The 115343-nt window shown below is 60.8% G+C and carries 97 protein-coding genes, 3 tRNA genes and 1 riboswitch (1 of these 101 cut by a window edge); of the genes, 45 read left to right on the top strand and 55 right to left on the bottom strand.

Features of this window, described 5'->3' with window-relative positions:
* Positions 1 to 19: 19 nt before the first annotated feature.
* Together PYR65_RS20505 and PYR65_RS20500 are read left to right on the top strand one after the other, a co-directional pair.
* Positions 20 to 421, top strand: coding sequence for a DUF2946 family protein (locus tag PYR65_RS20505; protein WP_276119304.1), 402 nt, complete (start codon positions 20 to 22; stop codon positions 419 to 421).
* A 63-nt stretch (positions 422 to 484) separates the two neighbouring features.
* Positions 485 to 1855 carry a PepSY-associated TM helix domain-containing protein gene (locus tag PYR65_RS20500; RefSeq protein WP_276119303.1) on the top strand — a complete coding sequence of 457 codons (1371 nt, stop codon included), beginning with the start codon at positions 485 to 487 and terminating at the stop codon, positions 1853 to 1855.
* A gap of 295 nt (positions 1856 to 2150) precedes the next feature.
* Here the strand turns inward: PYR65_RS20500 and PYR65_RS20495 are convergent, their stop codons facing one another.
* Complete coding sequence (locus PYR65_RS20495; RefSeq protein ID WP_276119302.1) at positions 2151 to 2669, bottom strand: EF-hand domain-containing protein; 519 nt, start codon at positions 2667 to 2669, stop codon at positions 2151 to 2153.
* Between the two features lie 148 nt (positions 2670 to 2817).
* Complete coding sequence (locus PYR65_RS20490) at positions 2818 to 3531, bottom strand: pyrimidine 5'-nucleotidase (protein WP_276119301.1); 714 nt, start codon at positions 3529 to 3531, stop codon at positions 2818 to 2820.
* Between the two features lie 129 nt (positions 3532 to 3660).
* Here PYR65_RS20490 and PYR65_RS20485 point away from each other — a divergent pair, with 129 nt between their 5' ends.
* Complete coding sequence (locus PYR65_RS20485; protein WP_276119300.1) at positions 3661 to 4452, top strand: sterol desaturase family protein; 792 nt, start codon at positions 3661 to 3663, stop codon at positions 4450 to 4452.
* Between the two features lie 10 nt (positions 4453 to 4462).
* Here PYR65_RS20485 and PYR65_RS20480 read toward each other — a convergent pair whose 3' ends face one another.
* Positions 4463 to 5188, bottom strand: coding sequence for a class I SAM-dependent methyltransferase (locus PYR65_RS20480; protein WP_276119299.1), 726 nt, complete (start codon positions 5186 to 5188; stop codon positions 4463 to 4465).
* Positions 5189 to 5374: 186 nt separating this feature from the next.
* On the opposite strand from PYR65_RS20480, the gene PYR65_RS20475 reads away from it, so the two are divergent.
* Both PYR65_RS20475 and PYR65_RS20470 read left to right on the top strand, forming a co-directional pair.
* A complete protein-coding gene (locus PYR65_RS20475; protein WP_276119298.1) occupies positions 5375 to 6280 on the top strand; it encodes a DMT family transporter in 906 nt (301 codons plus the stop codon).
* A gap of 80 nt (positions 6281 to 6360) precedes the next feature.
* The gene (locus PYR65_RS20470; RefSeq protein WP_276119297.1) at positions 6361 to 7128 is read left to right on the top strand and encodes an isocitrate lyase/PEP mutase family protein; all 768 of its coding nucleotides are present in this window, start codon (positions 6361 to 6363) and stop codon (positions 7126 to 7128) included.
* Positions 7129 to 7364: 236 nt separating this feature from the next.
* Here PYR65_RS20470 and argB read toward each other — a convergent pair whose 3' ends face one another.
* A complete protein-coding gene (argB, locus tag PYR65_RS20465) occupies positions 7365 to 8252 on the bottom strand; it encodes an acetylglutamate kinase (RefSeq protein ID WP_060637681.1) in 888 nt (295 codons plus the stop codon).
* 184 nt (positions 8253 to 8436) lie between these two features.
* Between argB and PYR65_RS20460 the strand changes: the two genes are divergently transcribed.
* From PYR65_RS20460 to msrB, 4 genes are all read left to right on the top strand, one after another.
* Positions 8437 to 8976 (top strand): sigma-70 family RNA polymerase sigma factor, encoded by a 540-nt coding sequence (locus PYR65_RS20460; protein ID WP_060637682.1) that lies wholly within the window; start codon positions 8437 to 8439, stop codon positions 8974 to 8976.
* On the top strand, positions 8973 to 9695 hold the full coding sequence (locus PYR65_RS20455) for an anti-sigma factor (protein ID WP_276119296.1): 723 nt from the start codon (positions 8973 to 8975) through the stop codon (positions 9693 to 9695). The genes PYR65_RS20460 and PYR65_RS20455 overlap by 4 nt, the downstream gene beginning before the upstream one ends.
* 260 nt (positions 9696 to 9955) lie before the next feature.
* On the top strand, positions 9956 to 10513 hold the full coding sequence (locus PYR65_RS20450; RefSeq protein WP_060637684.1) for a fasciclin domain-containing protein: 558 nt from the start codon (positions 9956 to 9958) through the stop codon (positions 10511 to 10513).
* A gap of 236 nt (positions 10514 to 10749) precedes the next feature.
* Positions 10750 to 11241 (top strand): peptide-methionine (R)-S-oxide reductase MsrB, encoded by a 492-nt coding sequence (gene msrB, locus PYR65_RS20445; RefSeq protein WP_060637685.1) that lies wholly within the window; start codon positions 10750 to 10752, stop codon positions 11239 to 11241.
* A 6-nt stretch (positions 11242 to 11247) separates the two neighbouring features.
* Here the strand turns inward: msrB and PYR65_RS20440 are convergent, their stop codons facing one another.
* The 4 genes from PYR65_RS20440 to PYR65_RS20425 all read right to left on the bottom strand — a co-directional run bounded on the left by PYR65_RS20440 (position 11248) and on the right by PYR65_RS20425 (position 14577).
* A complete protein-coding gene (locus tag PYR65_RS20440) occupies positions 11248 to 11787 on the bottom strand; it encodes a DUF1269 domain-containing protein (protein WP_276119295.1) in 540 nt (179 codons plus the stop codon).
* 156 nt (positions 11788 to 11943) lie between these two features.
* Positions 11944 to 12597, bottom strand: coding sequence for a ribosome biogenesis GTP-binding protein YihA/YsxC (gene yihA, locus PYR65_RS20435; RefSeq protein WP_276119294.1), 654 nt, complete (start codon positions 12595 to 12597; stop codon positions 11944 to 11946).
* Between the two features lie 70 nt (positions 12598 to 12667).
* Positions 12668 to 13591, bottom strand: a complete 924-nt coding sequence (locus tag PYR65_RS20430; RefSeq protein WP_276119293.1) for a DMT family transporter — start codon at positions 13589 to 13591, stop codon at positions 12668 to 12670.
* Between the two features lie 116 nt (positions 13592 to 13707).
* Positions 13708 to 14577, bottom strand: a complete 870-nt coding sequence (locus PYR65_RS20425; RefSeq protein ID WP_276119292.1) for a LysR substrate-binding domain-containing protein — start codon at positions 14575 to 14577, stop codon at positions 13708 to 13710.
* A 100-nt stretch (positions 14578 to 14677) separates the two neighbouring features.
* Between PYR65_RS20425 and PYR65_RS20420 the strand changes: the two genes are divergently transcribed.
* The gene (locus tag PYR65_RS20420) at positions 14678 to 15100 is read left to right on the top strand and encodes a tautomerase family protein (RefSeq protein ID WP_276119291.1); all 423 of its coding nucleotides are present in this window, start codon (positions 14678 to 14680) and stop codon (positions 15098 to 15100) included.
* A gap of 51 nt (positions 15101 to 15151) precedes the next feature.
* Here PYR65_RS20420 and PYR65_RS20415 read toward each other — a convergent pair whose 3' ends face one another.
* Positions 15152 to 16057: a DMT family transporter gene (locus tag PYR65_RS20415; RefSeq protein ID WP_276119290.1), complete on the bottom strand. Its 906-nt coding sequence runs from the start codon at positions 16055 to 16057 to the stop codon at positions 15152 to 15154.
* Between the two features lie 108 nt (positions 16058 to 16165).
* Between PYR65_RS20415 and PYR65_RS20410 the strand changes: the two genes are divergently transcribed.
* Positions 16166 to 17044, top strand: coding sequence for a LysR substrate-binding domain-containing protein (locus tag PYR65_RS20410; protein ID WP_276119289.1), 879 nt, complete (start codon positions 16166 to 16168; stop codon positions 17042 to 17044).
* An 80-nt stretch (positions 17045 to 17124) separates the two neighbouring features.
* On the opposite strand, the gene yidC is transcribed toward PYR65_RS20410, so the two are convergent.
* From yidC to rpmH, 3 genes are all read right to left on the bottom strand, one after another.
* Complete coding sequence (yidC, locus tag PYR65_RS20405; RefSeq protein WP_276119288.1) at positions 17125 to 18909, bottom strand: membrane protein insertase YidC; 1785 nt, start codon at positions 18907 to 18909, stop codon at positions 17125 to 17127.
* Positions 18909 to 19295 (bottom strand): ribonuclease P protein component, encoded by a 387-nt coding sequence (gene rnpA, locus PYR65_RS20400; protein ID WP_060637703.1) that lies wholly within the window; start codon positions 19293 to 19295, stop codon positions 18909 to 18911. The genes yidC and rnpA overlap by 1 nt, the downstream gene beginning before the upstream one ends.
* Positions 19296 to 19430: 135 nt before the next feature.
* Positions 19431 to 19568 (bottom strand): 50S ribosomal protein L34, encoded by a 138-nt coding sequence (gene rpmH / locus PYR65_RS20395; protein ID WP_037104763.1) that lies wholly within the window; start codon positions 19566 to 19568, stop codon positions 19431 to 19433.
* 427 nt (positions 19569 to 19995) lie between these two features.
* Here rpmH and PYR65_RS20390 point away from each other — a divergent pair, with 427 nt between their 5' ends.
* The 5 genes from PYR65_RS20390 to PYR65_RS20370 all read left to right on the top strand — a co-directional run bounded on the left by PYR65_RS20390 (position 19996) and on the right by PYR65_RS20370 (position 26170).
* Positions 19996 to 22005: a methyl-accepting chemotaxis protein gene (locus PYR65_RS20390; RefSeq protein ID WP_276119287.1), complete on the top strand. Its 2010-nt coding sequence runs from the start codon at positions 19996 to 19998 to the stop codon at positions 22003 to 22005.
* 174 nt (positions 22006 to 22179) lie between these two features.
* Positions 22180 to 22962: a TVP38/TMEM64 family protein gene (locus tag PYR65_RS20385; RefSeq protein WP_276121120.1), complete on the top strand. Its 783-nt coding sequence runs from the start codon at positions 22180 to 22182 to the stop codon at positions 22960 to 22962.
* 4 nt (positions 22963 to 22966) lie between these two features.
* Entirely contained in the window at positions 22967 to 24391 is a 1425-nt protein-coding gene (locus PYR65_RS20380) for a dihydrolipoyl dehydrogenase family protein (protein WP_276121119.1), read from the top strand.
* 19 nt (positions 24392 to 24410) lie between these two features.
* A complete protein-coding gene (locus PYR65_RS20375) occupies positions 24411 to 25892 on the top strand; it encodes a sensor histidine kinase (RefSeq protein WP_276119286.1) in 1482 nt (493 codons plus the stop codon).
* Positions 25893 to 26093: 201 nt separating this feature from the next.
* Positions 26094 to 26170 (top strand) — tRNA-Arg (locus tag PYR65_RS20370).
* Positions 26171 to 26339: 169 nt separating this feature from the next.
* Here the strand turns inward: PYR65_RS20370 and PYR65_RS20365 are convergent.
* The 8 genes from PYR65_RS20365 to dapF form a co-directional block, all read right to left on the bottom strand.
* Positions 26340 to 26582, bottom strand: coding sequence for a hypothetical protein (locus PYR65_RS20365; protein WP_060637694.1), 243 nt, complete (start codon positions 26580 to 26582; stop codon positions 26340 to 26342).
* Between the two features lie 193 nt (positions 26583 to 26775).
* A complete protein-coding gene (locus tag PYR65_RS20360) occupies positions 26776 to 27762 on the bottom strand; it encodes an aldo/keto reductase (protein ID WP_276119285.1) in 987 nt (328 codons plus the stop codon).
* 190 nt (positions 27763 to 27952) lie between these two features.
* Positions 27953 to 28537 (bottom strand): IMPACT family protein, encoded by a 585-nt coding sequence (locus PYR65_RS20355; protein ID WP_276119284.1) that lies wholly within the window; start codon positions 28535 to 28537, stop codon positions 27953 to 27955.
* 61 nt (positions 28538 to 28598) lie between these two features.
* Complete coding sequence (locus PYR65_RS20350; protein ID WP_407951257.1) at positions 28599 to 29192, bottom strand: DUF2585 domain-containing protein; 594 nt, start codon at positions 29190 to 29192, stop codon at positions 28599 to 28601.
* Positions 29189 to 29821: a septation protein A gene (locus PYR65_RS20345; protein ID WP_276119283.1), complete on the bottom strand. Its 633-nt coding sequence runs from the start codon at positions 29819 to 29821 to the stop codon at positions 29189 to 29191. The genes PYR65_RS20350 and PYR65_RS20345 overlap by 4 nt, the downstream gene beginning before the upstream one ends.
* Before the next feature lie 135 nt (positions 29822 to 29956).
* Positions 29957 to 31600, bottom strand: a complete 1644-nt coding sequence (gene ftsY, locus PYR65_RS20340) for a signal recognition particle-docking protein FtsY (RefSeq protein WP_276119282.1) — start codon at positions 31598 to 31600, stop codon at positions 29957 to 29959.
* 77 nt (positions 31601 to 31677) lie between these two features.
* Positions 31678 to 32970, bottom strand: coding sequence for a tRNA (N(6)-L-threonylcarbamoyladenosine(37)-C(2))-methylthiotransferase MtaB (gene mtaB, locus PYR65_RS20335; protein WP_276119281.1), 1293 nt, complete (start codon positions 32968 to 32970; stop codon positions 31678 to 31680).
* Positions 32967 to 33878 (bottom strand): diaminopimelate epimerase, encoded by a 912-nt coding sequence (gene dapF, locus PYR65_RS20330; protein WP_276119280.1) that lies wholly within the window; start codon positions 33876 to 33878, stop codon positions 32967 to 32969. The genes mtaB and dapF overlap by 4 nt, the downstream gene beginning before the upstream one ends.
* A 358-nt stretch (positions 33879 to 34236) precedes the next feature.
* On the opposite strand from dapF, the gene PYR65_RS20325 reads away from it, so the two are divergent.
* Positions 34237 to 34653, top strand: coding sequence for a GFA family protein (locus PYR65_RS20325; RefSeq protein ID WP_276119279.1), 417 nt, complete (start codon positions 34237 to 34239; stop codon positions 34651 to 34653).
* Positions 34654 to 34730: 77 nt separating this feature from the next.
* Here the strand turns inward: PYR65_RS20325 and putA are convergent, their stop codons facing one another.
* From putA to PYR65_RS20310, 3 genes are all read right to left on the bottom strand, one after another.
* Positions 34731 to 38423, bottom strand: coding sequence for a trifunctional transcriptional regulator/proline dehydrogenase/L-glutamate gamma-semialdehyde dehydrogenase (gene putA / locus PYR65_RS20320; RefSeq protein ID WP_276119278.1), 3693 nt, complete (start codon positions 38421 to 38423; stop codon positions 34731 to 34733).
* A gap of 188 nt (positions 38424 to 38611) precedes the next feature.
* A complete protein-coding gene (locus PYR65_RS20315; protein ID WP_276119277.1) occupies positions 38612 to 38926 on the bottom strand; it encodes a YkgJ family cysteine cluster protein in 315 nt (104 codons plus the stop codon).
* 213 nt (positions 38927 to 39139) lie between these two features.
* On the bottom strand, positions 39140 to 40021 hold the full coding sequence (locus tag PYR65_RS20310; protein ID WP_276119276.1) for a tetratricopeptide repeat protein: 882 nt from the start codon (positions 40019 to 40021) through the stop codon (positions 39140 to 39142).
* Between the two features lie 212 nt (positions 40022 to 40233).
* Between PYR65_RS20310 and PYR65_RS20305 the strand changes: the two genes are divergently transcribed.
* A complete protein-coding gene (locus tag PYR65_RS20305; RefSeq protein ID WP_060636267.1) occupies positions 40234 to 40857 on the top strand; it encodes a FecR family protein in 624 nt (207 codons plus the stop codon).
* Between the two features lie 12 nt (positions 40858 to 40869).
* Here the strand turns inward: PYR65_RS20305 and PYR65_RS20300 are convergent, their stop codons facing one another.
* A complete protein-coding gene (locus PYR65_RS20300) occupies positions 40870 to 42726 on the bottom strand; it encodes a CHASE2 domain-containing protein (protein WP_276119274.1) in 1857 nt (618 codons plus the stop codon).
* Between the two features lie 3 nt (positions 42727 to 42729).
* Entirely contained in the window at positions 42730 to 43434 is a 705-nt protein-coding gene (locus PYR65_RS20295; protein WP_060636220.1) for a Crp/Fnr family transcriptional regulator, read from the bottom strand.
* 242 nt (positions 43435 to 43676) lie between these two features.
* On the opposite strand from PYR65_RS20295, the gene PYR65_RS20290 reads away from it, so the two are divergent.
* The gene (locus PYR65_RS20290; protein WP_276119273.1) at positions 43677 to 44060 is read left to right on the top strand and encodes a DoxX family protein; all 384 of its coding nucleotides are present in this window, start codon (positions 43677 to 43679) and stop codon (positions 44058 to 44060) included.
* Between the two features lie 77 nt (positions 44061 to 44137).
* On the opposite strand, the gene PYR65_RS20285 is transcribed toward PYR65_RS20290, so the two are convergent.
* Both PYR65_RS20285 and PYR65_RS20280 read right to left on the bottom strand, forming a co-directional pair.
* Positions 44138 to 44566: an RbsD/FucU family protein gene (locus PYR65_RS20285; RefSeq protein ID WP_276119272.1), complete on the bottom strand. Its 429-nt coding sequence runs from the start codon at positions 44564 to 44566 to the stop codon at positions 44138 to 44140.
* On the bottom strand, positions 44566 to 45798 hold the full coding sequence (locus tag PYR65_RS20280; RefSeq protein WP_276119271.1) for an ROK family transcriptional regulator: 1233 nt from the start codon (positions 45796 to 45798) through the stop codon (positions 44566 to 44568). Before PYR65_RS20280 ends, PYR65_RS20285 begins: the two co-directional genes overlap by 1 nt.
* Before the next feature lie 301 nt (positions 45799 to 46099).
* On the opposite strand from PYR65_RS20280, the gene PYR65_RS20275 reads away from it, so the two are divergent.
* From PYR65_RS20275 to pyrC, 5 genes are all read left to right on the top strand, one after another.
* Entirely contained in the window at positions 46100 to 47125 is a 1026-nt protein-coding gene (locus PYR65_RS20275) for a sugar ABC transporter substrate-binding protein (protein ID WP_276119270.1), read from the top strand.
* 102 nt (positions 47126 to 47227) lie between these two features.
* On the top strand, positions 47228 to 48286 hold the full coding sequence (locus PYR65_RS20270; protein WP_060636215.1) for an ABC transporter permease: 1059 nt from the start codon (positions 47228 to 47230) through the stop codon (positions 48284 to 48286).
* Positions 48286 to 49074 carry an ATP-binding cassette domain-containing protein gene (locus PYR65_RS20265; RefSeq protein WP_060636214.1) on the top strand — a complete coding sequence of 263 codons (789 nt, stop codon included), beginning with the start codon at positions 48286 to 48288 and terminating at the stop codon, positions 49072 to 49074. The genes PYR65_RS20270 and PYR65_RS20265 overlap by 1 nt, the downstream gene beginning before the upstream one ends.
* Positions 49075 to 49076: 2 nt before the next feature.
* On the top strand, positions 49077 to 49706 hold the full coding sequence (locus PYR65_RS20260) for a nucleoside triphosphate hydrolase (RefSeq protein ID WP_407951340.1): 630 nt from the start codon (positions 49077 to 49079) through the stop codon (positions 49704 to 49706).
* A gap of 310 nt (positions 49707 to 50016) precedes the next feature.
* Positions 50017 to 51069, top strand: a complete 1053-nt coding sequence (gene pyrC / locus PYR65_RS20255; RefSeq protein ID WP_276119269.1) for a dihydroorotase — start codon at positions 50017 to 50019, stop codon at positions 51067 to 51069.
* A gap of 42 nt (positions 51070 to 51111) precedes the next feature.
* Here the strand turns inward: pyrC and PYR65_RS20250 are convergent, their stop codons facing one another.
* The gene (locus PYR65_RS20250) at positions 51112 to 51615 is read right to left on the bottom strand and encodes a superantigen-like protein SSL4 (RefSeq protein WP_276119268.1); all 504 of its coding nucleotides are present in this window, start codon (positions 51613 to 51615) and stop codon (positions 51112 to 51114) included.
* 400 nt (positions 51616 to 52015) lie between these two features.
* On the opposite strand from PYR65_RS20250, the gene PYR65_RS20245 reads away from it, so the two are divergent.
* From PYR65_RS20245 to PYR65_RS20235, 3 genes are all read left to right on the top strand, one after another.
* Positions 52016 to 52582, top strand: a complete 567-nt coding sequence (locus PYR65_RS20245) for a glyoxalase superfamily protein (RefSeq protein WP_276119267.1) — start codon at positions 52016 to 52018, stop codon at positions 52580 to 52582.
* Positions 52583 to 52698: 116 nt separating this feature from the next.
* A complete protein-coding gene (locus PYR65_RS20240; protein WP_276119266.1) occupies positions 52699 to 53397 on the top strand; it encodes an orotate phosphoribosyltransferase in 699 nt (232 codons plus the stop codon).
* A gap of 72 nt (positions 53398 to 53469) precedes the next feature.
* On the top strand, positions 53470 to 54396 hold the full coding sequence (locus PYR65_RS20235; RefSeq protein WP_276119265.1) for a carbohydrate kinase family protein: 927 nt from the start codon (positions 53470 to 53472) through the stop codon (positions 54394 to 54396).
* Between the two features lie 135 nt (positions 54397 to 54531).
* On the opposite strand, the gene tnpB is transcribed toward PYR65_RS20235, so the two are convergent.
* The 7 genes from tnpB to PYR65_RS20205 all read right to left on the bottom strand — a co-directional run bounded on the left by tnpB (position 54532) and on the right by PYR65_RS20205 (position 62245).
* Positions 54532 to 54714, bottom strand: a complete 183-nt coding sequence (gene tnpB / locus PYR65_RS20230) for an IS66 family insertion sequence element accessory protein TnpB (RefSeq protein ID WP_276121117.1) — start codon at positions 54712 to 54714, stop codon at positions 54532 to 54534.
* Positions 54715 to 54797: 83 nt separating this feature from the next.
* Positions 54798 to 55673, bottom strand: a complete 876-nt coding sequence (locus PYR65_RS20225) for a DMT family transporter (protein ID WP_276119264.1) — start codon at positions 55671 to 55673, stop codon at positions 54798 to 54800.
* An 875-nt stretch (positions 55674 to 56548) separates the two neighbouring features.
* Positions 56549 to 56830, bottom strand: a complete 282-nt coding sequence (locus PYR65_RS30600) for a nitric oxide synthase oxygenase (protein WP_407951256.1) — start codon at positions 56828 to 56830, stop codon at positions 56549 to 56551.
* Between the two features lie 69 nt (positions 56831 to 56899).
* Positions 56900 to 57943, bottom strand: a complete 1044-nt coding sequence (locus tag PYR65_RS20220) for a glycosyltransferase family 4 protein (RefSeq protein WP_276119263.1) — start codon at positions 57941 to 57943, stop codon at positions 56900 to 56902.
* Between the two features lie 153 nt (positions 57944 to 58096).
* Entirely contained in the window at positions 58097 to 58339 is a 243-nt protein-coding gene (locus PYR65_RS20215) for a DUF6894 family protein (protein ID WP_276119262.1), read from the bottom strand.
* A 134-nt stretch (positions 58340 to 58473) separates the two neighbouring features.
* Positions 58474 to 60099 carry a glucose-6-phosphate isomerase gene (pgi, locus tag PYR65_RS20210; RefSeq protein WP_276119261.1) on the bottom strand — a complete coding sequence of 542 codons (1626 nt, stop codon included), beginning with the start codon at positions 60097 to 60099 and terminating at the stop codon, positions 58474 to 58476.
* A 445-nt stretch (positions 60100 to 60544) separates the two neighbouring features.
* Entirely contained in the window at positions 60545 to 62245 is a 1701-nt protein-coding gene (locus tag PYR65_RS20205; protein WP_276119260.1) for a long-chain fatty acid--CoA ligase, read from the bottom strand.
* 392 nt (positions 62246 to 62637) lie between these two features.
* Between PYR65_RS20205 and PYR65_RS20200 the strand changes: the two genes are divergently transcribed.
* Positions 62638 to 63852, top strand: a complete 1215-nt coding sequence (locus tag PYR65_RS20200) for an MFS transporter (protein WP_276119259.1) — start codon at positions 62638 to 62640, stop codon at positions 63850 to 63852.
* Between the two features lie 175 nt (positions 63853 to 64027).
* On the top strand, positions 64028 to 65179 hold the full coding sequence (locus PYR65_RS20195) for an AI-2E family transporter (protein ID WP_082546593.1): 1152 nt from the start codon (positions 64028 to 64030) through the stop codon (positions 65177 to 65179).
* Here the strand turns inward: PYR65_RS20195 and PYR65_RS20190 are convergent.
* On the bottom strand, positions 65172 to 65906 hold the full coding sequence (locus PYR65_RS20190; RefSeq protein WP_276119258.1) for an MOSC domain-containing protein: 735 nt from the start codon (positions 65904 to 65906) through the stop codon (positions 65172 to 65174). The genes PYR65_RS20195 and PYR65_RS20190 overlap by 8 nt on opposite strands.
* A gap of 239 nt (positions 65907 to 66145) precedes the next feature.
* Between PYR65_RS20190 and PYR65_RS20185 the strand changes: the two genes are divergently transcribed.
* Entirely contained in the window at positions 66146 to 66973 is an 828-nt protein-coding gene (locus PYR65_RS20185) for a bifunctional allantoicase/(S)-ureidoglycine aminohydrolase (protein ID WP_276119257.1), read from the top strand.
* A gap of 49 nt (positions 66974 to 67022) precedes the next feature.
* On the opposite strand, the gene PYR65_RS20180 is transcribed toward PYR65_RS20185, so the two are convergent.
* From PYR65_RS20180 to PYR65_RS20135, 10 genes are all read right to left on the bottom strand, one after another.
* Positions 67023 to 67211 (bottom strand): hypothetical protein, encoded by a 189-nt coding sequence (locus PYR65_RS20180; RefSeq protein WP_276119256.1) that lies wholly within the window; start codon positions 67209 to 67211, stop codon positions 67023 to 67025.
* Positions 67212 to 67435: 224 nt separating this feature from the next.
* Positions 67436 to 67597 carry a hypothetical protein gene (locus PYR65_RS20175; RefSeq protein ID WP_276119255.1) on the bottom strand — a complete coding sequence of 54 codons (162 nt, stop codon included), beginning with the start codon at positions 67595 to 67597 and terminating at the stop codon, positions 67436 to 67438.
* A 301-nt stretch (positions 67598 to 67898) separates the two neighbouring features.
* Entirely contained in the window at positions 67899 to 69071 is a 1173-nt protein-coding gene (locus PYR65_RS20170) for an HlyD family efflux transporter periplasmic adaptor subunit (RefSeq protein ID WP_276119254.1), read from the bottom strand.
* Positions 69068 to 71332 carry a type I secretion system permease/ATPase gene (locus PYR65_RS20165; protein ID WP_276119253.1) on the bottom strand — a complete coding sequence of 755 codons (2265 nt, stop codon included), beginning with the start codon at positions 71330 to 71332 and terminating at the stop codon, positions 69068 to 69070. Before PYR65_RS20165 ends, PYR65_RS20170 begins: the two co-directional genes overlap by 4 nt.
* The gene (locus tag PYR65_RS20160) at positions 71329 to 72729 is read right to left on the bottom strand and encodes a TolC family protein (RefSeq protein ID WP_276119252.1); all 1401 of its coding nucleotides are present in this window, start codon (positions 72727 to 72729) and stop codon (positions 71329 to 71331) included. Before PYR65_RS20160 ends, PYR65_RS20165 begins: the two co-directional genes overlap by 4 nt.
* A gap of 293 nt (positions 72730 to 73022) precedes the next feature.
* The gene (locus PYR65_RS20155; RefSeq protein WP_276119251.1) at positions 73023 to 87953 is read right to left on the bottom strand and encodes an Ig-like domain-containing protein; all 14931 of its coding nucleotides are present in this window, start codon (positions 87951 to 87953) and stop codon (positions 73023 to 73025) included.
* Between the two features lie 131 nt (positions 87954 to 88084).
* Positions 88085 to 88639 (bottom strand): hypothetical protein, encoded by a 555-nt coding sequence (locus tag PYR65_RS20150; RefSeq protein WP_276119250.1) that lies wholly within the window; start codon positions 88637 to 88639, stop codon positions 88085 to 88087.
* Complete coding sequence (locus tag PYR65_RS20145) at positions 88636 to 89358, bottom strand: EAL domain-containing protein (protein ID WP_276119249.1); 723 nt, start codon at positions 89356 to 89358, stop codon at positions 88636 to 88638. Before PYR65_RS20145 ends, PYR65_RS20150 begins: the two co-directional genes overlap by 4 nt.
* A gap of 838 nt (positions 89359 to 90196) precedes the next feature.
* A tRNA-Thr gene (locus tag PYR65_RS20140) sits at positions 90197 to 90272 on the bottom strand.
* A 123-nt stretch (positions 90273 to 90395) separates the two neighbouring features.
* Entirely contained in the window at positions 90396 to 91355 is a 960-nt protein-coding gene (locus PYR65_RS20135) for an NAD(P)H-dependent flavin oxidoreductase (RefSeq protein ID WP_276119248.1), read from the bottom strand.
* A 287-nt stretch (positions 91356 to 91642) separates the two neighbouring features.
* Between PYR65_RS20135 and PYR65_RS20130 the strand changes: the two genes are divergently transcribed.
* Positions 91643 to 92815: a biotin transporter BioY gene (locus PYR65_RS20130; RefSeq protein ID WP_276119247.1), complete on the top strand. Its 1173-nt coding sequence runs from the start codon at positions 91643 to 91645 to the stop codon at positions 92813 to 92815.
* Between the two features lie 46 nt (positions 92816 to 92861).
* On the opposite strand, the gene ppk2 is transcribed toward PYR65_RS20130, so the two are convergent.
* Positions 92862 to 93743 carry a polyphosphate kinase 2 gene (gene ppk2 / locus PYR65_RS20125; RefSeq protein WP_276119246.1) on the bottom strand — a complete coding sequence of 294 codons (882 nt, stop codon included), beginning with the start codon at positions 93741 to 93743 and terminating at the stop codon, positions 92862 to 92864.
* Positions 93744 to 93885: 142 nt separating this feature from the next.
* Here ppk2 and phoR point away from each other — a divergent pair, with 142 nt between their 5' ends.
* The 7 genes from phoR to phoB all read left to right on the top strand — a co-directional run bounded on the left by phoR (position 93886) and on the right by phoB (position 101672).
* Positions 93886 to 95133 carry a phosphate regulon sensor histidine kinase PhoR gene (gene phoR / locus PYR65_RS20120; RefSeq protein WP_276119245.1) on the top strand — a complete coding sequence of 416 codons (1248 nt, stop codon included), beginning with the start codon at positions 93886 to 93888 and terminating at the stop codon, positions 95131 to 95133.
* A 193-nt stretch (positions 95134 to 95326) separates the two neighbouring features.
* Positions 95327 to 96361 carry a substrate-binding domain-containing protein gene (locus PYR65_RS20115; protein ID WP_276119244.1) on the top strand — a complete coding sequence of 345 codons (1035 nt, stop codon included), beginning with the start codon at positions 95327 to 95329 and terminating at the stop codon, positions 96359 to 96361.
* A 100-nt stretch (positions 96362 to 96461) separates the two neighbouring features.
* A complete protein-coding gene (gene pstC, locus PYR65_RS20110) occupies positions 96462 to 97946 on the top strand; it encodes a phosphate ABC transporter permease subunit PstC (RefSeq protein ID WP_060636189.1) in 1485 nt (494 codons plus the stop codon).
* Positions 97943 to 99265, top strand: coding sequence for a phosphate ABC transporter permease PstA (gene pstA, locus PYR65_RS20105; RefSeq protein ID WP_276119243.1), 1323 nt, complete (start codon positions 97943 to 97945; stop codon positions 99263 to 99265). Before pstC ends, pstA begins: the two co-directional genes overlap by 4 nt.
* A 12-nt stretch (positions 99266 to 99277) precedes the next feature.
* Positions 99278 to 100093, top strand: a complete 816-nt coding sequence (pstB, locus tag PYR65_RS20100) for a phosphate ABC transporter ATP-binding protein PstB (protein WP_060636187.1) — start codon at positions 99278 to 99280, stop codon at positions 100091 to 100093.
* A gap of 77 nt (positions 100094 to 100170) precedes the next feature.
* On the top strand, positions 100171 to 100881 hold the full coding sequence (phoU, locus tag PYR65_RS20095; protein WP_407951255.1) for a phosphate signaling complex protein PhoU: 711 nt from the start codon (positions 100171 to 100173) through the stop codon (positions 100879 to 100881).
* A gap of 107 nt (positions 100882 to 100988) precedes the next feature.
* Positions 100989 to 101672, top strand: a complete 684-nt coding sequence (gene phoB / locus PYR65_RS20090; protein ID WP_060500634.1) for a phosphate regulon transcriptional regulator PhoB — start codon at positions 100989 to 100991, stop codon at positions 101670 to 101672.
* Here phoB and PYR65_RS20085 read toward each other — a convergent pair.
* Positions 101654 to 102040 carry a VOC family protein gene (locus tag PYR65_RS20085; RefSeq protein ID WP_276119242.1) on the bottom strand — a complete coding sequence of 129 codons (387 nt, stop codon included), beginning with the start codon at positions 102038 to 102040 and terminating at the stop codon, positions 101654 to 101656. The two genes, phoB and PYR65_RS20085, sit on opposite strands and share 19 nt — an antisense overlap.
* A 14-nt stretch (positions 102041 to 102054) precedes the next feature.
* Entirely contained in the window at positions 102055 to 102588 is a 534-nt protein-coding gene (locus PYR65_RS20080; protein ID WP_060636263.1) for a GcrA family cell cycle regulator, read from the bottom strand.
* A gap of 433 nt (positions 102589 to 103021) precedes the next feature.
* Here PYR65_RS20080 and PYR65_RS20075 point away from each other — a divergent pair, with 433 nt between their 5' ends.
* The 3 genes from PYR65_RS20075 to PYR65_RS20065 all read left to right on the top strand — a co-directional run bounded on the left by PYR65_RS20075 (position 103022) and on the right by PYR65_RS20065 (position 106468).
* Positions 103022 to 104221: an aspartate aminotransferase family protein gene (locus PYR65_RS20075; protein WP_060636184.1), complete on the top strand. Its 1200-nt coding sequence runs from the start codon at positions 103022 to 103024 to the stop codon at positions 104219 to 104221.
* A 46-nt stretch (positions 104222 to 104267) separates the two neighbouring features.
* Positions 104268 to 105185, top strand: a complete 918-nt coding sequence (argF, locus tag PYR65_RS20070; protein ID WP_060636183.1) for an ornithine carbamoyltransferase — start codon at positions 104268 to 104270, stop codon at positions 105183 to 105185.
* 299 nt (positions 105186 to 105484) lie between these two features.
* The gene (locus tag PYR65_RS20065; protein ID WP_276119241.1) at positions 105485 to 106468 is read left to right on the top strand and encodes an Hsp33 family molecular chaperone; all 984 of its coding nucleotides are present in this window, start codon (positions 105485 to 105487) and stop codon (positions 106466 to 106468) included.
* Between the two features lie 109 nt (positions 106469 to 106577).
* Here PYR65_RS20065 and apaG read toward each other — a convergent pair whose 3' ends face one another.
* A complete protein-coding gene (gene apaG / locus PYR65_RS20060; RefSeq protein ID WP_060636181.1) occupies positions 106578 to 106970 on the bottom strand; it encodes a Co2+/Mg2+ efflux protein ApaG in 393 nt (130 codons plus the stop codon).
* Between the two features lie 105 nt (positions 106971 to 107075).
* On the opposite strand from apaG, the gene PYR65_RS20055 reads away from it, so the two are divergent.
* Positions 107076 to 107696 carry a CDP-alcohol phosphatidyltransferase family protein gene (locus PYR65_RS20055; RefSeq protein ID WP_276119240.1) on the top strand — a complete coding sequence of 207 codons (621 nt, stop codon included), beginning with the start codon at positions 107076 to 107078 and terminating at the stop codon, positions 107694 to 107696.
* 49 nt (positions 107697 to 107745) lie between these two features.
* On the opposite strand, the gene PYR65_RS20050 is transcribed toward PYR65_RS20055, so the two are convergent.
* Positions 107746 to 108930 (bottom strand): O-succinylhomoserine sulfhydrylase, encoded by a 1185-nt coding sequence (locus tag PYR65_RS20050; RefSeq protein ID WP_276119239.1) that lies wholly within the window; start codon positions 108928 to 108930, stop codon positions 107746 to 107748.
* A gap of 44 nt (positions 108931 to 108974) precedes the next feature.
* Positions 108975 to 109053: riboswitch (SAM riboswitch) on the bottom strand.
* 105 nt (positions 109054 to 109158) lie between these two features.
* On the opposite strand from PYR65_RS20050, the gene PYR65_RS20045 reads away from it, so the two are divergent.
* Positions 109159 to 110256 (top strand): 2'-deoxycytidine 5'-triphosphate deaminase, encoded by a 1098-nt coding sequence (locus PYR65_RS20045; RefSeq protein WP_276119238.1) that lies wholly within the window; start codon positions 109159 to 109161, stop codon positions 110254 to 110256.
* Positions 110257 to 110323: 67 nt separating this feature from the next.
* Positions 110324 to 110397: transfer RNA gene (locus PYR65_RS20040), tRNA-Gly, on the top strand.
* A gap of 25 nt (positions 110398 to 110422) precedes the next feature.
* Here PYR65_RS20040 and PYR65_RS20035 read toward each other — a convergent pair.
* The gene (locus PYR65_RS20035; protein WP_276119237.1) at positions 110423 to 112330 is read right to left on the bottom strand and encodes a glycosyltransferase; all 1908 of its coding nucleotides are present in this window, start codon (positions 112328 to 112330) and stop codon (positions 110423 to 110425) included.
* 93 nt (positions 112331 to 112423) lie between these two features.
* On the opposite strand from PYR65_RS20035, the gene PYR65_RS20030 reads away from it, so the two are divergent.
* Positions 112424 to 113296: a transporter substrate-binding domain-containing protein gene (locus PYR65_RS20030; protein WP_276119236.1), complete on the top strand. Its 873-nt coding sequence runs from the start codon at positions 112424 to 112426 to the stop codon at positions 113294 to 113296.
* 6 nt (positions 113297 to 113302) lie between these two features.
* Here the strand turns inward: PYR65_RS20030 and PYR65_RS20025 are convergent, their stop codons facing one another.
* The 3 genes from PYR65_RS20025 to PYR65_RS20015 all read right to left on the bottom strand — a co-directional run.
* Positions 113303 to 114118 (bottom strand): sterol desaturase family protein, encoded by an 816-nt coding sequence (locus PYR65_RS20025; protein WP_276119235.1) that lies wholly within the window; start codon positions 114116 to 114118, stop codon positions 113303 to 113305.
* A 104-nt stretch (positions 114119 to 114222) separates the two neighbouring features.
* Entirely contained in the window at positions 114223 to 114633 is a 411-nt protein-coding gene (locus PYR65_RS20020; RefSeq protein ID WP_060636168.1) for a tellurite resistance TerB family protein, read from the bottom strand.
* A gap of 91 nt (positions 114634 to 114724) precedes the next feature.
* Positions 114725 to 115343 carry the 3' portion of a thermonuclease family protein gene (locus PYR65_RS20015; protein WP_276119234.1) on the bottom strand. 218 nt of this gene lie beyond the right edge of the window, so 619 of the gene's 837 nt are visible here — the last part of the coding sequence; its start codon lies off the right edge, out of view — the gene reads right to left on this strand; its stop codon occupies positions 114725 to 114727.

Below are 115343 nucleotides of genomic sequence, written 5' to 3'. Positions count from 1 at the left end.
GCTGTGGCAATGAGCCCTGATGAAAACCCTGCGGCTTGTCTTGAAAGATAGAGTGTCGGCCGGCGCCATCGCCGTGCTGATTGCGTCTATGTTTCTGCTGCAGGGTCTTGTGGCCGGCGTTGCGCATGGGACGATGGCAAGCGCTGCCGTCGATCCCTTCAATATTATCTGTATTGCCCATGAAGATGGCCCCCAGCAGACCTCTCCCGGTGTGCCGCAAAAGGCCGCGCACGATATGTGCGCCACGCTCTGCCAGCTGGCAGCGGGGCATACGCCGGCCTTGCCCGGCCGGGCGATCGAAATCGCCGCTCCCGTCCTTGGTCATCCGGTCGAACTCTATTTTGCCGTAAAGCCAGCGCCCAGGGTTTTCCTGCGCAGCACCTTTGCCGAAGCCAGGGCACCCCCATCACTCTCCGCATGACGTCATAAAGATCAGGCTGGCCGCAAGGCGCCGGCCATTATTTTTGCTCATCTGGAGAGACCCATGTCCGATTTCACCATCGGCCGCGCGGATGCCGCTGTTGCGGCACGTTCGCCGTCCGACCTTTACCGCGCTGTCTGGCGTTGGCATTTTTATGCAGGCCTTCTGGTCCTGCCATTTCTGATCACGCTTGCCGTCACCGGCGCGCTCTATCTGTTTCGCGACGAGATCGACGGTCTTGTCTATGCCGATCTGAAACATGTCGAGATCCAGGAAAACACTGCGGTTGCGGCACCATCGGCGATGGTCACGGCTGCCCTTGCCGCCTATCCCGGAACGGCGGTGAAATATACCGACCCTCCATCGCCGGAGGATTCGGTCGAGATCACCGTCAACGCGCAGACAGCCGGCAGACTGGCGGTTTACGTCAACCCCTATGATGCCAAGGTGCTGGGCGCGCTTCCCGATCGCGGCACCATCATGTGGACCATCCGCACCCTGCACAGCCTGAAATATTTCGGCTCGTTTGCCCGCTCGCTCATCGAGATCGCCGCCGGCTGGTCCGTGCTTCTGGTGGCTACCGGCATCTATCTCTGGTGGCCGCGCGCGCAGACCGGCGGCGTCTTGAGCGTAAGAGGCATACCGAAACGGCGGGTGTTCTGGCGCGATACCCATGCGGTCAGCGGCATATTCGTGGGTTTCTTCATCGTCTTCCTTGCAGTCACCGGCATGCCCTGGTCCGGCGTCTGGGGCGAGAAGGTCAATGAATGGGCGAATGGCAGCAATTTCGGCTATCCGGCCGGCGTGCGCACGTCCGTGCCGATGTCGGGCGAACATCTCAACCACGTTGCCAAGACCACCTGGTCGCTGGAACAGGCGCAGGTACCGCAGTCGACAGGCGAAGGCACCACGGCAATCAGCCTCGATCAGGCCGTCGCCATCTTCGACCGGCTTGGACTGCATGATGGCTATGCGGTGAATATACCGATGCAGCCGAAAGGGGTCTACACCGGTTCGGTCTATCCCGACGACGTCTCTCAGCAGCGGGTGGTGCATCTGGATCAATATAGCGGCAAGCCTCTGATTGACATGAGCTATGCCGATTACGGCCCGCTCGGCAAGGCGCTGGAATGGGGGATCAATGTTCACATGGGGCAGGAGTTCGGCCTGGTGAACCAGCTGGTGCTGCTGGTGGCATGCCTGGCGATCGTGCTTTTGGCCGTGTCGGCTGCAATCATGTGGTGGAAGCGCCGTCCGAAGGGCTCGCTCGGCGTGCCGCCGATGCCGTCGGATAAGCGCGTGTTTCGCGGCCTGATCGCGATGCTGGCGATCGGCGGCATTCTGTTTCCGCTGGTCGGTCTCTCGCTGGTGGTGATGCTGGTGCTCGACTGGAGCTATCCGCATTTTCGCCGGGCGATCCGGTTTGCACCATAAGCGCCAGAACCGTCATATAACGAAGAACCCTCCCCAGAAAGGGGAGGGTCCTGATTTCCGTATTAATCGTACGAGGCTCTAATTTCCTCCGTCATGCTCGCCCTTGTGGCAGGCATCCAGTCAGCTCAAGTCCTTGAGCTGAAAAGGTCTTTTGACCCGACGGACGTCGGGTCGCTGGATCCCCACCACAAGGGTGAGGATGACGGAGTGTGGGGTGCCGCTGTCGTCAAACATCGGCTTCAGCGTTTATTAGCAGTCTGAACACCCCGGCCATCTCCTGGCCGGGGCGATGACGTCAGATCTTCCGGGTCTTGGTGAAGTCTGCGGCGTCGATGACGCCGTCGCCATTGGTGTCGCGGCGCTTGAACATGGCGTCGGCGCGGGCTGTCACTTCCGTGAGGCTCAGCGAACCGTTCTTGTCGGTATCGGCGCGCTTGAAGCCCTTCTGGCGTACGCCGGGCAGCATGGCGGGGCGCGTTTCCTTGAGCTTGTCCATCGCCGCAGTCCTGTCTGCGCCGGTCTTTTCCTTGGCAGCCCGCCATGCCTGGCCATGGGCCTTGCGCTGTACCTTGATTTCTTCGCGGGTGACCTGGCCATTGCCGTCGGCATCGAACGTCTTGAAGGCTTCTGCCGTGCGGGTATGAACCTCGTCGAGCGAGACCTTGCCGTCGCCATTGGTGTCGAAGCGCTTGATCGTCCATTCGGCGCGCTGCTCGGGCGTCGGCTTCTGGCGGGCGGCGAAGGTGGGGGCGGCAAAGCCGGTGAGCGTCAGGCTGGCTGCGACGGCACCGAGAATCAAACTGTTCTTGCGCATGTCAAAATCCTTTCAGTGATCATTGTCCCTGAAGCGAGGATAGACAGCCCGGCCGGAATGGCCAGTTAAACTTTGGTAATTTAAGTCTTTGACAAGAAAGGGGTTTTTTCTTGTCGAAACTGTGTTTCGGCGAAGCTTGGAAAGCCGGTCAGGTCTCGGCGAGGAGCCGGTTGAGGAAGCCCGTCAGGTCTTCGGTCACGTAATCCACCTCGGCGGAACCTTCCTCGGTTTTTTCCCAGGCCTCGGCAAACTCGTATTCGAAATTGCGCGGCACCAGAAGAACGGTCTTCATGCCGAGCGCCTTCGGCACCACGAGATTGCGCGGCAGGTCCTCGAACATGGCGGCATGCTTGGTATCGACCCGGTGCAGGCTCATGAACTTGTTATAGGTGTCGCCCGCGGGCTTCGGCACATATTCGGCCGCGACAATATCGAAAATATCGTCGAAATGATCGAGGATGCCGAGTGCGCGCGCCGTCATTTCGGCATGCTTGACGCTGCCATTGGTGAAGATGAACTTGCGGCCGGGCAGCGCCTTGATCGCCTCGCCAAGCGCCGGATCGGCGGGAACGACGGAATAGTCGATCGCATGCGCCTTTTGCAGGAACTCGTTGGGATCGATGCCGTGATGGATCATCAGGCCCTGTAGCGTGGTGCCGTGATCGCGGTAATATTCCTTCTGCAGCGCCTTGGCGGCCACCGGATCCAGCGTCAACAGCGCCGCGACATAGGCCGTCATGTTGCGGTCGATCTGCGAAAACAGATTGACGTGATGCGGATAGAGCGTGTTGTCGAGATCGAATACCCAGTCGGTGACATGGGCGAAATCGGCTTGTGTCGGCAGGCGGTCGAGCTGTGTCATGGCCGCGTTATGCCATGGCAAATCTGGCGAGGAAATGGGCTTTTTCAACTCCGGCCGCATTTCCCCTTTGCGTTGCCATACTGCTGTGGCAGGTTCCAGGCTTCGGTTTTGGGCGCAGGGCGTGTATTGATGTCGGACGAAGTTTTCTACGGTCTGTTTCTGCTGGGCTTTTATGCCGCCTCTGTTATCACCTATTTCGCCTTCGGTTTTGCCGTCACGTTCGTCAACGACCGCAACCCCGAGCGCAGAATTCAAAAGGGCCGCGGCTCCGGTAAGCGCCGCAATGCGGAAATCCGCCAGAGCCTCGCTTCCATGTTCAGCGCCTGCCTGCCGCTGACGATCGGTCTTTATGTCCAGGCAAAGGGCTGGTCGATAACGCCCTGGGAGTTCAGCTGGTGGACGGCGCTGCCGCTATTCCTGCTGATCATGTTTCTCTATGATACCTGGTTCTATTTCATGCACCGGCTGCTGCACACCAAGTGGATGTATCCGCTGCATGCGCTGCATCACAAGAGCGTCGCGCCGACGGTCTGGAGCACCTATTCCGAGGATGTGCTCGATAATTTCCTGCTGCAGGGATTTACCGCCGTCATAGTTTTCGTCGTGCCGTTCCCCCCCGCGATCCTGATCGGGCAAAGGGTGTTCGAGCATTTCAACGGCATGTTCGGCCATTGCGGGTTCGAGTATTTCGCCTCCTCGACGGCGCGCTATCCCTCGCCGATGCTGTGCACGACGTTCCACGACCAGCACCATTCGGGCTTCCGCTACAATTACGGCAATTACTTCTCCTTCTGGGACCGGGTGCTCGGCACGGTTTCGCCCGATTACGACCAGCGCGTGAAGAAGACCGAGGAGGAAGTACCGCCGCTAACCTTCCGCCAGCCCGTGGTTCGGGCTAAGACTCAGGAAAAGTCGGTCTGAACCTGTCCGGTCAGACGGCCCGGACGATGAAGATCATTTCATCCGAAACATCGGCGTCGAACGGCTGTGCGTGCCAGTCGCCGTAGACCTGTTCCGCCCGCAGCCCAGAAGCTTTCAACCGGTCCTCGATATCCGTTCGCGAGAGGAACAACAGCTCGCTGGATGACACGAGCGTACGCTCGGTCAGCGCATAACGGGTCTCGAACGCGATGCGGTTGCCGGCAATTTTCGTGACCTGACGGGACTGGCGGACGGTCTGCCCGCCAGTGGTGAGATCGCTCTCCCCGTTCCAGCGCGCCGGCCAGTCTATCGCAGGGTTGCGGCTTTCGAACACGATCAAGCCGCCCGGCGCAAGATGTTGCCGCATGGTTGCGAAGGTGGCGAGGATATCGCTGTCATCGAGAAACACCTGAAAGGCGTGGCCTGTCATGATGATCAGGTCGAACCGTTTGGGCGAACGAAAATCCTGGGCTGAGGATAAGACCCACTCGATCTTCTCCCCGTCGGGCTTTTGCCGCGCCACATCCAGCATGGCTTTCGCCGGATCGGCACCGGTCACCGAATGGCCAAGAGCGGCATAGGCGTCGCACAGCAATCCAGTGCCGCATCCAAGGTCAAGTATGCGTTGGGGGGCAGCGCCCGCAAGCGCCAGATAGAAATCCCGGTCGACCGACCAGCCGCTGTCGAGATCATAGAGTTCAGCCAGCGATGGCTCTTCATAATGCAGGTCCGGCATGAAATTTCCTTGGTCAAAATGATGAAAGGCAAGCTAGCGTGCACGCCGGATGACGCAAGGCGAGCCGTGACGGATCGATCCACGTGGCAATGAAAGCCAGGCCGCGCTGTGTCCGAAAGGCGACAACTCCTGCCGATGCGCCGCGTGGATATGGATTCTGCGCTGGCGCCATGCTAGCGGGCAGGGATGGAAGCCTGGATCGTCATCACAATCGCCGCCGCGTTTTTGCAGAACCTGCGCTCAGCGCTGCAAAAGCATCTGCAGGGGTCGCTCGGAACGACGGGTGCCAGCTTCGTGCGGTTCGGCTTCGGCTTCCCGCTGGCCATCGCCTATGTCTTTGGTCTGCACTATGCCGCTGGCTATGCCTTTCCGCAGCTGAATGGCAGCTTCGTCTTCTGGGCGGTGCTCGGGGGGCTGGCGCAGATCTTTGCGACCATTCTTTTGGTCTATCTCTTCTCGCTGCGCAATTTTGCGGTCGGCACCGCCTATTCGAAGACGGAGCCGGTGCAGGCGGCGATATTCGGTCTGATCATCCTCGGCGAACGGCTGACGCCGGGCGCAATCGCGGCGATCGTCGTTGGTGTCGCCGGCGTGATGATGATTTCCGTGGCGCGCATGCCGCTATCCTGGCGCAATCTCCTGGTGGCGCTGAGCGGGCGCACGGCATTGATCGGCATTGCCTCCGGCGCGGTGTTCGGCATTTCTGCCGTCGCCTACCGCTCGGCATCCTTGTCGCTGGACGGGCCGAACGCGGTCATGCAGGCGGCCGTGACCCTTGCCTGCGTCACGACGTTCCAGACGGTGTTCATGCTGGTCTGGATGGTGATCAAGGATAAGAGCGAGATCGGACGCGTGGCGCGCGCCTGGCGGTCCTCGGCACTTGTCGGGCTGGCGGGTGTCACCGGATCGGCCTGCTGGTTTACGGCGATGACCCTGCAACAGGTCGCCTATGTACGGGCGCTCGGGCAGATCGAGCTGGTCTTCACCTTCATGGCCTCGATCTTCCTGTTCCGCGAACGCATCAACCGCATGGAAACCGCCGGCTGCCTGCTGATCGTAGCGGGTATCCTGCTGCTTTTGATGTGGACGTGAACAGTCGCTTCGCTCTCACTCTGGCGCAGGTCATCGCTGTTGTGGCATGACAGGGGTGAATTGTTTTCGGAGGAAAGACGATGAACCAGACGGACAAGGCTAAGGCGTTCGCCAACCTGCATCGCAAGGGCGATCCGGTGGTGCTCTATAATATCTGGGATGCAGGCACCGCCAAGGCCGTGACCGCATCCGGCGCCAAGGCGCTGGCAACGGGAAGCTGGTCGGTGGCCGATGCCAACGGTTATGGCGACGGCCAGCAGATCCCGATGCTGCAGCTCGTCGATATCGCCCGCAGCATTGTTGCAGCGACTGACCTGCCAGTCTCGATCGATTTCGAGGGCGGATATTCGGAAGACCCGGCTGCGACTGCCGAGAACGTCGGCCATGTCATCGATACCGGCGCTGTCGGCATCAATTTCGAGGATCAGGTGGTCGGCGGCAGCGGTTTGCACACGCTCGAGGCACAGGCTGCTCGGATCAAGGTGATCCGGGCCAAGTCAGATGAAAAGCGCATCCCCTTCTTCATCAATGCCCGCACCGACCTGTTCCTCAAACTCTCCGATCCCGTGCGGCACGCACCACTGGTGGACGAGGCGATCGAGCGGGCGGCCGCCTATGCCGAAGCTGGCGCCAGCGGCTTCTTCGTGCCGGGATTGTCGAACCCGGACCTTATAGGACGGGTCTGCGAGGCGGTGTCGCTGCCGGTCAATATCATGATGCGGCCGGGCATGGATGTGACGGCGCTGGCGGGTCTGGGCGTCGCCCGCATCAGCTATGGGCCGGGACCGTACCGGGCGATGATCGAGTGGCTGAAGGCTGAGGCGGCGAGGGTTTATCAGCAGGGCTGAGGAGCTTGCGTTTGCTGATCATGCCGCAAACGGTTTTGGCAGCCGCAAATCTGAAACTCTCCGTCATCCTCGCCCTCGTGGTGAGGATCCAACAGCGGCGCGTTTGTCTGCGTCGCTGAAAGACGTCTTCACGCGACGGACGTCGCGTGGCTGGATTCCTGTTACAGGCACAGGAATGACGGAAGGAGCAGGTCGCCATCAGGCATTCGACGGCGCCTGCGTTACCGAACGGCTCCTTACGGAACGATCAGCGTTCCCGCACCATGCTCCGTGAAGATTTCGAGCAGCACCGAGTGTGCCGTCTTGCCGTTCAGGATGACGACGCCTTCGACGCCACGGGCGAGCGCTTCGATGCAGGTTTCGACTTTCGGGATCATGCCGCCGGAAATCGTGCCGTCCTTGATCAGCGCGTGCGCTTCCGCAACCGAGAGTTCCTTGATCAGTTCGCCCTTCTTGTCGAGGACACCGGGAACGTCGGTGAGGAACAGGAGGCGGGTGGCATTGAGCGCACCGGCAATCGCGCCGGCAAATGTATCGGCGTTGATATTGTAGGTCGCGCCGTCGCGGCCGGGAGCAACCGGGGCGATGACCGGGATCATTTCCGACTTGGCCAGAAGATCGAGCAGGGTGCGATCGACCTCCGTCACCTCGCCGACAAAGCCGAGATCGAGCACGCGTTCGATATTGCTGTCGGGATCGACTATGGTCTTGCGGGCCTTCTGGGCAAAGACCATGTTGCCGTCCTTGCCGCACAGCCCGATCGCCCATTCGCCGGTCTGGTTGATCAGGGCGACGATTTCCTTGTTGATCGAACCCGCCAGAACCATCTCGACGATCTCGACGGTTTTCTGATCGGTGACGCGCAGGCCGCCTTCGAATTTCGATTCGATGCCCATCTTGGTCAGCATCGCGCCGATCTGCGGGCCGCCGCCATGCACGACGATCGGATTGACGCCGGACTGCTTCAAAAGTGCGATATCTGCGGCAAAAGCCTTGCCGAGCTCGGCATTGCCCATAGCGTGGCCGCCATATTTGACCACGATTGTCTTGTTCTCGTAGCGCTGCATGTAGGGCAGCGCCTTGGCGAGAAGATTTGCCTGGATTTCGCTTTCGGATGCGGACATGGGAATACCTCGAAATTAGCCGGGTGCTGTTTAGCGCAAGTTTCCGGTGGAGGGAATGATCCCCAGCAAAGATAAAGCCGGTGTGACATCGCCTGCTGCAACCCTGTTTATCTGCCGCAACTGGTCTTTTTATCCCCAGGCTTGTGCTCTATGTTCGCCCTGACGGACGAGGACCGGAGTATCAATGACAACAAACGACATCTCCACGCTGATCGGCCGGGTCTCGCTCAGGGATCGCGCAGCCTTCTCCGCTCTTTACGGGCAGACCAGCCCGAAACTTTTTGCCATCTGCCTGCGTATCTTGAGAGACCGGACGGAAGCGGAAGAAGCCTTGCAGGAAATCTACATCAAGATATGGCAGCGGGCCGACCGTTACGCCAGCGGCGACACCAACCCGATGTCCTGGCTTTCGGCGATTGCGCGCAATCATGCGATCGATCATTTGCGGGCGCGAAAGCCGGTGGCAAACACGATTGACGAGGCATATGATCTGGCGGATTCTGCGCCGGATCCGGAAAAGACCGCGATCAATACGGCGGAGGGCCGCCGGATCGACAATTGCATGAACGAACTCGAGGCAGACCGCGCCGATGCCGTGCGCAAGGCCTATGTCGAGGGGTTGAGCTACCAGGAACTGGCCGAGCTTTTCGGCACGCCGCTAAACACGATGCGAACATGGCTGCGCCGCAGCCTGTTGAAACTGAGAGAGTGCATGGAGCGATGACCACACAGAACCCCGAAAGCGGAGATTCCCGTCGCGACCAGGTGATTGCGGGCGAGTATGTGCTGGGTGTTCTGTCTGCCGACGATCGCCGTAAGGTCGAGGCGCGCATGGTCCTTGATGGCGCATTTGCCGCGATGGTCAATCATTGGCAGAGCAATCTGTCCTCCTTCGATGACGCCTATGAACCGATTGCGCCGCCGCCGCAGGTGCTGGTTGCTGTCGAGCGCCGGCTGTTTGCCGCCCAGGCAAAGCCCGTGGTTGCCGCAGGCGGCTTCTGGAATTCGCTGGCGCTGTGGCGCGTGCTGACGCTGGCATCCGTTGCCGGGCTCGTCACCGTTGCGACCTTGACAACTGGTATCCTGACGCCCGTCAGCCGGCCGGAACCGCTCGTGGCGGAGCTGACCGGCGATGCCAGCGCGACGATCAATCTGCTCGCGCACTATGACGCCGGCAGCGGCGCGCTGAAAATCACGCCGGTCGCCGCAAGACAGACCGAAGCCAAATCGCTGGAGCTGTGGCTGATCGAAGGCGAAAATCCCGCCAAGTCTCTCGGCATCCTGCCGCAGACCGGCGAAGGCGAGATCATCATTCCGCCGGAGATGCGCTCGAAACTCGGCGCGGGCGTCACGCTCGCCGTCAGCGTCGAGCCGTTCGGCGGTTCGCCAACGGGAACGGCGACCGGCCCTGTCGTCGCTGTCGGCAAGACGCGTCTGCCTTAAGTCTCTATCTCTATCTCTATCTGTAAGTTTATCATTACCAAATGCTGCGCTTGAGAAAGTGCAGCATTTTTTTGTCTCTTGAACGGGGTTGTCGTAAAAACATAAAAAATCAAATATTTGGCGAATTGCAAACTTTCCTGAAACTCTTTCGAACGCCTTTCCGTTTCTTGTTTTGTCCTCTGCGCAGAGAACATGAATTCCAGAAAAATTGGGAGAGGCCCGCATTTGCGGGTCCGCGAAGTCAACAGGAAGGAATAGAAATGTTCAAGTCCATGCTGCGCACGGTCACCGTCGCTTCGATACTGGCCGCTGGCACCTTTGCCGCTCACGCCGAAAATCCGATGGTCGGCGGCGCGCCGATGTATGAAAACAAGAACATCGTCGAAAATGCCGTCAACTCCAAGGATCACACGACACTGGTCGCCGCCGTCAAGGCTGCCGGTCTCGTTGAAACCCTTCAGGGCAAGGGCCCGTTCACGGTGTTTGCACCAACCAACGAAGCATTCGCCGCCCTGCCGGCCGGCACGGTCGATACGCTTTTGAAGCCTGAAAACAAGGCCATGCTGACCAAGGTTCTGACCTGCCACGTCGTTGCAGCCGATGCGATGGCTGCAACGATTGCCAAGATGGTCAAGGATGATGGCGGCACGCATGACGTCAAGACTGTCGGCGGCTGCATTCTCAAGGCCAAGGACGATGGCGGCAAGATTACGCTCACCGATGAAACCGGTGGTGTTGCCAATGTTACCATCGCCGACGTCAAGCAGTCGAACGGTGTCATCCATGTGATCGACAAGGTGCTTCTGCCGAAGTCCTAATCTGGAAGCCCTCGTGGTTTGGGGGCCGGATGCAACCTCAACGCATTTTCGGCTCCAGGCCGGGGCTCAAGTCATCTCCGGCCTCAAGGCCACCGGTATTCACTCACCGGTGGCCTTTTTATGTCGTATACAAGCTGTTGCTCACGCGGGATTGATCGGCATTTGTTTTGCCGCCGCGCAAACGCCGTACTAGCTTCAAGCATATGCCGGCACCATCCGGCAGACGGGAGAGTATTATGACAAGCCGACGCCTTTTTCTTATCTCCGGAGTTGCCCTCGCCGCGACTGCGGCCTTTCGCGGTTTTAAACATGAAGCGGTTGCCGCCGAAACCTTCGCGGTGACGAAAACCGATGCGGAATGGAAGGCGAGCCTGACGGCCGAGCAATACCAGATCCTGCGTCATGAAGACACGGAGCGGCCTTTCACCAGTGCGCTGAACACCGAAAAGCGCAAGGGCACGTTCCATTGCGCGGGCTGCGATCTGCCGGTCTATTCGTCGGAAACGAAATATGACAGCGGTACCGGCTGGCCAAGCTTCTGGGAATCGCTGCCGAAGGCGGTCGGCACGCGCACGGATACATCGCTGCTGATGACCCGCACCGAATGTCACTGCAGCCGGTGCGGCGGCCATCTCGGCCATATTTTCGACGACGGCCCGCAGCCGACCGGCATGCGCCATTGCATCAACGGGATGGCAATGACGTTTACGCCCGCATCGGCCGCCTGATCTTTTTTAGAAACTGCCAGCCGTCGGCGACGCCGGTTGTGTATCGGACAGCGCTGCCTGTAGCTTGGCTTCCTGGTCGGGCGAAAGCGATGTCTTCAACACCTTGCCGCGCAGGCCGGAAAACTCCGCCAGGACCTTTTCCGGCTGCACCTTGCGCACCAGCACGAACAGCGCCGAGGAATTGTTGGGAATGGTTTCACCGAGCGACTTGATGAAGTCGTCATCGATGCCGTAGTCGGCAAGCGATCCCGAAAGCGCGCCAGTGCCCGCACCGATCGCACCGCCAATGGCAAAGCCTGCGAGCGGGTTGAGGAACAAAAGGCCGACCAGGCCGCCCCACAGCGAACCGCTCAAAAGTCCGGAGGTCGCACCGATGGCGGTGAGGTTCATGCTCTGCTTCAGATGGACCTTGCCGGTCTCGTCGCGCACGACCACCACGGCATCCTCAAGATCGATCAGATATTCTTTTTTCAGTGTATTCAGCTTCAGAAGCACCTTGTCGGCTTCTTCGGTGCTGTCAAACCCCACCACAATCAGATCGGACATGTCATATCTCCTTGAACGCCTGACACATTGGAAGCGGCCGGAAGGCCACCCCGCGCAAGCAGATAGAGCATGTTTCATGTTGGGGTAGTGTGACAGTTGCAATTACAGCATGCCGCGCAAAATTGCGCTGCATGCTGTAACGGACTGCGATATATGTCAGGTCGAGATCGCGACGCGGATGGCGGCGCGCAGTTCTTCCATTCCCAGACCCTTTTCCGAGGATGTCGCCAGAACCTCCGGGAAGGCGGCGGGCCGCTTCTTGATCTTTTCCAGCGTTTCGGCAATCAGCCGGGGAACGGCCGGGTCCTTGATCTTGTCGGTTTTGGTGAGCACGACCTGGTAGGAGACGGCTGCCTTGTCGAGCAGGTTCAGCACATCGTCATCGTTCTTCTTGATGCCATGGCGGCTGTCGATCAGCACATAGACGCGCTTCAGCGTCGAGCGGCCGCGCAGATAGTCGAACACCAGTTTGGTCCAGGCATCGACATGTTCCTTCGGTGCCTGCGCATAGCCATAGCCGGGCATATCCACCAGCGCCATCGGCGGCAGATCGCCCGGTTCGCCGGAATAGCCGTCGGGAACGAAATAGTTGAGTTCCTGGGTCCGGCCAGGCGTGTTCGACGTGCGCGCAAGGCCCTTCTGGCCTACTAGTCCGTTGATCAGCGATGACTTGCCGACATTGGAGCGGCCGGCAAAGGCGATCTCCAGCGGACCTTCCGGCGGCAGGAATTTCATCGACGGCACGCCGCGGATAAAAATCCATGGCCGCCCGAAAAGGGGCTTGTCGTCCTGCTGCGTCGCGTCTGTCATGGTGTCTGTCCTTGGCTTTTGTTCAGGACTTCACGGTTTTGTGCCGCCATGTCAAGAAAACTCGCCATTTTCACCAATTTGCTGAGAGCGCGGCGCGCCGCTGGCGCCACATCTCGACGCTGAGATAGGAAAGCAGCGCAATCAGGACCACCGTTCCACCCGCGATGGTATTGAAGCTTGGGATTTCGCCGTGAATGAGCGCGACCCAAAGAGGTGCCAGGATCGTCTCGGCGGTACCGAGAAGGGCTGCAAGCGCTGACGGGATAAGCCGGGCACCGGTGACGAAGAATGCGAGACCCAGCCCGAAATTCAGCGCCCCGAACGTGACGAGGATGCCGAGTTCCGGCAGGGTGACGCTGAAGCCGGACGCCATGACGGCCGCCACCGCACCGGCAACGATCGTCCCGAAACAGGCAGCCGGCGTCATCCGCACATGTGCATATCGCCGGGTGATGACGGTCGCGAGCGCAAAGACGAAGGCGATCAGGACGGCCAGCGCATCGCCGACGGGCGAGACCGTCCCGCCGATGGAATCCGACACCATGATGGCAACACCGCAGATCACGGCGGCAATGGCAAGCCAGGTGATGAGCGAGACGCGCTCGCAAAAGACGATCCAGCTGATCAGTGCCGCAATCAGCGGCACGCCGGCCTGGATGAGAACGATATTGGCAACAGTGGTATAGGCGAGCGCAAGGATGAACGAGGTCGAGGCGATGGCAAAACAGAGCCCGACCGCGATGCCCGGCATCCCCATGTTGCGAAACAGCGAGACCGTGCCGCGCGGCCCGTCGCGCAACAGCATGAAGCCGATCAAAAAGGTGGCGGCGAAGAACGAGCGCCAGAAAACGATGGTCCAGCCATCCTCGATCGACAGGAAGCGCGCCAGCGTTCCGCCGAAACTCCAGACGATGGCAGAGCCGAGTACCAGTGCCGCGCCCTGCGCAGCGCTTTGCCGGCCAATGGTTGCAGGTTGCGGCAGGGGCTGCGACATGACGGACATCCGGTTGCGATGATGCAATGTAGGACCGATTTCAACAGCGTGCGCTGGTATCCGCGACAGGCATTTGTCGCAATTCTTTCTGGCGGCGCCGATACCGTATCAGGGGCTTAACTTGGGGTGATCGCCTCTATCAACAGCGCCTGCAATCGGGCAATCGCAGAACTCTGGTCACTGCCGGAACGGTGCAAGGCGAGTTCGATATGCCCAAGCGCCGGCAGGCCGGACGCGGCGGGATCCAGCACGCGTAAATGCGGCGGCACGCCCTCGGCGGTGCGCAGTGTCACGCCAAGTCCCGCCGTCACCGCCGCCCAGAGGCCGCCAAGACTGGGGCTGGCAAAAACGTGCCGCCATTCAATCCGCTGACGATCAAGGGCTTCTAGTCCGGCACTGCGAAACGCACACGGCGAATCGAAGGCGATCAGCGGCAGGGGTTCGCCTTCGTTGCGCCTGAACCCGTCCGGACCGATCCAGACGACCGGCCGGGTAGCGATGATTTCGGCATGCGCGTCCGCCATGCTGCCCCAAGTCAAGGCAAGATCAAGCTCGCCGCGTTGAACGGCCTCGGCAAGTGCCGATCCGCGATCGACCCGGGCTTCGACGCGCACCATGGGGTAGGCGCGGCTAAAACGGCCGAGCAGGCCTGGAAACCACGTCTCGGCGAAATCCTGCGGTAGCCCGATCCTCACCCAGCCCTGCATGGCCGACAGTCCCGTCATGGCGCTGCGGGCCTCATCGTTGAGGTCGAGAATGCGCCGGGCATAGCCGAGGAGAATGTTGCCAGCCTCTGTAAGCGCAAGACCGCGTCCCTGTTTTTGAAACAGGGTCTGGCCCGCCTGTTCCTCCAGTTTGCGCAGTTGCAGGCTGATGGCGGAAGGGGATCGGCCAAGACGATTTGCGGCCTTTGCAAAACTGCCCAGGTTGACGCCGGTAACGAAGGTTCGCAGGACGTCCATATCAAGGTTGACAGGCAAAACCATTCTGTTTTTCCAAACTGATAGTTATAAAACTCCAATTTTTCAAAACGAGTGTGCGGCAGTAATCTGATCCCGTCAAATTATTCCAACAGAGGAAAACGACATGCCCTTCGTTCATATTCAAATTGCCGGTGCGAAGATCGGTGCACGCGAAAAGCAGACGCTGCAAAAGCACGCCACCGGCTTCATGGTGGATATCATGCGCAAGCGGCCGGAAGTTACTGCCGTCCTGGTCGATGTCGCTGAACCTGGAAGCTGGACGGTCGGTGGCGAGCCAGTGCCGGTCGCCGCTCATCTCGACGTCAAGGTGACCCGTGGCACCAATACGCACGAGGAAAAGGCGCGCTTCGTCGCTGCTGTGGCGGCGATGTTCAGGCAGGTGCTTGGGCCGGACCTGCCCTTAGCCACCTACGTGGTGATCGACGAGATTGAGGCCGATGCCTGGGGCTATGACGGCGTCACGCAGGAAGAGCGCCGCCTGTTGCGCGCACAAGCCGCCGCTGCTGAGGCCGCTCGTGCGGCGTAGCGTGTCAGGCACCGACGGAACGGCGAGGGTTCCGGATGCGTCCCGGATCCGTCAGGAGGATTGCACGTCCTCGGCGCGGGCGGCGTCCGGCTCCGGCTTGATGACGGCGAGCACCACGCCGCCGAGCGCGATGACAACAGCACCGGCGATCACCCCCGCCGTCGGGATTTCGTTGAAGAACAGGAAGCCTATGAGGGCGGCAAAGACCAGCCAGGCATAATCGACTGGTCCGACGATCGCCAGCGACGCAAGCCGGTATCCGCGCACGACGCAATATTGCGCCGCCACCGCCAGCGGACCGAGAAGCAGAAACGGCACCATGGCCGGCAGCGGCACGGTCTTCCAGGTCATGATCGCCGGCACGGCGAGGAAGAGGATACCGAAGGCGTTGACATAGAGCAGGACCGTCAGCGGCCGGTCTGCATGGGATAGGACCCGGATCATCAAGCCCTCGATGGCCAGGAGGGCTGCCCCCAGAACGGCAATGGCGGCCGGCACCAGATAGGCGGGCTCGAACTGGGTGAAGGCGCCACGCGATATCATGATGAACCCGGCACCGGCGAAACTGAGGGTGATCCCAATCATATGCTGCTTCGTGACGGTCTCTTTCAGGACCAGCACGGCGAGCGGAATGATGAACACCACGTAGAGTAGGCCGAGGGCGGTCGCATCAACGATCGGCATCGCCGCCGAGGAATAGATCAGCGCAAAACCGCCGGATACGCCGAACGCCGCCCGCATCGCATGCGAAAACGGCCGGGCGCTGCGATAGACCCGCAAGCCCTCGCGTTTCACGGCAACGACAGCCAGAAGCGTAGTGAAACCGCTGATATAGCGCAGAAACTGGATCTGCAGCACGGACATGCTGTCGCCACCGAATTTCCCCGACGCAAAGATCAAGGAAAATAACGCCGTGCCGAGCACGACCCAGATCATCGCTTCCGCATTCGAGTTCAACAGACTTTTCCGCAAGGCCTTAACTTTCAATGGTTTCAGCGTAAACTCTTGCCAAATCGATCCCCCATATAGCAAATTCGATTTTTGAGCCCTGAATGAGTATTTTCGATGCAGAACAAGCGCGGTGTTTCGCTGAATGCGGTGCGGGTTTTCGTCCTGACGGCCCGTCATCTCAGTATCGTGCAGGCCGCCGCCGAAATCGGCGTCACCCCGAGCGCGGTCAGCCACCAGATCAAGAAGCTGGAGGGCGAGCTGGGGCTGGCGCTGTTCAAGCGCAGTCATAATTTCCTGGCGCTCACGGATGCCGGGCGCCGTTTCCATGATGATGCGGCCGCTGCGATTGCCGCGATCGACCGGTCCGCCGAGGCGCTCAGCCGCGACCAGAACGAGATCGTCGTGCGCGTGTCGATCTCGCTCGCCGTCCGCTGGCTGATCCCGGCGCTGGAACGGTTCAAGGCGATGCATCCGGCCGCCCGTGTCCGGATCGAGACGAAAACCGGCTCCAACATTTCTCTCGGGTCCGGCGATCTTGCCATTTCCTACCATCGTGCCGGGACGAGCCCTGCGGAGGGAGAGTGGCTCGCCGCCGATATGAGCCGCCCCGTCGCGTCGCCGGCGTTGCTGGCCGCAGTCGGCTATGAAGGGACCGGAGATCTCGGCAAGGTTCCGGGCCTTCAATGTGCGGTGGACAATTGGGATTGGGCGCTGTGGACCCGCACGCTTCACATCGAGCGCGACGCCATCCAGATCCAGCATGTGTTCGATACCGACGACGCCGCCCTGCATGCGGCGACCGCCGGATTGGGCATGGTTCTGGCACCGGCGTTTCTGACCGAGCGTGAAATCCGCTCCGGCGGACTGGTCGCGCTGCCGGGGTTTGGGCCGGTCGATCTCGGCCACTACCGTGTCGTCTTCCAGCGCCACGAAAACCGCATGACCCGCAAATTCCGCAAATGGCTGGGGGAGGAAATGCAGCGCATGGTCTGACGGATTCTGCGCATGCTTTCGCCCAAGCAAAAACCCCGGATCATCTCTGATCCGGGGTTCATGATTTCGGGCAATCCGGCCTATTTGGCCGGTTTCGGTTTCTTCGAGAACAATCCCTTGAGATTGTCGAACAGCTCGACCTTGGCACCATGGCGTTTCATGATGAATGCCTGCTGGGTGATCGACAGCGTGTTGTTCCAGGCCCAGTAGATGACCAGACCGGCCGGGAAGCTGGCCAGCATGAAGGTGAAGACCAGCGGCATCCAGGTGAACAGCATGGCCTGCGTCGGATCCGGCGGCGTCGGGTTCATGCGCATCTGCAGGAACATGGTGATGCCCATGATCAGCGGCCAGACGCCGATAACCAGCGCATGCGGGACGTCGTAGGGCAAGAGGCCGAACAGGTTGAACAGCGAGGTCGGGTCCGGAGCGGACAAGTCCTGAATCCAGCCGAAGAACGGGGCATGGCGCATTTCGATGGTGACGTAGATCACCTTGTAGAGCGCGAAGAACACCGGAATCTGCAGAAGGATCGGCCAGCAACCGGCGATCGGGTTGATCTTTTCTTCTTTGTAGAGGGCCATCATGCCCTGCTGCAAGGCCATGCGGTCGTCGCCGTGCTTCTTCTTCAATTCCTCCATCTTCGGCTGAACCTTCTTCATGTTCGCCATGGAGGCATATTGCTTGCTGGCGAGCGGGAAGAACAGCAGCTTGACGACGATGGTGGTCAGAAGGATCGCAACGCCGAAATTGCCGAAATAACGGAAGAAGAAGTCCATCAGTTTGAACATCGGCTTGGTGATGAAGTAGAACCAGCCCCAGTCGATCAGAAGGTCGAACTGCGGGATCGAGTAGGACTTCTCGTAGCCATCGACCAGCGGCACCTGCTTGGCACCGGCAAAGACCAGGGTCTTCAGCTCGGTGGACTGGCCGGGCGCGATCGTCACGGCATCCTGCTTGTAGTCAGCCTGGAAGCGCGGGCGGCCATCGGTAAAGTGTTCGTATTTGGATTCGTAGGCCAGGTTCTGCGGCGGCACGATGGTGGCAGCCCAGTACTTGTCGGTGATGCCGAGCCAGCCGGTGGTGGCCTTCTCATGCTTGGCCGGAACGTCGTTTTCCACCTTGCTATAGGCGACTTCGTTGAGGCCATGCTCGCCGATCACGCCGATGAAGCCTTCATGCAGCACGTAGACGCTCGGGGTCGTCGGCTTGTTGAAGCGGGTCACGCGGCCATAGGTGGACATCGACACCGGAGCGCCGCTGCCATTGTTGATCGAATCGACCACCTGGAACATGAAATGGTCGTCGATGGAGATTGTGCGGGTGAAAACCAGACCCTTTTCATTGGTAAAGGTCAAAACGACCGGGGTCGTTGTCGTCAGCTTGTCGCCGCTTGCCAGCGTCCAGACCGTTGCCGGGCCTGGAACGGTGCCGGATGCCTCGTTGCCGATATAGCCGAGTTCGGTAAAGTAACCGTCCGGCGTATCCGAGGGGCTGAACAGCGTGATCAGCGGGCTCTTGTCATCGACGGTCTCGTGATATTCCTTGAGCTTCAGGTCATCGAAGCGTGCGCCGGTCAGGTTGATCGAGCCGCTCAGCGCTGCCGTGTCGATGGAAACACGGGCCGATTTGGCAATCGCCTGGTCGCGGGTTTCAACGGCGCCGGGGACAGCGCCCTGGGCCGTCTGAGCCTGGCCCGGAACGGCGGGCGTAGCAGCCGGCTGGCTCTGCTGGGTCAGCTTCTGATGGGCTTCCGCCGCAATCCGTTCTTTCTCTATCTTCGGGTTCACATAGAGAAATTGCCAGGCAATCAGGATCAGCACCGACAGCCCGATCGCCACGAAGTAGTTGCGGTTTTTTTCCATCATTCTTTCCTGGAGCCGGCCGGTGGCCGTGAATATTTTTGCTTGCTTTCGATCCGCTCGCAGAGGGTCTTGCCGATCCGCTCGAAGGGCGCGTTCAAAAGGTCGCGTCTGGCGACAATCACATAGTCATGTCCGGGCTTCATTGCAAATCCGGCAGAAAGCCGCACGGCCTCCCTCAGGCGCCGGCGCATCCGGTTGCGTTCGACGGCATTGCCGTGTTTCTTGGTGACGGTAAAACCGACGCGCGGCCCGCTATCGGGCTCGTTGCGATCAAGAACTTCCAGAAGAAACAACGGACCCTTCCGCTGCTCTCCCTTGCGCACGGCAAGAAACTGCGGCCGGCTTTTCAGCCGCCCGGCAGTTGATTCAGGCTTGGGTAATGTCATTTTCCCGCGCTCCTTCCGGGAGCAGGAGCATCCATCGTCCAGACGGACGTTTGCAGGATGCCCCGGCGCCATGAAGCCGCGCATGCAGGTTTCGCGAAGATCAGTGCGCGAAGACGCGGCACGCGCCAGACGGCCTTAAGCCGACAGACGCTTACGGCCACGTGCCCGGCGGGCAACGATAACCTTGCGGCCACCCTTGGTGGCAATACGTGCACGGAAGCCGTGACGGCGCTTGCGAACAAGCTTGGACGGTTGATAGGTACGCTTCGTCATTTATTTTAATACCGCGGTGTGCGGCCCTTCTTGGGTTTGCTTCTTAGCAAGGGAGCGTTACGTTCCGGGCATGGGCTTGCACAGGGCAAGGGGACTTGTCCGGACGTGGGCGGCTTATAAGAGCAAAGAGCCGCGAAAGTCAATTGCCGGAGCGCGCAAAGGCCGCAAAAGCTGGGGTTGTTGCGGGTCAGGCGAACTTCAGGCCCTGGAAGCGCCATGATGTGGCGCGTGCCGGTCTCAACTGACGATTGAAATTTAGCATCTAATAATATATTTAGCTAAACAAAGCCCTAAGACGCAGATACTAGAATTGCGCTCGGTCCCATGAGGCTTCGTTAACCATGGTCATTTTAGTGTCTATCTGAATGCAAGTACCGGCATGCGGCGCATTTTAACGTCTGCTGCCGGTCTCAGGGGGACATGGACTATGAAAATTCGCGGCAAGATCTATCTCATCGTCGGGGTGATGAGCCTGATCGCACTGGCTGTCACGGGCATGGCCCTGACGGTCATCACACAATATAATGCTAGGCTCGTCCAGTTCGACAATGCCTCGGATCGCGCTTTCAACGGCGAGCATCTCAACCGTCTGGTCACGGGCGTCGTCATGGAAGCGCGCGGCATCTACGCAGCCCCGACGGTGGAAAAGTCCAAGCCGTTTGCCGAGGGGCTGGTGAAGAATCTCGACAAGATCGACGCGCTTTTGACCGGTTGGCGCCCGCTGGTACCTGCCGAGGAACTGGCCGCCTTCGACGCCGTCGTCAAGCGCGCTGCCGAATTCCGCACGTTCCGCACCGAAACCGCTCGCCTCAGCCAGGAGGTTTCGCCGCAGGCCGCCAACGAGCAGGGCAACAATGATCTCAACCGCGCCAACCGGAAGGCCTTCCAGGCCGAGATCGACGCCATCGTCGATACCGACCGCGCGGCTCTGGATATCATCCAGAACGAGGTCAACGCGATCGAAAGCCGGATGATCCTCATGGTGCTTTTGACGGCCGGCTTCGGTCTCATCATCGGCGCGGGAACAGCCTTCTATATCGGCACCAAGCAACTCAGCCAGCCAATCCTGCAGCTGACCGGCACGATGAAGCAGCTTGCCGATGGCGACCTCAGCGCCAACGTGCCTTTTTCCGGCCGCAAGGACGAAATCGGCGAGATGGCCGGTGCCGTCGAAGTGTTCAAGCGCAATGGCCTGGCCGTGCGCGAACTGAATGCGCAGGAAAGCGCGCTGCGTGAAAAAAGCGCCGATCTGCAGTCGAGCATCGCTGTCGTCGTAACGGCCGCCGCTGCCGGTGATTTCACAAAGCGGATCAACAAGGACTACGGCAATGCCGACCTGAACCGGTTTGCCGCCAGCCTCAACGAGCTTGTCGATGGCGTCAACAGCGGCGTCAACGAGACCCGCCGCGTCATCGCCAGCCTTTCTGCCGGCGATCTCACGCAGAACATGCACGGCAATTTCCAGGGCGCCTTTGCCGAATTGCAGCAGAACGTCAACGACACGCTCTCGACCCTGCAGAACACCTTGCGCGAAGTGCGCACCACGACCGACTCGATCAACGGCAATTCCTCCGAACTGCGCTCTGCCGCCGACGACCTGTCGAAGCGCACCGAGCAGCAGGCTGCAGCGCTCGAAGAAACGTCGGCCGCGCTGGAACAGATCACCGCTGCCGTGCGCAATTCGACCGACCGTGCCCAGGAAGCCACCGTCATGGTCACCGAGGCCAAGCAGAGTGCAGCCCAGTCCGGCGAAGTCGTGCGCAAGGCCGTCGATGCCATGGGCCGCATCGAGCAGGCCTCCAGCGAGATCGGTCAGATCACCAACGTCATCGACGAGATCGCCTTCCAGACCAACCTTCTGGCGCTGAACGCCGGTGTGGAAGCGGCGCGTGCCGGGGATGCAGGCAAGGGCTTTGCCGTTGTTGCCCAGGAAGTGCGTGAGCTTGCCCAGCGTGCGGCCAGCGCCGCCAAGGACATCAAGGGCCTGATCGCCAAGTCGGGCTCCGAAGTCGCAACCGGCGTCAAGCTGGTTCAGGAAACGGGAGAGGTTCTTGGCAAGATCGAAACGCGAGTGCTGAGCATCAACGACCACATCCATTCGATCGCCACGGCCGCGCGCGAGCAATCGACCGGTCTCGGCGAAGTGAGCACAGCCGTCAACCAGATGGATCAGGTGACGCAGCAGAATGCGGCGATGGTGGAGGAAGCCAATGCCGCCACACACAAGCTTTCGGCGGAAGCCGACAGCCTGGCGCGGCTGATCTCGCATTTCAAGCTGGATGACAGCGTGCCGTTGCGCGTGGTTGCTTCCCCGGTCCGCGACAATACCCGCCCGGTCGCGTCGCCGGCCCGCAAGATGATGGGCACGGTTGCCCGCGCCTTTGGTGGCGGCTCGGCCAGCGCCGCAGTCTCCAAGGACAATTGGGAGGAGTTCTGATCCTTCCCGGACAGTCACCTTTGGATATCGATCCCGCAGCGATCCCGCATCGCTGCGGGATTTCCGATCACGGCGACGTTTTTTACCGCGATCATTCGTTATTGGTTCAAGCGCCGCTTTCCTTCTAATGCTGGGCCGATGGAACCAAGCAAGCACAAGAGGCAGGATTTGACCGTGCAGGGCCGCCGGGAAACGACGGAAGGGGAGGCGGAGCCCGCAGGGCCACCGCTGATGCTGCGTGCCGCTCCGCTTCTCGTCCTCGCCGCAGGCCTTGTCCTTGCCTATGGGCTGGGCTGGCATCGCTATGTGACGCTCGGCTGGCTGGCTGATCAGCGTGAGATGCTGTTGGACATGGTGGCGCATTATCCGTTGCGCTCAGGGTCTTTGTTTTTCCTCGTCTATGCCGCCGTCGTGGCGCTGTCGGTTCCGGCTGCCTCGGTGCTGACGATCTTTGCCGGTTTCCTGTTTGGCTGGCTTGCCGGTGGCGTCATCGTCGTCATTGCGGCCACGGCCGGCTCCTGTCTGCTGTTTGCCGGCGCGCGCACCGTGTTCGGCGATGTGCTGCGCCGCCGCGCCGGACCGTTTCTCAACCGGTTTTCGGCAGGCTTCAGCCGCAATGCGTTCAGCTATCTGCTGGTTCTGCGCCTGGCGCCGGTCTTTCCCTTCTTCGTCGTCAATATCGCCCCTGCCTTCTTCGCGGTCAGCCTGCGAACGTTCGCGCTTGCCACCGTGGTCGGCATCATTCCCGGTACGTTCGTCTTTACATGGCTTGGCTGCGGCTTCGAGGAGGCGATCGGCGATGCGGCCGGACATGGACGAACCCTGCACCTGTCGGATTTTCTGACGCCGAAGCTGACCTTGGCGTTCATGGCGCTGGCGCTCATTGCCGCGCTGCCGCTTCTCGTGCAGTTTGCTCGCGAAAAACGGCAGACGGTGGGTGATCGTGACAAGGACTGACGGTGTGGCAACGGTTCTGTCTCCCGATATCTGCGTGATCGGCGCTGGTTCTGCGGGGCTTTCGGTTGCCGCAGGGGCCGCAGCCTTCGGCGTGCCGGTTGTCCTCATTGAACGCGGGCAGATGGGCGGCGAATGCCTCAACACCGGCTGCGTACCATCCAAGGCGCTGATCGCAGCCGCCAAGCACGCCCATGCGGTGCGCAAGGCCGCCGAATTCGGTGTCATAGCCGGCGCACCGGTCATCGATTTCGAAAAGGTTCAGGCGCATGTGCGCGCTGTCATCGACGCGATCGCGCCGCATGATTCGGCCGAGCGGTTCACCGCCATGGGCGTCAAGGTCATCAGGGCCGATGCGCGCTTTACCGGTCGTGACACCGTGGCGGCCGGCGAATACGTGATCCGCGCCCGCCGTTTCGTCATCGCCACCGGCTCTTCGACAGTCATTCCGCCGATCCCCGGCCTTGCCGATGTCGATTACCTGACCAACGAAACCCTGTTCGACCTCAAAAGCCTTCCCCGGCATCTTCTTATCATCGGCGCCGGGCCGGTCGGTCTCGAGATGGCGCAGGCGCACCGGCGGCTGGGGGCTGAGGTGACGGTCGTCGATATGGGGAAGGCGCTTTCGAAGGAGGATCCTGAACTGGCGGACATCGTGCTTGGCCAACTGCGAGACGAAGGCATCTCCATTTTCGAACACTGCCGGGTTCTGTCTGTCGAAAAGATGGCGGCGGGGACGCGACTGAATTGCGAAACGCAAACCGGTCCGCTGAACCTCGAGGGCAGCGCCCTGCTCGTCGCGACCGGGAAAAAGGGTAACACATCCGGGCTCGGCCTTGAGGCGGCAGGCATCGCGGTGACGGCGACGGGGATTGCGGTTGATCGCAGCCTGCGCACGCAAAACCGCCGGGTCTACGCCATCGGCGATGCAGCCGGCGGGCTGCAATTCACCCACGCCGCCAGCTATCATGCCTCGCTGGTGCTGCGCGAAATCCTGTTCCGGCTACCGGCGCGCGAAAACCGCGATATCGTGCCGCGCGCCACGTTCACCGATCCGGAAATCGCCTTTGTCGGCCTCGACGAGCAGGAAGCCCGCAGGCGTTATGGGCCTGTCGAGATCCTGCGCTGGCCCTATGCCGAAAACGACCGGGCACAGGCGGAACACAACACGGCAGGCCTGATCAAGGTCGTCACCACACGGCGAGGCAAGGTCGTCGGCGCTGGGATCGTGGGTAAAGGTGCAGCCGAGATGATCGGCCTGTGGTCGCTCGTCATGTCCAGCCGGCTGCGCCTCTCGGATATGCGCGAGGCCATCCTGCCCTATCCAACCATGACGGAGATTGGAAAACGCGCCGTCATCGCCTATTATACGCCCCTGACACGCAAGCCGTTCGTCCGGGCCATCATCCGCCTGCTCAGACGTTTCGGTTGAGACGATGGAATTCAATGGCATGACGGCAGAGACGACAGCAACCACGGCCCTTCAAAGGCAGCCGGCCCGCGTGGGGTTTTTCCGCGGCCTTTCCGGCCGGCTTTTGTTTCTGACGGTTGTTTTCGTCATGCTCGCCGAAGTGCTGATCTTCGTGCCGTCCGTCGCCAATATGCGCATCCGCTGGATGGAAGACAGGCTGAACACGGCCGCTGCCGCAGGCGTCGTCGTCGATGGGCTGCAGGACGTGCAGCTGTCACGCCCGCTGCAGGAAGAAACCCTGATGGCGACCGGCACCAAGGCCATCGTTCTCAGGCGCAAGGACGAATCGCGGTTGATCGCGGCCGTCGACATGCCGCCGGAAATCGACGCCCAGTACGACGTTGCCGCCATGACGCCGATCGCCGCCATCCGCGATGCCTTCGATACGCTGCTGTTTGGCGGCGGCAAGGTGGTGCGGATCTATGGGCCGATCGGCGAAAGCGATGCGATCATCGAAGTGGTGATGTCGGACAAGAGCCTGCGCAAGGCGATGCTGGTCTATTCGCGCAACGTTTTTTTCCTGTCGCTCGCCATTTCGCTGTTTACCGCCGCGCTGATCTTTCTGGCCATCAACCGGCTCATGATCGTGCCGATCCGGCGCATGACGACGAATATGCAGGAATTCGCAACCGAGCCATCCAATCCCGCCCGCGTTCTCGATCCAGCTTCAGGGCGCGACGAACTCTCGATTGCCGGGCAGCATCTGTCTGCCATGCAGCAGCAGCTGCAAAAGACGCTGAAGCAGCAGAAGAACCTCGCCGATCTCGGCCTTGCCGTGTCGAAGATCAATCATGATATGCGCAATATCCTGGCTTCGGCGCAGCTGATCTCCGACCGCCTCGCCGATGTCGATGATCCGATCGTCAAGCGGTTTGCCCCGACGCTGTTGCGCACCATCGACCGGGCCGTCGGGTATACCACCGAGGTTCTGTCCTATGGCCGCACCACCGAGCCGGAACCGCATCGCCGGTTCGTCAAGCTGCGGCCGCTCGTGAGCGATGTCGGCGAAATGCTGGCGATCGATCCGGGCTCCGGTATCGAGTTCGGCATTCAGATCCCCGAGGATCTGCAGGTCGATGCCGACAGCGAGCAACTGTTCCGCGTCGTCCACAATATCTGCCGCAATGCGGTGGAGGCGCTGACGAACGGCCAGGGCGACAGCAACGCGCCGCGCACAATCAACGTCTCGGCAATGCGCACCGGCAGCGTCGTCAGCATCTCCGTTGATGATACCGGGCCGGGCATGCCCGCCAAGGCGCGCGAACACCTGTTTACCGCCTTCAGAGGCTCCGCCCGCTCCGGCGGCACAGGTCTCGGTCTTGCCATTGCCCGCGAACTGGTGCTCGCCCATGGCGGCACCATCGCGCTGGTGGAAAAGCCGACGCCGGGAACCCTGTTCAGGATCGAACTGCCAGACCGCCCGGTGCCGCTCGATGCGTTCCGCTCGAAAGCCCGTCACTGATATCGGATTTTTTGCAAATGCCTCTGTCATGCCGGTGAAGCTGCGCTGTGCAAAGGCTTTGCGGCTGAAATCCATCCACAGTTTCAAAGATATAAGCAGGCCGTTTCATCAAAAAAGAAAATTTCTGCCGAAATTCGCTTGCATTCCCCGGTGGGACGTTTTAGAGGATCGCCACGCAAGCGGTTGACGCCGCAGCGCGAAGCACCCGTAGCTCAGCTGGATAGAGCATCAGACTACGAATCTGAGGGTCGGACGTTCGAATCGTTCCGGGTGCGCCATTTTTTTCAATGACTTATCGGTAGAATAAACGGTTTTCGCTGGATGGCGGGACGCCGTATTGGCGCAAAAGCATTCAATGGCTTTGCGGTGATGTCAGCTGCAATCAACGTCGCAAAGCGCTCGAAAATCATGGCACGCTTTCTGCCGCGCGCGCATCACAAATCCCAATTATCGTTTCTTGCGCAGTGCCTCGATCAGGGTGCGGGTCTTTCCCGTGGCGTAGACGATGTCTTCGCGGTCGAGATGCACGGTGATTTCGACATCCTTCCAGCCGGCGCCGTTTTCGCGGGCAAAGAGCACGGCGTCTTCCAGCGATGGAAAAACCGAGGCCGGGGTGCCGGCGATCAGGAACTGCACCGAGCATTCGGCGTCCGAATAGTTGCTGAGTGCCTTGATGGGATCAAACGCCATGATGTCCTCCTGTGCCGCTGCGAACCGGGCAACGATACGCTCCGGCAGCGCCGCTATAGCCGGAAAATGTCTGTCCGTCTCTCTATGATCATCAAAACATCAGCGGAACGGCGTTGGGCGTGCTTGGCGGACGAAAGATTATCGCAACGTGTGGCTCAGGCCGCGCCGGGAAACCGGCGCGGCCTGGTATTCTTTACCACTTCTGGTGAACGTGAACCTTGATCAGGCGCTCGTAGACATCGGCAAGGGCGGTCAGTGTTTCAGAGGGGATGGCGGCGAGGTCGCTGGCGGCGGCATTGGCCTTGGCCTGTTCCTCGTTGCGGGCGCCTGGGATGACCACGGACACGGCCTTGCTCTGAAGGATCCAAGCAAGCGCAAACTGCGCCATAGACGCGCCCTGTGGCACGAGTGGCCGTACCTGCTCGACAGCCTCGAGCGCGACATCCAGCGGCACGCCGGCAAAGGTTTCTCCGACATCGAAGAATTCGCCGTTGCGGTTAAACTTGCGATGATCGTCATCGGCAAATTTTGTTTCAGTGGTGATCTTGCCGGAGAGCAGGCCGGACGCCAGCGGCACGCGCACGATGATGCCGACATTCTTCTTGAGCGCCTGCTCGAAGAACAGGTCATGCGGACGCTGGCGGAAGATGTTGTAGATGATCTGGATGGTCGCGACGCCGGGATATTCGATCGCCTTCAGCGCCTCCTCGACATTGGAGACGGAGACGCCGTAATGGCGGATTTTGCCCTTGACGGTCAGATCATCCAGCGCGCCGAACAGATCCGGCCGGTAGAACACTTCGCTCGGCGGGCAATGAAGCTGCACGAGGTCAAGCGTCTCGACGCCGAGATTGGCAAGACTGCGGTCGATGAAGGCTTCGATATTGGCGGCTGTGTAGCCCTCGGCCACATGCGGGTTCAGCCGGCGGCCGGCCTTGGTGGCAACGAACGGCTTGTCGCCGCCGCGGTCCTTGAGAACCGATGCGATGATCTTTTCCGAGCGGCCATCGCCATAGACATCGGCCGTGTCGATGAAGGTGACGCCGGCATCAAGCGCCGCATTCAGCGCGCGCTTGCCGTCTTCCTCGGACACGTCGCCCCAGGCGCCGCCAATCTGCCAGGCGCCGAAGCCGATTTCCGAAATGGTGGCGCCGGTGCGCCCCAAGATTCTGTTTTTCATGATGTGATCCTCGCCGATGGAGCGGTCGCTCCGTCAATCCCGCTGCATCCGAGCGGAAAATTCTGTTTACCCGCTGTTTCTATTCGGAATATGACGGGCTGGCCAGCAGCCGTTCTTTCAAGACCCGGTGAAACGGGGAAAACCATTCCTGTTTTCAAAGTCTTACTGAAAGGGGTTGGGACAGGATCGATCAATCGTCCGGCGTGATGACCGCCCGGCCGCGGCTGAGATCGAGGATCATTCCGGTCGCGGCCTGAAGCGCATCCTTCGGGATCTGCAGCGAAAGGCTGGCGCCGGTACTGGTAAATGCTTCCGCGCTGATGACGGCGCCAAAGCCGGCAAGGCGGGCCTTGATCAAGGCCAGGTCGGCAAACTCGCAGTCCAAACTCGCCGCGATCGTCTCGATGACCTCGACCTTTTCGGCTGCGCGCAGGCAGATCGCCGCCGTGCCGCCATAGGCGCGGATCAGACCGCCGCTGCCCAACAGCGTACCGCCGAACCAGCGGGTGACGACAACGGCGATATGATCGAGCCCCTGACCGTCTATGGCCTGCAGGATCGGCTTGCCCGCAGTGCCGCTTGGTTCGCCGTCATCATTGAAGCGGTAGGTCTGGCCGATGCGGAAGGCCCAGCAATTGTGGCTGGCCGTCAGGTCGGATTGTTCGTTGATAAAGTCCCTGGCCGCCTGCTCGCTGGACACGGGGCCGCAGACAGCGAGAAACCGGCTCTTCTTGATGTCTTGCGCGTGGGTTTCGATGCGTTGAAGCGTCAACATTGGCTGGCCCGTTTGCGCGGTGATAGTGCATCGGGCAGCCCAATGTGAAGGGAGCGTTCCCTCAAAGCGCGCTCTGCCACGCCTTCACCGAATCCAGCGGATAGACCAGCATCAGCACGTTCAGCGTCAGATTATCGCGGATCAGCCAGCCGGTTAAAATCTCGAAGAGGACGGCGATGGCGACGGTCAAGGCGATTGGCGCCTGCCTGGCGAAGAAGAAGCCGAGCGCCATGAACACCGTGTCCATCGCCGAATTGAGAATGCTGTCGCCGTAATAGTCGAGCGAGACGGTGGCTGTGCGGTAGCGGTCGATGATGATGGGGGAGTTTTCGAGAAGTTCCCAGCCGGATTCGATTACCAGCGCCAAAAGAAGCTTGGCCGCCAGCGGCTTGCCGCGCAGGGTCAGATGGGCAAGCCCGTAAAACAGGAAGCCGTGGATGATATGCGAGGGCGTATACCAGTCGGCCAGATGCTGCGAATTGCCCGGACCATTGGCATTGGGTTCGAACAGCTTGATATAGCCGCATTCGCAGATCGGCGTGCGGCCCATCCAATATTCGATGACGATCTGCAGAATGAGAACGCCAGCGCACGCGGCAAGCCAGAGCGTCGCGGCGCGCGGCGAACGGTTTTCTGCCGGAACCAGCGTCGTCACTTCTTGGCATCCTGCTCGAGCGAATGCTTCATGATCACAGGCATTTGCGACAGGGTGAACAGCACCGTGATCGGCATCGTGCCCCAGACCTTGAAGGCAACCCAGAAATCGGTCGAGAAATTGCGCCAGACGACCTCGTTGAGCACGGCCAGGAACAGGAAGAAGATACCCCAGCGGATGGTCAGCTTGCGCCAGCCAGCCTCATCGAGCTTGAAGGCGGCATGAAAGACATAGCCGAGCAGCGATTTTCCAAACAGCAGGCCGCCGAGCAGGATGACGCCGAACAGCGTGTTGACGATGGTGGGCTTCATCTTGATGAACGTATCGTTCTGCAGATAGAGCGTCAGCGCGCCGAAGATGAAGACGACGACGCCGGAGATGAGCGGCATCATCGGCAGGGTGCGGGTCAGGATCCAGGAGACGGTCAGCGCGATCGCGGTTGCGGCCATGAACAGGCCGGTGGCGATGAAGATCGGCCCGCCGAGTTCGGTCAAAGCCGGGAATTTCTGCGCCAGCCATTCGCCGCGCGAATTGGCGAAGAAGAAGACCACCAGCGGCCCGAGCTCCAGCACCATTTTCAGAAGCGGGCTGATTTCCTTGCGCGGCTTGACCGCCTCGATCGATGACATGGTAACGTCCTTAAAGCGGTTATCGTGCATGCCCGGTTTGCGGGCTGTTCGTCTCTCTTGTCGTCATCCCCGGGCCCGACCCGAGGATGACGGAGTGCCGGGACCCTATAACATCAGCAAAAAGGCAAAACCGGGTCAATGGGGAATTCCGGCGATGGCCTCGGCAAAGTCCTTGGCCTCGAACGGTTCCAGATCGTCCACGCCCTCGCCGACGCCGATGAAATAGACCGGCAGCTTGTGCTTGGCGGAAATGGCGACGAGGATGCCACCGCGCGCGGTGCCGTCGAGCTTGGTCATGATCAGGCCGTTGACCCCCGCCACATTGCGGAAGATTTCCACCTGGTTGAGGGCGTTCTGGCCGGTCGTGGCGTCCAGTGTCTGCAACACGGTATGCGGTGCATCGGGATCGAGCTTGCCGAGCACGCGGACGATCTTTTCCAACTCCGCCATCAGCTCCGTGCGGTTCTGCAGGCGGCCGGCGGTATCGATGATCAGCACGTCGCTCTTTTTCAGCCGCGCCTGCTCGAAAGCCTCGTAAGCAAGGCCCGCTGCATCGGCGCCGAGTTTTGAGGAGACGATATCGGATTTGGTGCGCTCGGCCCAGATTTTCAGCTGCTCGATGGCGGCTGCCCGGAACGTGTCGCCGGCGGCTAGCATGACTTTCAGGCCGGCGCCCGACAGTTTTGCCGCCAGCTTGCCGATGGTCGTGGTCTTGCCGGTGCCGTTGACGCCGACGACGAGAATGACATGCGGCTTGTGGCTGAGGTCGAGCTGCAGCGGCTTGGCGACGGGGGCCAGAACCTTGGTGATCTCGGCAGCCATGATGCGCGAGACGTCTTCGCCGGACACGTCCTTGCCATAGCGCTCGGAAGCCAGCGTATCGGTGATGCGCAGCGCCGTCTCGACGCCGAGGTCCGCCTGGATCAACAGGTCTTCCAGATCCTGCAGCGTTTCGTCATCGAGCTTGCGCTTGGTGAACAGCGCGGTGATCTGGCCGGTCAGCTGCGAGGATGTGCGCGAAAGCCCCTGGCGCAGGCGCTGGAACCAGGTGAGTTTCTGTTTCGGCGCCTCCGGTGCCGGCTGGACGGCGCTGCCGGTGGCGAAGCCTTTTGGGAGGATGGGGGTTGCGGGGGGCATCTCCCCCTCAAGGGGAGAGAGCGGCTGTGGCGCGGTTTCGGCGAAAGTTGCGGCTTCTGAGGTCGTGGAGGGTGTACCCCCCTCTGTCGGTTGCACCGACATCTCCCCCTCAAGGGGGGAGATTGGACCCGTAGCTGGCTCCGGCGTTCCTTCCGAAGGTGCATCGCGCGCGGAAAGAGCCTTATTCTCCGTCTGATCTCCCCCCTTGAGGGGGAGATGTCCCGAAGGGACAGAGGGGGGTGCTGCGCTTTCCGCGATCTCGGCCGCTTCGGCCTCCGCCTCCAGCAAAGAGAGCGGGATCAGGCCGATATCGCCGATCTCTTCGACGGCAGGAAGAATGGCCGGGGTCTCCACCTCTTCTTCAGAAGCTTCATCCACGAATTCAGGCGCTTCAACCGCATCGGCAGAGGGTCCGCCCGCCGTATCCATTTCCTCCGGCAGGACGGGGTCTGCTGCGACCGGCAGGTCTTCGATGCGCGAATGCGGCTCGAGCTCGGCTTCGATCGCCCGGGTTTCCTCCGGGCTGAACGTCGATTCCGCCTGGTCCATGACCGCATCGGCCGCCGGCGTGGCAGTTGGCTCGCCTTCGGCCGGCTTGTCCTTGCCGAATGTGAAGACCTTTTTCAGAAAGCTGAGCGCCATTTCAATTCCGTAAACTCAGGCCGCGTCGGCGGCCATCAATTGCATGACTGAGGCGCGCAGCGCTTCAGATCCCGTATCTATGCCTGCCGCCGCTCCAAAACCGCTTCACCATTTTGGGCTGCCAGCATGAGATGCTTGCCGTCATGGCCGGTAATCCGAGCCTGCACGATAGCGCGCGGCTTCAGGCCGGGGACGGCGGCAAGCGTGAAATTTTCCGTATGTGCCAAGCCGTTGTTCTCGACAAGCAGGCTTTGCTGCGTTCCGATCATGCTGTCAAGATGGGCCTGCTGCAGCTGAAGTCCAGTGGCGCGCAGCCGGGCGGCCCGTTCTTTCACCAAAGCGCGGTCGAGTTGCGGCATGCGGGCGGCGGGCGTTCCTGCGCGCGGCGAATAGGGAAAGACATGCAGATGGGCGATATTGGCCTCCTTGGCCAGCGCAATCGCATTGTCAAACATCTCTTCGGTCTCGGTCGGAAAGCCTGCGATCATGTCGGCGCCAAAGCTTACGTCCGGACGCAGCCGCCGCACGTCGCGAATGAACGCCAGGGCATCCTCGCTTGAGTGGCGGCGCTTCATCCGCTTCAGGATCATGTCGTCGCCATGCTGCAGCGACAGGTGCAGATGCGGCATGAAACGCGGCTCATCCGCGATCAGGTCCATCAAATGGCTGTCCGCCTCGATGCTGTCGATCGAGGAGAGGCGCAGGCGCAGGATATCCGGCACCTGTTTCAACAATGTCTTTGCCAGAAGCCCAAGCGATGGCGTTCCCGGCAGGTCGCCGCCATAGCTCGTCGCATCGACGCCGGTCAGCACGATCTCGCGGTAGCCGCTATCCGTCAGTTTACGCGCCTGATCGACGACGGCGCCCATCGGCACGGAGCGGGAATTGCCACGGCCATAGGGGATGATGCAGAAGGTGCAGCGGTGGTCGCAACCATTCTGCACCTGGATGAAGGCGCGCACATTGCCCTCGATCAGCTTGACCATCTGCGGCGCCGTTTCGCGCACGCTCATGATATCGTTGACGCGCAGTTTTTCCTCAGCCGATACGCCGAAATCAGGCAACGCGCGGTAAGAGGCGCTCGTCAGCTTGTCCTCGTTGCCGAGCACGGCGTCGACCTCGGGCATTTCGGCAAAGGTCTGCTTTTCGGTCTGGGCGGCACAGCCGGTGACGATGATGCGCGCATGCGGATTGTCGCGGCGCGCCCGGCGGATCGCCTGGCGGGCCTGGCGCACGGCCTCGCCGGTCACGGCGCAGGTATTGACGAGGATGGCATTGTTCAGCCCCGCCTTTTCGGCCTGCGCCCGCATCACTTCGGATTCATAGGTGTTGAGACGGCAGCCGAAGGTTATGACATCGACGCCGCTCAAAGCGCGGCACTTTCCGCCCGTGGTTCGTCGTCGCGGAACCAGAGACCGGTCGTGGGATCGACCGTGCCGGACCATTCCCATTCGGCCGGGCCGGTCATGATGACATGGTCGTCGCGCTCGCGCCATTCGATGGTGAGGATGCCGGGCGGCGTGGCGCTGGCGACCGTGATTGCGACATTGCGGCCGGTGCGGCCGGTGCGGGCAGCCGAAACTGCGGCAGAACAGGCGGCCGAGCCGCAGGCGAGCGTCAGGCCAGCGCCGCGTTCCCAGGTGCGGGTCGTCACCGACATGGGCGAGGTGACCTGCGCAAGGGTGATATTGGCGCGTTCGGGAAACATCGGGTGGTTTTCGAGCAGCGGGCCGAAGCGTTCGAGATCGAACGACATGACATCGCGATCGACCCAGAAGATTGCATGCGGATTGCCCATCGACATGACGGAGGGCGAATGCAGGACCGGATCGTCGATCGGGCCGATCTGCAGCTCGATGCGGCTGGTATCGTAGAATTCTTCCGAGAGCGGGATCTTGTCCCAGGCAAAAACGGGCGTGCCCATATCGACGGAAATGGTCCCGTCGGCATGTTCCTGCGCATTCAGGATGCCGGCGACGGTCTGGAAGGTGAACGCCTTCTTGCCGGTCTCGGCTGCAAGCGCCTGCACGACGCAGCGCGTACCGTTGCCGCAGGCCTGCGCCTTTGAACCGTCGGAATTGAGGATGTCGATAAACGCGTCGGTGCCCTCGGCCTTCGGATCATGGATCGCCATGATCTGGTCGAACCGGGTATCGGCATGCGCATTGATCGCGATGGCCGCCTCCGGCGTCACCTTGTCCCGGCGCCCACGCATATCGACGACCAGGATCTTGTTGCCAAGCCCGTTCATGACAGCGAATTCGACCGGAGTGCTCATGACATTCATTTCCATCGTTTCTTGGGGTCTATATGGCGGAAACGGGGACAAATTACCAGTGGGCCTTCCCTTGGTTGAGCGGGCAGGTGGCCGTTCCCCTTCTCCCCTGGGGGAGAAGGTGCCCGAAGGGAGGATGAGGGGGGTGTTCGGCATATCCGGAGCTGATGGCAGGGTGTGTGGAGTTGGCTTCGCCCCCCTCATCCGGCCCTCCGGGCCACCTTCTCCCCGCTGGGGAGAAGAGGGAGTGCGCGGCGGTTTCGATGTCCATAATCAGCTATTGTCCGGTTTTTTGCGATCATCTGGTTGTGGTCTTTCCCGGCGCGGGCCAATCTGTCGCTCGCCGATGCGGAGACATGCCATGCCCGAAAGACCCCTGCTGCTCACCGGAAAGTGCCTTTGCGGCGCTGTCGAATATCAGGTTGAGGACGCTTTTGAATATGCGATGAACTGCCATTGCTCCAACTGCCGCCGCACCACCGGATCGGCGTTCAAGCCGATTGCTGGGATCGCGCGGGAGCGGATGCGGGTCTTGAAGGGCGATGAGGCGGTTTTGGTTTACGGCAATCCCGATGAGGCGCACGACGTGCATTGCGCCACCTGCGGTTCGCTGGTCTATTCGGTGGTGCGTGAAGGCGCCTATGTCCATGTGCCGATGGGCACGCTGGTCGATACCCCCACGATCCGGCCCACCGCGCATATTTTCGTCGGCTCGAAAGCGCCGTGGTACGATATCACCGATGGTCTACCGCAATACCGGGAGTTCCCGGACGGTTGAGGCCGCCACGGGACGGCACCCAACCGCGCCACCCGGATGAAAGCTCGAAACGGGCCCATCCGGAGCGCAAGCCTTCCTTACCCGATCGACATCAGGCTGGCATTTCCGCCGGCGGCTGCCGTGTTGATGCTGGTCGAGACTTCTTCCAACAGCCAGTTGAGGCAATAGGCATCCGGGTTTTTGGACAGTTCGGCCGTCGATGCGGCCTGGACCAGAACCAGCGGGCCGGGAAGGGTGGCGATCTGCCTGTTGACGGTGCGCACGCGCTCCGCCTCGCCCTCGATCAGCGCGCCGGCAAACGGCACATCCATGCGCCAGTCGGCCGTGAAGGACACGCGGGCGGCAACGGTGGCCGGCAGCGATGCCAGAGCTTCCTTCAGGCCGGATGTGGTATCGACCACGGCCGTATTGCCGGTTGCGAATACGGCGGCAAGCTGGCGGTAAAGGCCATCGGCCGTCTGCGGCACCAGCAGGATCTTTCCGCGCGGATGCAGGGCGTAGAGGTTGATTTCGCCAACCGGCCCGGCAAGCTCGGTCGTGAGGCCGAGCGCCGACTGGCTGCCGGTCTCGCGGGCGTCCTGCGCCTGGGTTCTCAGGCCCTTGCTATCCAGCCACTTGGCGAAATCGAGCAGAACTGGATCGGTATGAACCGAGCTGTGCTGCGGCGGCACCGGCGGCGTGGTGACGAGACGGCCGAGATAGAGCGGGCCGCCGGCTTTCGGACCGGTGCCCGACAGGCCGCGCCCGCCAAAGGGCTGGACGCCGACGACGGCGCCGATGATGTTGCGGTTGACGTAGAGATTGCCGGCCTTCACCCGCGAGGTGACATGGGCAATGGTCTCGTCCAGGCGCGTGTGCAGCCCGAATGTCAGGCCGTAGCCGGTGGCATTGATGTCGTCGATCAGCCGGTCGAGATCGTCGCGCTCGTAGCGCAGCACATGCAGGACCGGGCCGAAGACTTCGCGCTTGAGGTCGGAAAGCTGCTTCAGCTCGATGATCGTTGGCGGCACGAACGTGCCGTTTGCCGTGGCTGGAGATAGCGCGATCTGCTCGACCTTGGCGCCGATGCCGCGCATGGCGTCGATATGCTTTTCGATGATCTCCTTGGCTTCCGCCGTGATGACCGGGCCGACATCGACAGCCAGGCGGTCGGTGCGGCCGATATCGAGCTCGTGCAGCGCGCCCTTCAGCATGGTGAGCACGCGGTCGGCAACATCGTCCTGCAGGCAGAGCACGCGCAGCGCCGAGCAGCGCTGGCCGGCGCTGTCGAAGGCGGACGCAATGACATCGCCAACTACCTGTTCGGCAAGGGCCGAACTGTCAACGATCATGGCGTTCTGGCCGCCGGTTTCGGCAATCAGCGGCACCGGCTTGCCCGATGCGGACAGCCGCTCAGCCAGCTGCGCCTGGATCAGCCGGGCGACCTCGGTCGAGCCGGTGAACATCACGCCGGCAATATTCGGCGCGCCGACCAGGGCTGCACCGACACGGCCGTCGCCCGGAAGCAGTTGCAGCGCTTCCGGCGGGATGCCGGCCTCATGCAGGATGCGCACGCCTTCGGCCGCGATCAGCGGGGTTTCTTCGGCGGGCTTGGCCAGAACCGGATTTCCGGCGACCAGCGCTGCGGCGATCTGGCCGCAGAAGATGGCCAGCGGAAAATTCCACGGGCTGATGCAGACGATGGGGCCGAGCGCCTGATGGGCCGGACCAAATGTACGGGTTGCCTGTTCGGCATAATAGCGCAGGAAGTCGATGGCTTCGCGCACCTCGGCAATCGCGTTCGGCAGCGACTTGCCGGCTTCGCGCACGATCAGGCCAAGCAGCTTGGGCATGCTGGCCTGCATCAGGTCGGCGGCGCGTACCAGGCATTGGGCGCGCTCGGTGGGCGGAACGGCACTCCATCCGGCGCCCTCGGCGAGCGCGATCTCGACAGCCCGGCGGGCATCGTCAGCAGCGGTCTCGACAACGGAGCCGACGACATCGCGGTGATCGCCGGGATTGAGGACAAGACGGCTCTCGCCGCGCAGCTTTTCAGAGCAAAGATGCGGTGCGGCCGTCCAGTCGATCGCAGCGCTCGCTTTCAGTGCTTCCGACAGCATGGCCAGAGACGTTTCGTTGGAAAGATCGAGGCCTGCGGAATTGCTGCGGCCGGCATAAAGGTCGACAGGCAGTTTGATCTGTTCATGCTGGGCGCCCATGACGGGCATGGCGCGCACGGTATCGACAGGGTCGGCGATCAGCTCGTCGATCGACACGGCCGGATCGGCAATGCGGTTGACGAAGGAGGAATTGGCGCCGTTTTCCAGCAGGCGGCGCACGAGATAGGCAAGCAGCGTCTCATGCGTGCCAACCGGCGCATAGATGCGGCAGGGGCGGTCAAGATTGGCCTTGCCGACAACCTCGTCATAGAGCGGTTCGCCCATGCCATGCAGGCATTGGAACTCGTATTTTCCCACCTTGAAGTCGGGCCCGGCCATTTCGTAGATCGCCGCCAGCGACTGGGCATTGTGCGTGGCGAACTGTGGGAAGATCACATCGGCCGCATCCAGCAATTTGCGGGCGCAGGCGATGTAGGAAATGTCGGTGTATATCTTGCGGGTATAGACCGGGAAACCATCGAGGCCATCGATCTGGGCACGCTTGATCTCGGCGTCCCAATAGGCGCCCTTGACGAGGCGCACCATCATCCGGTGACCGGAGCGGCGGGCGAGATCGATGATGAAATCGAGAACGAACGGGCAGCGCTTGCCATAGGCCTGGACGACGAAGCCCATGCCGTTCCAGCCCGACAAGGCAGGATCGAGGCGCAGCGCTTCGAGCAGGTCCAGCGACAGTTCCAGCCGGTCTGCCTCTTCCGCGTCTATATTGAGGCCGATGTCGTAGCTCTTGGCAATCAGCGCCAGCGCCTTCACCTTGGGCAGCAGCTCAGCCATAACGCGGGCGCTCTGGGCGCGGACATAGCGCGGATGCAGCGCCGAGAGCTTGATCGAGATACCGGGGCCTTCATAGATGCCGCGGCCGTTGGAGGCCTTGCCGATCGCATGGATGGCATTTTCGTAATCGGCATAGTAGCGCTTGGCATCAGCGGCCGTGGTCGCGGCTTCGCCCAGCATGTCGTAGGAATAGCGGAAGCCCTTGGCCTCCAGCGGGCGCGAGCGCTTCAGCGCCTCGTCGATGGTTTCGCCGGTGACGAACTGTTCGCCCATCATCCGCATCGCCATGTCGACGCCACGGCGGATCACCGGTTCGCCCGCGCGCGCGATCAGCCGCGTCAGCGCTGCCGAGAGGCTGCGGTCATTGACGGTGGAGGTCAGCTTGCCGGTGACGACGAGGCCCCAGGTGGCGGCATTGACGAACAGGGACCGGCCGCCGCCAATATGCGAGCGCCAGTCGCCATCGGCAATCTTGTCACGGATCAGCGCATCGCGGGTGGCCGTGTCGGGAATCCGCAAAAGAGCTTCGGCCAGGCACATCAGCGCCACGCCTTCCTGACTCGACAGCGAATATTCATGCACCAGCCCTTCGACGCCGGAGCCCTTGTGTTTGGCGCGCAAGGCGGTGATCAGCTTGCGTGCGGTGGTCTTGGCCCGGGCGCGGATATCCTCGGGCAGGGTGGCGGCGGCGACCAGCGGCGGCAGGCATTCGGTTTCCGGCAGGCGGTAAGCGGCGGTGATTGCCTGGCGCAGTTTTGTCTGCGTAGCGATCGGCGGCGCAAAATCGGCAAAGGGAGCTGATGGTGCAGAGGTGTCTTGTGGCTGCGGCAGGCTCATCGAAATCGTCCCTTTTCGAAGCTGTCGGGCGCACGCGGCGTGGCCCGGAATGGATGGGCGCAAAATAGGGCAGAGGTCTCCGGATAGCTATCCGGGAAAATAAGCCAAATGCCGGATGTTTCACGGAAACAGATTGTTTAAACCGTACACCATGCGGGCATATCGAAATCGAGCCGGATGATCCGGTGTCAGAGAAGGACTTTCTGCGAGAGTTTGTGTCGCGCCATCAGACATTCGTCGTCGCCGGGCATGCAGGTGCGGCAGACGATCGGGCGCACCGCATAGATCTTGCAGCCGACATGGACGCCAAGCTTGCCGTCGAGCGCCAGACAACGATTGTCCTCGCAACGCATGCCGCCGAGATCGGCCGAAACATATTCCGGCGGGATAAGGTCGAGCTCCGCATCCGTCTCCAGCGAAAAACGCGGCCAATCCTGCGAATAGCTGCAGCAGGCGCCACAACTCTGGCAGTCGAAATCATCAGTGGGAACGGCAAGGGTCATGCGGCGAACGTAGCATGGAATTGGGGAAAGGCGGAAGGCCGCAGCCTTCCCTTCTCCCCTGCGGGGAGAAGGTGCCCGAAGGGCGGATGAGGGGGCCAGACGCCCTGAACGTGCCGAAAGACCCCCTCATCGCCTCACTGCGTTCGGCACTTCTCCCCGCTGCGGAGAAGGGGGAGATCGGGATTCGCCCACAGGGCATTCCGGCTGGAATGCTTACTTCGCACGCTCAGACTTTGGCAGCAGAAGGCTTGCCTGTTCATCGGGCTCGACAATCGCGGTGACGGCCGGTGCCTGCGCGATCTTGGCTTGAGCGAAGGCATCGCCTTTTCCGGCAGCCAGGGTGAACATTGCTCTGGCAGCGCCGGCGTCGGCAGGCATGCCTTCCCCGGTTTCCAGCATGATGGCGAGATTGATCATGGCATCGACATTGCCGCGTTCGGCGGCAAGCCGGTAAAACTGCGCGGCCTTGCCGTTATCCTCCGGCAGCTGTTTGCCTTCATCCAGCATGACGGCGAGGTTGAAGGCGCCGAGATTATCCCTGGCAACCGACGCCCGCTCGAACCATTGGGCGGCGAGCGGGCCGTTGGCCGGTGTGCCGGTGCCGTCGCGATAGGCGACGCCGAGATTGAAGGCGGCAAGGATGTTTCCCGTGGCGGCGGCCCTCTGGTACAGTGCGAATTCTGCAGCATGGTCGCCGCGTTCGCCGAGCATGACGGCATAGTTCACCATCGCGATGGCATGATTGCCTGCGGCCGCCTCTTCCAGCATCGCCATGGCCTGGCCGCGCTGGCCGGCGGCATGGAGCACGCGGGCAAGCTCAAAGGTTTGGCGCGGGCCGCTGCCCTGGTTGTAGGCTTCGCGGCAAGCCGAAAGGGCAATGCCGATGCGGATATCGTCGGTCGCCACGGGACGAAAGGCCAGATTGCGTTGCAGGTCATGCTCGCTGCCGGCTTCCGCATCGCATTGGTCCGAGGGCAAAAGGGAGGATGCTGCCCGCGCCTCGGGAATGGTGATTGCCGCGACGGACAGCAGGCTGACGGCGGTAAGCAGAATGGCGTTGAGGGCTGAAATGCGCTTGCTGGGTTCGTTTTTCATGGTGTTCTCCGTGGCGTTTGTGTCACCTTATGGGGCACGCCGGCCGGCGGCTGCTCCTTGAGAAACAGGGAGTGCTGCGGCCAGGCAGGAGGATCGGGGACAGAGCCCGCAAGAGCGGCATCCGACGAAAGCGATTATTCGCCAAGACCGGATCGTGTGAACCCGGATCGTGAGAAGAGGGAGCAATGACAATGAAGCCAGACATTCAACTGCTGCGGCCGGGCCTGATCGGACGGCGGGCATTCGTCGTTAGCTGCGCTTTGGCTGCAGGTGGTCTTGCCGCAATACCGGCTCAGGCCACCACGGTGATCGGCAAGGCATCGGACGTGCGCGGCAAGGTCAATCTCAAACGGGCGAAAAAGCAGGAGGGATTGGCGACCGGCGGGCAGATCATGGACAATGATTTCGTCGCGACCGGCAGCGACAGTTTTGCCGATCTGGCGCTGGTGGGCGATACGCGCGTCCTTTTGGGCAGCAAGACGGAGCTTTTGCTCGACAGTTTCATTGCCGGCCAGGGCGGGACGATGGAGCTTGGCCTGGGGCAGATGGTGTTCGACCGGCCGGAGGGCCTTCCGAAGATCGACCTGGTGCTTCGCACCACGTTCGGCATGATCGGCGTGCGCGGCACGAAATTTTTCGCAGGCCCCAATCGCGGCGTCTTTGCCGTCTTCGTCGAACACGGCCAGGTCTCGGTCGATGCCGGTGGCGTCCAGCGGCTGGTCGGCGCCGGCGAAGGCATCGAGATCGCGAGGCCCGGCGAAGCGCCGAACGAGATCGTCAAATGGAAGGAAGCCCGGATCGTCGAGGCCTATGCCAGCGCCGGCCTGCAGCGCTGACCGCACAAGGCGCTACATCTCGCTGGTAAACAATTCCATTTCGCCGAAGCCGCGAATGTCGTGCATGCCGAGCGAGCGCAACATACGGCCGCTTTCGACGGCTGCCTGCGGGCCGATGCAGATGGCGGTGCCGAGAAACTTGTTGGCCTCCTGCAGCCGTGCGGCCAGATTGATGCAGTCACCATGCGCCGTATAGTCCAGCTTGCCACCGGCGCCGACTTCGCCGAGAACCGCAATGCCCGTCTCGATGCCGATGCGGGTGCGGCCAAACTGGTGTTCGGCAAAGCCCGGCCGGCGGCGCATTTCCTCCGTCAGAGCCCGGATCGCCCCGGCGCAGTCGATCGCCCTGTTGACGTGATCGTGCAAATCCTCCGGCGCATTGAAAAAGGCGTGCACGGCGTCGCCGACCACCTTATCGACCATGCCGCCATACCGCGCGACCAGCCCGTTGACCTCCGCATAATAGATATCGAGCAGGGTCACGAGATCGCGCGGCGCAAGCTTTTGCGACAGGGTTGAGAAACCCTCGATATCGGTAAACAAGGCGGTGACCGGACGTTCCTCCCCGGCAACACGGTCATCGTCGGGATTGTCGATATAGCGGGCGACGACGGATTGCGGCAAATATTGTGAAAACTTGCTGCGCGCAGTCGATTCCGCCCGCCGGACGCGGGCAAATTGCAGCGTGCTGGTCACGATCAGCACGAACATCAAAACCAGACTGATGCCGACGGCATCGACCAGCAGGGCGGACGCGGCATAGATGGCGGCTGCTGCGCCGATGGTCGCGGAGATGGCAAGAAGCCCAAGCGCAACCGATGTGACCGGCCGCAGGCGCGTGGCGACGAAAGCCACCAGCAGGCCGCCGGTCAGGGCCAGTGCCGCTTCAAACAGCGGTAGCTTAGCATGCCGTTGCGGAATGAAACCGGTGAGCACGGCATTGGCGATATCGGCGTGGATCTGCACCGAGGGTTCGAGCGGCATGGAGGCGGTGGAGCGCAATCCGCCGAGATGCGGCAGGCTGCTGCCGATCAGCACCGTCTTGTCCTTGAAGCGATCGCCCGCAACCGCGCCGCTCAGCACATCGCCTGCAGATACGGTGCGCGCCGTGATCGTAGCACTCGGGCTTGCGGCAAAACGCAGGCTGCCATCCGCGTCCAGTTCGATCAACCGGCTCTCAAGCTTCAGCCACGCGGGCTCCCCGCCAAGGATGGGCGTGTGTCCGCCCGCAGCCAGCCGGGCGGCTTCAAGACCCAATGCCGGATAGGCGTCATTGCCGATGATCGAGAAGGCCTGGACCCGGCGGATGCGGGCATCCTCGTCGCCGACCAGAAAGGCGGCCGCTGCCGAGCGTGAGGCCGTCTGCAGAAAGGTGCAGGAGGCTTCGGCGCCGTTGATGAACCAGAGATCGGGAATGCTGACCGGTTTGCGCACGGCAACCGGCGGTACGGGGCCGGGATGTTCGGGCCCGCCATCTGCAATCAGGAAACCCAGAATGACCGGCAGGCCGGAAATCGCCTGTGTCAGGGCGGTATTGGCGGGGTCTGCGGGGTCGCAGGCCGTGGAGAAGATGAAATCGACGGCCGCAGCCTTGGCGCCGGCTTTCGAAAGCCTGGACAGGAGATCGGCCGTCTCCAATCGGCCCCAGCTCTGGTCCGGCGCCTGCTGCATCGCCTTGCGATCGACATCGATGACGACGATCTCTGCCGATTGCGGTGCGGGAAGCCATTGGGTAAGCGAATCGAAGAACTGCTCCCGCTGCGTTTCCAGTGCTGCGCCGCCGGTAAAGAACAGCAGCAAGGCACCCACAAGGCTCGCCGCCGCGCCCGCAAACAGCGGCCTGATCCGGGACAGGCGGAAACGTTTCAACAGCTATTCCTCTTCAGGTTCCGCGATCTTCTGCAGGCGGCCGATATGGCAGGTGATGACGCCGTCGAGCCGCTTGATTGCAGCACTTTCCTCCAGCGCCAGAATGGCCCGGTTCACCTTGGGGCGGCTGGCGCCGAGAATGGCGGCAATATCCGATTGGCTGAGCGTCAGCCGCAGATTGGCGCTTTCGGGCAGCTCCGTTCCGTGGATCTGTTTCAAGGTGGCGAGGAAGAAGCGCGCCACCCGGGCATGCAGATCGTAAAGCGCGATTGTTTCCAGCCGGTCCGTCGTATCGCGCAGCTGCGCGCAGAGATAGCGGATGATCGATTCGGCGGCGTTCGGCGTATGGGTGATGAAATCGAGAAAGGCCTTCTTGCCGATGACATAGCCTTCGGTTGCCGTGATCGCTGTAGCGTCGGCCGAACGCGGCTGGCTGTCGAGAATGGCCATTTCCCCGAACAGGGCGCCCGCCTCGATATGGCGCAAAAGCAACTCCCGGCCCTGCGGTGTGATCAGCGACAGTTTGATGCGCCCCGAAAGGACAGCAATCATGTAATTGCCCTCGTCACCCCGCTGGAAGATCACCGCTCCGGCGGTCCATTTGCGGTAAGTCGCAAGTGCGGCAATGGCGGAAAGCGTTTCCTTGTCGAACTCCTCGAAAATCGGGAAAGAACGCCAGAAGGCGGGACTTTTATTGACGTCACTCATACTGCATCCCCATCCGCATCATCATTACAACCCCGTGGAAATTCTTCTCGCAGTCTTCCCGGTGTTGCAACAGAAAACACTTAAAAACTGGGATTGCCTTGGCTCGCATCGTGCGGCCGGTTGACGATATGCGCGAACTGTCTACTGATTGTGAACGATCTGTCTCCGGCCGGCGGGCTGGATGAATTCGGAATTGCTGATAAATCTGTCGCCAACAATGAACCCAACCGGAGTTTCTTCCCATGCCGCAGAATGCAGTCCTCCTCGTCGCCCGTGTCCTCCTGTCCATCCTCTTCATCGTCGCCGGTTACGGCAAGATCACCGCCCTTGGCGGCACTGCCGGCTATTTCGGCAGCATGGGCCTGCCGTTGCCGATGGTGACGGCCGTCATCGTCGCCGTCGTCGAGCTGTTTGGTGGCCTCGCCATCCTGGTCGGCCTCTTTACCCGCCCGGTTGCCTATATCCTGGCGCTCTTTTGCGTTGCCACGGCGTTTATCGGCCACGGTGATTTCTCGGTTGCCGGTAACGACATCCACTTCATGAAGAACCTTGCCATCGCAGGCGGCTTCCTCTTCGTCGCCACCTTCGGTGCCGGTGCCCTCTCGGTTGATGCCAAGCGCGCCTGATTGCTGAGTGTTTGATACGAAAAAGCCCGCCGATCGTTGCAATCGGCGGGCTTTTTCATTTCCGGTGTCGAGGCGCATCAGGGATAGATGACACCCTTGCGCAGGATGACATTGCCGTAGAGCCGTGGTTCGCTGGTCTGGACGACGGTATGGGCAGCGCGAACCCTCGGATAGAAATCGGGACCGAGAAGCGGCGCTACCGCACGCTGCGGTTCGTATCGAGCGCAGCACGCAATGATCTCCTCGTGAACCGGGTCGAGCGCATCGCGATCCTGCTTCACAGTGGCGCGAAAGATCGCCTCCGGCACGAAATCGTCGATCGGCATGACGCTCAGGATCGCATCAAGAACCGGGATCAGATGGTGCCCGTCGAGCCGGATCAGCCGGCGGCCATGTTCGAGGCCGGGATAATTGCCATCGACCAGGGCAATTTCATCGCCATGCCCCATGGCGCGCAATGTGGCCAGGAGCTCGGGGCTCAGGAGCGGGTTCAGACCTTTCAGCATCAGGCTGTTTCCTTGAAAAGAACATTGGTGTCGATGAGGTAGCGCGAGAACAGCGGCAGGCTGGCGCCGCCGATGGCGCGAGCCTGGGCGCCGACGGCCCCCTCGATGATATCGGGCAGGATGACGCCTTCGAGATCGAGTTCACCCGCCGCCGTGCGGATCGCGGCAACGATGCGTTCGCGCACCCAGCCCGGAAAGCCGCCGTCGATGACGGCCGCGCTGAAATCGATGATCGAGGCGGAAGAGACGATGGCCTGCGCAAGGGCTGCCGCCGTCAGCTGTATCCATGTTTCCAGCGGCTCGCCGAAATCGATCCATTCATCGGCCGAATACCAGAGCGGTTTCGGATCGATGCCTTTTTCGCGCAGCAGATTTTCGAGCACGAAGATCGAGGCGATCTTCAGGAGCTGCTGCGGCTTGCCATTTCTGTCCGACACCTGCAGCGGCCCGACGGCGCCGGCCGTTCCGGTGCGGCCGGAAAACAGCGCCGAATTCAGGACGATGCCGCCGCCGATGAACGAGCCGATGTAGAAATAGATGAAATCCGGATAGGAAGAGCCGACCCCGAAGATGAGCTCGGCGCCGCAGGCGCTGGTGGCGTCGTTCTGCATCAGGACGGGATGGTGGGTCTGCGCCGCCACCTCGGCGCGCAGGTCGAAACCGCGCCAGCTGTTCATCGCCTCGCGCGGCGCGCCGGTTTCCTCAGCCCAGCTCCAGAGCTGAAAGGGGGTGGCGATACCAACCCCGGCTATGTGCGTCCGCTGTTCGGGCGTCAGCATCTTTTCCAGTTTCGGAATGCCCTCGACGATGAAGGACAGGATATCGTCCGGCATCGGATAGGCATGGGTCTGATGCAGCTGCAGGCGGATATTGCCGACGAAATCCATCAGCACGAGATCGCAGCTGCGCCGGCCGATCTTGACGCCATAGGAATAGACGGCATCCGGATTGAGCCGCATCGGGATCGATGGCTGGCCGACACGGCCGCGCACGGGCTCACCCCGGATCAGAAGATTGTCCTTTTCCAGCGCCCGCATGATGACGGTGACCGTCTGCGCCGACAGGCCGGAACGCCTGGCAATATCGGCTTTCGACAGGCTGCCGTGACGGCGCACCAGCGACATGACCAGCCGCTCGTTATAGGCGCGCACACGGGTAAGATTGGCGCCGCCGCCCGGGTCAAAGACGTCCGGAACGGTCGATGCACCGCCGGAACCGGCCTGTGATGTCATGCCCGTTTCCTCCCTAAAGCGTGATCTCCTAACCGGACTGGCTTGTCCCGGATAGGCCTCCCGATCCCGCCTTGCATTTTGTTTCTTGCGTGCAGTGCAACCACGAGAGGCGCATGCACATTTTCTGCGCAGAGAATGGCACAGATTTTTAATAATTCAATTTGATTTATTTATTGACAGGATTTTGTTTTGATGTTTGTTTTGTATCCGGAAGCGCCAACCGCAAAGAGGAGACGATGCGGCGGGCGAAGCCTGAAGGGCCGGTTCGCCGGTTCCAATTTTCAATCCTTGGGAGGATTTCATGAAGAAGACTATTGTTTCCGCCGCTCTCGGCGCGCTGGCGCTTGGCGTCGTATTTTCAGCTCCGGCCCAGGCCGCCGATGTCTCGGCCTGCCTGATCACCAAGACAGACACCAACCCCTTCTTCGTCAAGATGAAGGAAGGTGCCGAAGCCAAGGCCAAGGAACTCGGCGTTGAGCTGAAGTCCTATGCCGGCAAGGTCGATGGCGACCATGACAGCCAGGTTGCTGCCGTCGAATCCTGCATCGCCGATGGTGCCAAGGGTATTCTGATCGCCGCTTCCGACACCAAGGCCATCGTCGATCAGGTCAAGAAGGCACAGGATGCCGGCCTGCTCGTCATTGCGCTCGATACCCCGCTCGATCCGCCAGGCTCTGCCGACGCGACCTTTGCAACAGACAATCTTCAGGCCGGCAAGCTGATCGGCGCCTGGGCCGCCGCAACGCTCGGCGACAAGGCCAAGGATGCCAAGATCGGCTTCCTCGATCTCGTTCCTTCGCAGCCGACAGTCGATGTTCTGCGCGACCAGGGCTTCATGATTGGCTTCGGCATCGATCCGAAGGACCCCAACAAGATCGGCGATGAAGACGATCCGCGCATCGTCGGTCATGACGTGACCAACGGCAATGAAGAAGGCGGCCGCACCGCCATGGAAAACCTTCTCCAGAAGGATCCGGACATCAACGTCATCCACACGATCAACGAACCGGCTGCTGTCGGCGCCTATGAAGCGCTGAAGGCTGTCGGCAAGGAAAAGGACGTCCTGATCGTTTCCGTTGACGGCGGTTGCCCCGGCGTCAAATCCGTCTCGGAAGGCATTATCGGTGCGACATCGCAGCAATATCCGCTGCTGATGGCATCGCTCGGCATCGAAGCGATTGCGCAATATGCCAAGGACGGCACCAAGCCGCAGCCGACCGCAGGCAAGGACTTCTTCGATACCGGCGTGTCTCTGGTCACCGACAAGCCTGCCAAGGGTGTTGAATCGATCGACGTCAAGACCGGCACGGACAAGTGCTGGGGTTGATACGGTAAGGCTTTCGCCACAGAATGAATATGAAAGGGCGGTTTCGGCCGCCCTTTTCAACAGCCGGTTGGTAGGCCGGTCTCTTGGGAGGGAGGCGTTGTCATGACAAGCGTCCAGGATTTCGAAAAAACACTGGATCAAAGCGACAAATCCGTCGCTTCATTCGAAGATCGCTCGCTCTTGCGGCGTATCCAGCATTTTCTGCATTCGACACCGGCCGCCATTCCGGCGATCGTGCTGATCGTTTCCATCATCGTCTTCGGCGTCCTGAAGGGCGAACGCTTCTTCACGGCGGGAACGCTAACGCTCATTCTGCAGCAGATCGCCGTGGTCGGTATTCTCGGCGCGGCACAGACGCTGATCATCCTGACGGCCGGCATCGACCTGTCGATCGGCGTGATCATGGTGCTTTCGGCTGTGGTCATGGGCAATTGCGCCGTCACCTACGGTCTGCCGGCACCGCTGGCCATTCTCGCGGGCTTTGTGACCGGAACCGTGTGCGGCATGGCCAATGGCTTCCTGGTGTCGCGCATGAAACTACCGCCGTTCATCGTCACGCTCGGCACCTGGAACATCATCGCGGCGATCAACTATATCTATTCGGCCAATGAGACCATTCGCCGGGCCGATATCGAAACCGCAGCCCCGCTTCTGGGCCTCTTTGGCGCCAGCTTCAAGCTCGGCTCCGCCGTCTTCACGCTCGGCGTCATCATGATGGTGATCACCGTGCTTGCTCTCTGGTACGCCCTCAATCACACTGCCTGGGGCCGCCATGTCTACGCGGTCGGCGACGATCCGGAAGCGGCGGAACTGTCTGGTATCCGGGTCAAGGGCGTTCTTCTCGGCGTCTACGGTCTTGCCGGTGCCATCGCGGCGCTCGCCGCCTGGGTCTCGATCGGCCGCAACGGCTCGATTTCACCGTCCTGGGCGGTCACCGACTACAATCTCCAGGCCATTACAGCGGCTGTGATCGGGGGCATCTCGCTGTTTGGCGGGCGCGGCTCGATCCTGGGAACGCTGTTTGGCGCGTTGATCGTCGGCGTCGTGTCGATGGGCCTCAACATGCTCGGCGCCGATCCGCAATGGAAAGTCCTCTTGACCGGTGTCCTCATCATTACGGCTGTCGGCGTCGATCAGTGGATCAGAAAGGTAGCAGGCTGATGGAACCTCTTCTCACCGCACCCCTCTTGACGGCACGGGGTATCGTCAAGCGCTATGGCCGCGTGACCGCTTTGGACCAGTCCGATTTCGATCTTTATCCCGGCGAAATCCTCGCCGTGATCGGTGACAACGGCGCGGGCAAATCCTCGCTGATCAAGGCAATCTCGGGCGCCATCCATCCAGACGAAGGCGAAATCCGCCTTGACGGCAACGTCGTCAACTTCCGTTCGCCTCTTGAGGCGCGCGAGGCCGGCATCGAAACCGTCTATCAGAACCTGGCGCTCTCGCCGGCCCTGTCGATCGCCGACAACATGTTCCTCGGCCGCGAAATCCGAAAGCCGGGGCCGATGGGATCGGTCTTTCGCATGCTCGACCGGCCGAAGATGGCCAAGATCGCCCGCGACAAGCTGTCCGAGCTTGGCCTGATGACGATCCAGAACATCAACCAGGCGGTGGAAACACTGTCCGGCGGCCAGCGCCAGGGCGTCGCGGTTGCCCGTGCTGCTGCCTTCGGGTCGAAGGTCATCATTCTCGACGAGCCGACAGCGGCACTCGGGGTGAAGGAGAGCCGCAAGGTCCTCGAACTCATCCTTGACGTCCGCTCCCGCGGCCTGCCGATCGTGCTGATCTCGCACAACATGCCGCATGTCTTCGAAGTGGCCGACCGTATCCACATCCACCGGCTCGGCAAGCGGCTCTGCGTCATCAATCCGAAGGACTATACGATGTCGGATGCCGTCGCCTTCATGACCGGTGCCAAGGTTCCCCCGGAGGCTGCCGCCGCATGAGCATGACGCTTGCCGCCATTGCGGATAGCATTGTCGAAAAGGCGGGCAACGCGTCCCGTTTCATCGTCGCGATTGCCGGCCCCCCCGGGGCCGGCAAGTCAACGCTGGCCGATGCGCTTCAGGAAGAGCTGACGCGGCGTGGCGAAAAATCCGCCATTTTGCCGATGGACGGCTTCCATATGGATAACGGCATTCTGGAGGAGCGCGGCCTGTTGAAACGCAAGGGCGCGCCGGAAACCTTTGATGTGCGGGCTTTCATCGATATCGTCTCGGCGGTGCGCCGGGCGGACGAGGAAGTTCTCGTTCCGGTGTTCGACCGCTCCCGTGAAATCGCCATCGCGTCGGCAAGGCCGGTTGCGCCGGAAACGCGCATCATCCTGGCGGAGGGCAATTACCTTTTGCTCGACGAGGCGCCCTGGTCGCGGCTTGACGGCATGTTCGACCTGTCGATCTTCGTCGGCCCGTCCTATGAAGTGCTAGAGGAGCGGCTGCGGCAGCGCTGGATCCATTACGGGCTGGACGCCGCCGGCATCGAATGGAAGCTTTACGGCAACGATCTGCCGAACGGCAAACGGATCATCGGCAATTCACGTGCGGCCGATATCGCCATCGAGATTTTCGAAACGGATTGAACGACAGATCCGCCATTGTTCTACCGCACGGAATGGTGCTATCGGAGCCTTGAAACGCTGGTGGGCACGGAGCTTTTTCCTCCGTCATTCCTGTGCTTGTCACAGGAATCCAGCCGCCCAAGTCCTTGGGCGACAGGAGTCCTTTGACCCGACAGACGTTGGGTCGCTGGATCCCCGCCACAAGGGCGAGGATGACGGGGAGTGAGGCATTCGACCGCGAGAAACAATGACGCCACGTCTCTGTTTCAGCTTCATCTGTATGCTTCAGCTCTCAATTTATAAAATTTATGAGTGCTTGGAGATATCCGCCATGAGTCCACAGTCCGTCACCGAACTGACGATCCGCCGTCCTGACGATTGGCATCTGCATCTGCGCGATGGCGGCATGCTCAAGGGCGTCATCGGCGATACCAGCCGCCACTTCGCCCGCGCCATCATCATGCCCAATCTCGTGCCGCCAGTGGTCACCACCGCCGACGCGGCTGCCTATCGCGAGCGCATCCTGGCGGTGCTGCCCAAGGGCGACCGTTTCGAGCCGCTGATGACGCTCTATCTCACCGAAGGCACCAATCCGGATGATGTCGAGGCCGGTCACGCGAGCGGCCTGATCAAGGCCGTCAAACTCTATCCGGCCGGCGCCACCACCAATTCGCATGGCGGCGTGCGCAATTTCGAAAATGCCATGCCGGTGTTGGAGCGCATGGCGAAAATCGGCCTGCCGCTCTGCGTCCACGGCGAAGTCACGACGCCGGAGGTCGATATTTTCGATCGCGAGGCTGTCTTCATCGAAACCGTGCTGGAGCCGCTGCGCGCCCGCCTGCCGGAATTGAAGGTCACGATGGAGCATGTCACCACCAAGGATGGCATCGATTACATCAGGGCGGCGAAAGCCAATCTTGCCGGCTCGATCACCACGCATCACCTGATCATCAACCGCAACGCCATCCTGGTCGGCGGCATCCGCCCGCATTATTACTGCCTGCCGGTCGCCAAGCGCGAACTGCATCGCCTTGCCCTGCGGGCTGCCGCGACATCTGGTGACGGCCGCTTCTTCCTCGGCACTGATTCCGCGCCGCATGTCGATCCCTTGAAGGAATGCGCCTGCGGTTGCGCCGGTATCTACACGTCGATCAACACGATGAGCTGCCTTGCCCATGTGTTCGAGCAGGACAATGCGCTGGACAAGCTCGAAGCCTTCACCTCGCTGAATGGCCCGGCCTGGTATGGCCTGCCTGTCAACGGCGAGACGATCACCCTGCGCAAGCAGGCGGAGGCTCTGACATTTCCGGAAAAGATCGAGACGGAGGCAGGCACGGTCACCGTGTTCGATCCGATGTTCCCGCTGCATTGGGCCGTTTCCTGAAGGCATTCAAAAGCCCGCCTCCAGGAAACCGGCAGGGTCCGATCAGGACTTGAGCTTCGAATTGCAGATGCTGTAGAAGCCGCCGCCTTTCTGGATCCAGGCGAGACCGTTCAATGAATTGTCGGCCTTGTCGGCTTTGTATTGATCGAGGCAGGTGTGCATGCGGGCTTTGCCGGCTGTCTCAGTCGAATATTTCGTATCGACCTTGCTTGGGAAAACAACGCCCTTGGGCGCTTTTGCCGTGGTTTTGGCCGGTTCCGGCATGTTCTCGGTATTGTCGGCCGTCGGCTCCTGACTGGTGCTCATTGCAGAGGGTTTTTTCGCAGCCATTTTTGTGGACGCCGGCGTCATGGCCGCAGCGGCGGAATCACTGCCGCATTGCGCTTTGCGGAAATCATTCCACTTCATTCCATTGAGCGTTCCAGCCGTCTGCGCGGCTTTATATTTCGTGCTGCATTCCGCCATCGTGGTCGCATTGGCGGCGGAAGACAGGACGAAGGGAGCAAGCGAAAGAGCGGCGAGTGTAGCAATGCTGATAATCTTCATCGGATAACCTCACAATACGAGGGCATCAGGCGTTCAGCGACGCGTTGAACGTCCGCCTCAATGGCCGATATGTCTCCCGGTTTGTGTCCGGATCATGGTATTTTCCCTAAAGTAGCTATAGCTTACCAAGAGTTAATCTTGGCCATTTCCCAGTCTTTCCGGGCCTGGATCAGCCTGCTGGCGCCGTCGCCTGCAATCGGCCCATGCCGGGCTTGATTGGACAAAAAACTTCACCTAACAATTGGCTTGGCCGGATGTGGCCAGCCGCCCCGCAGTGCTCCGGCACGAATGGTGAATGCATCCATGGAAACCTTCTCATCCCCGTCTTTGGCGTTGATGGCGAACGGGTCAGCAGAGCGGGCACTGATCGTCCTGTTTGCCGCCACACGGAGGATGAACCATGCGCGATTTTCGCGATGCAAAACTGATGGCAAAGGTGCTGAAACGGGCCTTTGCAGATCGCAACACAACTCTCTCCCACAGCGAAGCCCTTGAGATCGTCGCCGGCCAGTTCGGTTATGATCAGTGGAATATCCTGTCGGCCAAGATCGATGCGGCGGACAAGCCGGCGCAAAAGCAGGACGGCCCTATCGGCATTCAGCCGCCGATTCCGATTTTCCGGATTTTCGATGTCGCCAAGGCGATGGAGTTCTATTGCGATTTTTTAGGCTTCACGCTCGATTGGGAGCATCGCTTCGGCGATAATTTCCCGCTCTATTGCCAGGTCACGCGGGAAGACATGATCCTGCATCTGAGCGAACATGCAGGCGACGCCAGCCCCGGCGCGCGTGCCTTCGTCCGCATTGGGGATGCCGCCGCTCTGCAGGCCGAACTGGCGGCCAAGAACTACCGCTACATGAAGCCGGGTTTGAACGAGGCGCCCTGGGGGCTGGAGGTGGCGGTGACCGACCCCTTCAACAACCGCATCACCTTCTGCCAGCAGCAGGGCGAGAACCAGAACGGCTGAATTGGAAGGCGCGGCAGGCTGATTCCTGGTGCTGACCGCGCCCTCTGCTCTGGCATTGCGCGGCCTGACCTGCTATGCGGCGGGGGATAAAAATCCCGAGCTACAGGAGACCGCCGATGATCCAGACATCCTTTCCCGACAAGGCCGTGATGGCTGAACTCGTTGCCAAGATGCTCTGGGAAATCAAGGCGGTGCATTTCAGCGCAGACAAGCCCTACAAGCTGGCATCCGGCATGGCGAGCCCGGTCTATATCGACTGCCGCAAGCTGATCTCCTATCCGCGCATCCGCTCGGCCGTGATGGATTTTGCAGCAGCAACCGTGTTGCGCGAAGCCGGTTTCGAAAAGTTCGACGTCATCGCCGGCGGCGAGACGGCTGGTATTCCGTTTGCCGCGATGCTCGCCGAGCGCCTGGCTCTGCCGATGATCTATGTGCGGAAAGCGCCGAAGGGCCACGGCCGCAATGCCCAGATCGAGGGCCATATGCCAGACGGCGCCCGCGTTCTCGTCATCGAGGACCTGACGACGGCCGGCGGCTCGATGTTTACCTTCATCGACGCCATCCGCGCGGCCGGCGGCGTGGTGGATCACGGCATTGCGCTGTTCTACTACGATATCTTCCCCAAGGCGCGCGGCGAGATGCTGGACAAGGGGGTAACGTTGCTCAATATCGCAACATGGCGCGATGTGCTTGATGTTGCCAAGCAGCAGAAATTGTTCGACGAAAAGACCTTGTCCGAGGTCGAGGCCTTCCTCAATGCGCCGCTCGAATGGTCGGGCCGCAACGGCGGCGTCAGCGAACTGGCACCGGCTTGAAAACGGTGCTGGAATTCCGGCGCAGTTTGGCTTAAATCGATTGAAATAACATTCAGTGAGGAGGACGTTGCCGTGATCGTTTGCTGTGGGGAAGCCCTGATCGATATGCTGCCACGCCAGACGACGGCAGGCGAAACGGCATTTGCGCCCTATTCCGGCGGCGCCATTTTCAACACGGCCATCGCGCTTGGGCGTCTCGGTATCCCAACCGGGTTCTTCACCGGTCTTTCCGACGATATGTTCGGCGATATGCTGCGCGAAACACTGAAATCCAGCAATGTCGATTTCGGCCCTTGCGCAACGCTGTCGCTGCACACCACGGTCGCCTTCGTCAAACTGGTCAACGGCTCGGCAACCTATGCCTTCTTCGACGAAAACACGGCCGGCCGGATGATCACCAAGGACCATCTGCCAGCGCTTGGAGATTTCTGCGAGGCGCTGCATTTCGGCGCGATCAGCCTGATCCCCGAACCGTGCGGCTCCACTTACGAAGCGCTGATGACCCGCGAGTACCAGAAGCGGGTGATTTCCTTCGACCCGAACATTCGCCCCGGCTTCATCAAGGATGCGCAGGCCCACAAGGCCCGCATGCTGCGCATGGCTGAAATGTCCGATATCGTGAAATTCTCCGACGAGGATCTCGACTGGTTCGGCGAAGAGGGCAGCCATGACGAACTGGTGGCCAAATGGCTGCAGCGCGGCCCCAAACTCGTCGTCATCACCAGGGGCGCCGATGGTGCCGATGGTTACACGGTGCGCGGCAAGGTCTCGGTGCCGGGCGAAAAAGTCGAGGTTGTCGATACCGTCGGCGCCGGCGACACGTTCGATGCCGGCATCTTGGCATCGCTGAAGATGAACAACCTCCTGACCAAGGAACAGGTTGCGACGCTCAGCGAGAGCGCCGTGCGCGACGCGCTGGCGCTGGGCGCAAAAGCCGCCGCCGTGACCGTCTCACGCGCCGGCGCCAACCCGCCATGGAGCTACGAGATCGGGCTTTAAGCTCGCCTTCCAGGCGCGCGCTGACGATGCCGCAAGCGCGGCGCGCGGTCTGGCTATCTCTGACGCAGCATCATCCATGGCCGAAAACTACCATCGAACCACAGAAAGCCTAACAAAAGCAGGAACGGTTGGCGACTATACTATCGTTGCAGGTCGCCGCGTCCAGCGTGGATTGCGCCAGTCGATCCCTTCCAGAAGATAGCCGAGTTGCGCCGCCGACACTGGCACGGCGAAGCCATTCTGGCTGACCGGCCAGATGAACTTTCCGGCTTCAAGCCGCTTCAGGTAAAGCGACATGCCGACCCCGTCGTGCCACAGAACTTTGATCAGATCACCCTTGCGACCCCGGAAGCAGAAGACTTCGCCGCCATGACGTCATTAGCTCAATCGAAGCGGATCGGTCAGATATCCGATGTATTTTTGACAGTCAAAGCAATGTCTACAATCACGATAAGCAGAGATATTACAACGCCCTGAGAAACTGTTGAGCCACCCCAAATGGCAAGCCAACAGGTTGCTAATATCGGCGTTGCGAAGGCGAGCGCGGAAAGTATCACTTGGTTTCCTCGAACCATCCCTATGTCCCATAGAGTATTGCCAATCGCGACTGGGATAAGTCCGACTAGGAAGACAACCATTATCATGCTGCTGTTTGGCATCGAAATGTCTCCCGTCAAGGCCGACATCAAGAACAGTAATAGTGCTGAAACACCCGCAAACGCAGCCATCTCACCACCGGTTGAGGCCGCCCAGTACTTACGGACGGCACTATATGTTCCCCAGCACAAAGCGCTAAATGAAGCTGCGCACAGACCAATCCAGCTGGGGTCGATCTGCCCGTAAAAAAGGACCACAACTCCAATAAACGAAATAACCAGTCCGAGAACTGCTAATTTATTCAACCGGGCTAGCCCGAGAAAATATGCAATGACACTCGTGAAAATAGGCCACGAATAAGCTATTATATTTACAAGTACTGGGTCAGAATATCTAATCCCAAGATTGAAAAAAACGACGTTACCAGATAAGCCAAGCGTTCCAACCACCAGCAACAAAGGCGGTGTGTCTGATATAAATGTCAATTTTGTCCCAGATAATATGGCAAAAATCCAGTAGAATAAGAATCCAGCCCCAAAGAATAGAGATGTTGCGAATATCGGTGGCAAAGCCGATGCAGATATTGCAAGTACTGGCCAAAGAGACCACGCGAAGACGCATGGCGCAGTTAATATCGTATATTTCCTGACCGACAAAAGATTCGGACTACCTGTTTGCACTTGAAACCTCAGCTAATTTTGTGGGGCATAGACCCAATGAAATTTGGCGTAATAACATGCACTATAGTTCTTAGTGACGCAGGCGAAGCTAAGGGGTCCTCTCGAAGACATATTAAGTCCGCTCGCATTCCTTCTGAGGCAACACCACAACCGGTTAACCCTATGGTATCACTGATGTCGCCGTGCTGATTGCCTTGTGATTGGTCTGCCCGACGAGGCATATATCTCTAGCTCTCTCGCCTTTTCACCGTGTGGGATGACTCCCGCAGCTGTCCCGAAAGCAATGCACACACCTTTCTGAATCACGCGACTAAGAGAAGCCTTCGACGAATTTCGTACCGCTTCGAACTTTCCCTGAAGATCGCTAGGGAGAGCAGTAGGTTCGAAAATGCTCAGGACGCTCGCTGTTGGGATCAGAGGAATTCCAAGGCTTGCCAAAAGGAGACATTCTTCATCTTTAATAAGCGTGCCATGCTCGATTGTAGAAACTCCTTCTTCCAAGCAGGTCCGAATAGTTGGAGAGAAACCTCATAGCAATCATGTTTCATTTTCGGCGCACAAAGCAGATGACGTGATCGTCTTCGCAGGCTTGAGCTCCGCCTGGCGTCAATGCCGTGACAGAGGCGAAGAGAGGTTCAAGTTTACGGACTGTTTCCTCCATAGGATGCGATACGCAAGGCATTATTTGGCTGTGGCGTATATATAACGACCGGGATTTTTGCTCGAAAACATCCACCTCGCAATCATAGAAATGTTGTGTTTTCGTGGGCTTTATCTTCAGCATATAATACAAGGTACCCTCCCGACCTGGCGTGCTCATCACGAAGCGGCTCCTTGAAAACAAGTGAGATTGCTAGGCTGATCCGCTGTTGCTTCTATTTAAAATCCGGCTCATCGAGTTTAAATGCGGACATAGTGCGTACAAGGTCGCAACCGTGTCGCTGCTCCGATAGAAAATTCGGTTTTACAATTTTCTTTTTCGAATGCGCGTCGTGCCAGATGTTTGAAAGGTTGCTGCTTAATGGCGGGGCGATCCAAGGCCAATGGCCGTAGACTTTCCTATCTTTGGTTCTCTCTTGAGGGGGTGCCGCTGCAGAGCGGCGGGTGTGGTCGGACGATCGCGGCCCTAGTCTTGTCTTGAGATTGCGGTGAGTCACCCCACCCCAGGGCTCGGCTCCGACCCTCCCCCTCAAGGGGAGGGTGTGAAAACGAGCTGCATCGGGCTCTTACATCACTCCCAGCCGGCGGCCGCGTCCGGCAAAGGCGCCGCGCGGCACACCGGCGAGGTTGGAGAGAAACTGGCGGGCGCATTCGCTCCAGCTGAATGTCAGCGCCTTTTGGCGCGCCTCTTCCCGTGAATATGTAAGGGCCGCGAGGGCTGCCTGGCGCAGGTCGCTCGACACGACGCCACCGCCATCACTGAGAATATCCTTCGGCGCCGTCACGGGAAAGGCGGCCACCGGACAGCCGCTGGCAAGCGCTTCCAGAATGACATTGCCGAACGTATCGACCCGGCTTGGAAAGACGAAGACATCCGCCGAGGCGTAGATCGCCGCCAGCTCCGTGCCAAGGCGTTTTCCAAGGAAATGCACATCCGGATAGCGCTGGCGCAAAGCCGCAAGATCGGGGCCATCGCCGACGACGACCTTGCTGCCCGGCAGGTCGAGGTCGAGGAAAGCCGGCAGGTTCTTCTCGACGGCAACGCGCCCGACATTCAGGAAGATCGGGCGCGGAAACGGCAGGTCCTGACGGCGCGCCGGATCAAACAGCGTGGTGTCGATGCCGCGTGTCCAGCGCTTGATATTGTGAAAGCCGTGCGCGGCCATTTCCGTTCCCAGCGAAGCGGTCGCCACCATCATGCCATTGCCGGAATTGTGAAACTGGCGCAGCCACCAATAGCTCCAGCTTTCCGGGATGGGCAGGCGGGCGCTGACGAATTCCGGAAACCGGGTGTGGTAGCTGGTCGTGAACGGTAGCTTGCGGCGCAGACAGATGCCGCGCGCCACCAGGCCAAGCGGCCCCTCCGTTGCGATATGAATATAGTCCGGCGCCACCGCGTCGATTTCATCCGCCACCTGCTGGCGCATCGGCAGCGCCAGCCTGATGTCGGAATAGAAGGGCAGCGGGAAGGTCGCAAAACGCTCTGGCGTCAGGAAATGAATGGCAATGCCCTGTTCCTTCAAGGATCGGGCGAGTTCATCAAGCGTGCGCACGACGCCGTTGACCTGCGGGTGCCAGGCATCGGTGACAACGAGAACGGTTTTTTCCATAGGTCGCCTCGACGGGGCTTTGCCACCGGCCGGGGAGCACCGGCTGACCTCGAATCAGGTGGCGGCTGCATTTGCCCCCTTTGATCATGCTCTGATGACAGGCGGATGATCGGTTCGGCTGATCGAAAAGATGTCTGGCGCAAGAGTGGAGATTTACCGGCCCATCAATGCCATCTGCTCGAAGCCACGTCCTGCGGAAGTCGCGACAACAGCCAGGAGAGAGCCTTCGAAGGTGCGCACATGGACGGTGAGCGAGCGATAGTCGCTATCGCGGCCGATCTTGTCGGCAATTCTCTGGCCGTAATAAACGGCGGACCCGACGTCGAAATGATCGACGCCTTCTTCATCGACAACCCGTTCATTGCCGAAATGCAGATCGAAGAAATAGTGTTCCACCTGGTGCCCCGAACCCGTGCGCCGCAGGAGATGTCTCCGGCTTGAGGACGCGGGTCGAGAGATATCGCATTGTGTCCGAATACAGGCTGAATTGTGCGTTCAGCCTGTATTCATCGGGCGCGTCAGTACGGCCGTTATTTCCCAGCCTTCAACAGCGCGGCAACCAGCCCCGCAGTCGAGGAATCATGGCCCGCAGCACTTTCCTTGCCTTCAACGACGGGCAACAGGCCTGTGGCCAGTTCCTTGCCAAGCTCGACGCCCCACTGGTCGAAGGAGTTGATATTGAACAGCGCGCCCTCGACGAAGACGCGGTGTTCGTAGAGCGCGATCAGGCGGCCGAAGGTGAAGGGCGTCATCTCGTCATAAACGAACGTCAGCGACGGGCGGTTGCCGGTGAAGACGCGGTGCGGCGCGATGCGGTCGATGAAATCCTTGTCCTGACCCTTGGCCGCCATCTGGGCCTTGGCCTCCTCCAGCGTGCGGCCCTTCATCAGGGCTTCCGACTGGGCAAGGCAATTGGCCATGAGCAGCTGATGCTGGTGGCGCAGGTTCGGTTCATGGCCGTTGGCGGCGATCATGAACTCGGCCGGGATGATGCTCGTGCCCTGATGGATGAGCTGGTAGAAGGCATGTTGCCCGTTGGTGCCGGGTTCGCCCCAGACGACCGGGCCGGAATTGCCCTCGACCGGCGTGCCATCCAGCGTCACGCCCTTACCGTTCGATTCCATGTCGAGCTGCTGCAGATAGGCGGGAAAGCGCGACAGGCGCTGATCATAGGGCAGGATGGCGCGCGTTGCATAGCCGAGCACGTTGCGATGATAAAAGCCGAGAAGGCCGAGCAGCATCGGGATGTTTTCGCGCAAGGGCGCGGTGCGGAAATGATTGTCGATCGCATGCGCGCCGGCCAGAAACTCCCCAAAATTCTCCTTGCCAATGGCAATCATCAGCGGCAGGCCGATCGCCGACCAGATCGAATAGCGCCCGCCGACCCAGTCCCAGAAACCGAAGATGCGGTCGCTATCGATGCCGAACGCGGCAACTTTGTCGAGTGCCGTGGAGACGGCGCAGAAATGATGGCCGACGGCCTCTTCGCCCAGCTTTTCGGCGATGAAGGCGCGCGCGGTTGCGGCATTGGTCATCGTCTCGATGGTGGTGAAGGTCTTCGATGCAACAATGAACAGCGATGTTTCGGCGTCGAGAAGCTTCAGCGTATCGGCGATATGCGCACCGTCGATATTGGAAACGAAATGCAGGCGCGGGCCGTCATGATCGGGCGCAAGCGCCAGTGTCGCCATGACCGGCCCGAGATCGGAGCCGCCGATGCCGATATTGATGACGTCGGTGATCTTCTTGCCGGTTGCGCCCTTCAGAGCGCCCGAGCGGATGCCATCGGAAAAGACGCCCATGGCCGCAAGCACGGCGTTGACATCCGGCATCACATCCTTGCCATCGACCAGAACCGGCGTGTTTGACCGGTTGCGCAGTGCGGTGTGCAGCACCGCGCGGCCTTCGGTGATGTTGATGATATCGCCGGCAAACATCGCATCGCGTTTTTCAGCGACCTTGGCAGCCTTGGCGATCGCCTCCAGTCCGTCCAGCACCTTCTCGTTGACGGCGCATTTCGAGTAGTCGAACAGCATGTCGTCAAGGGTCATGCTATATTTGGCGAAACGCTTGGGATCGCTGGCGAAAGCAGCCCGGATGTCGGTTGCATTGGTGTCGGAAACGGTGGATTTCAGCTGTTCGACAAGCGCGTTCATGGCAGGTTCCTTGCGTTGCGGAAGGGTTGCGATAGCTAGTCGCTTTGCCCTCAGCAAATCAAGCCTGTCCTCACGCGAAGGCTAAAAAACCCGTGGCACGCCTTTCATGGCGCAACCCGATAGCACCTTATGGTTGTGAATTGCCGTGTTTGCGTTAATGTTGTTTCGTTCGGGGACGAAAGCAGCGGCGCCATGCCAGCTGGCGCATCCGGACGGATGGGCTTTCCGGACTGTAGCAGGACACAGCCCCGTCCTCGAATGTGGAGGTGATCTATGTGGTTTCAACCATTTAGCATCACGTTTGGCATAAGAAAAACCCGCACGAGCTGGTCACTCACCGTGCGGGTCCAATTCTTAAAATAAACAAACGATGGCTGGAGTTAGCGCTCCGGCCATCACTCCACCAAAATAGCGGCTTTTCCGCAGTCTGACAAGGGACCACTTCCTACCCGCGCAGATCTTTGCGCAGGATCTTGCCGACATTCGACTTCGGCAGCTCGGTGCGGAACTCGACAAATCTTGGGCGCTTGTAGTTGGTCAGGTTGGCGATGCAATGCTTTTTGACATCCGCCTCCGTCAGGTTCTGATCCTTCTTGACGACGAACAGCTTGACGGCCTCGCCGGAATGTTCGTCCGGCACGCCGATCGCCGCGCATTCGAGAATGCCGGCAAGGGTCATTGCCACTTCCTCGATCTCGTTGGGAAAGACGTTGAAGCCGGAGACCAGGATCATATCCTTCTTGCGATCGACGATCTTCACCAGCCCTTCCGGGTTCATGAAGCCGATATCGCCGGAGCGGAAAAATCCATCAGCGGAAATGGCCTTCGCGGTTTCGTCAGGCCGCTGCCAGTAACCGGCCATGACCTGCGGCCCCCGGATGCAGATTTCGCCGATATCGCCGAGCGGCAGCGTATTTCCGTCTTCGTCGCGGATCTCGACATCGGTGGAGGGCAGCGGCAGGCCGATCGTGCCGGTGAAGTCGCGTCCGTCTAGCCGGTTGGCGGTGGCGACCGGAGATGTTTCAGAAAGACCATAGCCCTCCTTGATCGGCGATCCCGTCATGGCTTCCCAGCGTTCGGCGACCGGACGCTGCACCGCCATGCCGCCGCCAAAGGTCAGGGCCAGGTCGGTAAAGTCCAGCTTCTGAAATTCGGCGTTGTTCATCAGCGCGTTGAAAAGCGTGTTGAGGCCGGGGAAGATATTGACCTTGTATTTGGCGATTTCCTTGACGAAAGCCGGGATGTCGCGCGGGTTGGGGATCAGGATATTTTCACCACCAGTGCTCAAGCCCATCAGCGAATTCACTGTCAGGGCGAAAATGTGATACAGCGGCAGGGCGCACAGGAATACCAGCCGTTCCGGCCGTTTCTTCTGCAGGAAGGCCGTGTCCAGCCATAGGCCCATTTGCGCCATGTTCGACAACAGGTTGGAATGCGTCAGCGTCGCGCCCTTGGAGACGCCGGTGGTGCCACCGGTATATTGCAGGAAGGCGACGTCGGCGGGTTTCACATCGACCGCCTTGAGTGTCTGGCCGGCACCCTTTGCAAGAACGGCCTTGAAGGACACGTGCCCTGGCAGCGACCAGGCCGGGACCAGCTTTTTCATCTTGCGCACGACGATATTGACGATCAGGCCCTTGAGCCCGAGAAGGTCGCCCATGGTGGCGACGACGATGTGCTTCAGATCCGTGCGTGCCGCCACCTGTTCGACGGTATGGGCGAAGTTTTCGAGAACGAAAATCGCCTTGGTGCCGGAATCCTTCAGCTGGTGTTCCAGCTCGCGCGGCGTATAGAGCGGATTGACATTGACGACCGTATAGCCGGCCCGAAGAATACCGAAGACAATCACCGGGTTCTGCAGGATGTTCGGCATCATCACCGCGACGCGGTCACCCTTGGCAAGGCCTGTCGATTGCAGCCACCCGCCAATCTTTCTGCTTTGCGTCTCGAGATCCCCAAAGGTCAGCGTCTTGCCCATGCAGGTAAAGGCGCTGCGATCAGCGTATTTTTTGCACGATTGCACAAAGAGATCGCCGATCGAATTGTAGGGCAGGGGATCGATATGGCTCGGCATGCCGGGGGGGTAGGATTGCAGCCAGGGTTTGGCCGATTGCGGGCCGGGGGTCTGCATCAATGTGTCAGGCATCGTCTCTCTCCCTCATCGGTCCGGCGCTGCGCCACGAAAACAAAGCGCACCGTCTCTCCCTTGTCCATGAACAACCCTGTCCGAACATGTCTCCGGCAGGCCTGTGCGCAGGCGCGAAACAATCCCTCCAGATCCTTCGCCCGATCAAGATGGGGCTTTTGCTGCACGCCATCAAGACTATTCCGAATTATATAACCTTGACGTAAACGTCAATAAGCAGCGCGCCTGCGGCCAGATTTTGCGGTATCCCTCCGCATCAATCCCTTTGCGAGCAGGCGCGAAAAGGTATATTGCGTTGCAATACCGCCAAGATCCTCCTCCCAAATCGGCCTTGGCTTCCCATTTCAGAACGAAAATCCTTTGGGCCGATGCGGCTCCAGGCAGGTCTTCCCATGTCAGACGATGCTCTTTCTTCCATTCCGGCCGCCCGCTGGGGAGGCATGTCCAGTGCAGAACTGGCCCTGGCCGTCGGCGGCTTCGGCATCGGTACCGGTGAATTTGCCATCATGGGGCTTTTGCCGCAGGTGGCCGGTGATCTTTCGGTCTCGGTTCCCTATGCCGGCCACGTGATCAGCGCCTATGCGATCGGCGTTGTCGTCGGCGCGCCGCTTATTGCAGTGCTTGCTGCGCGGTATTCGAGACATAACATGCTTCTGGCACTGATGAGCCTGTTTGCGCTCGGCAATCTGGCCAGTGCCGCCGCCGGGAGTTTCGGTCTTCTGGTCGCGGCCCGCTTTCTCGCAGGCCTGCCGCATGGTGCCTATTTCGGCGTTGCGGCCCTGGTTGCCGCCGGCATGGCGGCGCCGCATCAGCGCGCACGCGCCATCGGCCGTGTCATGATGGGTCTGACCGTCGCGACCTTGGTCGGAACGCCACTTGCGGCCTGGTTCGGTCAGGCGCTCGGCTGGCGCGCAGCCTTTGCCATCGTCGGCGCCATCAGCGTGCTGACCGTTGTCCTGACATGGTTTTATGTGCCGAAGGACCGGCGCAACCCGTCAGCATCGCCGCTGACGGAGCTCGGCGCCCTTGGCAAATCCCAGGTCTGGCTTACGCTTGGCATCTGCGCAATCGGCTGTGGCGGCATGTTCTCGGTCTTCAGCTACATCACCCCAGCCTTGACCGAGGTCGCAGGCGTGTCGCTTGGAACCGTCCCGATCCTGCTATCGGTTTTCGGCGCCGGCATGATCCTCGGCAATATCGCCGGCTCGCGTCTGGCCGACTGGCGGCTGATGCCGGCCATCGGCATTGCGCTGGTCTTCAATCTGTTCGCCTATGTGCTGTTCTATTTCACCATGAACACACCCTGGATGGCGGTCATCAACGTTCTCCTGATCGGCGGCGGTTTTGCCGTCGTGCCGGGCATCCAGATGCGGCTGATGGATGTGGCCGGCAAGGCACAGACACTGGCGGCGGCGCTCAGCCATTCCGCCTTCAATCTCGCCAATGCGCTTGGCGCCTGGCTTGGCGGCCTTTCCATCGCCGCCGGTTACGGCTGGACATCGACCGGCCTCGTCGGCGCGATGATGGCAGTGGCCGGTATCGGCATCTTCCTGTCGTCTGTCTTCCTCGACCGGTCGAAGAAGACAGCGGCCCTGAAAGTGGCATGATGCCGCATTTGACCGTTGATCATCACCTTTGACAATCGTTTGTCATCCGCTTGTGTTGACCCTACGGCCATACTTACCTATGCCGCATGCTGACGCGTTTGCCGTGCACAACGCAAACATGCTGGCTAGCCGTGGGTTTTGCTGTCATCTTGTGTGACACTTGGAGGAACGCCTTTTGCAACTGAGCAATCGTGATCGGGATCAATTGCCATCGGAACCGCGGCTTTTCGGCCGCGCGTCCTATGAACGCTCGGCGCTGGTCGGCCCGATTGCGGCCGCGCGCTGGCTTCTCGTCTTTGTCCTCCTGGCAGGCGTCTATTTTTTTCACGGGTTTCTGGTCCCGGTGCTCGCAGCCCTCGTCATCGGCTTTGCCAGCTGGCCGATCTACCGCAGGCTGCTTGGCGCAATCGGCGGCAACCGGACGATCGGCGCAACAATTGCCATCATTGCAGTGATATCCTTCATCGTGGCACCGATCTCGCTTGCTGCCGTCTATGCGGTTGATGAGGTCCATAACTGGGCCGTCTGGACGATCGAGACCAATGCAGCCGGCGCGCCTGTGCCGGTCTGGCTCACGCAGATCCCCGGTCTTGGCGTCTGGCTGGGCGTTCAATGGGGCAAATATGTCGGCCATCCCGGTGCGCTCGGCGAACTGGTGCAGCTCGTCAGCGGGTCCAATATCGGCAATATCTATCGCGGCGTGCTTGTCGTCGGCGCATCGGCCTTCCAATCGATGCTGACACTTCTGTTCATGCTCATTACGCTGTTCTTCGTCTATCGCGATGGTGAAAAGCTCGTGACCCAGCTCGATCATCTCGGCGAGCGGATCCTGCCAATGCGCTGGGAGCGGGTGTCGCGCATCGTTCCCTTGACCATCAGCTCGACCGTGACCGGCATGGGCATTATCGCGATCGGCGAAGGCATCGTGCTGGGGATCGCCTATTGGATGGCGGGGGTTCCGTCCCCGGTCACGCTTGGCATCATCACCGGGATAATGGCCCTTATCCCCGGCGGCGCGCCGTTGTGCTTCACGTTGGTTTCAATCTATCTGGTGGCCAGCGGGTCGCCGGTGGCTGGTGCCGCGCTGTTCATCTGGGGAACGGTCGAACTGTTCATCGTCGACAAGACGCTTCGCCCCAGGCTTGTCGGCGGCCCGATCAAGCTGCCCTTCCTGCCGACATTTTTCGGACTGGTCGGCGGCGTCAAGACCATGGGCTTCCTTGGCCTGTTCGTCGGGCCGGTGCTGATGGCGCTTCTCGTGTCGATCTGGCGGGAATGGCTTCGCGAGGTAACGACCCCAACCCCGCCCAGCACGATCATCAAATAATACGGACCCTCTCGCCCTCCCTGATCGGGGCCGCCTCGACGACACCGGCAAGAATACCGAAACCGCCGCCGCCGTGACGCGCAATCGTGTGCAGGACCTCCTTGGCAAAGGGCAGGTCGCCCTGCGCAAGTGCTGTAAAACTGCAGCGTTCGCAGGGCTCGTTGACAGAAACCAGAGCCTCGCCGATCCGAAGCTGCCTGCCGATCAGCTGCCTGTCCGGAAAGCCGGATTCGGCCTCTTTCATGTCGATGACAATATTCGGCCGGAAGCGCCTGACATCCGCGAGCACATATGGCGGTAACAGCTCCGCCAGGCTCCGCAGCGACGCAGTCGTCAGGATATGCAGGTGGCCCCGGTCATAGCGCGGCGCGATCTGGTCAGTGTTCGCTGTTTCCATGGTGGTAGCCAAGCGGCGAAACGTGACCGGAAACCCGGCGCGTTGGGAGGCCGCAGCATTGGCCGCGTCCGATGGGACAGGAAGCCACGCCGCGCCGTCCGTATTGATCTCCACGCCATCGCTCCCGATGCGCGCCATCATATCCGGCACGAAACGCCACCGGCGCTCGGTTTCCGGCGATGCCACACTGCCGGCCGCGTCGATCAGACCCCAGCCACGGTCATGAAGGACGCCATGTGCATCCAGCGGCGCCCAATCGATACGCTCGCCCCGCAGGGCGCTTACCGGATAGCGCCAGAGTTCCGTCACCGTGCCCCAAAATTCCGCCATGCAATTCCATTCCAGCCAATATTGTGTCGCGGCTTAGATAGAGCAGCACTCAAGGCACAAAAGGTCTGTGCTGCGTGTTGTGGATGTATTCGCCGATTTCCCCTTTCTACGTGAAACTGAATCCGGAGATCGGAGGGAATTGCCGCGTGATCTGGGCGCTGGGTTGCGCTAATGATTTCCTGTGTCTGATGGCATCCCGCCGCCGTCATGGCTGATCATTCGAACGTTCAGGGAAGCAGATGAACCGCACTTATTATGCCCCGCAGGGCGGCGCGCCCGCGCAGACCCAGTTGCTGACGGACCGCGCCGTCTTTACCGAAGCCTATGCCATCATTCCCAAGGGCGTGATGATGGATATCGTCACCAGCTTCCTGCCGTTTTGGGAAAACACCCGGCTCTGGATCCTGTCACGGCCGCTCTCCGGTTTCGCCGAAACCTTCTCGCAATATATCATGGAAGTCGCGCCCGGCGGCGGCAGCGACCGGCCGGAGCTGGATGATGGCGCCGAAGGCGTGCTGTTCGTCGTCGAAGGCGAGTTGAGCGTGACGCTCGATGGGAACACGCATCAGATGCGCCCGGGCAGCTATGCCTTCATCCCGCCTGCAAGCCAATGGTCGGTGCGCAACACAAGCAGCCAGCCGGTACGGTTTCATTGGATCCGCAAGGCCTATGAAGCCGTCGAGGGGCTTGATGCGCCGACGCCGCTGTTTCTCAATGAAGCGGATATCGCGCCATCGCCGATGGCAGGAACCGAAGGCAAATGGGCGACGACGCGTTTTGTCGATCCGAACGACCTGCGCCACGATATGCATGTGACGATCGTCACCTTCGAGCCGGGTGCGGTGATCCCGTTTGCTGAAACCCATGTCATGGAGCATGGGCTCTATGTGCTGGAAGGCAAAGCGGTCTACAGGCTCAATCAGGATTGGGTCGAGGTCGAGGCCGGTGATTACATGTGGCTTCGCGCGTTCTGCCCGCAAGCCTGCTATGCGGGTGGCCCCGGAAAATTCCGTTATCTGCTTTACAAGGACGTCAACCGTCACATGAAGCTGAAGCCGCGCGCTTGAGCGTCGTAATTATTTCCGTTTACAGCCTAACTTTTCCAGCCGGATGCCCTCAGGCAAATCCGGCTGGGATCGGCTCGATCGTGCGGTTGCGGCCATAGTCGCGCTGATGGGCGGCGTGGCCGCGAATGCGGCGTGGCGACGCCTTCAAGTCGATAGCAGGCAGATCGAATGCGCCATCGGCATAGGTGCCGGTATCGTCGGCTTCGTCGGGCTTTGTCATGAGAAGAGTGAAGATCATCGAAAGTCCTCCCGGGTTTTCGCATCAACGGTCAACCCGCCGAACCGTTCCCCAGATAACCGTAAAATAGTTAAAAAATTAACCATCTTCGTTAGGGAAGTGCTAGCTCGGACCGTGATGGAAGCCATCTTGCCGGGGCTCGTTATCGAGCCCCGGTACAGGAAGATCATAGAGATGCAACACGACAGGCGTGCGTCGGGAGGTGTCTGAAAAGCGCTGCTAACTCAGTTCAGCGCGCTGGAACCCAGCTCATCGCGCAGGATCCGGAAGGCTTCGTCCAGCGCGTCCACCAGAATGTCGGTCAGCTTGTCGCCGTTCTCGTCCTGCAGGAAAAGTGCGATGGCCGCATCGTTGGAATCGGCGGAATATTCGGTGATGTTCGACATGTCATTGTCCCCTTCTGCCCGGCATCATGCCGGTGATCGGGACAGGGTAGGGAGCGTCGCTTGCGCCGGGCTTGAATGGTGCGCAAGAACAGCCGCAGAAAATTCCCTTAGAAAATATTCTTTTGAATAAGGGTGCCGGTCGCAGGTCAGGCCAGCTGCGGCCATCGTGATAAATGTTAAATCTTTAGCTTTCCACATGGCCCGGTCTTAGCAGCGGCCGTGTATTTTTCAATGTTCGAAGTGAATTTGGGGCAAATTTCAGCGGCGTGGCGAGGCCGCATCTTCCAAATTGTGTCGAGCGCTACCGCTCCCGCATCGCTTCACCAGCCTTGTGCAGCGGTTTCAGCAAATAGTTCATGACCGTATTGCGCCCGGTTTTGATCTCGGCGGTCGCTATCATGCCGGGCATGATCGGGTGTTGCTTGCCATCCTTGGTTTCCAGATAGGCTTGGTCGGTCAGCACGTAGACACGGTAATAGTAGTTGCCCTTGTTCACGCTGTCTTCGATCGTATCCGGGGAAATCCGATCGACCTTGGCCGTCAGGGTTCCGTAGATGCCCGAATCATAGGCACTGATTTTTACCGTCGCGCCTTGGCCGGGATGGATGAAGGCGATGTCGCGCGGGCTGAGCCGCGCCTCGATCAGCAGCTGGTCCCCCAATGGCACGATCTCCATCAGTTCCCCGCCCGGACCCATGACGCCGCCGATGGTGGAAATGCGGATATCTTTCACGATACCGCGCGCCGGCGAGGTAATGGCGGTCCGGCGCAGCTGGTCGGCGCGCCCTTCCCAGACCTTCAAGAGCGGTTCAAGCTCGGCCATTGTCGTGGCGAAATCGGCCTTTAGCGCAACGCGATATTCGCTTTGCGTGGACGCGAGCGTCGTCGAGAGTTCGGCCACCTTTTGCCGCAGGCGCAGCACCTCGGTCAGGTTTGAAGCGCCGGTCTTCAAAAGCGGCGCGGCAATTTCCAGTTCGTCGCGCGCCAGTTGCAGCTGCTCGCGAAGATTGGCCACGTTTTCGGCAAGCGCGCTGCGATTGGCGGCAAAGAGCTGCCTTTCGCGCTCCACCACCGGCATGTCCTCGCGAAGATCGGCTGGAAACGTCACGCCGGTCTCATCGTTCATTTCCGCTTCAAGGCGGGCTGCCCTTGCCTTGAGGGAAGCGATCTTGGCCAGCGCCTCTTCCATGGAAGCCCGCGCCAGGACGGGATCGAGCGTCGCGATATTCTGCCCTGCCTCGACAATATCGCCTTCGCGCACGGAAAGCTCCGCCAGGATACCGCCTTCCAGGCTCTGGACGATCTGCCCCTTCAAGGCTGGCGTGACCTTGCCCTCGCCGATCGCGACCTCGTCGAGTTCGGCAAAGGCCGACCAGGCGAGGAGAATGGCGAGCGACGCCATGATCAGCCACAAAAGTGAGCGGGCCCGGCGCATATCGCCGGTATAATCGATCGAAGGCAAAAGAGCCGTCATGGGAGCTGCTCCAGGTTCGCCCTGTTAGCGGGCTGCGCCGGACCCTTGCCGGACAGGACCCGCAGGACCTCATCCTTGGCGCCGTTGAGCACGATGCGCCCGCCATCGACGACAATGATGCGGTCGACAAGAGCGAGCAGGGCGAAACGATGGGTGGCAACGATCAGCGTGCGTTCCCCAAGCCAGGCCTTCATGCGCTCGATGATCAGGAGTTCTGTGCCTTCATCGAGAGATGCTGTCGGCTCGTCGAGAATGACGATGCTGGGAGCGCGCAAAACCAGCCGCGCCAGCATCAAGGCCTGTTTCTGGCCGCCCGACAGGCCAATTCCCCCCTCGCGTAATTTGAGGTCCAGCCCGTGCGGTTGATCGAGCAGAAGCTGATCGGCGCAGGAAAGCCGCATGGCTTCCAAAATCTGGTCGTCCGAGGCAAGCGGGTTGCCGATCAGGAGATTGTCCCGCAGCGAGCCGTAAAACAGGCTGGTCTCCTGGAGGAGGACGCCGGTATCGCGGCGAATATCGGCGATATCGATCAGGCCCATCGCCGTGCCATCGAGCAGGATATTGCCCTTGCCCGGCGTCGCCAGCCCGGCTGCAAGCCGCAGAAATGTCGATTTCCCGGCGCCGACCCGGCCAAGGATCGCGATGCGTTCACCGGGCTCGATCGCCAGCCCCGGAATGACGAGGGCGGGCTTTGCCTCAGGCTCATAGGCGTAGACGACGTTTTCGAAGCGATAGCGGCCCATCAGAGCGGGCTTGTGGTAGCTGTGTTTTTCCGGATCGTGATCGACGGGAAGATCGAGAAGGGAATCGAGGCCCTTCTTGCCGGCACGCGCATTCTGCAGGCGGCTGAGGATCCCGGAAATCTGACCGACCGGAGCGATGGTGCGGCTGGTGAGGATCGAGCAGGCGAGAACCGCGCCGAACGACAGGCTGCCATCGAGGATGCCGTAGACGCCGGCAATCACCACACCAGCATAGGCAAGCTGCTGCACGGCCTGGGCAAAATTCACCAGCAGGCCTCCGAGCTGGCGCTGCTTCAGCCCGATGTCACCGCTCACCTGATTGGTGCTGTTCCACAATCTGCGGAAGCGCGGTTCGGCCTGCAGGATCTTAATATCCTCCGCCCGGTAGATCGATTCCATCAGGATGGTGTTGCGCAGGGCAGCCTCGCTCAAACCCTCCGCCGACAGACGGGCAAGCGGCAGTTGCGCAAGGACGCCGGGAATGATCAAGAGCGGGATCGCGGCAAGCGGAACGAAGACAAGAGGACCGCCCAGCAGCCAGATGATGAACAGGAACGCGGCGACGAAGGGCAGATCGAGCATCACCCCGAGTGCAGACGAGGTCAACAGCTCGCGGATCTGCTCGAGATCGCGCAGCTGCGAAATGAGCGTGCCCGGCGAACGCGGCCGCGCATCATTGCGAATGTTGAGGACGCGCGCAAAGAACATCGCGGAAAGCTTCAGATCGGCCTGTTTGCCGAAATGATCGACGATCGAAAGGCGCGCCGTGCGGATCAGGAATTCCAGCACGAGCGCCACAACCAGTCCGGAGGTTAAGACCCACAGCGTATTGAGCGACTGCGCCGGCACCACGCGGTCCCAGACCTGCATGGCAAAAAGCGAGGTGCCGATCGCCAGCAGGTTTGCAAAAAGCGAGCCAAGTCCAAGCTCGATCAGAACCGGCCAATTGCTGGTGAAAATACCGGTGAGCCAGGAACGCGGCCGTTGGCTGAGATAGCGGTCGAGCCGCGAATCCCGCACGATCTCGCGCGCGCGCACCAGGAGCACCCGCCGCTCCGGAAGCTTGGTTTCCAGTTTTTGCAACGGCACGGTATAGTCAACCGCCCGGCCATCGATCCAGATCGAAAGGGTTGCTCTGTCGCCGTCTATTCTGGTGATGACGCCGGTATGCGTATCGCTGACTGCAACCAGCGCAGGGAGCATGATCGGGGAAAGTTCATGCAACGGGATTTCGACGAAAGTGCCGGAAAGCCCGGCGGAGAGGGCGATGTCGATAATGGCCTGCCCACTATCGGCGCGGCCGGCCCAGGCCGAAGAGTTGCGCACCAGCTCGGGCGACACCGCAACGCCGAGATAACGCGCTGCAAGCAGCACCGCATCGACCCACGGACCCGCCGTGCCCTCCCGGCCCTCGCGGACCCGGCCAGCATCTTCCCGATCCCCGCCGTCCCGATCTTCGCCTTCTCGATCGCCACTTTGAGGCGGGCCTTTCGCTTCTCCGGCGGCTGTGAGGGTCATGGCTGCTCCCGCATTTTCTGGCTCAGCATCGCGGTCAACCGGCCGAGCGCAGCATAGGCCTTGATCTTCGAGACTATGCCGTCCGCCGCCGCATTGATGCGTTCGCCTTCCGCGGTGTAGACGTCCCGTTCGGCGTTGATGACGTCGGTGAGAGGGCGCTTGTTGAGCGTGTATTCCTGCCAGTAGAGATCGCGCGACGATCGGGTCAGCGCGATGACCTTGTTGTAGCTGACCAGACGGGCGGCAGCGCCAGCCGTCTCCGTTTCTGCCGATCCGAGCGCGGTGCGCGTCACGAGCCGCTGGTTTTCGAGCGCCTGGGCGCTTGCGCGTTTCTCCGCTTCCGCGGCGGCGACTTTATGTTGGGCAAGGCCGCCAAGCGAGAAGCCTCCGCTGATCGCCAGTCCGACGAACGGCTTGTCATCGGATGAATCCGAGGCACTCGATCTGCTCTGGCTGGCGGTGATGCCGAGCGACGGCCAGCGATCGGCCTTTGCGACCCGCAACTGGGCGTCTGCGGCGTCCACAGCGGCGCTCGCAGCACGAATGGCAGGCGTCTGCTCGATATTGCCGGCCTCGGCGCCGAGGCTTTGCAGAAGCTTTTGCGTTCCTGCCAGACTGGCAATCCGCTGCGGCCGCACGCCGATGAGTTCGGCGAGCTTTCCGGCTGAAAGGTCAAAGCGCGTCTCTGCTTTCAGTCCCTCGGCCGAAGCGCGCTGGATGGCGACATCCGCCTGGCTTTGGTCGGACGCGTCGGAAAGGCCCGCCTGCACCCGTTGCCGGATCTTCGCGTGAATATCCTGCAGCGCCTTTACCTGCCGGGCTGCGGCGGCCTTCATATCCTGCCCGGCGGCAAGCTCGACAAACACGGCTGCAGTCTCGTAGGCCACCGTTTCGGTGGTATCGTTGAGAAGATGGCGGCGTTGCGACAGGGTGGCGCTGGCGGCGGAAACCTGGCCGGGTGTCTTGCCGAAATCGTAGATCAGCTGCGTGACGCCGAGCGAACCATGCAGCCCCGCCTTCCTCTCGCCACCAAACGTGCCGTAGCCGGGCTGCACATTATAGGTCAGGGCGGGATACCAGGCGGACCTGGCGATTGCCACTTCAGATGCGCTTTGCGCGACAACGGCATTGGCACGGCTGATATCCGGATGACGGGAGATCGCGATGCCGATCGCTTCAGTGAGATTCATGCCGTCGATCCTGATGCGCAGCGCCTCTGATGGCTTGGAGGCAGCAACACGCACGCTACCCGTGTGCAGCGCTTCGCTGGTGCTTCCGCTTTGCCGGTTGACCGGCGGATTGACCGCCGGGCCGGTCGCACCGGTCTCGCACCCCGCCAGGCCGATGGCGCAGAATGCGGCCACAACGGGCAGGGTTGCGATACGGAGCAAACGCACTGCGAAGTTTCGGCACGTCTCCCCGATGACAAGACGAAAGGTTCGTTGAAAATGGATCGCCGGGGACCGAAAAATAAGGGTTCCGCCGGCGATCGGCACACAGTCTGAAATCTGCATATTGCCCAAAAAGCGTCTCCGAATCTGTTGTGTCCGCAGCATGTCCGCTTTCCAGGAAATGCGGACGTGCTCTGCCCATTCGTGTTTACGCAAGTGCGGACGCAGTACAGTTCCCGCAGTTTGCCCGGACTTGCGTCTGGGCAGGCAAGGCAGCAAAAACGCCGCCTTGCGGCAGATCACACAACGCTGATGCCCTGCTGGATCAGCAGGTCGGCATTGGTGTTGCTCCCCATCGTGGCATTGTGCCAGACGTCGTAGGTGACGGCGCCGATCGTCTGGTTCCCTGAATCCGCCCAGCCGGTGCCGATCGCTTCGGCCAGGTTTACGGTATCGTCCGCTCCGCCATTGATCAGAAGCGGATGCAGGGATGCGCCCGTTTGATCGGGAAGGCGCAGGACATCGGCAAGACTGAGAGCCAGCGTATTGGCTCCGGTGCCAAGGTCTATGCGCTCGAACCCCTGGACCCTTAGGCCATAGGCTGTCAGGTCGAGGCTGAGACCAACCGCATTGTCGAAGCGCAGGATATCGTTGCCCGATCCGGCGTCGATCAGCGTGAAGTTGGTGCCGGCAATGCCGATCGTGTCGTCGCCAACTGCACCGTAGACCGCATCGTGAAGCGTCGATGTTGCCGTCGTGCCGGTCGTGTCGGTGCCAATCCCGGTAATGATGTCGTTGCCGGCCCCGCCGGTGATCCGGTCGACACCATTGACGGGTGCGCCGAAGCCGACGCTGGTTCCGCCCACCGCCAGGATATCGTTGCCGAGTGAATAGGATTGGGTGAGATTGGCGGGGTTGGTGAAATAGGCATAGTAGGTTCCACCGTTGAGCGCGCCGGTGCTGCCATGATTTTCGCCGATACTGACATCGGCAAAGCCATCGCCGTTCCAATCCCCGAATGCCGTCGCCGAACCGAAAAGCCCGTTCACGGACGTGCCCGTGTATTTCACCGCGCGGCCGCCAGTGACCATGGCATCGAGATCGGCCACTCCACCGCTCAAAAACGCTCCCGAGAACCCGCCCGCCTGGCCATAGACCAGATAGGCGGCACCGGCGGATACATTGAGCCCGACGGTTTCATTGGGAGCGCTGACCACGAAATCGCTGATACCGTCGCCATTGGCATCCCCCAGACCGGAGATCGAGTAGCCGAGCGTATTTATGGAGGCGATGGTGGCGGAAGGTTTCTGCAGGATGAAACCATTGGTGCCGTTCAAGGTAGCGAGACTGATATTGCTCCAGGCAACGCCATTGGCCTTTCCGTAGATCACGTAGACGCGGCCGGCCCCGAAGTCGTCATTGTTGCCGTCGCCCCATCCCGGTGAGCCGATGGCGAAGTCGGCAATGCCGTCGCCATTGATATCACCGAGATTGGCCGTCGCCTGGGGATGATTGTACAGCATGCCGATGGGACCGTTCGTTTCACCGCGTCCGCCCAGCCATTCCGAGGCCTGTGTTCCGGTCAGTTTGATCATCTGCGTGGAGGAGAGGCTTCCAAGCCCGATGCCTGTGGTGGTGCTGCTAAGAGGGGTCCGGCTCCCGAAAACCAGATAGGCGGTCCCGGCATCGCCCGCGCCATCGTCGGCGAGCGGTGATGTCAGCAGATAATCGTTGATGCCGTCTCCATTGACGTCTCCGAGTATCGTCGTGTTGGACGCGAGTTCATCCGCATAGCTGCTGGAGCCGCTGGCGGTGACGCGCATATAAAGCGAGGTCGAAAGCGGTGAAACCGGGGCGCCGTTGACCATCGTATAAAGCCCGGCGCCGTCAGATAGGTAAAAGTTCCCCCATGACGCGGAACCGGGCGCTCCCCCATGGCCGAAAATGACCCAGACATTGTCATTATTGATATCCCCGACCAGCAGATCGTCATAGCCATCCGCATTCATGTCGCCGACAGCGACGCTGGCGCCGATCCAGGCGGAATTGCCATGGAAATAGGTGCCGTCGGTTGTCGCCGTATTGCCGAAACTGCTGACATTGATGCTCGCGGTCGTATTGCCGCCGCGTCCCCAGATGATCACGCCGCCATCGTTGACATGCGACGACATCACCACATCGGCATAGCCGTCATTGTTGAGGTCGCCGGTCGAGGCGGCTGCATAGGGCGGATAGCCGTCGCCTCTTCCGTCGGTGTTGGTGACACGGATACCCTGCGCCGCAGTGAGCGACGCCAGAGACACGTTGGGAAGCCCGGTGCTCGAACCGTAGAGAATATAGGCCGAACCGGACGTCGAGCCGCCCAAGGTCAGCTGCTGCGGCGCGGTGACGAGGAAGTCGTCGTACCCGTCGCCATTGAAATCGCCGACATTTTTCGCCGAAGACCCAAGGCCGCTATTGGCCGTCGCGGAAAAGCCGGTACTTGGCGTCCCCGCCGTGTCGATCACCAGGCGCGGCACAGCGCTGCCATCGAGCAGGCCAACCAGCTTGACGCTGCTATCGACCGTATCGATCAACGCCGTCTTCACATTATACGAGCCGTTCGGCAGCGCATTCATGCTGACATTGAACGTCGCCGAAGAGCCGCTGCCGGTCATCGAGATACCGCTGAGCATCACCTCGCCCGCATCGATCACACCATCATTGTCGCCGTCGACAAACAGGGTCGCCTTCAGTCGGCCGGAATTGATCGCAGCCACTTCGGTTGAGAACAGCCCAGAAACCGTCCCCGTCATCGAAGGCGTCACCAGGCCGGTAATATTGTCCGTCGTGCTGGCGCCATTGTCGCTCGTCGCGTTCAGATCCAGTACCATCTGCGCATTGGCAGCGCTGTTGATGATCACCGCCTGCGAGGAGGCGGTGCCGACGACACCCGACAGGCTTTCCACGCGCGCCAGGAATGTGTGGGTGCCATTGGCAAGGGCGGTGGCCGCCGTCCGATCGAGCGACCAGGTGGTGGCGGACGCTTGCGTGGCCGTCAGCCAGGTCGTGCCATTGTCAAGCGAGACCCGCACGATCTCGCCGCTGTGCAAGACCGTATTCGTCCCGGAAATCAAGAGCTGGTTATCGTTGGTGGCAAAGTCATTCGCGAGCAACGCCCCATCCTGGCTGATCCCGCTGACGGCCGCTGTCCCGACCGGCGCATTCGCCGCAACCGTGACCGTAAAGGCATTGGTAGTTGCGGCATTGCCTGCAGCATCGGTAACGACGGCACGGAACTGGTACTGTCCGTCCGCAAGCCCGGTCTGCGCTGATGTCGTGGCTGTCCAGGTGGCACCACCATCGGCCGATCTGCTATAGGCAATGCCTGCCGCCGCTTCCTGACCACTCAGCGACAGATTGAACGTGGCGTCGGTGGAGATGAAGTCGGAAGCGGACGTACCGCTGTCGGTATACCCCGTCAGCGTGATTGCGCCTGCAGCCGGCGCAGTATTGTCGATGGTGACCGCAATGCTGTTGGACGCGGCAGAATTCCCGGCGGCATCGGTAACGACGGCCCGGTAGAGATAGGCGCCGTCGAGGAGGCCCGTTTGCGCAGAGGTCGTGGCCGTCCAGCTCGCACCGGCATTCGCCGAGATTTGATAGACGACGGTTGCTCCTGCCTCGCTGCCCGCAAGGCTGAGATCGAAGGCGGTATCCTGCGTGAGGAAATCGCTTGCAGACGTTCCGGTATCGGTAAAGCCGGTAAGCGAAAGCGTGCCGGGTGTGATGGCTGTATCGACGGTGACCGTGACGCTGTTGGACACAGCCGAATTCCCAGCTGCATCGGTAACGACAGCCCGGTAGAGATAGGCACCATCGGGGAGGCCCGCTTGCGCTAAGGTCGTGGCCGTCCAGCTTGCACCGGCATTGGCCGAGATTTGATAGACAATACCGGCCCCTGCCTCGTTGCCCGCAAGGCTGAGATCGAAGGCGGTATCCTGGGTGAGGAAGTCGGATGCGGACGTTCCGGTATCGGTAAAGTTGGAAAGCGAAAGCGTGCCTGGGGTGACGGATGTATCGACGGTGACTGCAACGCTGTTGGACACAGCCGAATTCCCAGCTGCATCGGTAACGACAGCCCGGTAGAGATAGGCACCATCGGGGAGGCCCGCTTGCGCTAAGGTCGTGGCCGTCCAGCTTGCGCCGGCATTGGCCGAGATCTGGTAGACGACGGCTGCCCCTGCCTCGCTGCCCGCAAGGCTGAGATCGAAGGCGGTATCCTGGGTGAGGAAGTCGGATGCAGACGTGCCGGTATCGGTAAAGCTGGAAAGCGAAAGCGTGCCAGGGGTGATGGCTGTATCGACCGTGACCGTAAAGGCATTGGTGGTTGCGACATTGCCTGCAGCATCGGTAACGACGGCGCGGAACTGGTATTGTCCGTCCGCAAGCCCGGTCTGCGCTGATGTCGTGGCTGTCCAACTCGCGCCGCCATCGGTCGATCTGCTATAGGCAATGCCCGCCGCCGCTTCCTGACCACTGAGCGACAGATTGAACGTCGCGTCGGTGGAGATGAAGTCGGAAGCGGACGTACCGCTGTCGGTATACCCCGTCAGCGTGATTGCGCCTGCAGCCGGCGCAGTATTATCGACTGTGACCGCAATGCTGTTGGACGCGGCCGAATTGCCGGCCGCATCGGTGACGACGGCCCTGTAGAGATAGGCACCATCGGGTAGGCCCGTTTGCGCCGGGGTGGTGGCCGTCCAGCTTGCACCGGCATTCGCTGAGATCTGGTAGACGATGGTTGCGCTCGCCTCGCTGCCTGCTAGGTTGACATCGAAGGCGGTATCCTGGGTGAGGAAATCGCTTGCAGACGTTCCGGTATCGGTAAAGCTGGCAAGCGAAAGCGTGCCGGGTGTGATGGCGGTATCGACCGTGACTGCAATGCTGTTGGACACAGCCGAATTCCCGGCGGCATCGGTGACGACGGCCCGGTAGAGATAGGCGCCGTCGGCAAGGACGGATTGCGCCGGGGTCGTGGCCGCCCAGCTTGCACCGGCATCGGTCGAGACCTGATAGACGATCGCTGCCCCCGCCTCGCTGCCCGCAAGGCTGAGATCAAAGGCGGTATCCTGCGTGAGGAAATCGCTTGCCGACGTCCCGGTATCGGTAAAGTTGGAAAGCGAAAGCGTGCCGGGTGTGATGGCTGTATCGACCGTGACCGTAAAGACATTGGTGGTTGCGGCATTGCCTGCAGCATCGGTGACATCGGCGCGGAACTGGTACTGTCCGTCCGCAAGCCCGGTCTGCGCTGATGTCGTGGCCGTCCAGGTGGCACCGCCATCGGCCGATCTGCTATAGGCAACGCCTGCCGCCGCTTCCTGGCCGCTGAGCGACAGATTGAACGTCGTGTCTGTGGAGATGAAGTCAGACGCGGACGTACCGCTGTCGGTATACCCCGTCAGCGTGATAGCACCTGCAGCCGGCGCGGTATTGTCGACCGTGACCGCAATGCTGTTGGACGCGGCCGAATTGCCGGCCGCATCGGTGACGACGGCCCTGTAGAGATAGGCGCCGTCGGGTAGGCCCGTTTGCGCCGGGGTGGTGGCCGTCCAGCTTGCCCCGGCATCGGCCGAGATCTGGTAGACGATACTGGCCCCCGCCTCGCTGCCTGCAAGGTTGACATCGAAGGCGGTATCCTGGGTGAGGAAATCGCTTGCAGACGTTCCGGTATCGGTAAAGCTGGCAAGCGAAAGCGTGCCGGGTGTGATGGCGGTATCGACCGTGACCGTAAAGACATTGGTGGTTGCGGCATTGCCTGCAGCATCGGTGACATCGGCGCGGAACTGGTACTGTCCGTCCGCAAGCCCGGTCTGCGCTGATGTCGTGGCCGTCCAGGTGGCACCACCATCGGCCGATCTGCTATAGGCAACGCCTGCCGCCGCTTCCTGGCCGCTGAGCGACAGATTGAACGTCGTGTCTGTGGAGATGAAGTCAGACGCGGACGTACCGCTGTCGGTATACCCCGTCAGCGTGATCGCGCCTGCAGCCGGCGCGGTATTGTCAACTGTGACCGCAATGCTGTTGGACGCGGCCGAATTGCCGGCCGCATCGGTGACGACGGCCCTGTAGAGATAGGCGCCGTCGGGTAGGCCCGTTTGCGCCGGGGTGGTGGCCGTCCAGCTTGCCCCGGCATCGGCCGAGATCTGGTAGACGATACTGGCCCCCGCCTCGCTGCCTGCAAGGTTGACATCGAAGGCGGTATCCTGGGTGAGGAAATCGCTTGCAGACGTTCCGGTATCGGTAAAGCTGGCAAGCGAAAGCGTGCCGGGTGTGATGGCGGTATCGACCGTGACCGTAAAGACATTGGTGGTTGCGGCATTGCCTGCAGCGTCGGTGACATCAGCGCGGAACTGGTATTGTCCGTCCGCAAGCCCGGTCTGCGCTGATGTCGTGTCTGTCCAGGTGGCACCGCCATCGGCCGATCTGCTATAGGCAACGCCCGCCGCCGTTTCATGGCCGCTCAGCGACAGGGTGAACGTTGTGTCTGTGAAGATGAAGTCGGACGCGGACGTGCCGCTGTCGGTATACCCCGTCAGCGTGATCGCGCCTGCAGCCGGCGCGGTATTGTCAACTGTGACCGCAATGCTGTTGGACGCAGCAGAATTCCCGGCCGCATCGGTAACGACGGCCCTGTAGAGATAGGCACCATCGGGTAGGCCCGCTTGCGCCGGGGTGGTGGCCGCCCAGCTTGCACCGGCATCGGCCGAGATCTGGTAGACGATGGTTGCGCTCGCCTCGCTGCCTGCCAGGCTGAGGTCAAAGGCGGTATCCTGCGTGAGGAAATCACTTGCCGATGCACCGGTATCGGTAAAGTTGGCAAGTGTCAGCGTGCCGGGTGTGATGGCGGTATCGACCGTGACTGCAATGCTGTTGGACACAGCCGAATTCCCGGCGGCATCGGTGACGACGGCCCGGTAGAGATAGGCGCCGTCGGCAAGGACGGATTGCGCCGGGGTCGTGGCCGCCCAGCTTGCACCGGCATCGGTCGAGACCTGATAGACGATCGCTGCCCCCGCCTCGCTGCCCGCAAGGCTGAGATCAAAGGCGGTATCCTGCGTGAGGAAATCGCTTGCCGACGTCCCGGTATCGGTAAAGTTGGAAAGCGAAAGCGTGCCGGGTGTGATGGCTGTATCGACCGTGACCGTAAAGACATTGGTGGTTGCGGCATTGCCTGCAGCATCGGTGACATCGGCGCGGAACTGGTACTGTCCGTCCGCAAGCCCGGTCTGCGCTGATGTCGTGGCCGTCCAGGTGGCACCGCCATCGGCCGATCTGCTATAGGCAACGCCTGCCGCCGCTTCCTGGCCGCTGAGCGACAGATTGAACGTCGTGTCTGTGGAGATGAAGTCAGACGCGGACGTACCGCTGTCGGTATACCCCGTCAGCGTGATAGCACCTGCAGCCGGCGCGGTATTGTCGACCGTGACCGCAATGCTGTTGGACGCGGCCGAATTGCCGGCCGCATCGGTGACGACGGCCCTGTAGAGATAGGCGCCGTCGGGTAGGCCCGTTTGCGCCGGGGTGGTGGCCGTCCAGCTTGCCCCGGCATCGGCCGAGATCTGGTAGACGATACTGGCCCCCGCCTCGCTGCCTGCAAGGTTGACATCGAAGGCGGTATCCTGGGTGAGGAAATCGCTTGCAGACGTTCCGGTATCGGTAAAGCTGGCAAGCGAAAGCGTGCCGGGTGTGATGGCGGTATCGACCGTGACTGCAATGCTGTTGGACACAGCCGAATTCCCGGCGGCATCGGTGACGACGGCCCGGTAGAGATAGGCGCCGTCGGCAAGGACGGATTGCGCCGGGGTCGTGGCCGCCCAGCTTGCACCGGCATCGGTCGAGACCTGATAGACGATCGCTGCCCCCGCCTCGCTGCCCGCAAGGCTGAGATCAAAGGCGGTATCCTGCGTGAGGAAATCGCTTGCCGACGTCCCGGTATCGGTAAAGTTGGAAAGCGAAAGCGTGCCGGGTGTGATGGCGGTATCGACCGTGACCGTAAAGACATTGGTGGTTGCGGCATTGCCTGCAGCATCGGTGACATCGGCGCGGAACTGGTACTGTCCGTCCGCAAGCCCGGTCTGCGCTGATGTCGTGGCCGTCCAGGTGGCACCACCATCGGCCGATCTGCTATAGGCAACGCCTGCCGCCGCTTCCTGGCCGCTGAGCGACAGATTGAACGTCGTGTCTGTGGAGATGAAGTCAGACGCGGACGTACCGCTGTCGGTATACCCCGTCAGCGTGATCGCGCCTGCAGCCGGCGCGGTATTGTCAACTGTGACCGCAATGCTGTTGGACGCGGCCGAATTGCCGGCCGCATCGGTGACGACGGCCCTGTAGAGATAGGCGCCGTCGGGTAGGCCCGTTTGCGCCGGGGTGGTGGCCGTCCAGCTTGCCCCGGCATCGGCCGAGATCTGGTAGACGATACTGGCCCCCGCCTCGCTGCCTGCAAGGTTGACATCGAAGGCGGTATCCTGGGTGAGGAAATCGCTTGCAGACGTTCCGGTATCGGTAAAGCTGGCAAGCGAAAGCGTGCCGGGTGTGATGGCGGTATCGACCGTGACCGTAAAGACATTGGTGGTTGCGGCATTGCCTGCAGCGTCGGTGACATCAGCGCGGAACTGGTATTGTCCGTCCGCAAGCCCGGTCTGCGCTGATGTCGTGTCTGTCCAGGTGGCACCGCCATCGGCCGATCTGCTATAGGCAACGCCCGCCGCCGTTTCATGGCCGCTCAGCGACAGGGTGAACGTTGTGTCTGTGAAGATGAAGTCGGACGCGGACGTGCCGCTGTCGGTATACCCCGTCAGCGTGATCGCGCCTGCAGCCGGCGCGGTATTGTCAACTGTGACCGCAATGCTGTTGGACGCAGCAGAATTCCCGGCCGCATCGGTAACGACGGCCCTGTAGAGATAGGCACCATCGGGTAGGCCCGCTTGCGCCGGGGTGGTGGCCGCCCAGCTTGCACCGGCATCGGCCGAGATCTGGTAGACGATGGTTGCGCTCGCCTCGCTGCCTGCCAGGCTGAGGTCAAAGGCGGTATCCTGCGTGAGGAAATCACTTGCCGATGCACCGGTATCGGTAAAGTTGGCAAGTGTCAGCGTGCCGGGTGTGATGGCGGTATCGACCGTGACTGCAATGCTGTTGGACACAGCCGAATTCCCGGCGGCATCGGTGACGACGGCCCGGTAGAGATAGGCGCCGTCGGCAAGGACGGATTGCGCCGGGGTCGTGGCCGCCCAGCTTGCACCGGCATCGGTCGAGACCTGATAGACGATCGCTGCCCCCGCCTCGCTGCCCGCAAGGCTGAGATCAAAGGCGGTATCCTGCGTGAGGAAATCGCTTGCCGACGTCCCGGTATCGGTAAAGTTGGAAAGCGAAAGCGTGCCGGGTGTGATGGCTGTATCGACCGTGACCGTAAAGACATTGGTGGTTGCGGCATTGCCTGCAGCATCGGTGACATCGGCGCGGAACTGGTACTGTCCGTCCGCAAGCCCGGTCTGCGCTGATGTCGTGGCCGTCCAGGTGGCACCGCCATCGGCCGATCTGCTATAGGCAACGCCTGCCGCCGCTTCCTGGCCGCTGAGCGACAGATTGAACGTCGTGTCTGTGGAGATGAAGTCAGACGCGGACGTACCGCTGTCGGTATACCCCGTCAGCGTGATAGCACCTGCAGCCGGCGCGGTATTATCGACTGTGACCGCAATGCTGTTGGACGCGGCCGAATTGCCGGCCGCATCGGTGACGACGGCCCTGTAGAGATAGGCGCCGTCGGGTAGGCCCGTTTGCGCCGGGGTGGTGGCCGTCCAGCTTGCCCCGGCATCGGCCGAGATCTGGTAGACGATACTGGCCCCCGCCTCGCTGCCTGCAAGGTTGACATCGAAGGCGGTATCCTGGGTGAGGAAATCGCTTGCAGACGTTCCGGTATCGGTAAAGCTGGCAAGTGTCAGCGTGCCGGGTGTGATGGCGGTATCGACCGTGACTGCAATGCTGTTGGACACAGCCGAATTCCCGGCGGCATCGGTGACGACGGCCCGGTAGAGATAGGCGCCGTCGGCAAGGACGGATTGCGCCGGGGTCGTGGCCGCCCAGCTTGCACCGGCATCGGTCGAGACCTGATAGACGATCGCTGCCCCCGCCTCGCTGCCCGCAAGGCTGAGATCAAAGGCGGTATCCTGCGTGAGGAAGTCGCTCGCCGATGTACCGGTATCGGTAAAGCCGGTAAGCGAAAGCGTGCCGGGTGTGATGGCTGTATCGACCGTGACCGTAAAGACATTGGTGGTTGCGGCATTGCCTGCAGCATCGGTGACATCGGCGCGGAACTGGTACTGTCCGTCCGCAAGCCCGGTCTGCGCTGATGTCGTGGCCGTCCAGGTGGCACCGCCATCGGCCGATCTGCTATAGGCAACGCCTGCCGCCGCTTCCTGGCCGCTGAGCGACAGATTGAACGTCGTGTCTGTGGAGATGAAGTCAGACGCGGACGTACCGCTGTCGGTATACCCCGTCAGCGTGATAGCACCTGCAGCCGGCGCGGTATTATCGACTGTGACCGCAATGCTGTTGGACGCGGCCGAATTGCCGGCCGCATCGGTGACGACGGCCCTGTAGAGATAGGCGCCGTCGGGTAGGCCCGTTTGCGCCGGGGTGGTGGCCGTCCAGCTTGCCCCGGCATCGGCCGAGATCTGGTAGACGATACTGGCCCCCGCCTCGCTGCCCGCAAGGCTGAGATCAAAGGCGGTATCTTGGGTGAGGAAATCGCTTGAGGACGTGCCGGTATCGGTAAAGTTGGAAAGCGAAAGCGTGCCGGGTGTGATGACTGTATCGACTGTCAATGAAAAGAGGGAAGAGGGCGTACCCTCGTTGCCAGCCTGATCGGCGATCACGGCAACGTAGCTGTGCGTGCCATCAGCAAGCGCGCCGAGCTGGAAGGACCAACTGTTGCCGGCAATAGTCGCAGTACCGATGTAGGCAGCTCCCCTATAGATTCTGACAATATCCCCATCGGCAAGACTGCTGACATCGCCTTTGAGCAAAGGCTCACCATCGTTGGTAAGTGCCCCATTCGAGAGATCGCCGATATCCTGTGACTGGTTGTCAGTGAACGCCGTGATGGTGGCTGTCGCAGCCGGATCGACAGCGTCGGTATAGGCGGCCGTGGAAGACGGTCCATCATTGCCGGCGGCATCCGTGGCCTGGGCCGTGATCGTGCCTGATGTCTGCACACCGGGCGAGGTGATCGTATAGTTTCCATTGGGCCCAGCCACGACCGCTCCGGATGTGCCATCGGGATAGGTAATGGTCAGTGTCGCACCGGGCTCGGCTGTTCCGGTGACGGTGATGGTGCCATCGCCATTGCCAGTGACGGTCACCGAAGGCGCTGCGGGATCGACGGCGTCCGTATACGCGGCACTTGCCACCGGTCCATCATTGCCAGCAGCGTCCGTGGCCTGTGCTGTGACCGTGCCCGTTGTCTGCACACCGGGCGAGGTGATGCTGTACTGCCCATTGGGACCAGCCACAACGGACCCAAATGTGCCATCGGGATAGGTAATGGTCAGTGTCGCACCGGGTTCTGCGGTTCCCGTGACGGTGATGGTGCCATCGCCATTGCCGGTGACGGTGACCGAGGGGGCGGCGGGATCGACGGCGTCGGTATAGGCAGCCGTGGAAGACGGTCCATCATTGCCAGCTACATCGGTGGCCTGGGCTGTGACCGTTCCCGTCGTCTGCACCCCGGGCGAGGTGATCGTATAGTTTCCATTGGGACCCGCCACAACGGACCCAAATGTTCCATCGGGATAGGTGACGGTGAGGGTGGCACCGGGCTCGGCCGTGCCTGTGACGGTGATGGTGCCATCGCCATTGCCGGTGACGGTGACCGAGGGAGCGGCGGGATCGACGGCATCGACATAGGCGGCCGTGGAAGACGGTCCATCATTGCCGGCGGCATCGGTGGCCTGGGCTATGACCGTTCCCGTCGTCTGCACGCCGGGCGAGGTGATCGTATAGTTTCCATTGGGACCCGCCACGACTGTTCCGGTCGTTCCATCCGGATAAGTGACGGTGAGCGTCGCACCGGGTTCTGCGGTTCCCGTGACGGTGATCGTACCGTCACCATTGCCGGTGACGGTGACCGACGGGGCAGCGGGATCGACGGCGTCGACATAGGCAGCGGTGGAAGACGGTCCATCATTGCCGGCGGCATCGGTGGCCTGGGCTGTGACCGTTCCCGTCGTCTGCACCCCGGGCGAGGTGATCGCATAGTTTCCGTTGGGACCCGCCACAACGGACCCAAATGTTCCATCGGGATAGGTGATGGTGAGGGTGGCACCGGGTTCGGCTATGCCTGTGACGGTGATGGTACCGTCACCATTGCCGGTGACGGTGACCGACGGGGCAGCGGGATCGACGGCGTCGACATAGGCAGCGGTGGAAGACGGTCCATCATTGCCGGCGGCATCGGTGGCCTGGGCTGTGACCGTTCCCGTCGTCTGCACCCCGGGCGAGGTGATCGCATAGTTTCCGTTGGGACCCGCCACAACGGACCCAAATGTTCCATCGGGATAGGTGATGGTGAGGGTGGCACCGGGTTCGGCTATGCCTGTGACGGTGATGGTACCGTCACCATTGCCGGTGACGGTGACCGACGGGGCAGCGGGATCGACGGCGTCGACATAGGCAGCGGTGGAAGACGGTCCATCATTGCCGGCGGCATCGGTGGCCTGGGCTGTGACCGTTCCCGTCGTCTGCACCCCGGGCGAGGTGATCGCATAGTTTCCGTTGGGACCCGCCACAACGGACCCAAATGTTCCATCGGGATAGGTGATGGTGAGGGTGGCACCGGGTTCGGCTATGCCTGTGACGGTGATGGTACCGTCGCCATTGCCGGTGACGGTGACCGAGGGAGCGGCGGGATCGACAGCATCGACATAGGCAGCGGTGGAAGACGGTCCATCATTGCCGGCGGCATCGGTGGCCTGGGCTATGACCGTTCCCGTCGTCTGCACGCCGGGCGAGGTGATCGTATAGATTCCATTGGGACCCGCCACGACTGTTCCGGTCGTTCCATCCGGATAAGTGACGGTGAGCGTCGCACCGGGTTCTGCGGTTCCCGTGACGGTGATCGTACCGTCACCATTGCCGGTGACGGTGACCGACGGGGCAGCGGGATCGACGGCGTCGACATAGGCAGCGGTGGAAGACGGTCCATCATTGCCGGCGGCATCGGTGGCCTGGGCTGTGACCGTTCCCGTCGTCTGCACCCCGGGCGAGGTGATCGCATAGTTTCCGTTGGGACCCGCCACAACGGACCCAAATGTTCCATCGGGATAGGTGATGGTGAGGGTGGCACCGGGTTCGGCTATGCCTGTGACGGTGATGGTACCGTCGCCATTGCCGGTGACGGTGACCGAGGGAGCGGCGGGATCGACAGCATCGACATAGGCAGCGGTGGAAGACGGTCCATCATTGCCGGCGGCATCGGTGGCCTGGGCTATGACCGTTCCCGTCGTCTGCACGCCGGGCGAGGTGATCGTATAGATTCCATTGGGACCCGCCACGACTGTTCCGGTCGTTCCATCCGAATAAGTGACGGTGAGCGTCGCACCGGGTTCTGCGGTTCCCGTGACGGTGATCGTACCGTCACCATTGCCGGTGACGGTGACCGACGGGGCAGCGGGATCGACGGCGTCGACATAGGCAGCGGTGGAAGACGGCCCATCATTGCCGGCGGCATCGGTGGCCTGGGCTGTGACCGTTCCCGTCGTCTGCACGCCGGGCGAGGTGATCGCATAGTTTCCATTGGGACCCGCCACGACTGTTCCGGTCGTTCCATCGGGATAGGTGACGGTGAGCGTCGCACCGGGCTCGGCTGAGCCTGTGACGGTGATCGTACCATCACCATTGCCGGTGACGGTGACCGAGGGGGCAGCCGGATCGACGGCATCGACATAGATGGCCGTGGAAGATGGCCCATCGTTACCAGCAGCGTCCGTGGCCTGGGCCGTGACCGTGCCTGACGTCTGCACGCCGGGCGAGGTAATGCTGTACTGTCCGGTGACATCGGCGATCACCGACCCGGATGTGCCATCGGGATAGGTGACGGTGAGGTTCGCACCGGGCTCGGCTGTTCCCGTGACGGTGATGGTGCCGTCACCATTGCCGGTGACGGTGACCGAGGGGGCAGCCGGATCGACGGCGTCCGTATAGGCAGCCGTGGAAGACGGCCCATCATTGCCGGCCGCATCGGTGGCCTGGGCCGTGACCGTGCCTGAGGTCTGCACACCGGGTGAGGTGACGCTGTACTGCCCATTGGGACCCGCCACGACGGTTCCGGTCGTTCCATCGGGATAGGTGACGGTGAGTGTGGCACCGGGCTCGGCCGTGCCCGTAACGGTAATCGTACCATTGCCATTGCCGGTCACCACCACCAGCGGCGCTCCCGTCGTCGTGTCGACCGTGATGTCGAGAAGTTCCGAAACCGGGCTGACATTCCCATCCGCGTCGGTGGATGTGGCGGTCAGCAGGTGTTGGCCGTCCACCAGGGGAGGCGACGGGGTGAATGTCCAGGTGCCATCGGGGCCTGCCTGCGCGGTTCCGATCAGGCGGCCGTTATCGTAGATATGCACGGTGCTGCCGGCTTCTGCGGTTCCGGTGAGGACAGGACTTGCATCATTGGTGGTGGAACGGTGCTCGATCGGGCGGGCCGGTAGGCCGGCGTCGTCTGCCGCTGCAAAGTCCGGTCGTGAGGGGGAGGTCGTATCCGTTTCGGCTTGAGGCGTCTCATCGCTGCCGCCAGCCGCTGCAATGCCGCCTGCGCCCGCAAGTGCGGCGCCCAGAAGTCCGAGCAGGATCAGGGTCGAGTCATCGTCTTCGATCTTTTCGAGCACAACTTGCGCATCGGCAATGCCGTCTCCGCCGCCGAGCGCCGGGTCAAAATTCGCCAGCCATTGTGCATTGTCATCAACGAAGACGAGATTGTTATATTGGGCGCCGCTGGTAAAGAAGCCTTCGATGCGCAGCACTTTGCCATCATCGAATTCAATGATCAGGTCATTGCCGTCGCGCCCGTAATTCCGCACAGTCGAGGCGTCGCCCGAGACCAGGAAATTTGTCGGTTCTCCCGGTGCGCGAACGATGCCCGCATCGCGGGAAATGGAGATGTCGTTTTGCTGACTAAGCTTCATCTGCGCGACCATTCTAGAGCCTTCCCATGATGCTGAAATCAGCGTGTTCTTTAAGTTTCAGGTTCGTTTGCCGGTGAGAGATGCGGATTTCGTCAAGTATTAGAGGCGGTTTTGGTGGCTCGCAGGGCCGGCGTCGATGGGTGTCATGTCGCGCCTATCTCCGGCCTTGTCTGGTTTGCGCGAACGGTTTTCAGGCGTTCCGCGAGCTCAGCTTGAGAAAGCCCGAGAGTTGTCGCCGCGAGGCCGAAATCAAGGGAGTGATGATGCAGGGTCGCCAAGATTACCGCGTGCTCGATCTGTGCGATCGGCAGTCCGATGAGGATGCCGATCGCATTCCAGATCGTTCGAGGCGTCAGCGACGGTATCTGGACGGACAGGAGCATGACGATATGATCGAGCATCCGCTCTTCGCTCGAGGTGGAAAAGATGGCGCCCGGCGGCTTTCCCGTTTCGGTAAAGACATAGGTCACGCCATCGGTATCGATGGACAGCAATCCCGTCGCGCGGATCAAAATACCCGGCTGTGGCGCCTCAACGATGCTGAACAAAGCCGGGCCTGCCGCTTCCTGTCCGGAAAGCGCCGAGAGCAGGGAATGGAAGACGGCGAGGTCCGGACGGAATGGGGTTGTTCCCGTCTCGCGTGCAACGGCGACGCAAGGTCCGGGTGCAATCGCTGGAGGCTGCAGGGTTGGCGTCATTGCTTTTTCCTGCCGGCCCTGACAAGGCGCCGCAGAGGCCGGTATGCCGGGTAGGAATGGTGGAGAGGAGAATGGGTCGGGCGCGACAGCAGATAGCCTTGCAGATGGGTGGCGCCCGCAGCGAGTGCGGCCTGCATATGTTCCTCGGTTTCCACGCCCTCGACGACAACGATGGGGACGGCACAGGCCGCAAGCCCGACAATGTGATAGAGGCTGCCGCGGCCATCGTGACCGCGCAGGATCCGGTGCGTGAAGGAGGCATCGATCTTGACGATATCAACGGCAACGTCGAGCAGACGCGATGGCGCGGCATAGCCAGCGCCAAAATCGTCGATGGCGATCCGGCATCCGGCAGCGCGCGCGGCTTTTAGAAACTCCTGTGCCGCCGCCGGATAATGCAGCGGCGCCGTTTCGGTGACTTCCAGAATCAGCCGGGACGCGGCGATGCGATGACGCTGAATGCTGTCCAGCAGCAGCGCGCAATGGTCCGGATTGGAGAGCGTATGGGCGGAAAGGTTGCAGCCGAGAACCGCATCCGGTTCGCTTGTGAGTTCCTGGAAGATCAGTTCGAGCATGTAATGGTCAAGCACGGCAGCGCCGCCAGCCCCTTCGAGGTAAGGGACGAACGCTCCGGCTGAATGGACCACGCCCCATTCGTCGATCATCCGTGCCAGGCACTCCGAATAGAGCAGCTTTCCGGTATTGCCGACGTCATGCACGCCTTGCTGGCGGCAAAGATCCTGCCTTCGGAAAGTGCGGATTTGGTGCGGGCTATGCGCGAGAGTGCAGGCTCCTCATAAATGCTTGGCACATTCATTCTCTCATTCCTGATCCGTCTGTAGAGCATAGTTCTCTATAGATTCGCCGGGATGGCGAATTCTTTGATTGATTTCCTTGTATTTATGCGGATGTGCCAAACATGTTTTGATGTATTGACGGTAATATAAAGAGATATATTTCAGTGCCGATTTATTCTTACAATTTATACGTAGATGCACGCTCTATCTTGATCAATCACGACCATTTACCGGAGCGCACTGTCAAACTGTTCTCTAGAGACTTGGATTGCCCTCTCCTCCAGAAGACCCAAACCAATGCATCGATCGTGCTTTCCCTCTTACGAAGCATCCCGATTAGCACTGCGGTGATTCGCTCAACCATCAGGAAATGCTACATGAAGGCAAAATCTATTTCAAGTTGTCTGCAATCTAAAATAACACCTAAGATTGTATCTATCAATACTTGTAGGTGGCGGAAGAAGCGTGTGATTCCGATTACGCTTAATGGATGGTTTATAGGGCGGCAGGATGCGTTTGCCGATCGCCCGGCCGCAAGGGAGATATTCGGCATCGGATGCTGCTTGGTTTCTGTAAGCAAAGACCTACACCGGTGCCATTGGAGCAGGGACTATGTGGCTATAACGGAATGTTGTTTGGCTTCGATATCAGCCATGTACCGGCCTTGGAGAAAGCTTCTGCGTGATCGACGGTCATAGGGGGATCGGAGGCGAGGCGCCGCGTGATAAGACCGAAAAAGCCTGACAAAATTGAAGGAAACTGGTGCCGCTTGCAGGACTCGAACCTGCGACCCCATCATTACGAATGATGTGCTCTACCACCTGAGCTAAAGCGGCCAGCATGCGTTGCGCAAGGCTGCGAAACGATGTGTGAGGGGCTGATACCCGCAAACGGATGCGATTTCAAGCCATCAGTGTTGGGAAGGGCAAAAAAGCTTGGGGCAAGTGGCGTGGCGCTTTTTAGAGCGCCAGCCTTTGTCTCGCTTGCGCATATTCGAGCGCCAAGCGATCGACGAGGCTTGCGGTCGGGGCGATCTCCGTGACGGCGCCGATGCCCTGGCCGCAGCCCCAGATGTCCTTCCAAGCCTTGGCGCCCGATGTGGCCGTCTCGAAATCCATCTTGGACGGGTCGGCTTGCGGCAGATGATCGGGATCAAGGCCGGCGGCGACGATCGAGGGCTTCAAGTAGTTGCCGTGGATGCCGGTGAACGAGTTGGAATAGACGATATCGGCGGCCGCGCTGTCGACGATCATCTGCTTGTAGGCATCGCTGGCGCGTGCTTCCGTGGTGGCGATGAAGGGCGAGCCGATATAGGCCATGTCGGCGCCCATGGCCTGCGCAGCCAGAACCGCGCCGCCGGTGGCGATTGCGCCCGAAAGCAGAAGCGGTCCGTCAAACCAGGTGCGGATTTCCTGAATGAGGGCGAAGGGCGACAGCGTGCCCGCATGGCCGCCGGCGCCGGTGGCAACCGCGATCAGGCCGTCGGCGCCCTTGCGGATGGCCGAATTGGCGTGGCGGTTGTTGATCACGTCATGCAAGACAATGCCGCCATAGGAATGGATTGCGGCATTGACCTCGGGCACGGCGCCCAGCGACGATATGACGATCGGAACCTTGTATTTGACGCAGAGCATCAGGTCGTGTTCGAGCCGCCTGTTGGACTTGTGGACGATCTGATTGACCGCGAAAGGGGCTGCCGGTTTCTCGGGATTGCGGGAATTGTAGGCCGCCAGATCTTCGGTGATCTCGGCCAGCCATTCGTCCAGCTGTGCTTCCGGCCGAGCGTTCAGGGCGGGAAACGAACCGACGACGCCGGCCTTGCATTGGGCAAGCGTCAGCGCCGGATGCGATATGATGAACAGCGGCGCTGCGACGACGGGCAGGCGCGTTGTGCCGGTGAGAATGGCTGGCAGGGACAAGGTTCACTCCCGTTTTGTATTTTTTGACGTTTCCGTAAACGTAAGAACTTTAGCAGCGGAGTTGTGTTTTGCAAGGCCGATTTGTTGCCGGCGGTGTGGTGGCTGCGCTGAAAGTACCGGGTTTTCCCCGGTGCTGACGGCCCGTTTGCCGCGCAAGGCTTGCAGATCGCGGCGTCAACCGTTACCCAATTGTTAACACGTCTAAAAGCGTGCCGGGAAAGCGGTATGCCGCCGTAAGGACGGATTGACTGCAAGGCCGATGCGGCCTGCACCAAAAAGGACGAAGAGTGAGCGGACTGGAAACTGCGATCAGACAGGCGCTGGAGCGTTCCGAAAGGGCGAATTCCGAAACCCGTGCGCGCATCTATCAATCGGCGCGCAACGCGCTGGAGGCCGGGCTTAAAAAGCAGGATGTGCACGATCCCGATGTGATCGCCCAGCAACGCCACCGGCTTGAAGGGGTGATCCACGCCATCGAACTGGAAGAGCGCGCCAGCTTAAAGGCCGCCGCATCGGTATCCGCGCCGCCGCCGGTGCGCGTTGCGGCAAGCGAGGTGCCTGCACCCTCCGCCGAGCTTGATCACGATATCCACATGCCCACGCAGCGCAATGAGGACCGTGCTGAAAGCCCCGTGCTCGACGGCGGGCTTGCGGGCTTGCGGCCGGAACGACGCGAGGGACCGCAAAGCCGCGACGGACAGCGTGCCGCCGACACGGCACCGCTTGAACCGGTCGCGGGAAAGCGCGGCAAGGCTGGCAAAGCCGGGAAGGTCGAGGCACAGGCGGTCAAACCCCGCCGGCGCAAGCGTGGCAGCTTTCTCTCCTTCGTCATGGTCATCACGACGCTGGTCGCAGCCGTTGTGATGGGCGCCTGGTGGGTTGAAACCAGTGGACTTTTGAAGACGGCGGCGGAGCGCGATACCAGCGTCGCCAACCCGCCATCGACGGTGCAGTCGGAAGATTTCGACGGTGAGGCGGGCTTGAAGACGCTTGGGCCGCAGGCGGGGTTCTCCGGTGACTGGATCGATGTCTTCACGCCTGCCGATACCAGCAATGTCACCGCAGGCAGCCGCGCTGCGGCCGAACCTGTCGGCGACGAGCGCGGCCAGCGCCTTCGCGTCACCTCGGCCATAGCGGATGCCGATGGCAACGTGTCGGTCGAAATCCCGGCTTCGGTCCTCGAACAGATGTCCGGCAAGACATCGACCGTGGCGCTCAGCGTCCAGGCCGACGGCGGCAAGCAGACGCAGTTTTCCGTCGAATGCGATTTCTCATCGCTCGGCGATTGCGGCCGTCACCGGTTCACGGTGAACGATGAAAAGAACGACATGCTGTTCCAGGTAACGTTCGATCGCAGCCTGGCACCGAGTTCGCCAGGCCGCATCCTCATCAACAGTGATGTGACCGGCGCCGGCAACAGCCTTAGTGTCTATGCTGTCCGGGTGCTTCCCGGCCAGTAACAGACCGCGTCAGCGGTTTCACGATGAACAACCGCGAATGCCACGGCTATTTGACGAAGCCGTGGCCAAAGCCGAGGATCTTGTCGTCGATCTTGCCGATCGCGCTCTTGTCCTTGCCGTCATAGTCCAGCGAATCGAGCAGGTGTCGGATCAGGTTCAGATGCGCCCGTTTCTTGTCGTTGGCGCGAACCACGGTCCAGGGTGCGGTGTCGGTATGCGTTGCCTTCAGCATGCTGTCGCGCGCCTCGGTATAATCATCCCATTTCGTCAAGGCGGCGATATCCATCGGCGAAAGCTTCCACACCTTCAACGGGTCGTGACGGCGGTCGTGGAAGCGCTTCAGCTGCATCTCGCGGCCGATATCGAGCCAGAATTTGAAGAAGAATATATTGTCGCCGGTGATCAGCTTCTCCAGCCGTGGCGTGTGTTTCAGAAATTTTTCATGCTGTTCCGGCGTGCAAAAGCCCATGACCGGCTCGACACCGCCGCGATTGTACCAGGAGCGATCGAACATCACGAATTCGCCGGCCGAAGGGAAATGCGAGATGTAACGCTGGTAGTACCACTGGCCCTGCTCGGTCTCGGTGGGTTTGGGCAGCGCGACGACACGGGCAGAGCGGGGATTGATATAGGACCGGATGGCATAGATCGAACCGCCCTTGCCGGCGGCATCGCGGCCCTCAAACAAAGCCAGCACGCGTTTGCCGGTTGCCTGCAGCCAGAACTGGACCTTGACCAGCTCGATCTGCAGCTTCTCGAGAAGGTCGTCATATTCGTCGCCGTCGAATTTCTTCTCATAGGGAAAGTCCCCGGACGCCAGCGCATTGTTGTCGATCCAGCCGGGCAGCTTCGGATCGTCAATGTCGAAAATGCGCTCTTTGCCGTTGACGATCAGTTCGACCGGCTTGTTTTCCTGAATATCCGTCATCCCGTATCCTTACTGACTATAGTGTACGGCCGGCCGCCGATTTCACGGGAGGAGGCCACAATTGCATTGCGAATTCAAGCATGCCGTGAAAATCATGTCATGAACCTCCGCTATCACCGGTCAATGGCACCGTGCACGTGAGATGATTTTGGAAGATACAGCAAATGTCTGGGAGCGACTGAAGCAGACGGCCAGGTCGGAGATATGGATCATCGGCCTGTCGGTCGCCGCAGCCGTTGTCCTTGTTCTGTCGGGCATCCATACGGCAGCCGTGCTGCTGTTCTGGCTCGTCTGGATGATCGTGCTCTTCAATCGCTCCGCCGATCCCAAGCCGCCGGTCGCAGCCGTTGCACCCTCCGTGGTGGAAGAAACCGATCTCGACATGCTCGCGACGGTCTTCAACGCTCTCGATACCCCGATCCTGGTGATTGCGCCGGATGAAACCGTGCTTTTGCAGAATCAGGCGGCAGAAAAAGCTTTCGGCACCATTCCACCCAATACCGACCTTTCGGCACGGGTCCGCTCGCCGGGCATCCTCGACATGGTTCGTGAAACCATCGTCACCGGCAAGGTCAACCAGATCGAGCATTCCGAACGTTTTCCGTCCGAAGCCGTCTATATCGTGCGGGTTGCACCGGCGCAGGTTGGCCAGCAAGCCGATGAGCGGCTCTATATCCTGTCCTACCGCGATATTTCCCAGGCGCGCCGCATCGACCGGATGCGCTCCGATTTTGTTGCCAATGCCAGCCATGAGCTGAGAACGCCGCTCGCCTCCCTGCGTGGCTTCATCGAGACCCTGCAGGGGCCGGCCCGCAACGACCAGAAGGCGCACGAGAAATTTCTGGGCATCATGCACGAGCAGGCCACACGCATGAGCCGGCTGGTCGATGATCTCCTGTCCCTGTCGCGGCTGGAGCTCAAATCGCATATCGCGCCGGATGAGGCGATCAACCTCGCGCCATTGCTTGGCCATGTGCGTGATGCGCTGGCGCCGCTTGCGGAAGATGTCGGCGTCGAGATTTCGCTGATCGTGCCGGATGATCCGGTGATCGTGCAGGGAGATCGCGACGAACTGACGGAAGTTTTCGAGAACCTGATCGAAAACGCCTGCAAATATGGCCAGGAGGGAAAAAAGGTCGAGGTCACGCTGTCAGGCGGCGGCGATATGCCTGCGGAAGTATCCGTTCGCGATCACGGGCCGGGTATCCCGGCCGAGCATGTTCCGCGCATTACCGAACGATTCTACCGGGTTAACGTGGAGGCCAGCCGGTCGAAAAAAGGCACCGGGCTTGGGCTTGCCATCGTCAAGCATATCCTCACCCGCCATCGCGCCCGGCTGCTGGTTCAGTCTGAAGTCGGCAAGGGCACGGTGTTTACCGTCAGGTTTTGACATAAACCTGCCACCCGAAAAGTCATTTATTTAAAATATTGAAATATTTCAATAACTTGATTTGTCACAAATGTTTCGTCAACTTGACATAAAAGGTGTGGGCATCGGGCGCTAACTAGGGCGGCCGATCGACACGGCGAAGCGAGCGCTGATGAAACGCGCACCCACACAAGCCCATTATGGGAGTATTTTGATGAAGTCCTTGAAACTTACTGTTGCAGCTCTGGTTGCATCCGCCGCTTTTGCAGGCGTTGCCATTGCTCGCGACCAGATCCAGGTCGCTGGTTCCTCGACAGTTCTGCCTTACGCAAAGATTGTTGCCGAAACGTTCGGCGAAACCTTCCCTGACTTCAAGACCCCGGTTGTTGAATCGGGCGGCACCGGTGCCGGCCTGAAGGAATTCTGCAAGGGCGTTGGCCCGGACACGATCGATATTGCCAACGCATCGCGCAAGATCAAGGACAGCGAGCTGGAAACCTGCAAGGCAGCCGGCGTTACCGAAGTCCAGGAAGTCAAGATCGGCTATGACGGCATCGTCTTCGCAACCGACAGCAGCAATGCTGACCTGAAGCTTGAGCCGAAGGATATCTACCTGGCTCTCGCCGCTGAACTCGTTATCGACGGCAAGCTTGTTGCCAATCCTTACAAGAAGTGGTCGGAAGTCAACAAGGACCTGCCGGACGTTGAAATCGCCGCCTACATCCCAGGCGAAAAGCACGGCACGCGCGAAGTCTTCGACGAGAAGATGCTGGCCCACGGCTGCAAGGACACCGGTGCTGACGTTGCCATCAAGGGCCTCGTTGCCGACGAAAAGGAAGCTGCCAAGAAGTGCATCGCTGTTCGCAAGGACGGCCTGGCGATCGATATCGATGGTGACTACACCGAAACCCTCGCCCGTATCGCGTCCAACAAGAACGGCATCGGCGTTTTCGGCCTGTCCTTCTATGAAAACAACGCTGACAAGCTGAAGGTTGCCACCGTCAGCGGCATCGTTCCGTCGGGCGCGACGATCGCTTCGGGTGAATATCCGGTTTCCCGCCCGCTGTTCTTCTACGTCAAGAAGGCCCATCTCGGCGTTATCCCGGGCCTGAAGGAATATGTTGAATTCTTCCTCGACGACCAGATGGTCGGCCCGGAAAGCCCGCTGGCTGCCTACGGTCTCGTTCCGGCTCCCGATGCCGAGCGCGAAGCTGACCGCAAGGCCTTCACCGACGGCAACATGCTCTAATATAAGTCAATAATCCGGCACGGCGAAACGCCGTGCCGGACCTCCCGAAGTATGCGGATTTGCCGGCTTTCAATGATTGATGGGCCGGGGGGACATATCGATGAGCACTTCTCTTATTCTTTTGGTCATTTTGATCGTTGGCCTTGGAGCATTTTTTGCCGGCCGTGGGCGGGCGATGGCCAGCTCCAAAGGCAAGCTTTCCGCCCTGCATTCTCTTCCTGGTTATCATGGCGCCTATGTCGCCATCTGGGCGGTTCTGCCGGCTGTTTTCGTTCTTGCCGTGTGGCTTCTCGCCAGCCCGTTTTTCGTTGAAAATTCCGTCCGGTCCGCTTTGCCGGAAACTGTTCAAAGCCAGGGTGGCGCGACCACCGAGCTAATGCTCGGCCAGGTCATGCAGGTTGCCAATGGCCTGAAGCTTTTGAACAGTGCTGAGCTTGAAGCCGTCACCAACGGCTCCTCCAGCCTGCGAGACGCGCTGGCGGCCAAGGGCGTTCCAATGGCCAATGCCGGCGAGCCTTATATGGTTGCGGCCGCCCAGCATTATAACAGCTTGAGAGACGGCAGCCGGTGGGTGATGAGCGCGGTCGTGCTGATCATCGCCCTTGCCGGTGCTGTTTTCGCCATTCGCGGTATCAGCGCGCCCTTCCGGGCCAGAAACCGTGTCGAGCGCGTCATGCTCGGTACGTTGCTTTTGGCCTCTTCCATTGCGATCCTGACGACGGTCGGCATTGTCGGCTCGATGTTGTCGGAGGCCATCCGCTTCTTCCAGTCGGTATCCCCCAGCGCATTCTTCTTCGGCACTGTCTGGGATCCGCGCTTTTCGGCGGCCGGCAGCGGCGGCACGGAAGGCCAGTTCGGTCTTCTGCCGCTTCTCGCGGGTACGCTCTATATTGCCTTTGTCGCCATGCTCTTTGCCGTGCCGGTCGGCCTGTTCGCCGCCATCTACATGGCCGAATATGCAAGGCCTGTGGTGCGCGGCATTGCCAAGCCGCTGCTCGAAATCCTCGCCGGCATTCCGACCATCGTCTACGGCTTCTTCGCGCTGGTGACGGTCGGGCCTTTCCTGCGTGATATCTCGGCGCAGCTGAATGGGCTGGTGACGGGAAACTACGTCAACTTCATCCAGGCGCAGAGCGTTCTCACCGCCGGTCTCGTCATGGGCATCATGCTGATCCCGTTCGTCTCCTCCCTGTCGGACGATATCATCACGCAGGTGCCGCGTTCGCTGCGCGACGGCTCGCTCGGTCTTGGCGCCACCCGCTCCGAAACCATCAAGCGCGTCATCCTGCCGGCAGCACTTCCCGGCATCGTCGGTGCTCTGCTTCTGACGGCTTCGCGTGCTGTCGGTGAGACCATGATCGTGGTGCTGGCTGCCGGTGTTGCCGCCCGCATGCAGCTCAACCCGTTCGAGGCGATGACCACGGTCACCGTCAAGATCGTCAATCAGCTGACGGGCGACCTCGAGTTCAACTCGCCTCAGACATTGGTGGCGTTTGCTCTCGGCATCACGCTGTTTGCCATCACGCTCTGCCTCAACATCTATGCACTCTACATCGTGCGCAAGTATCGGGAACAGTACGAATGACCGACATGACATCCTCCGTACAGTCCACCTTCGTGCGCCCGGCGCAGACAAGACGCGATATCGGCATCAAGAAGCGCTACGCGTCCGAACGCCGCTTCAAGGCTTACGGCCTGACGGCAATCCTGATCGGCCTGTTCTTCCTCTTCGTTCTGTTGTGGACCGTCGTCTCCAAGGGCTACACGGCCTTCCAGCAGACGGCGATCACCCTGCCGATCGAGTTTTCGGAACAGATCATCGATCCGAAGAACGAGCGTGGCGCCAATCCGTCCAAGCTGATGACGGCGAACTATCCTTTTCTGGTGCGTGACGCGCTGATCAAGGCACTTGGCATCGATCCTGCCAACAGGCCGCTCGTCAAGCAGGCAACGGACATGGTTTCGGCCAGTGCCCGCACGCAACTGCGCGATCTGGTGGTTGCCAATCCGGCCATCATCGGCACGACCGCCAATGTCTCTCTGCTCGCAGAAGGCAATATCGACAGCGCCAACAAGGGCCAGATCGACCTGACCGTTGCCGAAGCCAACCGCAAGGTGAAGGATCAGCAGCTCGAATGGATGAAAAAGCTGACCGAAACCGGCGCAATGGCCAAGCAGTTCAACACCGGCCTGTTCACCTATGGTGCCTCCAGCCGTCCTGAAGCCGCCGGTATTGGCGTCGCCGCACTCGGCTCGCTGTACATGATGCTGATCGTCCTGGCGCTTGCCCTTCCGATCGGCGTTGCGGCATCGATCTATCTGGAGGAGTTTGCGCCGAAGAACCGGCTGACCGATCTGATCGAGGTCAATATCAACAACCTCGCGGCGGTTCCCTCCATCGTCTATGGTCTGCTCGGCCTGTCGATCTTCATCAACTTCGCCGGCATGCCCCGTTCGGCCGCCGTCGTCGGTGGCCTGGTGCTGACATTGATGACGCTTCCTACGATCATCATCGCCACCCGCGCAGCCTTGAAGGCGGTGCCGCCGTCGATCCGCTCGGCAGCTTTGGGTCTTGGCGCGTCGAAGATGCAGACCATCTTCCACCATGTCCTGCCGCTCGCCATGCCAGGCGTGCTCACGGGCACCATCATCGGCCTGGCGCATGCGCTCGGCGAAACCGCGCCGCTTCTTTTGATCGGCATGGTGGCCTTCGTGGTCGATTATCCGGGCTCGCCGATGGACCCGTCCACTGCTCTGCCGGTCCAGATCTATATGTGGGCCAACGAAGCCGAACGTGCATTTGTCGAACGGACTTCGGGTGCGATCATGATCCTCTTGATCTTCCTCGTCGTCATGAACCTGGGCGCAATCCTGTTGCGGCGTCGCTTTGAGCGGCGCTGGTAGTGAGGTAGAAACATGAACATGATGTCAGAAGCAGCAGTTGAAAAGGCGCTGGACCAGAAAATGAACACTGTTCCCTTCAAGATGATCGGAAAGGACGTTTCGGTATATTATGGCGAAAAGCGTGCGCTTTTCGATGTGAACCTCAACGTCCGTGAAAACACCGTCACCGCGCTGATCGGCCCGTCCGGATGCGGCAAGTCGACGTTCCTGCGCACACTCAACCGCATGAACGACACGATCGACAGCTGCCGCGTCACCGGCAAGATCACCCTCGACGACGGTGATATCTACGACCCGAGCATCGACGTCGTCGAACTGCGCGCCCGCGTCGGCATGGTTTTCCAGAAGCCGAACCCGTTCCCGAAGTCGATCTACGAGAACGTCACCTACGGTCCGAAGATCCACGGTCTCGCCCGCACCAAGGCCGAGCTTGACCAGATCGTCGAGTCGAGCCTTCAAAAGGCTGGTCTCTGGAACGAGGTGAAGGACCGCCTGCACGAATCCGGCACCGGCCTGTCCGGTGGTCAGCAGCAGCGCCTGTGCATTGCCCGCGCCGTTGCCGTCAGCCCGGAAGTCATCCTGATGGACGAACCCTGTTCGGCGCTGGATCCGATCGCGACTGCCAAGGTCGAGGAACTGATCCACGAACTGCGCACGAACTATACGATCGTCATCGTCACGCACTCGATGCAGCAGGCCGCCCGCGTCTCGCAGCGCACCGCCATGTTCCATCTCGGCAATCTCGTCGAGGAAAACGACACCGACAAGATGTTCACCAATCCGGACGACCAGCGGACCCAAGACTACATCATGGGCCGCTTCGGCTGAGGACGCTTTCGCCACCCTGTCATGAGGGCAGGGTGGTGGTCTTCCAACCCGGATTGTGATCGCAAGGAAAAACAATCATGTCTACGCACATTGCTTCCGTCTATGACGAAGATCTGAAGTACCTGACCCGGCGCATCTCCGAGATGGGCGGCCTGGCCGAACAGATGGTGGCCGAATCCGTGCGCGCCCTGGTCAATTCCGACCTGGCGCTCGCCCAGAAGGTCATCTCCGACGATGCCATTCTCGACGAGGCCGAGCGCCAGATCGGCGAGAAGGCGATCGTCACCATTGCCAAACGCCAGCCGATGGCGGCGGACCTGCGCGAAATCATGGGATCGATCCGCATCGCGGCCGATCTGGAGCGCGTCGGCGATCTCGGCAAGAACAACGCCAAGCGCGTCATCGCCGTTGCCCATGCCAGCCTGCCCCGGCAGCTGGCGCGCGGCCTGGAGCATCTGGCCGAGCTCGCGCTCGTTCAGCTCAAGGAAGTGCTCGATGTCTACGCTTCGCGCTCGCCGGAAAAGGCCAACAGCATCCGCGAACGCGACAATGAGATCGATGCGATCTATACCTCGCTGTTCCGCGAACTCCTGACGTACATGATGGAAGACCCGCGCAACATCACGCCCTGCACGCATCTCCTGTTCTGCGCCAAGAACATCGAGCGTATCGGCGACCACGCCACCAATATCGCCGAAACCATCTACTACATGGCGACTGGCGCACAGCCGGTTGGCGAGCGTCCGAAGGACGATACGGCCAATACGGTTGGCGCAATCGGCAATTGATGCCCACAGTAAAGTAAGTGAAATCTTACGGATAAATGCGCGAGCGGCCGCTGGAGCCGCTCGGCAAGCCTTCGGCCAGCCGGCCGGGCGCCAAGGAGCAGAACTGAATGTTGCCAAGAATTGCTGTTGTTGAAGACGAAGAGGCGCTCAGCGTCCTCCTCCGATACAATCTCGAGGCCGAAGGGTTCGAAGTCGATACGATCAATCGTGGCGACGAGGCGGAAATGCGCCTGCAGGAACGTCTTCCCGATCTCCTCATCCTCGACTGGATGCTGCCGGGCGTTTCCGGCATCGAACTGTGCCGCCGGCTGCGCCAGCGCCCGGAAACCGAACGCCTGCCGATCATCATGCTGACGGCACGCGGCGAAGAGAGCGAGCGCGTGCGCGGTCTGGCCACCGGCGCCGATGATTATGTGGTCAAGCCGTTCTCGACGCCGGAACTGATGGCACGGGTCAAGGCGATGCTGCGCCGGGCAAAGCCCGAAGTGCTGTCAACGCTGCTGAAATGCGGCGATATCGAACTCGATCGCGAAACCCACCGCGTCCACCGCAAGACCCGCGAGGTCCGCCTGGGCCCGACGGAGTTTCGCCTGCTGGAATTCTTCATGGCCTCGCCAGGCCGCGTCTTTTCGCGCTCGCAACTTCTGGACGGTGTCTGGGGTCATGACATCTATGTCGATGAGCGCACGGTCGACGTGCATGTCGGCCGCCTGCGCAAGGCGCTGAACTTTTCCAACATGCAGGACGTGATCCGCACGGTGCGCGGTGCTGGCTATTCGCTGGAAAGCTGATCGAGCGGTTCGCCAATTTCAATGGCGTGACCATCCGGATCGTAAAAGCGGAATACCCTCTGTCCCCAGGGCTGGGTCTCGATGGGATGGATGAGGATTACATGACCGGCGATGCGGGCAAACAGCGCATCCAAAGGATCATGTTCGAAATAGAGCAGGACATTTTGACGGCCATAGGCCCCGGAACTGACTGACGGATGTCCCCAAACCGTCGTTTCCAGGGATTTGCCCTCATGGATGGCAAATCCCGTTTCAAACAGGACGAAATCGCCGAAATCCTGCTTGATCGCCAGTCCCAGCTTCTCGCCATAGAAGGCTTTCGAGATGCTGATATCCCGCACGAACGGGATGGGATTGACGAAGCGCAAGGCAGGTTCCGCCCTTAGCGAGCCCGGCGGCGCTCGCCGGAGGGCTGGTAGGCCAGCTTGGCGTGGAATGTGCAGTATGGGGATGTGTCCGGGGAATCGTTGCCGCAGAAGTGGAACTCTTCCTTCATCGGGTCGCCGATCGGCCATTTGCAGGTGCGGTCGGTCAGCTGCGTCAGCACCAGGCGGCGCGACATCGGAACAACGACATTGTTGCCGGCGGGCGCTGTTTCCTGATCCTCGATCGCGTCGATCTCGACCTCTTCCTTCATGACGGTCGCGCCGGTGGTGCGGGTCACGGTGCGGGTGGCTGTCATGCGTGCTGCGGTAAAGCTCGGTGCGCGTGGTGCAGCGGTCGGGGCAGGGCGTTTGGCCCGTGCGGTTGCCGTGCTGCCGCCGGCCTTGGCGCGGCCCGGCAAGCAGAGACGGTGAACCTTGCCGATGACGGCGTTGCGGCTGACGCCGCCGAGTTGTGCAGCGATCTGGCTCGCGCTCAAACCCTCGGACCACAATTTCTTGAGTTTTTCGACCCGCTCGTCAGTCCAATTCATGGTCTTGTCTCCATTCCCAGCGTTGGTGATGGTCGAATCCTTCACCGGGCCCTGGATGTAATCCAAGGCTGAAACGCGATAACACTTTTGGTGACTAGGTCCGCCGCATGCGTTCTAGTAGTTGTTTCTTAACGTAGAGCCCGGGGGACTCCCTGACAAGAGTCAGGGGAATCCCGCCGAATCGATTTCTGAGTTTTCCCCAACTTGCTTGCGATGCGTGGCATTTTTGCAAGTGTATCCGGCTAAAAAAATCACATCCTCTGTATCAACGGGAATTGCCGGAAATCATGGGCTTTTGTTGACATTGCACTGCGAAATGAAGATAGTGCGCTGGCCGCCGCAAGGCGGCATTTTGATTTTTTACCGGCTGGTCACAGCCCTGTTGACGACGCCGATTATACAATTGCCGTGATGGTTTGAGGAGACATGCGCCATGGCCGATGCCACGCCGCTTTATGACACGTATGCACGCGCACCCTTGCGGTTCGAGCGCGGCGAAGGCGTCTGGCTGATTGCCGAGGATGGCACCCGTTATCTCGATTTTGCCGCCGGTGTCGCAGTCAATTCGCTCGGTCATGCGCATCCGCATCTTGTCTCCGCCCTGAAGGCGCAGGCTGACAAGGTCTGGCACCTGTCGAACCTTTATGAAGTGCCCGGCCAGGAAAGCCTCAGCCGCCGCCTGACGGAAGCAACGTTCGCCGACAAGGTGTTCTTCACCAATTCGGGTGCCGAAGCGCTGGAATGCGCCATCAAGACGGCACGGCGCTATCATTTCTCCAAGGGTCAGCCGGAAAAATTCCACATCATCACCTTTGAGGGCGCCTTTCACGGCCGCACGCTGGCGACCATCGCCGCCGGTGGTCAGGCGAAATATCTGGAAGGCTTCGGCCCGAAGGCACCGGGCTTCTATCAGGTGCCGTTCGACGATATGCCGGCGCTGAAGGCTGCCATCAGCGAAGAGACCGCCGCGATCCTGATCGAGCCGATCCAGGGTGAAGGCGGTATCCGCACGGTGCCGAAGGAATTCCTGCAGGAGCTGCGTTCGCTTTGCGACGAATATGGCCTGCTGCTCATTTTCGACGAAGTCCAGTCCGGCGTCGGCCGCACCGGCAAGCTGTTTGCCCATGAATGGTCGGGCATCACGCCGGATATCATGGCGGTTGCCAAGGGCATTGGCGGCGGGTTTCCGCTCGGCGCTTGCCTTGCGACCGAAGAGGCCGCCTCCGGCATGGTCGCCGGAACCCACGGCTCGACCTATGGCGGCAATCCGCTGGCCATGGCCGTCGGCAATGCCGTTCTCGACGTCATTCTTGCGGATGATTTCCTGCAGCATGTCCGCGATGTCTCGCTGGTCTTCCGCCAGGGTCTTGCCTCGCTTGCCGATCGGTTCCCCGATGTCATCGAGGAAATCCGCGGCGAAGGCCTGATGCTCGGCATCAAGGCCAAGGTTCCGTCCGCCGATCTGTTAAAGGCCATCCGTGCGGAAAGACTGCTGGCAGTGCCTGCGGGCGAAAATGTCATCCGCCTGCTGCCGCCCTTGGTGACGACGGCCGATGAAGCCCGTGAAGGCCTGGCGCGGCTTGAACGCGCGGCCGAACAGCTGACAGCGGAGCGACGACAGGCATCGGCCTGAACGACGCTTCACTGACACGCTGAAAAAACACAGGACTTTGAATAGAATGGCCGGTACCAGACATTTTCTCGATCTTTCTGCCATGACGACAACCGACTTGAGGTCGATCATCGAGGACGCCCGCGTCCGCAAGGCCGACACCAAGGCTGGCACAGCTGAAAAGCCGCTGGCCGGCAAGATGCTGGCGATGATCTTCGAAAAGCCCTCGACCCGCACGCGCGTCTCCTTCGATGTCGGCATGCGCCAGCTCGGCGGCGAGACGCTGTTCCTTTCCGGCACCGAAATGCAGCTCGGCCGCGCCGAAACCATCGGCGATACCGCCAAGGTCCTGTCGCGCTATGTCGATGCGATCATGATCCGCACCACCGATCACAATCGCCTGCTGGAGCTGGCCGAACATGCCACTGTGCCCGTGATCAATGGCCTGACGGATGCAACGCATCCCTGCCAGATCATGGCCGATATCATGACCTTTGAGGAACATGCGGGTCCCGTGAAGGGCAAGACCATTGCCTGGACCGGCGACGGCAACAATGTGCTGCATTCCTTCATCGAAGGTTCGGCCCGCTTCGGTTACCGCATGAATATGGCGGTGCCACTCGGCTCCGAGCCGGACGACAAGATCCTCAACTGGGCCCGCAACAATGGCGGCGAGATCAAGCTCTATCATGATGCCGATCAGGCCGTGGACGGCGCCCATTGCGTTGTCACCGATACCTGGGTGTCGATGAACCAGGAACACCGCGCCCGCGGCCACAACGTCTTCCAGCCGTTCCAGGTGAACGCCGCGCTGATGGCCAAGGCCGACAAGGATGCGCTGTTCATGCATTGCCTGCCCGCCCATCGCGGCGAGGAAGTCACGGACGACGTCATCGACGGCCAGCAGTCGGTGGTGTTCGACGAGGCCGAGAACCGCTTGCATGCGCAAAAGTCCGTACTCGCCTGGTGCCTTGGCGCTCTTTAGAGCGCTTCCGTCTAATGACGAGGCTCTCTAAGGGCTTTCCCGGCATATTGAAAACCGGGCTGCGGCACACGATCTAAACAACACGCTGATGACCGGCAGGTGGCGCGTCCGCCTTTGCCGGTCATTCTTATTGAAAAATCCATCCATCCGCGCCGCCGTTCTTCAGGGAGGCGGAAACGCGATCAGCCGTTTTTTCAGGAACGATCTGGACAAATCCGGCCCGCGCAGGATCAATAGAAGCATCGGACACAGTCCCGGCCTGCATGGCGGGCGGATATCCGAGGGCTAGGAGCAGAGTGATGACGGAAGCAGGTTTGGGCCTTGGCCATTTCGATTATGCAGGCGACGATCATGTCGTGCCGTTTCAGGTTGAGGGTCTCGACGTGCGTGGCCGCGCCGTCCAGCTCGGCCCGATGCTGGATGCCATCCTCGAGCGTCATAACTATCCGCTCCCGGTCGCCCGCCTGGTGGCCGAAACGGTGGTGCTGACGGTGCTTCTCGGCACGTCGCTGAAATTCGAAGGCAAGCTGATCATCCAGACCAAGAGCAACGGCCCGGTCGATCTGGTCGTCGCCGATTTCGCGACGCCGGACCGGGTGCGCGCCTATGCCCGCTACAATGAAGAGGCCTTGAAGATTGCCGAGGAAAACGGCCTGACCCAGCCGCAGCATCTGCTCGGCGATGGCGTTTTGGCCTTCACCATCGATCAGGGCGCGCATATGCAGCGCTACCAGGGCATCGTGCCGCTCGACGGCGCCTCGCTGGAGGAAATTGCCGGCGTCTATTTCCGCCAGTCGGAACAGATCCCGACCAAGGTGCGCCTCGGCGTTGCCGAGCTGCTCGATCGCGATGAAAACGGCAAGCCGCGCCACCGCTGGCGGGCCGGCGGCATGGTCGCACAGTTTCTGCCGGAAACGCTGGAGCGCATGCGCCAGCCCGATCTTCCTGGCGGCGACGGCGCGGACGATAGTTTCGAAGTCGATGATCTCTGGGATGAAGCCAGCGTCATGGTCCAGACGATCGATGCCGACGAGCTGACCGATCCGACCGTTGGTACCGAGCGGCTTTTGTACCGGCTGTTCCACGAGCGTGGCGTCAAGGTCTATCCGCCGCAGGCTGTCTATGACAAATGCAGCTGTTCACGCGAAAAGCTGCGCGACGTTCTGGCAAGCTTGAGCCAGGACGACATTGATCATGCGGCCGAGGACGGACTTGTCTCGGTCACCTGCGAGTTCTGCTCGACGACCTACCGCTTCGAAGCGACGGAAGTGAAGCCGCAGTAAAGACCTGCGGCGAAAAGGAAATCCAGGAAAACTGCGAAGCGGTTTTCCGTCCGGACGTGCGTCAAAACAGGAAGAGAGCATTTCCGTTTCTTAAAAAAACGGGAATGCTCTAATTCAGCGTCCGGTTCTGGCCGGGCGAATCCAGCGAAAAGGCGGGAATATCCACGTTGAAGCTCTCGCCACGCGTGGTTTCCATCAGATAATGACCGAACATCACACCGGATGGCGTGTCGAGCGGGCAGCCGGACGAGTACTCGTAGGTGTCTCCCGGGTTTAGAACCGGTTGCTCGCCGATGACCCCCGGGCCATTGACCTCGTCCACCTGGCCGTTTTCATCGGTAATGTGCCAGTAGCGCGTCATCAGCCTGACGGTCTCTTCCGACAGGTTCGAGATCAGGATGCGGTAGCCCCAGACATAACGGCTGTCATCCGGATCGGATTGCTCCTCCAGATAATAAGGTTCGACGGTCACCTCGATGTCGCGTGTCAGCGCGCGGTACATATGCAAACCCTTTCAAGTCCATAGGCAATATTCTACAGCAAGATGGTTTCATCAAGAATAACGCGATCCTTGGTATCAGCGTAAACTGTCAGGATAGGGTACAGCATGCTGGACGGTCATGTGAGGCGATGGATTGACCCTTGGCTGGATCGTGCAGGCAGGGCTCTGGCCGCTTATGGGTTCACCGCAAACACGGTCACCGTCACCGGTTTCCTCATTGGTGTGGCGGCAGCGGCCGCCATCGTCCTCGACGCCTACGCCGCTGCTTTCGTGCTGATCGGCCTCAGCCGAATCTGTGACGGCCTGGACGGTGCCGTCGCGCGGGCGACGCAGAAAACCGATTTCGGCGGCTTCCTCGATATCGTGCTCGACTTTGCCTTTTATGGCCTGATCCCGTTCGCCTTCATTTTTGCCGATCCCTATGAAAACGGCGTGGCGGGCGGCCTTCTGCTTTTGTCGTTTTACATTAACGGCGCCAGTTTCCTCGCCTTTTCGATCATGGCCGAAAAGCGCGGCCTCTCGACGGACATTCGCGGCGCAAAATCGCTCTATTTCACCACCGGTCTTGCCGAAGCGACGGAGACGATCGCCGTGTTCCTGGCGTTCTGCCTGTTTCCGCACTGGTTTTGCGAGATCGCAATCTGCTTCGCACTCGTGTGCTTCTACACGACGGTGTCGCGCATCATACTGGCGCGGACCTTCTTTACGGGAGAGCCTCCGGCCTAGAAAAACGCCCGCATCCAGGGGACACGGGCGTTCTGTACGCGTTGAAAAATCAGGCCTGAACCGACTTCAGAGCACGGGCGAAATCCTCGATCAGGTCGGCGCTGTCCTCGATGCCTGCCGAGAAGCGCACGGTGCCCGGCGAAATGCCAAGCTCGGCACGCGCCTCGTCCGACAGGTTCTTGTGGGTGGTCGTTGCCGGATGGGTGATCAGGCTCTTGCTGTCGCCGAGATTGTTGGAGATCAGCACCACATCCAGCGCGTTCTGCAGCGCAAACGCCGCCTCCTTGCCGCCCTTCAGCTCGAAGCAGACGAGCGTCGAGCCACCCTTCATCTGCCGGGCGATGATATCGGCCTGCGGATGGTCCTTGCGGCCGGGATAGATCACCTTGGCGACCTGGCTCTGCTCGGCCAGGAAATCGGCGACACGCGCGGCATTCTCGCTCTGCTGGCGCACGCGCAAGGGCAGGGTCTCGATGCCCTTCAAGAGCGTCCAAGCGTTGAACGGCGAAAGCGCCGGGCCGGTATGGCGGAAATAGTCGTGCAGATGTTCGTTGATCCATTCCTTGTCGGACAGGATCACGCCGCCAAGGCAACGGCCCTGGCCATCAATATGCTTGGTGGCGGAATAGACGACGATATGGGCGCCGAGTTCCAATGGCTTTTGCAAAAGCGGCGTTGCAAAGACGTTATCGACGATGACCTTGGCGCCGATCTGGTTGGCGATCTTGGCAACACCCTCGATATCGACCACTTCCAGCGTCGGATTGGTCGGGCTTTCCAGGAAGAACACCTTGGTGTTCGGCTTGACGGCCTTTTCCCAGTTTTCCAGGAAACGCCCGTCGATCAGCGTGAACTCGATGCCGTATTTCGGCGCCAGCGTTTCCACCACCCAGCGGCAGGAGCCGAACAGGGCGCGGGCCGCCACGATATGATCGCCGGCTTTCAGCTGGCACAGGATTGCTGCGGACACCGCAGCCATGCCGGATGCGGTGGCGCGTGCGTCCTCGGCACCTTCCAGCATGCACATGCGCTGTTCGAACATGTCGTTGGTCGGGCTGCCGTAGCGGGCATAGATGAAGCCGTCCGTCTCGCCCTTGAAGCGCGCTTCCGCCGCTTCCGAGCTGTCATAGACGAAGCCCTGCGTCATGAAGATGGCTTCGGAGGTTTCACCATGGTTTGAACGGGTCGTGCCGCCGTGAACGAGCTGTGTCGCGGGGCGCCAATTGTTGCTCATCGATTGTCTCTTTCAAAACAAAAAAACCGGCCGCGTAAAGCAAGCCGGTTTCAAACCCGGCCTTTTTAGCTATTTGTTTTACGTGGCTGCAAGCCGACCGGCCAAATCACCACGGGATAAGTCCGTATTTACTGATTAGCCGCGCTTGCGTCAATTCCCGTGAACAACAAGATATGTCACAGGGACAATTTAGGGTATGACGCCGGTTGGGCAAAGAGGACGATGGAAATGACCAGGGCCACAGGCATTCTCGCCGATCGCGCCATTGCTGCGCTGTTTGAGGCAGGGCGGTTGAAAAGCGAGGCGCGGCTCGATGAGGACCAGATCCAGCCGGCCAGTCTCGATCTGCGTCTGGGCTCCAAGGCATTCCGCGTGCGCGCCAGCTTCATGCCGGGCCCCGGCCATCTGGTGGCCGATAAGCTCGACCGGCTGAAACTGCATGTGATCGACCTCTCCGAAGGGGCTGTGCTCGAAACCGGCTGTGTCTACATCGTTCCCCTGATGGAAAGCCTCGACCTTCTGCCGGATATGTCGGCCTCGGCCAATCCGAAGAGCTCGACCGGCCGCCTCGATATCTTCACCCGCGTCATCACCGATCGCGCCCAGGAATTCGACAAGATCCCCGCCGGCTATTCCGGTCCGCTCTATCTTGAAATCAGTCCGCGCACCTTCCCCGTCATCGTCCGGCGCGGCTCGCGCCTGTCGCAGATCCGCTTCCGCATCGGCCATGCCTTGCTGACCGAAAACGAGGTGCTGGCGCTGCACGAAAGCGATGTCCTCGTTGCCAGCGAAACGCCCAACGTCTCCGGCGCCGGTATCGCGCTGTCGATCGATCTGAAGGGCACCGGTGCTGACGGCTTGATCGGCTATCGCGGCAAGCACCATACCGCCGTCGTCGATGTCGACAAGAAGGCCGAACACGGCATCTTCGATTTCTGGGAACCGCTCTACAGCCGCGGCCGCGACGAACTGATCCTCGATCCCGACGAATTCTATATTCTCGTCTCGCGCGAAGCCGTGCATGTGCCGCCGCTCTATGCGGCTGAAATGACGCCGTTCGATCCGCTGGTCGGCGAATTCCGCGTCCACTATGCCGGTTTCTTCGACCCCGGTTTCGGCCATGCCTCGGCCGGCGGCAAAGGCAGCCGTGCCGTGCTGGAAGTGCGCAGTCACGAAGTGCCGTTCATCCTCGAACATGGCCAGATCGTCGGCCGTCTGGTGTACGAGCACATGATGGAGCGCCCCGAAGGGCTCTATGGTCTGGGTCTTGGTTCCAACTACCAGGCACAGGGCCTGAAACTCTCCAAGCATTTCCGCGCAGAGTAAATTCCGCCCGGAAAACCGGCTGCCGCCTTGACAGGCAGCCGTGCTTGGTGGAAACCTCGGTCGCAAGGCGGGTATGATGTAGTGGTAGCTTGTCAGCTTCCCAAGCTGATCGTGCGGGTTCGATTCCCGCTACCCGCTCCACCTTGTTCCTCAAGCTCTTGCCGCATCAGGTCCCATGGTCTTTCACAGGAACATGCGGTGTCTTGTTCCAGGAAAACGGATGTGTCCGCAGCTCCAAAAGTGCCTTCCATGCGGCGAGCGACATGAAGAGCCAGTAAATTGGCACAAAAACCCAACGCCAGCCGACCGCCCGTTTTTCCCATATCGTCATCCGGTTACGCCCAAGCGAAATGAAGACCGCATAGCTGCCGAAGACATTGATGATATCGCCGCTGAACAGCCAGAAGGCCAGCCAGTCATGCGTAGATGTGCTGTTGTGCAGCATCAGCCAGGTCAGATAGGCGATGAAGCCGATGACGACGGGATGACTGAGCGCGGACAGCAGCATTCCGCCCACCAGGATCTGGAAGACGAAGAAAGCCGGCCAGCCCATTTCTTTGGCCAGTTGGCCCGGCTTGCGCATCAGCACCAGCCATGTCTGCAGCCACCCTTTGAACCAGCGGGTACGCTGCCCCAGCCAGACGGAGGGCAGGACCGGCGCTTCCTCCAGCGTCGGTTTGGCGATGACGCGCGATCGATAGCCGAGCCGGTACAGCCGCATGCCGAGATCGGCATCCTCGGTCATATTGTAGGGATCCCAGCCACCGATCATCCTCAGCTCCGCCGTGCGGAAATGATTGGATGTGCCGCCCAGCGGCAGGGGCAGACCCGTCAGAGACAGCATCGGCAGCAGCCCGCGAAACAGTCCGGCATATTCCAGCGCAAACAGCGCGCTCCACCAGGATTGCCGCGCATTGGTGATAATCAGCGGCGCCTGCAGGCAGATGATATGCGCAGGGGCTGCGATGAACGTGTCGTACGCTTCCCGCAACTGGCCGGGATGCGGCCGGTCTTCGGCATCATAGACCGTCACATAGGTGCCGCGAACGCCGGGCAGCGCATAGGCGAGCGCCTTTGGCTTGGTGCGGGGCAGGTGGACCGGCACCAGAACGATCTCGTATTCGCGCCCCAGCCGCAAAGCTTGGATCGCCGCGATGGTTGCCGCATCATCCGCCTCGCAGATCAGCTTGATATCGAGCCGCGAGCGCGGCCAGTCGATCTGGTTGAGCGCGTGGACGAGCTGCGCCACGACACTTTCTTCCCTGTAGAGCGCCACGAGCACCGAATAGACCGGTACAGGCCCCGCGGCGACGGGCGGCAATGCCCGCGCCCGTTGCAGCGCCAGGCGCTCCTGGCGCCCGGCGGCCCTCAACGCGTAGAGGCGCACCAGAAAATTGGCAAGATAGAACAGGGTCAGCACGATATGCAGCACCAGGATGCTGATGGTGGGCAAGGCCAGTGCCACCCCGATCAAGCTGCACAGCGTGACCCCGGTATAAAAACCCTGCTTGCCCCAAAAGGTGATGCGGGCGCTGTAGAGGGGCGCGGTTTCAAACAGCGCGCGCGTTACCACCGATACCCGCCTCTGGCTGCCCGCCTGCCAGGCGGCAGCGCGGACCGCTGATGGTGTCGAGATGGCCAGGCATTGGCGCAGCATCGGCATGCGCTGCAACAGCGTGGCAAGTTCGGCGAACCGGCCGATCGACGGAACGATCACGGTGACCGGCGGACGGCTGGCGTGATGCATCCTTAGAATTTCCGGCCGCACGATCTGGGTGTCGAGGCCGTCGACGTCCTGAACCCGCTCCGCATCGATCACGGGCATGAAATCAAGCCCCAGCATTTCCGCCAGCGCCTCGAAATAGATGGTTTCCTCGATCTCGCCGGATGCGAGCAACTCGTCTTCGACGCTTGTGCCATGCGCTTGCGCCAGTCGCATAGCCAAGGCAATCGCCGGCTTGCCGATCCCCATCTGGAGCAGCAGTCGGCCTTCGTGCTTCAACGCCGGCGCCAGGCGCGCAATCGCAGTATCGTTTCGAGATCGCCCGCCGGGCGGCTCATTCGCGGTAGCCATTCCGGAATTGTCCGGATATTCTCCCAGCCGCATAAACACCCTATCGCTGCGCGTCGCGCGGTTCTTTCTCACCGCTCTCCGGGATTGATCATAATGATACGCGCTTTCCGTGCATCTCTAAAATCCTATGGTATATTCTCGTTTTGCGTGTATTTGGTTGCATCTTTTCCAGTGTCATTGCGTGCTGCGGAAGGGGTGAACGATCTGCCCCTGTTGTTTGATGCGCGCGAACGGATTGCAAAACCGGACCTGAGTGGCCTCGCCCGGCTGCGGTTTTTGACCACCGTGGATTTCCCGCCGTTTAATTTCATCGATCAGTCCGGCAAGCTTGCCGGCTTCCATGTGGATCTGGTCCGCGAGATCTGCCACGAGCTGGAAATCGACGCCAAGTGCCAGATTCAGGCCGTGGCGTTTGCAGAGTTGCAGCCCGCTCTGGAAGGCGGGCAGGGGGAGGCAGTCATTGCCGGGATCGGCACCAGCTCGGAATTGCGGCAGCGATTTGCCTTTTCGAGAACCTTCATGAAGTTGCCCGCCCGTTTCGCTGCCAATCGGCAAATGATGGCCGGTGCGCTTTCGGTGGCGTCGCTTGCGGGAAAGCCGGTCGGCACCGTGTCGGGAACCACGCATGAGGCCATGTTCAAGGCATTTTTTCCCAAACTCGAAAGCCGCTCTTTTCCCAGCCGCGACGCGATGCTGGCGGCCCTGAAGCAGGGAAGCGTTGCGGCGGTGTTTTCAGACGGCATGCAGTTGTCGTTCTGGACGGCCGGCAGCGATGCGGCCGGATGCTGCGCCCTGATCGACGGCGCTTACTTCTCGCAACGGTTTCTGGGCGAGGGGCTGGCGGTCATGAACCGCAAGGGCGATTCCGCGCTGACGCAGGCGATCGATCATGCGCTGCTGGAATTGTCGCGCAAGGGCCGGCTGAACGAGATTTACCTGCGTTATTTCCCAGCCGGGATCTATTGAGCTTTGTCATTTCAACTTTCGAAATGGCAGAAACAACGACCAGAACAATCGGTATGGCAAAGGGTTGCGATATTGCGCAAGCCCGATCCCCATGACATCCGGCGGATGTTGCGAGCGGCCGCGATAGGTTGAAAACAGCTGGTCCCAGATCGACAGGTTGAAGCCGTAATTGCTGTCGGTCTCGTCTGGCTCCGTGGAATGATGGATGGCGTGCATGTCCGGCGTGACGATGAGGCGGCGCAACAGCCCGTCGATGCGGCCGGGAAGTTTCAGGTTGGCGTGATTGAACATGGCTGCGCCATTCAGCACGATCTCAAAGACCAGAACGCTTTCCGGCGGCGCGCCGATCGCAAGGATCACGGCGGATTTCCACAGGACCGAGAGCATGATTTCCAGCGGGTGGAAGCGCAGCGCGGTCGTCAGGTCGAGACCGGTATCGGCATGGTGCACCCGGTGGATGCGCCAGAACAGTGGCACTTTGTGAAAAATCAGATGCTCCAGCCAGATGGCGAAATCGAGAATGACGAAGGCTAGAATACCGCCGATCAGCGGTGGCATCCCGAGCATCGGCAAAAGCCCGTATCCATGCGCAGCGGCAAACAGCGCGACACCGGTGGCCGCTGCCGGAAAGATCAGCCGCAGGATCAGCGATGACAGGACGAGGATCGAGAGATTGGTAAACCAGCGCCGGGCTTTCAAGGCGCGCATCAATTCCGGCCGCTCCAGCCGGGGATGGAGCAGTTCGAGCATGGCAAGCGTCAGGAAGATTGCGGCAAAGAAGGCAAGCCTCAGGGCCGGTTCGCCAATGCCGAACAGCGTCATGCCTGCACCATCATCGATTGCCTGTTCGTCTTGTGAACCCTTATTCTATCGGGATGGCGACTGAGGTGAATGCACTTTGGCGTGAAGCGGAAAACCGCTCTCTGTCACCTGCGAAACCGTGCCATGGCACCGCGCTCGATGGCAGCGCAGGTCAGCTTGTCCAGCCCCAGCCGGTCACGCAGCAATTGCAGCAGCCGGATTTCCTCCTGGGCAATCGCGTGGTCGGCAGCGGCAATCTCGACGGCCAGCGCATAGGCCGTATCATTGAGACGCGCGGGAAGCGCTTCCCGTACCACTTCAAGCGCGATGTCCAATCCTTCCGGACCGTCGAGAAGGGCCGTGCATTCGCGCGCGGCATGCATCAGATGGTCGTGGTCGAACCCTTCGAACACCGGCAGGAAGCTGGTCAGCCGGCCGATGCGTTCCAGCTCATTATCGGTCATCGCGGTATCGACGGCCGACATCATCACCATGACATAGATGAGGGCTTCGTGATGGCTCATGGTGTCTGGCATGGATGATCCGTGTGGCTGTTGCAGTTCCGGGAGATATGGATCGCCGATGCGGTCTACAAGTCTTCACCTCTCATATCAACGTCCGGTCATATCAACGCCCGGTCATATCAACAGCGGCATCCGTAGACGGCAGCGTTTCATCCGGGACAGCCGGTACCGGGCCCAAATCGCGCGGATCGTCGCCGAAAAAGCCGAGACGGGACTGGCGGGCAGCGGCAACCTTAACCGAAAGCGGCGACTTTTCCGGGGCGTCCGCCCAGCCGTTTTCGGCAAGCCAGGCAGCCGGATCGGTGGCATTGACGCTGCAGGCGGCGGTCAGCGTCCCCTGCCAGCCATTCTTCGGCACGGTGCAGACAAGCGCGCGAGCCCGCAGGAAATTGCGGAATGCGGTTTTGGCCACCATGCCGCAGGGCCATGTCTTGCCTTGTTCGCCGCAGATGCGGTCCGCCTTTTGCGGTTCGATCCCGTCGAGTTGCAGCAGCCGGTCGCCAAACTGGATGAGGCCCGCCGATAGCGCCACCGGATGGCGAAGAACAGCGGGAACCGGCTCCGGCCGGGCCACGGGCTGCGACAGCGGCTTGCGTGCCTCGATCCGCTCCAACGGCTGCGCCGTGACCTCTTCGGGATATCCGAATTGCTCGGGCGCGATATCGCGAACGGCTTTGTCCTGCCTCTCCAGCTTTGCAGGAAGGCCGGCATCCGGAGTTTCA

Origin of the sequence: Pararhizobium qamdonense (assembly GCF_029277445.1) — a bacterium.
In the GTDB taxonomy this organism is placed as follows: domain Bacteria; phylum Pseudomonadota; class Alphaproteobacteria; order Rhizobiales; family Rhizobiaceae; genus Pararhizobium; species Pararhizobium qamdonense.
Note: the sequence above shows the minus strand (reverse complement) of the source record. Positions and strands in the feature narration are given on the sequence as shown.

Excerpts from the sequence above, each read along its gene's own strand:
- argB (WP_060637681.1), bottom strand. The coding sequence starts at position 8,252 with ATGTCCGCATCCGAAAGCGAAATCCAGGCAAATCTTCTCGCCAAGGCG.
- argF (WP_060636183.1), top strand. The coding sequence starts at position 104,268 with ATGGCCGGTACCAGACATTTTCTCGATCTTTCTGCCATGACGACAACC.
- apaG (WP_060636181.1), bottom strand. The coding sequence starts at position 106,970 with ATGTACCGCGCGCTGACACGCGACATCGAGGTGACCGTCGAACCTTAT.
- PYR65_RS20285 (WP_276119272.1), bottom strand. The coding sequence starts at position 44,566 with ATGCTGAAAGGTCTGAACCCGCTCCTGAGCCCCGAGCTCCTGGCCACA.
- PYR65_RS20035 (WP_276119237.1), bottom strand. The coding sequence starts at position 112,330 with ATGGCTACCGCGAATGAGCCGCCCGGCGGGCGATCTCGAAACGATACT.
- yihA (WP_276119294.1), bottom strand. The coding sequence starts at position 12,597 with ATGACAGACGCGACGCAGCAGGACGACAAGCCCCTTTTCGGGCGGCCA.
- pstB (WP_060636187.1), top strand. The coding sequence starts at position 99,278 with ATGAACATGATGTCAGAAGCAGCAGTTGAAAAGGCGCTGGACCAGAAA.
- PYR65_RS20490 (WP_276119301.1), bottom strand. The coding sequence starts at position 3,531 with ATGACACAGCTCGACCGCCTGCCGACACAAGCCGATTTCGCCCATGTC.
- PYR65_RS20495 (WP_276119302.1), bottom strand. The coding sequence starts at position 2,669 with ATGCGCAAGAACAGTTTGATTCTCGGTGCCGTCGCAGCCAGCCTGACG.
- PYR65_RS20295 (WP_060636220.1), bottom strand. The coding sequence starts at position 43,434 with ATGAGTGACGTCAATAAAAGTCCCGCCTTCTGGCGTTCTTTCCCGATT.
- PYR65_RS20470 (WP_276119297.1), top strand. The coding sequence starts at position 6,361 with ATGAACCAGACGGACAAGGCTAAGGCGTTCGCCAACCTGCATCGCAAG.
- phoB (WP_060500634.1), top strand. The coding sequence starts at position 100,989 with ATGTTGCCAAGAATTGCTGTTGTTGAAGACGAAGAGGCGCTCAGCGTC.
- PYR65_RS20080 (WP_060636263.1), bottom strand. The coding sequence starts at position 102,588 with ATGAATTGGACTGACGAGCGGGTCGAAAAACTCAAGAAATTGTGGTCC.
- putA (WP_276119278.1), bottom strand. The coding sequence starts at position 38,423 with ATGAGCCTGCCGCAGCCACAAGACACCTCTGCACCATCAGCTCCCTTT.
- PYR65_RS20075 (WP_060636184.1), top strand. The coding sequence starts at position 103,022 with ATGGCCGATGCCACGCCGCTTTATGACACGTATGCACGCGCACCCTTG.
- PYR65_RS20275 (WP_276119270.1), top strand. The coding sequence starts at position 46,100 with ATGAAGAAGACTATTGTTTCCGCCGCTCTCGGCGCGCTGGCGCTTGGC.
- PYR65_RS20245 (WP_276119267.1), top strand. The coding sequence starts at position 52,016 with ATGCGCGATTTTCGCGATGCAAAACTGATGGCAAAGGTGCTGAAACGG.
- pyrC (WP_276119269.1), top strand. The coding sequence starts at position 50,017 with ATGAGTCCACAGTCCGTCACCGAACTGACGATCCGCCGTCCTGACGAT.
- PYR65_RS20455 (WP_276119296.1), top strand. The coding sequence starts at position 8,973 with ATGACCACACAGAACCCCGAAAGCGGAGATTCCCGTCGCGACCAGGTG.
- PYR65_RS20505 (WP_276119304.1), top strand. The coding sequence starts at position 20 with ATGAAAACCCTGCGGCTTGTCTTGAAAGATAGAGTGTCGGCCGGCGCC.
- msrB (WP_060637685.1), top strand. The coding sequence starts at position 10,750 with ATGACAAGCCGACGCCTTTTTCTTATCTCCGGAGTTGCCCTCGCCGCG.
- PYR65_RS20260 (WP_407951340.1), top strand. The coding sequence starts at position 49,077 with ATGACGCTTGCCGCCATTGCGGATAGCATTGTCGAAAAGGCGGGCAAC.
- PYR65_RS20485 (WP_276119300.1), top strand. The coding sequence starts at position 3,661 with ATGTCGGACGAAGTTTTCTACGGTCTGTTTCTGCTGGGCTTTTATGCC.
- PYR65_RS20450 (WP_060637684.1), top strand. The coding sequence starts at position 9,956 with ATGTTCAAGTCCATGCTGCGCACGGTCACCGTCGCTTCGATACTGGCC.
- rnpA (WP_060637703.1), bottom strand. The coding sequence starts at position 19,295 with ATGACATTACCCAAGCCTGAATCAACTGCCGGGCGGCTGAAAAGCCGG.
- PYR65_RS20150 (WP_276119250.1), bottom strand. The coding sequence starts at position 88,639 with ATGACGCCAACCCTGCAGCCTCCAGCGATTGCACCCGGACCTTGCGTC.
- ppk2 (WP_276119246.1), bottom strand. The coding sequence starts at position 93,743 with ATGACGGATATTCAGGAAAACAAGCCGGTCGAACTGATCGTCAACGGC.
- PYR65_RS20115 (WP_276119244.1), top strand. The coding sequence starts at position 95,327 with ATGAAGTCCTTGAAACTTACTGTTGCAGCTCTGGTTGCATCCGCCGCT.
- PYR65_RS20175 (WP_276119255.1), bottom strand. The coding sequence starts at position 67,597 with ATGTCGAACATCACCGAATATTCCGCCGATTCCAACGATGCGGCCATC.
- PYR65_RS20250 (WP_276119268.1), bottom strand. The coding sequence starts at position 51,615 with ATGAAGATTATCAGCATTGCTACACTCGCCGCTCTTTCGCTTGCTCCC.
- PYR65_RS20050 (WP_276119239.1), bottom strand. The coding sequence starts at position 108,930 with ATGAGCAACAATTGGCGCCCCGCGACACAGCTCGTTCACGGCGGCACG.
- rpmH (WP_037104763.1), bottom strand. The coding sequence starts at position 19,568 with ATGACGAAGCGTACCTATCAACCGTCCAAGCTTGTTCGCAAGCGCCGT.
- PYR65_RS20420 (WP_276119291.1), top strand. The coding sequence starts at position 14,678 with ATGCCCTTCGTTCATATTCAAATTGCCGGTGCGAAGATCGGTGCACGC.
- PYR65_RS20310 (WP_276119276.1), bottom strand. The coding sequence starts at position 40,021 with ATGAAAAACGAACCCAGCAAGCGCATTTCAGCCCTCAACGCCATTCTG.
- PYR65_RS20240 (WP_276119266.1), top strand. The coding sequence starts at position 52,699 with ATGATCCAGACATCCTTTCCCGACAAGGCCGTGATGGCTGAACTCGTT.
- phoU (WP_407951255.1), top strand. The coding sequence starts at position 100,171 with ATGTCTACGCACATTGCTTCCGTCTATGACGAAGATCTGAAGTACCTG.
- PYR65_RS20475 (WP_276119298.1), top strand. The coding sequence starts at position 5,375 with ATGGAAGCCTGGATCGTCATCACAATCGCCGCCGCGTTTTTGCAGAAC.
- yidC (WP_276119288.1), bottom strand. The coding sequence starts at position 18,909 with ATGGAAAAAAACCGCAACTACTTCGTGGCGATCGGGCTGTCGGTGCTG.
- ftsY (WP_276119282.1), bottom strand. The coding sequence starts at position 31,600 with ATGGCGCTCAGCTTTCTGAAAAAGGTCTTCACATTCGGCAAGGACAAG.
- PYR65_RS20020 (WP_060636168.1), bottom strand. The coding sequence starts at position 114,633 with ATGCCAGACACCATGAGCCATCACGAAGCCCTCATCTATGTCATGGTG.
- PYR65_RS20180 (WP_276119256.1), bottom strand. The coding sequence starts at position 67,211 with ATGATCTTCACTCTTCTCATGACAAAGCCCGACGAAGCCGACGATACC.
- PYR65_RS20030 (WP_276119236.1), top strand. The coding sequence starts at position 112,424 with ATGATACGCGCTTTCCGTGCATCTCTAAAATCCTATGGTATATTCTCG.
- PYR65_RS20375 (WP_276119286.1), top strand. The coding sequence starts at position 24,411 with ATGACGGCAGAGACGACAGCAACCACGGCCCTTCAAAGGCAGCCGGCC.
- PYR65_RS20290 (WP_276119273.1), top strand. The coding sequence starts at position 43,677 with ATGCCGCAGAATGCAGTCCTCCTCGTCGCCCGTGTCCTCCTGTCCATC.
- pstA (WP_276119243.1), top strand. The coding sequence starts at position 97,943 with ATGACCGACATGACATCCTCCGTACAGTCCACCTTCGTGCGCCCGGCG.
- pgi (WP_276119261.1), bottom strand. The coding sequence starts at position 60,099 with ATGAACGCGCTTGTCGAACAGCTGAAATCCACCGTTTCCGACACCAAT.
- PYR65_RS20200 (WP_276119259.1), top strand. The coding sequence starts at position 62,638 with ATGTCAGACGATGCTCTTTCTTCCATTCCGGCCGCCCGCTGGGGAGGC.
- PYR65_RS20065 (WP_276119241.1), top strand. The coding sequence starts at position 105,485 with ATGACGGAAGCAGGTTTGGGCCTTGGCCATTTCGATTATGCAGGCGAC.
- PYR65_RS20205 (WP_276119260.1), bottom strand. The coding sequence starts at position 62,245 with ATGCCTGACACATTGATGCAGACCCCCGGCCCGCAATCGGCCAAACCC.
- PYR65_RS20270 (WP_060636215.1), top strand. The coding sequence starts at position 47,228 with ATGACAAGCGTCCAGGATTTCGAAAAAACACTGGATCAAAGCGACAAA.
- PYR65_RS20155 (WP_276119251.1), bottom strand. The coding sequence starts at position 87,953 with ATGGTCGCGCAGATGAAGCTTAGTCAGCAAAACGACATCTCCATTTCC.
- PYR65_RS20460 (WP_060637682.1), top strand. The coding sequence starts at position 8,437 with ATGACAACAAACGACATCTCCACGCTGATCGGCCGGGTCTCGCTCAGG.
- PYR65_RS20280 (WP_276119271.1), bottom strand. The coding sequence starts at position 45,798 with ATGACATCACAGGCCGGTTCCGGCGGTGCATCGACCGTTCCGGACGTC.
- PYR65_RS20190 (WP_276119258.1), bottom strand. The coding sequence starts at position 65,906 with ATGGCGGAATTTTGGGGCACGGTGACGGAACTCTGGCGCTATCCGGTA.
- PYR65_RS20185 (WP_276119257.1), top strand. The coding sequence starts at position 66,146 with ATGAACCGCACTTATTATGCCCCGCAGGGCGGCGCGCCCGCGCAGACC.
- PYR65_RS20045 (WP_276119238.1), top strand. The coding sequence starts at position 109,159 with ATGACCAGGGCCACAGGCATTCTCGCCGATCGCGCCATTGCTGCGCTG.
- PYR65_RS20170 (WP_276119254.1), bottom strand. The coding sequence starts at position 69,071 with ATGACGGCTCTTTTGCCTTCGATCGATTATACCGGCGATATGCGCCGG.
- PYR65_RS20345 (WP_276119283.1), bottom strand. The coding sequence starts at position 29,821 with ATGTCATCGATCGAGGCGGTCAAGCCGCGCAAGGAAATCAGCCCGCTT.
- PYR65_RS20440 (WP_276119295.1), bottom strand. The coding sequence starts at position 11,787 with ATGTCCGATCTGATTGTGGTGGGGTTTGACAGCACCGAAGAAGCCGAC.
- PYR65_RS20055 (WP_276119240.1), top strand. The coding sequence starts at position 107,076 with ATGCTGGACGGTCATGTGAGGCGATGGATTGACCCTTGGCTGGATCGT.
- PYR65_RS20360 (WP_276119285.1), bottom strand. The coding sequence starts at position 27,762 with ATGAAAAACAGAATCTTGGGGCGCACCGGCGCCACCATTTCGGAAATC.
- PYR65_RS20390 (WP_276119287.1), top strand. The coding sequence starts at position 19,996 with ATGAAAATTCGCGGCAAGATCTATCTCATCGTCGGGGTGATGAGCCTG.
- PYR65_RS20165 (WP_276119253.1), bottom strand. The coding sequence starts at position 71,332 with ATGACCCTCACAGCCGCCGGAGAAGCGAAAGGCCCGCCTCAAAGTGGC.
- dapF (WP_276119280.1), bottom strand. The coding sequence starts at position 33,878 with ATGAGCACTCCGGTCGAATTCGCTGTCATGAACGGGCTTGGCAACAAG.
- PYR65_RS20425 (WP_276119292.1), bottom strand. The coding sequence starts at position 14,577 with ATGGTTTTGCCTGTCAACCTTGATATGGACGTCCTGCGAACCTTCGTT.
- pstC (WP_060636189.1), top strand. The coding sequence starts at position 96,462 with ATGAGCACTTCTCTTATTCTTTTGGTCATTTTGATCGTTGGCCTTGGA.
- PYR65_RS20365 (WP_060637694.1), bottom strand. The coding sequence starts at position 26,582 with ATGGCGTTTGATCCCATCAAGGCACTCAGCAACTATTCGGACGCCGAA.
- PYR65_RS20430 (WP_276119293.1), bottom strand. The coding sequence starts at position 13,591 with ATGTCGCAGCCCCTGCCGCAACCTGCAACCATTGGCCGGCAAAGCGCT.
- PYR65_RS20220 (WP_276119263.1), bottom strand. The coding sequence starts at position 57,943 with ATGGAAAAAACCGTTCTCGTTGTCACCGATGCCTGGCACCCGCAGGTC.
- PYR65_RS20355 (WP_276119284.1), bottom strand. The coding sequence starts at position 28,537 with ATGTTGACGCTTCAACGCATCGAAACCCACGCGCAAGACATCAAGAAG.
- PYR65_RS20025 (WP_276119235.1), bottom strand. The coding sequence starts at position 114,118 with ATGACGCTGTTCGGCATTGGCGAACCGGCCCTGAGGCTTGCCTTCTTT.
- phoR (WP_276119245.1), top strand. The coding sequence starts at position 93,886 with ATGATTTTGGAAGATACAGCAAATGTCTGGGAGCGACTGAAGCAGACG.
- PYR65_RS20265 (WP_060636214.1), top strand. The coding sequence starts at position 48,286 with ATGGAACCTCTTCTCACCGCACCCCTCTTGACGGCACGGGGTATCGTC.
- PYR65_RS20325 (WP_276119279.1), top strand. The coding sequence starts at position 34,237 with ATGCCCGAAAGACCCCTGCTGCTCACCGGAAAGTGCCTTTGCGGCGCT.
- PYR65_RS20410 (WP_276119289.1), top strand. The coding sequence starts at position 16,166 with ATGCAGAACAAGCGCGGTGTTTCGCTGAATGCGGTGCGGGTTTTCGTC.
- PYR65_RS20315 (WP_276119277.1), bottom strand. The coding sequence starts at position 38,926 with ATGACCCTTGCCGTTCCCACTGATGATTTCGACTGCCAGAGTTGTGGC.
- PYR65_RS20480 (WP_276119299.1), bottom strand. The coding sequence starts at position 5,188 with ATGCCGGACCTGCATTATGAAGAGCCATCGCTGGCTGAACTCTATGAT.
- PYR65_RS20500 (WP_276119303.1), top strand. The coding sequence starts at position 485 with ATGTCCGATTTCACCATCGGCCGCGCGGATGCCGCTGTTGCGGCACGT.